This is a genomic window from Winogradskyella sp. HaHa_3_26, assembly GCF_019278425.1.
Lineage (GTDB): Bacteria > Bacteroidota > Bacteroidia > Flavobacteriales > Flavobacteriaceae > Winogradskyella > Winogradskyella undariae.
This window is the reverse complement of record NZ_CP058981.1, coordinates 173,015-288,357: the sequence shown is the minus strand read 5'-3', so window position 1 is coordinate 288,357 and position 115,343 is coordinate 173,015. Positions and strand designations below refer to the sequence as shown.

96 protein-coding genes (2 of these 96 running past the window's edge) are annotated in these 115,343 nt (G+C 31.5%); 59 read left to right on the top strand and 37 right to left on the bottom strand.

Features of this window, described 5'->3' with window-relative positions:
• The 5 genes from H0I32_RS01265 to acs form a co-directional block, all read left to right on the top strand.
• Positions 1 to 1,633: the 3' portion of a sensor histidine kinase gene (locus H0I32_RS01265; protein WP_179312981.1), read on the top strand. It extends 1,055 nt beyond the left edge of the window; only the last 1,633 of its 2,688 coding nucleotides appear in the window; its start codon lies off the left edge, out of view; it ends in the stop codon at positions 1,631 to 1,633.
• Positions 1,634 to 1,649: 16 nt separating this feature from the next.
• Positions 1,650 to 2,015, top strand: coding sequence for a response regulator transcription factor (locus H0I32_RS01260; RefSeq protein ID WP_179312982.1), 366 nt, complete (start codon positions 1,650 to 1,652; stop codon positions 2,013 to 2,015).
• A 73-nt stretch (positions 2,016 to 2,088) separates the two neighbouring features.
• Positions 2,089 to 2,313, top strand: a complete 225-nt coding sequence (locus tag H0I32_RS01255) for a hypothetical protein (RefSeq protein ID WP_173589259.1) — start codon at positions 2,089 to 2,091, stop codon at positions 2,311 to 2,313.
• Complete coding sequence (locus H0I32_RS01250) at positions 2,310 to 4,205, top strand: AMP-binding protein (RefSeq protein WP_179312983.1); 1,896 nt, start codon at positions 2,310 to 2,312, stop codon at positions 4,203 to 4,205. The genes H0I32_RS01255 and H0I32_RS01250 overlap by 4 nt, the downstream gene beginning before the upstream one ends.
• 108 nt (positions 4,206 to 4,313) lie before the next feature.
• Positions 4,314 to 6,221, top strand: coding sequence for an acetate--CoA ligase (gene acs / locus H0I32_RS01245; RefSeq protein WP_173589261.1), 1,908 nt, complete (start codon positions 4,314 to 4,316; stop codon positions 6,219 to 6,221).
• Positions 6,222 to 6,223: 2 nt separating this feature from the next.
• Here the strand turns inward: acs and H0I32_RS01240 are convergent, their stop codons facing one another.
• A complete protein-coding gene (locus H0I32_RS01240) occupies positions 6,224 to 6,412 on the bottom strand; it encodes a hypothetical protein (protein ID WP_173589207.1) in 189 nt (62 codons plus the stop codon).
• A gap of 100 nt (positions 6,413 to 6,512) precedes the next feature.
• Here H0I32_RS01240 and H0I32_RS01235 point away from each other — a divergent pair, with 100 nt between their 5' ends.
• Positions 6,513 to 7,178 carry an HAD family hydrolase gene (locus H0I32_RS01235; protein WP_179312984.1) on the top strand — a complete coding sequence of 222 codons (666 nt, stop codon included), beginning with the start codon at positions 6,513 to 6,515 and terminating at the stop codon, positions 7,176 to 7,178.
• Positions 7,179 to 7,264: 86 nt separating this feature from the next.
• Here the strand turns inward: H0I32_RS01235 and H0I32_RS01230 are convergent, their stop codons facing one another.
• The 4 genes from H0I32_RS01230 to prfB form a co-directional block, all read right to left on the bottom strand.
• Positions 7,265 to 9,790, bottom strand: coding sequence for a TonB-dependent receptor domain-containing protein (locus tag H0I32_RS01230; protein ID WP_173589263.1), 2,526 nt, complete (start codon positions 9,788 to 9,790; stop codon positions 7,265 to 7,267).
• Positions 9,791 to 9,905: 115 nt separating this feature from the next.
• On the bottom strand, positions 9,906 to 10,364 hold the full coding sequence (locus tag H0I32_RS01225) for a hypothetical protein (protein WP_173589264.1): 459 nt from the start codon (positions 10,362 to 10,364) through the stop codon (positions 9,906 to 9,908).
• A gap of 10 nt (positions 10,365 to 10,374) precedes the next feature.
• Positions 10,375 to 10,716: an arsenate reductase (glutaredoxin) gene (arsC, locus tag H0I32_RS01220; RefSeq protein ID WP_173589265.1), complete on the bottom strand. Its 342-nt coding sequence runs from the start codon at positions 10,714 to 10,716 to the stop codon at positions 10,375 to 10,377.
• Positions 10,717 to 10,728: 12 nt separating this feature from the next.
• Positions 10,729 to 11,839, bottom strand: a protein-coding gene (gene prfB, locus H0I32_RS01215; RefSeq protein ID WP_173589266.1) for a peptide chain release factor 2 whose coding sequence is annotated in 2 segments (ribosomal slippage) — positions 10,729 to 11,775 and positions 11,777 to 11,839 — 1,110 coding nt in all. Because the reading frame shifts where the segments join, the coding sequence is not laid out codon by codon here.
• Between the two features lie 105 nt (positions 11,840 to 11,944).
• Between prfB and H0I32_RS01210 the strand changes: the two genes are divergently transcribed.
• Positions 11,945 to 12,961 carry a threonine aldolase family protein gene (locus tag H0I32_RS01210; RefSeq protein WP_179312985.1) on the top strand — a complete coding sequence of 339 codons (1,017 nt, stop codon included), beginning with the start codon at positions 11,945 to 11,947 and terminating at the stop codon, positions 12,959 to 12,961.
• Here the strand turns inward: H0I32_RS01210 and H0I32_RS01205 are convergent.
• Entirely contained in the window at positions 12,954 to 13,277 is a 324-nt protein-coding gene (locus H0I32_RS01205) for a YbaB/EbfC family nucleoid-associated protein (protein WP_173589268.1), read from the bottom strand. The genes H0I32_RS01210 and H0I32_RS01205 overlap by 8 nt on opposite strands.
• A gap of 75 nt (positions 13,278 to 13,352) precedes the next feature.
• Here H0I32_RS01205 and H0I32_RS01200 point away from each other — a divergent pair, with 75 nt between their 5' ends.
• The 3 genes from H0I32_RS01200 (at position 13,353) to H0I32_RS01190 (ending at position 18,024) form a co-directional block, all read left to right on the top strand.
• Entirely contained in the window at positions 13,353 to 15,416 is a 2,064-nt protein-coding gene (locus tag H0I32_RS01200) for a S9 family peptidase (protein WP_179312986.1), read from the top strand.
• Positions 15,417 to 15,482: 66 nt separating this feature from the next.
• Positions 15,483 to 16,520 (top strand): PLP-dependent cysteine synthase family protein, encoded by a 1,038-nt coding sequence (locus tag H0I32_RS01195; RefSeq protein WP_179312987.1) that lies wholly within the window; start codon positions 15,483 to 15,485, stop codon positions 16,518 to 16,520.
• A gap of 244 nt (positions 16,521 to 16,764) precedes the next feature.
• Positions 16,765 to 18,024 carry an aminotransferase class I/II-fold pyridoxal phosphate-dependent enzyme gene (locus tag H0I32_RS01190; RefSeq protein ID WP_173589271.1) on the top strand — a complete coding sequence of 420 codons (1,260 nt, stop codon included), beginning with the start codon at positions 16,765 to 16,767 and terminating at the stop codon, positions 18,022 to 18,024.
• 83 nt (positions 18,025 to 18,107) lie between these two features.
• Here the strand turns inward: H0I32_RS01190 and H0I32_RS01185 are convergent, their stop codons facing one another.
• Positions 18,108 to 19,226 (bottom strand): GNAT family N-acetyltransferase, encoded by a 1,119-nt coding sequence (locus H0I32_RS01185; RefSeq protein ID WP_179312988.1) that lies wholly within the window; start codon positions 19,224 to 19,226, stop codon positions 18,108 to 18,110.
• 21 nt (positions 19,227 to 19,247) lie between these two features.
• A complete protein-coding gene (locus tag H0I32_RS01180; protein ID WP_179312989.1) occupies positions 19,248 to 20,219 on the bottom strand; it encodes a transporter in 972 nt (323 codons plus the stop codon).
• A 124-nt stretch (positions 20,220 to 20,343) separates the two neighbouring features.
• Here H0I32_RS01180 and H0I32_RS01175 point away from each other — a divergent pair, with 124 nt between their 5' ends.
• The 4 genes from H0I32_RS01175 to H0I32_RS01160 all read left to right on the top strand — a co-directional run bounded on the left by H0I32_RS01175 (position 20,344) and on the right by H0I32_RS01160 (position 25,937).
• Positions 20,344 to 20,616 carry a DUF4834 family protein gene (locus H0I32_RS01175; RefSeq protein WP_246293576.1) on the top strand — a complete coding sequence of 91 codons (273 nt, stop codon included), beginning with the start codon at positions 20,344 to 20,346 and terminating at the stop codon, positions 20,614 to 20,616.
• Between the two features lie 86 nt (positions 20,617 to 20,702).
• Positions 20,703 to 23,141, top strand: a complete 2,439-nt coding sequence (locus tag H0I32_RS01170; RefSeq protein WP_179312990.1) for a YfhO family protein — start codon at positions 20,703 to 20,705, stop codon at positions 23,139 to 23,141.
• A gap of 2 nt (positions 23,142 to 23,143) precedes the next feature.
• Positions 23,144 to 24,430 carry a glycosyltransferase family 4 protein gene (locus H0I32_RS01165; RefSeq protein ID WP_179312991.1) on the top strand — a complete coding sequence of 429 codons (1,287 nt, stop codon included), beginning with the start codon at positions 23,144 to 23,146 and terminating at the stop codon, positions 24,428 to 24,430.
• Positions 24,431 to 24,476: 46 nt separating this feature from the next.
• Entirely contained in the window at positions 24,477 to 25,937 is a 1,461-nt protein-coding gene (locus H0I32_RS01160; protein WP_179312992.1) for a polysaccharide biosynthesis C-terminal domain-containing protein, read from the top strand.
• 77 nt (positions 25,938 to 26,014) lie between these two features.
• On the opposite strand, the gene H0I32_RS01155 is transcribed toward H0I32_RS01160, so the two are convergent.
• Entirely contained in the window at positions 26,015 to 27,175 is a 1,161-nt protein-coding gene (locus tag H0I32_RS01155; protein WP_179312993.1) for a hypothetical protein, read from the bottom strand.
• Between the two features lie 190 nt (positions 27,176 to 27,365).
• Here H0I32_RS01155 and H0I32_RS01150 point away from each other — a divergent pair, with 190 nt between their 5' ends.
• Positions 27,366 to 28,430, top strand: coding sequence for a DUF3667 domain-containing protein (locus H0I32_RS01150; RefSeq protein WP_179312994.1), 1,065 nt, complete (start codon positions 27,366 to 27,368; stop codon positions 28,428 to 28,430).
• Here the strand turns inward: H0I32_RS01150 and H0I32_RS01145 are convergent.
• Together H0I32_RS01145 and uvrA are read right to left on the bottom strand one after the other, a co-directional pair.
• Positions 28,427 to 29,092 carry a hypothetical protein gene (locus tag H0I32_RS01145; RefSeq protein ID WP_179312995.1) on the bottom strand — a complete coding sequence of 222 codons (666 nt, stop codon included), beginning with the start codon at positions 29,090 to 29,092 and terminating at the stop codon, positions 28,427 to 28,429. The two genes, H0I32_RS01150 and H0I32_RS01145, sit on opposite strands and share 4 nt — an antisense overlap.
• Position 29,093: 1 nt before the next feature.
• Positions 29,094 to 31,883: an excinuclease ABC subunit UvrA gene (gene uvrA / locus H0I32_RS01140; protein WP_179312996.1), complete on the bottom strand. Its 2,790-nt coding sequence runs from the start codon at positions 31,881 to 31,883 to the stop codon at positions 29,094 to 29,096.
• A gap of 364 nt (positions 31,884 to 32,247) precedes the next feature.
• Between uvrA and H0I32_RS01135 the strand changes: the two genes are divergently transcribed.
• Entirely contained in the window at positions 32,248 to 32,832 is a 585-nt protein-coding gene (locus H0I32_RS01135; RefSeq protein ID WP_173589200.1) for an RNA polymerase sigma factor, read from the top strand.
• Between the two features lie 57 nt (positions 32,833 to 32,889).
• The gene (locus H0I32_RS01130) at positions 32,890 to 33,033 is read left to right on the top strand and encodes a hypothetical protein (RefSeq protein WP_173589199.1); all 144 of its coding nucleotides are present in this window, start codon (positions 32,890 to 32,892) and stop codon (positions 33,031 to 33,033) included.
• Positions 33,034 to 33,264: 231 nt separating this feature from the next.
• On the opposite strand, the gene H0I32_RS01125 is transcribed toward H0I32_RS01130, so the two are convergent.
• Positions 33,265 to 33,603: a hypothetical protein gene (locus tag H0I32_RS01125; protein WP_179312997.1), complete on the bottom strand. Its 339-nt coding sequence runs from the start codon at positions 33,601 to 33,603 to the stop codon at positions 33,265 to 33,267.
• A 38-nt stretch (positions 33,604 to 33,641) separates the two neighbouring features.
• Entirely contained in the window at positions 33,642 to 34,298 is a 657-nt protein-coding gene (locus H0I32_RS01120; RefSeq protein ID WP_179312998.1) for an endonuclease III domain-containing protein, read from the bottom strand.
• Positions 34,299 to 34,335: 37 nt separating this feature from the next.
• Here H0I32_RS01120 and bcp point away from each other — a divergent pair, with 37 nt between their 5' ends.
• The gene (bcp, locus tag H0I32_RS01115) at positions 34,336 to 34,794 is read left to right on the top strand and encodes a thioredoxin-dependent thiol peroxidase (protein WP_173589196.1); all 459 of its coding nucleotides are present in this window, start codon (positions 34,336 to 34,338) and stop codon (positions 34,792 to 34,794) included.
• Between the two features lie 71 nt (positions 34,795 to 34,865).
• Here bcp and H0I32_RS01110 read toward each other — a convergent pair whose 3' ends face one another.
• Positions 34,866 to 36,320, bottom strand: coding sequence for a TonB-dependent receptor (locus H0I32_RS01110; protein WP_173589195.1), 1,455 nt, complete (start codon positions 36,318 to 36,320; stop codon positions 34,866 to 34,868).
• A 209-nt stretch (positions 36,321 to 36,529) separates the two neighbouring features.
• Here H0I32_RS01110 and H0I32_RS01105 point away from each other — a divergent pair, with 209 nt between their 5' ends.
• On the top strand, positions 36,530 to 37,291 hold the full coding sequence (locus H0I32_RS01105; RefSeq protein ID WP_179312999.1) for an MBL fold metallo-hydrolase: 762 nt from the start codon (positions 36,530 to 36,532) through the stop codon (positions 37,289 to 37,291).
• Positions 37,292 to 37,293: 2 nt separating this feature from the next.
• Entirely contained in the window at positions 37,294 to 37,800 is a 507-nt protein-coding gene (locus H0I32_RS01100) for a hydrolase (protein ID WP_246293577.1), read from the top strand.
• 60 nt (positions 37,801 to 37,860) lie between these two features.
• Here H0I32_RS01100 and H0I32_RS01095 read toward each other — a convergent pair whose 3' ends face one another.
• The 5 genes from H0I32_RS01095 to H0I32_RS01075 form a co-directional block, all read right to left on the bottom strand.
• Positions 37,861 to 38,505, bottom strand: coding sequence for an alpha/beta hydrolase (locus H0I32_RS01095; protein ID WP_179313000.1), 645 nt, complete (start codon positions 38,503 to 38,505; stop codon positions 37,861 to 37,863).
• Positions 38,506 to 38,510: 5 nt separating this feature from the next.
• Positions 38,511 to 38,843 carry a hypothetical protein gene (locus H0I32_RS01090; protein WP_173589192.1) on the bottom strand — a complete coding sequence of 111 codons (333 nt, stop codon included), beginning with the start codon at positions 38,841 to 38,843 and terminating at the stop codon, positions 38,511 to 38,513.
• Positions 38,843 to 40,096, bottom strand: coding sequence for a dihydroorotase (locus H0I32_RS01085; protein WP_173589191.1), 1,254 nt, complete (start codon positions 40,094 to 40,096; stop codon positions 38,843 to 38,845). Before H0I32_RS01085 ends, H0I32_RS01090 begins: the two co-directional genes overlap by 1 nt.
• On the bottom strand, positions 40,093 to 42,018 hold the full coding sequence (locus H0I32_RS01080; protein WP_173589190.1) for a BatA domain-containing protein: 1,926 nt from the start codon (positions 42,016 to 42,018) through the stop codon (positions 40,093 to 40,095). The genes H0I32_RS01085 and H0I32_RS01080 overlap by 4 nt, the downstream gene beginning before the upstream one ends.
• 167 nt (positions 42,019 to 42,185) lie before the next feature.
• A complete protein-coding gene (locus tag H0I32_RS01075) occupies positions 42,186 to 43,193 on the bottom strand; it encodes a glycosyltransferase family 2 protein (RefSeq protein ID WP_179313001.1) in 1,008 nt (335 codons plus the stop codon).
• An 84-nt stretch (positions 43,194 to 43,277) separates the two neighbouring features.
• On the opposite strand from H0I32_RS01075, the gene H0I32_RS01070 reads away from it, so the two are divergent.
• The gene (locus H0I32_RS01070) at positions 43,278 to 45,170 is read left to right on the top strand and encodes a peptidase M61 (protein ID WP_173589188.1); all 1,893 of its coding nucleotides are present in this window, start codon (positions 43,278 to 43,280) and stop codon (positions 45,168 to 45,170) included.
• Positions 45,171 to 45,242: 72 nt separating this feature from the next.
• Here the strand turns inward: H0I32_RS01070 and H0I32_RS01065 are convergent, their stop codons facing one another.
• The 6 genes from H0I32_RS01065 to H0I32_RS01040 all read right to left on the bottom strand — a co-directional run bounded on the left by H0I32_RS01065 (position 45,243) and on the right by H0I32_RS01040 (position 53,392).
• Positions 45,243 to 46,424, bottom strand: a complete 1,182-nt coding sequence (locus H0I32_RS01065; RefSeq protein ID WP_179313002.1) for a sensor histidine kinase — start codon at positions 46,422 to 46,424, stop codon at positions 45,243 to 45,245.
• A gap of 76 nt (positions 46,425 to 46,500) precedes the next feature.
• A complete protein-coding gene (locus tag H0I32_RS01060) occupies positions 46,501 to 47,988 on the bottom strand; it encodes a S10 family peptidase (RefSeq protein ID WP_173589186.1) in 1,488 nt (495 codons plus the stop codon).
• A gap of 114 nt (positions 47,989 to 48,102) precedes the next feature.
• The gene (locus H0I32_RS01055) at positions 48,103 to 48,873 is read right to left on the bottom strand and encodes a TIGR02757 family protein (protein WP_179313003.1); all 771 of its coding nucleotides are present in this window, start codon (positions 48,871 to 48,873) and stop codon (positions 48,103 to 48,105) included.
• 56 nt (positions 48,874 to 48,929) lie between these two features.
• Entirely contained in the window at positions 48,930 to 49,970 is a 1,041-nt protein-coding gene (locus tag H0I32_RS01050) for a GMP reductase (RefSeq protein WP_179313004.1), read from the bottom strand.
• A 130-nt stretch (positions 49,971 to 50,100) separates the two neighbouring features.
• On the bottom strand, positions 50,101 to 50,481 hold the full coding sequence (locus tag H0I32_RS01045; RefSeq protein ID WP_173589183.1) for a RidA family protein: 381 nt from the start codon (positions 50,479 to 50,481) through the stop codon (positions 50,101 to 50,103).
• 142 nt (positions 50,482 to 50,623) lie between these two features.
• Positions 50,624 to 53,392 carry a putative LPS assembly protein LptD gene (locus tag H0I32_RS01040; RefSeq protein WP_173589182.1) on the bottom strand — a complete coding sequence of 923 codons (2,769 nt, stop codon included), beginning with the start codon at positions 53,390 to 53,392 and terminating at the stop codon, positions 50,624 to 50,626.
• Between the two features lie 111 nt (positions 53,393 to 53,503).
• Here H0I32_RS01040 and H0I32_RS01035 point away from each other — a divergent pair, with 111 nt between their 5' ends.
• From H0I32_RS01035 to bshA, 12 genes are all read left to right on the top strand, one after another.
• Positions 53,504 to 54,619: an N-acetylmuramoyl-L-alanine amidase gene (locus tag H0I32_RS01035; protein WP_179313005.1), complete on the top strand. Its 1,116-nt coding sequence runs from the start codon at positions 53,504 to 53,506 to the stop codon at positions 54,617 to 54,619.
• 54 nt (positions 54,620 to 54,673) lie between these two features.
• Positions 54,674 to 55,621: an MlaD family protein gene (locus tag H0I32_RS01030; RefSeq protein WP_173589180.1), complete on the top strand. Its 948-nt coding sequence runs from the start codon at positions 54,674 to 54,676 to the stop codon at positions 55,619 to 55,621.
• A gap of 11 nt (positions 55,622 to 55,632) precedes the next feature.
• Positions 55,633 to 56,946 carry a (Fe-S)-binding protein gene (locus tag H0I32_RS01025; RefSeq protein ID WP_173589179.1) on the top strand — a complete coding sequence of 438 codons (1,314 nt, stop codon included), beginning with the start codon at positions 55,633 to 55,635 and terminating at the stop codon, positions 56,944 to 56,946.
• Positions 56,939 to 57,142 carry a hypothetical protein gene (locus tag H0I32_RS01020; RefSeq protein ID WP_179313006.1) on the top strand — a complete coding sequence of 68 codons (204 nt, stop codon included), beginning with the start codon at positions 56,939 to 56,941 and terminating at the stop codon, positions 57,140 to 57,142. The genes H0I32_RS01025 and H0I32_RS01020 overlap by 8 nt, the downstream gene beginning before the upstream one ends.
• A gap of 66 nt (positions 57,143 to 57,208) precedes the next feature.
• The gene (locus H0I32_RS01015) at positions 57,209 to 57,991 is read left to right on the top strand and encodes a (Fe-S)-binding protein (RefSeq protein WP_173589177.1); all 783 of its coding nucleotides are present in this window, start codon (positions 57,209 to 57,211) and stop codon (positions 57,989 to 57,991) included.
• A gap of 12 nt (positions 57,992 to 58,003) precedes the next feature.
• On the top strand, positions 58,004 to 58,213 hold the full coding sequence (locus H0I32_RS01010) for a hypothetical protein (RefSeq protein WP_173589176.1): 210 nt from the start codon (positions 58,004 to 58,006) through the stop codon (positions 58,211 to 58,213).
• A gap of 38 nt (positions 58,214 to 58,251) precedes the next feature.
• Entirely contained in the window at positions 58,252 to 58,776 is a 525-nt protein-coding gene (locus tag H0I32_RS01005; protein WP_173589175.1) for a PH domain-containing protein, read from the top strand.
• Complete coding sequence (locus H0I32_RS01000; RefSeq protein ID WP_179313007.1) at positions 58,769 to 60,259, top strand: PH domain-containing protein; 1,491 nt, start codon at positions 58,769 to 58,771, stop codon at positions 60,257 to 60,259. Before H0I32_RS01005 ends, H0I32_RS01000 begins: the two co-directional genes overlap by 8 nt.
• Positions 60,260 to 60,292: 33 nt before the next feature.
• Positions 60,293 to 60,778 (top strand): ABC transporter ATPase, encoded by a 486-nt coding sequence (locus tag H0I32_RS00995; RefSeq protein ID WP_179313008.1) that lies wholly within the window; start codon positions 60,293 to 60,295, stop codon positions 60,776 to 60,778.
• 85 nt (positions 60,779 to 60,863) lie between these two features.
• Positions 60,864 to 62,087, top strand: coding sequence for a phosphoserine phosphatase SerB (serB, locus tag H0I32_RS00990; RefSeq protein WP_179313009.1), 1,224 nt, complete (start codon positions 60,864 to 60,866; stop codon positions 62,085 to 62,087).
• A 127-nt stretch (positions 62,088 to 62,214) separates the two neighbouring features.
• Entirely contained in the window at positions 62,215 to 65,166 is a 2,952-nt protein-coding gene (locus H0I32_RS00985; RefSeq protein ID WP_179313010.1) for a glycoside hydrolase family 3 N-terminal domain-containing protein, read from the top strand.
• Positions 65,167 to 65,295: 129 nt separating this feature from the next.
• A complete protein-coding gene (gene bshA / locus H0I32_RS00980) occupies positions 65,296 to 66,435 on the top strand; it encodes an N-acetyl-alpha-D-glucosaminyl L-malate synthase BshA (RefSeq protein WP_173589170.1) in 1,140 nt (379 codons plus the stop codon).
• A 96-nt stretch (positions 66,436 to 66,531) separates the two neighbouring features.
• On the opposite strand, the gene H0I32_RS00975 is transcribed toward bshA, so the two are convergent.
• Positions 66,532 to 67,053 (bottom strand): hypothetical protein, encoded by a 522-nt coding sequence (locus tag H0I32_RS00975; RefSeq protein WP_173589169.1) that lies wholly within the window; start codon positions 67,051 to 67,053, stop codon positions 66,532 to 66,534.
• Positions 67,054 to 67,579: 526 nt separating this feature from the next.
• On the opposite strand from H0I32_RS00975, the gene H0I32_RS00970 reads away from it, so the two are divergent.
• The 10 genes from H0I32_RS00970 (at position 67,580) to H0I32_RS00925 (ending at position 81,813) form a co-directional block, all read left to right on the top strand.
• Positions 67,580 to 69,310, top strand: a complete 1,731-nt coding sequence (locus tag H0I32_RS00970) for a carboxypeptidase-like regulatory domain-containing protein (RefSeq protein WP_179313011.1) — start codon at positions 67,580 to 67,582, stop codon at positions 69,308 to 69,310.
• Positions 69,311 to 69,355: 45 nt separating this feature from the next.
• On the top strand, positions 69,356 to 69,796 hold the full coding sequence (locus H0I32_RS00965) for a hypothetical protein (protein WP_173589167.1): 441 nt from the start codon (positions 69,356 to 69,358) through the stop codon (positions 69,794 to 69,796).
• A 10-nt stretch (positions 69,797 to 69,806) separates the two neighbouring features.
• The gene (locus H0I32_RS00960; protein ID WP_179313012.1) at positions 69,807 to 70,472 is read left to right on the top strand and encodes a hypothetical protein; all 666 of its coding nucleotides are present in this window, start codon (positions 69,807 to 69,809) and stop codon (positions 70,470 to 70,472) included.
• 62 nt (positions 70,473 to 70,534) lie between these two features.
• Entirely contained in the window at positions 70,535 to 70,981 is a 447-nt protein-coding gene (locus tag H0I32_RS00955; protein ID WP_179313013.1) for a hypothetical protein, read from the top strand.
• Between the two features lie 105 nt (positions 70,982 to 71,086).
• Positions 71,087 to 73,948 (top strand): histidine kinase, encoded by a 2,862-nt coding sequence (locus tag H0I32_RS00950; protein WP_179313014.1) that lies wholly within the window; start codon positions 71,087 to 71,089, stop codon positions 73,946 to 73,948.
• The gene (locus H0I32_RS00945; RefSeq protein ID WP_217363306.1) at positions 73,945 to 74,688 is read left to right on the top strand and encodes a LytR/AlgR family response regulator transcription factor; all 744 of its coding nucleotides are present in this window, start codon (positions 73,945 to 73,947) and stop codon (positions 74,686 to 74,688) included. The genes H0I32_RS00950 and H0I32_RS00945 overlap by 4 nt, the downstream gene beginning before the upstream one ends.
• Before the next feature lie 155 nt (positions 74,689 to 74,843).
• Positions 74,844 to 76,598 (top strand): hypothetical protein, encoded by a 1,755-nt coding sequence (locus H0I32_RS00940; protein WP_179313015.1) that lies wholly within the window; start codon positions 74,844 to 74,846, stop codon positions 76,596 to 76,598.
• Positions 76,599 to 76,896: 298 nt separating this feature from the next.
• Entirely contained in the window at positions 76,897 to 78,471 is a 1,575-nt protein-coding gene (locus H0I32_RS00935) for a hypothetical protein (RefSeq protein WP_179313016.1), read from the top strand.
• A gap of 95 nt (positions 78,472 to 78,566) precedes the next feature.
• On the top strand, positions 78,567 to 80,906 hold the full coding sequence (locus tag H0I32_RS00930) for an ATP-dependent helicase (RefSeq protein ID WP_173589161.1): 2,340 nt from the start codon (positions 78,567 to 78,569) through the stop codon (positions 80,904 to 80,906).
• Between the two features lie 286 nt (positions 80,907 to 81,192).
• Positions 81,193 to 81,813: an L-threonylcarbamoyladenylate synthase gene (locus H0I32_RS00925; RefSeq protein ID WP_173589160.1), complete on the top strand. Its 621-nt coding sequence runs from the start codon at positions 81,193 to 81,195 to the stop codon at positions 81,811 to 81,813.
• Positions 81,814 to 81,818: 5 nt separating this feature from the next.
• Here H0I32_RS00925 and H0I32_RS00920 read toward each other — a convergent pair whose 3' ends face one another.
• Positions 81,819 to 83,021 carry a multidrug effflux MFS transporter gene (locus H0I32_RS00920; protein ID WP_179313017.1) on the bottom strand — a complete coding sequence of 401 codons (1,203 nt, stop codon included), beginning with the start codon at positions 83,019 to 83,021 and terminating at the stop codon, positions 81,819 to 81,821.
• Between the two features lie 165 nt (positions 83,022 to 83,186).
• On the opposite strand from H0I32_RS00920, the gene H0I32_RS00915 reads away from it, so the two are divergent.
• Positions 83,187 to 84,959, top strand: a complete 1,773-nt coding sequence (locus H0I32_RS00915) for an ABC transporter ATP-binding protein (RefSeq protein ID WP_179313018.1) — start codon at positions 83,187 to 83,189, stop codon at positions 84,957 to 84,959.
• Between the two features lie 66 nt (positions 84,960 to 85,025).
• Here the strand turns inward: H0I32_RS00915 and H0I32_RS00910 are convergent, their stop codons facing one another.
• The 5 genes from H0I32_RS00910 to H0I32_RS00890 form a co-directional block, all read right to left on the bottom strand.
• On the bottom strand, positions 85,026 to 86,567 hold the full coding sequence (locus H0I32_RS00910) for an acyl-CoA carboxylase subunit beta (RefSeq protein ID WP_179313019.1): 1,542 nt from the start codon (positions 86,565 to 86,567) through the stop codon (positions 85,026 to 85,028).
• Positions 86,568 to 86,681: 114 nt separating this feature from the next.
• On the bottom strand, positions 86,682 to 88,121 hold the full coding sequence (gene accC / locus H0I32_RS00905; RefSeq protein WP_179313020.1) for an acetyl-CoA carboxylase biotin carboxylase subunit: 1,440 nt from the start codon (positions 88,119 to 88,121) through the stop codon (positions 86,682 to 86,684).
• A gap of 326 nt (positions 88,122 to 88,447) precedes the next feature.
• A complete protein-coding gene (locus H0I32_RS00900; RefSeq protein WP_173589155.1) occupies positions 88,448 to 88,924 on the bottom strand; it encodes a biotin/lipoyl-containing protein in 477 nt (158 codons plus the stop codon).
• Between the two features lie 157 nt (positions 88,925 to 89,081).
• Positions 89,082 to 89,759, bottom strand: a complete 678-nt coding sequence (locus tag H0I32_RS00895) for a PrsW family intramembrane metalloprotease (protein ID WP_173589154.1) — start codon at positions 89,757 to 89,759, stop codon at positions 89,082 to 89,084.
• A 13-nt stretch (positions 89,760 to 89,772) separates the two neighbouring features.
• On the bottom strand, positions 89,773 to 91,029 hold the full coding sequence (locus tag H0I32_RS00890; protein WP_173589153.1) for a flippase: 1,257 nt from the start codon (positions 91,027 to 91,029) through the stop codon (positions 89,773 to 89,775).
• A gap of 88 nt (positions 91,030 to 91,117) precedes the next feature.
• On the opposite strand from H0I32_RS00890, the gene H0I32_RS00885 reads away from it, so the two are divergent.
• Positions 91,118 to 92,095, top strand: a complete 978-nt coding sequence (locus H0I32_RS00885; RefSeq protein WP_179313021.1) for a helix-turn-helix transcriptional regulator — start codon at positions 91,118 to 91,120, stop codon at positions 92,093 to 92,095.
• Positions 92,096 to 92,673: 578 nt separating this feature from the next.
• Positions 92,674 to 93,033, top strand: a complete 360-nt coding sequence (locus H0I32_RS00880; RefSeq protein WP_179313296.1) for an EcsC family protein — start codon at positions 92,674 to 92,676, stop codon at positions 93,031 to 93,033.
• An 819-nt stretch (positions 93,034 to 93,852) separates the two neighbouring features.
• On the opposite strand, the gene H0I32_RS00875 is transcribed toward H0I32_RS00880, so the two are convergent.
• Together H0I32_RS00875 and H0I32_RS00870 are read right to left on the bottom strand one after the other, a co-directional pair.
• Positions 93,853 to 94,404: an NUDIX hydrolase gene (locus H0I32_RS00875; protein WP_179313023.1), complete on the bottom strand. Its 552-nt coding sequence runs from the start codon at positions 94,402 to 94,404 to the stop codon at positions 93,853 to 93,855.
• Between the two features lie 51 nt (positions 94,405 to 94,455).
• Complete coding sequence (locus H0I32_RS00870) at positions 94,456 to 95,544, bottom strand: M42 family metallopeptidase (protein WP_173589144.1); 1,089 nt, start codon at positions 95,542 to 95,544, stop codon at positions 94,456 to 94,458.
• A gap of 123 nt (positions 95,545 to 95,667) precedes the next feature.
• Here H0I32_RS00870 and H0I32_RS00865 point away from each other — a divergent pair, with 123 nt between their 5' ends.
• The 4 genes from H0I32_RS00865 to trhA all read left to right on the top strand — a co-directional run bounded on the left by H0I32_RS00865 (position 95,668) and on the right by trhA (position 101,772).
• The gene (locus H0I32_RS00865) at positions 95,668 to 96,558 is read left to right on the top strand and encodes an ABC transporter ATP-binding protein (RefSeq protein WP_173589143.1); all 891 of its coding nucleotides are present in this window, start codon (positions 95,668 to 95,670) and stop codon (positions 96,556 to 96,558) included.
• A 27-nt stretch (positions 96,559 to 96,585) separates the two neighbouring features.
• On the top strand, positions 96,586 to 100,233 hold the full coding sequence (locus H0I32_RS00860) for an ABC transporter permease/M1 family aminopeptidase (RefSeq protein ID WP_179313024.1): 3,648 nt from the start codon (positions 96,586 to 96,588) through the stop codon (positions 100,231 to 100,233).
• 214 nt (positions 100,234 to 100,447) lie between these two features.
• The gene (locus H0I32_RS00855) at positions 100,448 to 101,149 is read left to right on the top strand and encodes a DUF4294 domain-containing protein (protein WP_179313025.1); all 702 of its coding nucleotides are present in this window, start codon (positions 100,448 to 100,450) and stop codon (positions 101,147 to 101,149) included.
• Positions 101,146 to 101,772, top strand: coding sequence for a PAQR family membrane homeostasis protein TrhA (gene trhA, locus H0I32_RS00850; protein WP_179313026.1), 627 nt, complete (start codon positions 101,146 to 101,148; stop codon positions 101,770 to 101,772). The genes H0I32_RS00855 and trhA overlap by 4 nt, the downstream gene beginning before the upstream one ends.
• 21 nt (positions 101,773 to 101,793) lie before the next feature.
• Here trhA and H0I32_RS00845 read toward each other — a convergent pair whose 3' ends face one another.
• Positions 101,794 to 102,792 carry a lipoate--protein ligase gene (locus tag H0I32_RS00845; RefSeq protein WP_179313027.1) on the bottom strand — a complete coding sequence of 333 codons (999 nt, stop codon included), beginning with the start codon at positions 102,790 to 102,792 and terminating at the stop codon, positions 101,794 to 101,796.
• Positions 102,793 to 103,121: 329 nt separating this feature from the next.
• On the opposite strand from H0I32_RS00845, the gene mce reads away from it, so the two are divergent.
• The 7 genes from mce (at position 103,122) to scpA (ending at position 111,406) form a co-directional block, all read left to right on the top strand.
• The gene (mce, locus tag H0I32_RS00840) at positions 103,122 to 103,529 is read left to right on the top strand and encodes a methylmalonyl-CoA epimerase (protein ID WP_179313028.1); all 408 of its coding nucleotides are present in this window, start codon (positions 103,122 to 103,124) and stop codon (positions 103,527 to 103,529) included.
• A gap of 38 nt (positions 103,530 to 103,567) precedes the next feature.
• Positions 103,568 to 105,127: an acyl-CoA carboxylase subunit beta gene (locus H0I32_RS00835; protein ID WP_173589137.1), complete on the top strand. Its 1,560-nt coding sequence runs from the start codon at positions 103,568 to 103,570 to the stop codon at positions 105,125 to 105,127.
• Entirely contained in the window at positions 105,127 to 105,486 is a 360-nt protein-coding gene (locus tag H0I32_RS00830) for an OadG family protein (protein ID WP_173589136.1), read from the top strand. The genes H0I32_RS00835 and H0I32_RS00830 overlap by 1 nt, the downstream gene beginning before the upstream one ends.
• 91 nt (positions 105,487 to 105,577) lie before the next feature.
• On the top strand, positions 105,578 to 105,997 hold the full coding sequence (locus tag H0I32_RS00825) for a biotin/lipoyl-containing protein (protein ID WP_173589135.1): 420 nt from the start codon (positions 105,578 to 105,580) through the stop codon (positions 105,995 to 105,997).
• A gap of 58 nt (positions 105,998 to 106,055) precedes the next feature.
• Positions 106,056 to 107,378 (top strand): sodium ion-translocating decarboxylase subunit beta, encoded by a 1,323-nt coding sequence (locus H0I32_RS00820; protein WP_173589134.1) that lies wholly within the window; start codon positions 106,056 to 106,058, stop codon positions 107,376 to 107,378.
• A 41-nt stretch (positions 107,379 to 107,419) separates the two neighbouring features.
• Positions 107,420 to 109,219 carry a methylmalonyl-CoA mutase family protein gene (locus H0I32_RS00815; RefSeq protein WP_179313029.1) on the top strand — a complete coding sequence of 600 codons (1,800 nt, stop codon included), beginning with the start codon at positions 107,420 to 107,422 and terminating at the stop codon, positions 109,217 to 109,219.
• 51 nt (positions 109,220 to 109,270) lie between these two features.
• Positions 109,271 to 111,406 carry a methylmalonyl-CoA mutase gene (scpA, locus tag H0I32_RS00810; protein ID WP_179313030.1) on the top strand — a complete coding sequence of 712 codons (2,136 nt, stop codon included), beginning with the start codon at positions 109,271 to 109,273 and terminating at the stop codon, positions 111,404 to 111,406.
• 173 nt (positions 111,407 to 111,579) lie between these two features.
• Here the strand turns inward: scpA and H0I32_RS00805 are convergent, their stop codons facing one another.
• Complete coding sequence (locus tag H0I32_RS00805) at positions 111,580 to 112,332, bottom strand: acyl-[acyl-carrier-protein] thioesterase (protein WP_179313297.1); 753 nt, start codon at positions 112,330 to 112,332, stop codon at positions 111,580 to 111,582.
• A 31-nt stretch (positions 112,333 to 112,363) separates the two neighbouring features.
• Positions 112,364 to 113,374: a methylmalonyl Co-A mutase-associated GTPase MeaB gene (gene meaB / locus H0I32_RS00800; RefSeq protein ID WP_179313031.1), complete on the bottom strand. Its 1,011-nt coding sequence runs from the start codon at positions 113,372 to 113,374 to the stop codon at positions 112,364 to 112,366.
• 326 nt (positions 113,375 to 113,700) lie between these two features.
• On the opposite strand from meaB, the gene H0I32_RS00795 reads away from it, so the two are divergent.
• Entirely contained in the window at positions 113,701 to 115,032 is a 1,332-nt protein-coding gene (locus H0I32_RS00795) for a TolC family protein (RefSeq protein ID WP_179313032.1), read from the top strand.
• Positions 115,033 to 115,107: 75 nt separating this feature from the next.
• Positions 115,108 to 115,343: the 5' end (the start) of an efflux RND transporter periplasmic adaptor subunit gene (locus H0I32_RS00790; protein ID WP_218841334.1), read on the top strand. Its footprint extends 967 nt past the window's final position; 236 of the gene's 1,203 nt are visible here — the first part of the coding sequence; the start codon lies at positions 115,108 to 115,110; its stop codon lies beyond the right edge, outside the window.

The window sequence follows — 115,343 nt, the reverse complement described above, 5'->3', positions numbered from 1 at the left end:
AATGGTAAGTAATAACTTGGTGATTCCGTATGGGTTCTTAGATAAATTCATAAAAAATCAACCGGAACGCAATTCAAAATACATCAAGACTATCCGTCGTGTTTCTATTTTTACCATCATTATCGCAGCATATTTCTTTTATGTAATATTTTCAAAAGCGCTATCGCTGTATTCCATAGGTTTAATATCGTTTGTGATTATATCTCAGTTAGCACCATCTTTTTTTATAGGTTTATATTGGAATCGTGGCTCTTCAAAAGGCGCCATTATTGGAATGATAGTCGGTTTTTGTGTTGCTATATATACCTTGGTTTTGCCGTTTACATTGGAAGCTTATACAGGTACAGACGATTTTCGTCAATATGGCTTATTGGGTATTGAAGCATTAAAACCTTATGCTTTATTTGGAATTGATTTTCTAAGTCCACCAGCTCACGCTTTTTTCTGGAGTATAACCTTTAATTTGTTTAGCTATTTAATGTTTTCATTAATGTCTAAAGGAAATTATAGAGAACGTAATTATGCTGAAATGTATGTAGATAGTAAAAACTTTACAAATCTTCAGGATAGTGCATTGGTTTGGAAAGGTGAAGCTTATGTGGCAGATATTAAAAATGTTTTAGCACGATTTTTAGGTGAAAAAAGAGCGACTCGTGCTTTAAAAATATTTTTCACAAAGTATAAATTATCTCAAGATACACAGTTGGCAGATGCAAGATTAATTAATTTTTCAGAAAAACTCTTAACAGGAAGTATTGGTTCTGCATCAGCAAAAATATTAATTGCAAGTGTGGTTAAGGAAGAGCAGATTAGTTTGGTTGAGGTTTTAAAGATTTTAGAGGAATCTAAAGAGAACATAGTTAGCAATAAAGTACTTCTAGAAAAGTCGAATGAGTTATCTCAATTAACATTTCAATTGAAAGAAGCTAATGAAGAGTTGATAGATAAAGACAAGCAAAAAGATGAATTTTTAGATACTGTTGCTCATGAGTTAAAAACGCCAATAACAGGAATTCGTGCAGCAGCCGAGGTCATTCTAGATGATGAGGAAATGCCTAAAGAAATTAAAGCCCAATTTTTAAAGAATATTTTACAAGATTCGGATCGTTTAGGGCGCTTAATCAATAATATTCTAGATTTTGAAAAATTAGAAACAGGTGGTTTGCATTTAGACTTACAACCACAAGATATTCAAAAAACAATTGGTAAAGCTATTGCTAGTGTTTCTCAAATTGCAGCAAAAAAAGAAGTTTTAATTGTAAATAACAATATGCATCCTTTTGTAATTAACTATGATGAAGACCGTATTCTTCAAGTGTTGACTAACTTATTATCTAATGCTATTAAATTTTGCGAAACAAAAACAGGAAAAATTATAGTCGATTATAAGATCGGTAACCAAGTCGTTGAAATCTCAGTAGCAGATAATGGAAAAGGAATTCCGGAAGAAGATTTTATTTATATTTTCGATAAATTTTACCAATCTAAAAATCAAAATACAAGAAAACCAGAAGGTAGTGGGTTAGGTTTAGCGATTACAAAACAAATAGTAGAAAAGCATAAAGGGAAAATTTGGGCCAAAAAAGACATAAAAAATGGTGCAACGCTTGTTTTTACAATACCTTTTGAGTAAATTGATACCCTAAAGTATGAAGAAGAAGATTTTAATTGTTGACGATGAGCCAAATATTGTGATGTCGTTAGAGTACACCTTCAAAAAACAAGGTTTTGAAGTGTTTATTGCAAGAGATGGAAGTGAGGCTTTAGAAATATTAAAATATCATACGCCTAACGTTGTTTTGTTAGATATTATGATGCCAAATGTAGATGGGTATCAAACCTTAACATTTATAAAAGAAACAGAGAGTTTAAAACACATTAAAGTCGTGTTTTTAACCGCAAAGAATAAAGCTTCAGACGTTGAAAAGGGACTAAGTCTCGGAGCCGATAAATATTTAACTAAACCCTTTTCAGTAAAAAAAATAGTTTCTGAAATTCAGGAACTTGTGACTTAGAAACAGTCTGTTAAATCTTATTTAAAATTGGTTTTGTGTGCAAACAAACTAAGTTTAATTAAAATTTAAAGACATGAAGTTTCACATTAACCCATTAGCGTCAGATATAATTATAAGTATCTATGCAATTGCAACGCTTTTTATAAGGTTTAAATACGAAAACATTGCCAATGTAACACCTATGCTTTCTATAGTTATGGGGATTTGTTTCTTGGTGATTATTTGGGTACTTATAAAACTCAAAATACTAAATCCTAATTGGTTTGGCTTACTTAACTCTAAAAAAGCAAAGTCATGAAATACCAAGAATTTTATAACGAAAGTATACAGAACCCAGAACAATTCTGGAAAAATCAAGCGAGCAATATAGATTGGTTTAAATCACCTAAAACTATTTTGTCTAAGGATGAGTATGACTATAATCAGTGGTTTGAAGATGGTGAATTAAATCTCAGCTATTTATGTATCGATAAACATATTAAAGATGGTTTTGGAGATCAAAAAGCTTTAGTCTATGATTCACCTGTAACCCATACTAAAAAGCAAATTACATTTAATGAGTTACATCATGAAGTTTCAAAATTAGCCGGTGGTTTACAAAACTTAGGACTTACAAAGGGAGATACTTGTATTATTTATATGCCTATGATTCCGCAAGCTATTTTTGCAATGTTAGCTTGTGCGAGATTGGGTGTAATTCATTCTGTTGTTTTTGGTGGATTTGCACCTCATGAGTTGGCCATTCGTATTGACGATTGTAAACCCAAAGCTATTATTACAGCATCTAATGGTGTAGAAATCGAAAAGATTATTCCTTATAAGCCTTTTGTAGATGAAGCCATTGTAAAGGCCGTAAATAAACCTAAACATGTTATTGTTTTTGATCGGGAACTCGGGGTTGAAATCCCAGAGAAAGATTATGATATAGATTATACAACTTTAGTCGAAAAATCACCATCTATAGAAGCTGTTGCGGTAGCATCAACACATCCTTCTTATGTGTTATATACCTCAGGAACAACAGGAACGCCTAAAGGAATTATTAGAGATACAGGCGGATATGCAACAGCGCTTAAGTTCTCTATGAAATATATTTATGGTGTAGATGAAGGTGAAACCTTTTGGGCAGCAAGTGATGTTGGTTGGGTTGTGGGGCATAGTTTTATTGCTTACGGACCATTATTAAATAGAAATACAACTATTGTTTTTGAAGGTAAACCGATTAGAACACCAGATGCTTCTACTTTTTGGCGTGTAATAGATGAAAATAAAGTGAAAGCGATGTTTACGGCACCAACAGCTATAAGAGCAATTAAAAAGGAAGATCCAACAGGTAGTTTATTAAAACCATACGATTTATCTAGCTTAAAATATTTATTTCTAGCAGGTGAACGTTGTGATGTGGCTACTTTAAATTGGGCAGAAGAAAAATTAAATATTCCTGTTATTGACCATTGGTGGCAAACCGAAAGTGGGTGGCCTATGCTAGCTAATATGGTAGGTGTAGCGATTCAACCTATAAAAGAAGGATCAGCAGGTTTATCGGTATGTGGTTATGATATTCAAATATTAAATGAAGAAGGTGAAGAAGTCCAATCTAGTGTAGAAGGTTATGTGGTAGTAAAACTACCATTGCCACCAGGAACGCTAAGCAATCTTTGGGGAAACCCTGATCGTTTTAAGTTTGGGTATTTAAATCGTTTTCCTGGGTATTATTTTTCTGGAGATGGCGGTTATAAAGATGAAGATGGTTACGTATTTATAACGGGGCGTGTAGATGATATTATAAATGTTGCCGGACATCGTTTATCTACTGCAGAAATGGAAGAGATTGTATTTTCACATAAAGCGGTTGCAGAATGCGCTGTATTTGGTGTGCATTGTGAATTAAAGGGACAAAAGCCTTTAGGTTTAGTGGTTTTAAAAACAGATAAAGTTTATGAAGCAGAACAAACACAAAAGGAAATAATAAAAGACGTTAGACGAGAAATAGGAGCAGTGGCATCTTTTAGACAAGTACTTGTTGTACAGCGTTTACCAAAAACAAGAAGCGGTAAAACATTACGTAAATTATTACGAAATATTGCTGATGACCTAGAATTTAATGTACCATCAACCATTGATGATGTTGCTATTGTAGATGAAATAAAAGCAGTATATCAAATACATAAAATAGGGATTCATAGTTAGGATTTAAATTTAATATCTTTCAAAATAGAAATCACCAATAAACTCGTTTCCTCTCGTGTTTAATAATGCGTTTGAGAAATTTAGAAATAACAATAAAATATAAAAAGAATGAGTAATTATCATATAAAGCATTTAGAAGAATACTATCAAGTATATCGTAAATCGGTCAGAAATCCAGAAGTATTTTGGGAAGAAATAGCTGAAGAACACTTTATGTGGCGAAAAAAATGGGATAACGTATTAAGTTGGGATTTTTCAAAGCCAGAAATAAAGTGGTTTGAAGGTGCAGAACTTAATATTACAGAAAACTGTATCGATAGACATCTTTATACTAGAGGAGATAAAACAGCTATTATTTTTGAGCCTAATGATCCTACAGAAGAAGCCGAACATATTACCTATAAACAATTACATAAACGCGTTTGTAAATTTGCCAATGTTTTAAAAGAACAAGGCATTCAGAAAGGAGATCGTGTTTGTATTTATTTACCAATGATTCCCGAATTAGCAATTGCGACTTTAGCATGTGCGCGTATTGGAGCGATTCATTCTGTGGTCTTTGCAGGGTTTTCTTCTACAGCATTATCAACAAGAATAAATGATTCAGAATGTAAAATGGTCATTACAAGTGATGGTTCTTACCGAGGCTCAAAAACCATAGATTTAAAAGGAATTGTAGACGAAGCTTTAGATGAATGTCCAACGATTAATTCTGTTTTAGTTGTGAAGCGTATTCATTCTGAAATTTACATGAAAGAAGGACGTGACCATTGGTTACAACCTTTATTAGATAGTGCCGATAAGCGTTGTGAGCCAGAAATTATGAAGGCTGAAGATCCATTATTTATACTTTATACTTCGGGTTCAACAGGAAAGCCTAAAGGTATGGTGCATACAACTGCTGGTTATATGGTATATACGGCTTATACTTTTAAAAATGTTTTCCAATATAGAGAAAAAGATGTGTATTGGTGTACGGCAGATATTGGTTGGATTACGGGGCATAGTTACATTGTTTATGGTCCTTTATGTAATGGAGCGACAACGGTATTGTTTGAAGGTGTACCAAGTTACCCAGACTTTGGGCGCTTTTGGGAAATTGTAGAAAAACATAAAGTCAATCAATTTTATACAGCACCAACAGCTATTAGAGCTTTAGCAAAAGAAGGCGTTGAGCATTTAGAAAAACATGATTTATCATCCTTAAAAGTACTAGGAACAGTAGGAGAACCAATTAACGAAGAAGCATGGCATTGGTATGATGATAACGTTGGAAAGAAGAAATCACCAATAGTAGACACATGGTGGCAAACAGAAACTGGAGGTATAATGATTACGCCTATTGCTTTTGCAACACCAACAAAACCAACGTATGCTACTTTACCATTTATTGGTATTCAGCCGGCTTTGATGGATGAGCATGGCGCAGAAATAAAAGGGAATCAAGTTGATGGTAGATTGTGTATTAAATTCCCTTGGCCTAGTATGGCGAGAACTATTTGGGGAGATCACCAGCGTTATAAAGACACCTATTTCTCTGCTTATGATGGTAAATATTTTACAGGAGATGGTGCATTACGAGATGAGGTTGGTTACTACAGAATTACAGGTAGAGTAGATGATGTTATTATTGTTTCTGGTCATAACTTAGGAACAGCACCAATTGAAGATGCAATTAATGAACATCCTGCTGTTGCAGAAAGTGCCATAGTTGGTTTTCCTCATGATGTTAAAGGAAATGCACTTTATGGTTATGTGACTTTAAAAGAAACAGGCGAAAGTAGAAATCATGATAACTTACGTAAAGAGATCAATCAATTAATTACAGAGCAAATTGGACCTATTGCGAAGTTGAATAAAATTCAATTTACAAATGGTCTGCCTAAAACAAGAAGTGGTAAAATTATGCGTCGTATCTTAAGAAAGATTGCAAGTAATGATACTAGTAACTTAGGAGATACAAGTACATTACTGAATCCTGAAATTGTGCAAGAAATAATGGATAACGTCTTATAGATTTAAGATTCGTTTTCCTTTTTAGCTTTAGCAAGTTCAACAATAGCTTTTAGTCTAGCTTTGCGTTCGTCAGATTTAGACTTCAATTTATTCTTTTTCTGGTTAATCAGCCTGCTATGTTTAGCTTTGTTAACTGTGTTTTTTTCGCGTCCTTTTTTGGCCATGGTTAAATCATAAGTATCAAGTTGCAAAACTAAGCATAATTTAATATAAACTTAATGGCATTGTAGATCGCTTTTGTTCTACAATGCCATTTTACTTTTTTATCTTCGCCTCAAATTAGAAAAAGTTATGCTAAAAGCTGTATTATTTGACATGGATGGTGTTATTGTTGATACCGAACCTTTACACCGTAAAGCTTATTTTCAAATGTTTGATGAGGTAAACATCGATGTTACGAATGAATTGTTTGAATCTTTTACAGGACAATCCACTATTAATATCTGTAAATACTTAGTCGATCAGTTTAATTTAACTGAAACACCAGAATATTTAGTGAGTTTAAAACGTAAGCATTATAAATATTTGTTTGATAATGGAGAGCTAGATCTTATTGAAGGGGTTTTAGAGCGAATTAAAGATTTTCATGCTAATGGTGTAACTTTAGTCGTGGCTTCTTCTGCATCAATGCCAGGTATAGAACTTATTTTTAATCGTTTTGATCTTAATCCTTATTTTACTAATAAGTTTAGTGGAGCAGATTTAAAAGAATCTAAACCACATCCTGAAATTTTTATAAAAGCAGCAGAATCTACAGGTTTTGATAAGTCTGAATGTATGGTAATTGAAGATTCTACTAACGGAATTAAAGCAGCCAATGCGGCAGGAATTTTTTGTGTGGGTTACAAGAGTTTAAATTCTAAGAATCAAAATTATAAAATTGCTAATTATGTGATTTCTGATTTTAGTGAGATTGCTTTTTCAAAAAGTGATGAATTTTTTAAACCTTTGGTTTAGTCGATAAAATATTATTTTATAGTATAAAAAAAATGTTGCTAAGTAAATTAGCAACATTTTTTTGTTTTGTATGTTTTAGTGAAGGTTTATCCTTCAAATTCCATATCGTCCCCACCATTTCCTCGGTTAGAACGCTCTTTATTATTTAACATTTGATTAAATCTGTAGATGAATGAAACATTAACTTGGCGTTGTCTCCATTGAAACTCACTATAACTACTATAGAAATCTGTAGTCGTTACAGATTTATATTTCCTAGAGTTAAGTAAATCTCTAACGTTTACTGAAATAGTCGCTTTTTTATTTAGTATTTCTTTACTGAATGCTAAATCTAAAGAGAAAATACCTTCGGTATCCGATTGTGCTTCTTGTCTAGCACCTCTGTAAAAAGCACTTGTTTGCCAATCTATAGCTAGAGGTAAAGTTACCTTAGAGCTAAAACGTGCAAACCAACTTGTGTTTTTTGCTCCGTAATCAACGCCATTAAAATCACCTTCTGTTTCAAATTGAAAGAAATTAAAACTAGAGTTTAATCTTAACCATTTTTCTGGACTGTACATAATACCAAGTTCAGTTCCTATTCTTTTATTTGTCGCTAAATTAATAGGGATTGTTCTAATAATATCAATACCATCTGTAGTTGTTTGTCCTGTGTTTTCCTGTACGCGTTCAAAAGAATCTGTTTCGTATTGGTAATAAACAGATGAGGTTAAAGTCAATTCTTCCCAACGTTTTAAATATCCTAAATCAAAAGTACTAGAATATGCAGGAGCTAAATTAGGGTTTCCTTGAAATATATTTGTTCTACTAGAACGCGAAGGAAAAGGGTTAATGTACCAACCACGGGGACGGTTAATTCTTCTATTAAAACCTAGTGTAATGCTTTCTTCATTTCCAGAATCAGAATCAGTTAAATTATAAATAAAATTAACGGTAGGGAAGAGACCTAAATAATTATTGTCAAAATCAGTGTCAATAGGAAAGCCAAATTCTGCAACCAACTCATCCTCGTTTAGAAGAGAATTAATTTTTCCTTTTAATTGTGTGTTTTCCAATCTTAAACCAAATAAGAAAGAGAATTTCCCTATTTTAGATCCATATTGAGTATATAAAGCATTTACATTTTCAGTATAATCGAAAATATTTGAATTAACGTCATTAATTTCAAGTATTCCTGTATCTAGATTTTCTTGGTTTAATTGATAATCAGTTACGCTATTTTCAAAACTTCCACGATACCCAGCTTCAAAACGAGAATCTTTTCCAAGCGGTAATACATAATCAGCTTGAAGTAAATATTCATTTTGATCTTCGTTTGTAAACTCTTGTTCTATTTGAAAAGGTTCTGGATTAGTTTGGTTTGTGTAAATGTAATCTTCATCTAAATAAGTTATTCCATCTTCTTTCTTTTTTTCATATTGAAAATCAGCGGTAAGTTTATGGTCACTATCTTCTCCAAATTTTTTCACATAGTTAAGAGCAACTTGATAGCCGTTGTCTTTTTCTGTTTCCCTTTCCATTCTAAGAGTTCTTTCAACTATCACATTATTGTTAAAGCGGTCACTATTATTTTTAGAAACGTCAGAATCATTTCCAAAGTTGTAAAATAAGCTACCTGTTATAGAAGACGATTCGTCTAAAAAGTACTCCATTCCAATGTTAGCATTGTAGTTTCTGCTTAAGCGATCTACTTTTTTATCCTCACTAATTCTTCTAAATTCAGGTTCATCAACTGATCCATCATCGTTTAAGGTATCAAAGTAATCTACATCAGTAAAAGTTGTACGTGGAGCATCTGAATAACGCCATCCAAAATTAGAAAATAGATTGTATTTTTCTTTGCGGTAATTTAATGTAGCAGAGACACCTAAATTATCAGGGTTACCTGCTGTTAAATTAATAGATCCATTAAAGCCAAGTGTTTCTTTTTGTCTTAATATAATATTAAGAATTCCTGCAGTACCTTCAGCATCGTATCTTGCAGAAGGAGATGTAATCACTTCAACACGCTCTATAGCTTCAGCGGGTAATTGACTTAATATATTACTGTCTCCAAAACCTGCCATTGCAGATGGTTTTCCATTAATCAAGATGCGGACATTTTCATTTCCTCTTAAACTAATAGCGCCTTCAACATCAACATCTACAGAAGGTACATTATTAAGTGCATCACTTACAGTTCCTCCAGCAGTAGTTAAATCTTGGCCTATATTATAGATTTTTTTATCTAATTTAATTTCTACAGTAGTTCTTTCTGCAACAACCATAACTTCATTAAGGGTAGAAACATCTAATTCTAAATTAATGGTTCCTAAATTGAGATCTTTTGTTATGTTTTGTTCTGGGAAAGTCTTTGTTATATATGAAATATATTCTACGGATATCTCGTAAATCCCAGAAGAAACTTCAACTTCAAATTTACCGTTGAGATCTGTAATACCACCTGTTACAATTGTATTATCTGCTTTGGATTTAACAACAACAGTTGCATATTCTAAAGGGATATTAGTATCTTTTTCAACAATTACACCCTTAATTTTTACGTCTTTTTGAGCAAACGAAAAATTTAGAAAAAAAAGAATAAAGGTAGCGGTTATAATATTTATTTTCATTGCAAGTTTTTAGTTAAGCAACAAAAATAAGGTTCCTTGTCATGTATTTGGTTAATCTTATGTTAAAGCAAATAAGGATGTGTTAAAGCCTAAAAAGTTTAGCATAATGTGATTATTAATCATCCTTATCCTTTTTCCTTTTTCTTTTTTCTTTTACAACTTCTTTTTCATCAAAACCACCCTTTATCATTTCCATTAATTTGGTCATATCATTTTCAGAAATAAGTTCTTGTAATTCTACGAAATGAGTATCATCTAATTCTTTTACCGCAGCTTTTCTGTCAATAGAATGCTCAAATTGTATTTTAAAAAGAGCCATTTTTTCCTCAAAATAGCTGTTTATATTTTGTTTAATAATATGTTTTTGAAAATCATCTGCTTCTAAGGTTGATAAGAAATTATCAATATATTCCTCTTTGCGTTCTTCCATTTCTCGTTCTCTCTTAGCTATTTCTTTATCTGTAGGTTCATTATTTGTTTGAGGAACACCACCCATGCTACTTCGACGACTTCGTTGCGCTTGAATATTTAAAGTTAAAAAGAGTGTAAAAAGGATTAAGATTATTTTTTTCATGATTGATGTGTTATATAATTTCTAATATAGATTCTGTAGGTCTGCCTATTACAGCTTTATCTCCATTGATCACTATTGGACGTTCTATAAGTTTTGGATTAAGCACCATGGCATCGATAATCTCTTTATCTAATAATGTTTTTCCTTTATAGTCAGATTTCCAAATCGCTTCGTTTTTTCGAACTAAATCTATTGGTTTTATCTCTAATTTAGAAATAATGACTTCTAATTCTTTAGCTGTTAATTTTTCATCAAGGTATTTAATAATTTTAAAATCTTTACCAGATTCTTCAATTAAAGCAAGTCCTTGTCTCGACTTAGAACATCTTGGGTTATGGTATATTGTAATCATAATTTCTGTGTATTATAATTTATCTAATGATTCTTCTTTCTGACCCATCATCATTAAATAGGCTTTTAGGAAGGGTTCGATATCTCCATCCATAACAGCATCTACATTTCCTGTTTCGTGAGCGGAACGTACATCTTTTACTAATTTATAAGGATGCATTACGTAATTTCTAATTTGACTTCCCCATTCAATTTTCATTTTCCCTGCTTCAATATCGTCACGTTGTGCCATTTGTTTTTGTAGCTCAATTTCATACAATTGAGATTTTAACATTTGCATGGCTCTTGCTCTGTTATCTTGCTGAGAACGTGTCTCTGAACATTGAATTTGAATCCCAGAAGGTTTATGTTTTAACTGTACTTTAGTTTCCACTTTATTTACATTTTGTCCACCAGCACCACTAGATCTTGCTGTCGTAATTTCAATATCAGCAGGATTGATGGCTATTTCGATAGAATCATCTACCAATGGGTAAACATAAACCGAAGCAAAACTTGTATGTCGTTTGGCATTACTATCAAAAGGAGAAATACGGACTAAGCGATGTACGCCATTTTCGCCTTTAAGCCAACCAAAAGCATAAGCACCTTCAATTTCTATGGTTACGGTTTTTATTCCGGCAACATCTCCGTCTTGTAAGTTAAGTTCCTTTACTTTAAAGCCACTTTTCTCAGCATACATTAGGTACATACGCATTAGCATACTTGCCCAATCACAAGATTCTGTCCCACCTGCGCCAGCTGTAATTTGAAGCACGGCACTTAAGCTGTCTCCTTCTTCTGAAAGCATGTTTTTGAACTCTAATTTTTCAATTGCATTTACAGTCAATTCAAAATTAGTTTCAACATTTTCCATTGAAGCTTCATCCTCTTTGTAAAATTCGTAAATAACTTCTAAATCTTCAAAAAGAGATTTTGCAGCTTTAAAATCTATAACCCAACTTTTTTTCTCACGAATGGATTTCATAACCAATTCTGCGGCTTTGGAATCATTCCAAAAATTAGGGTCAAAAGTTTGTTCTTCTTCGTTGGCAATTTCTACAAGCTTGGCATCTAAGTCAAAGATACTGCCTAAGTACGTCTAGACGGGAATTAAGATCTTTTATTTGATCTGAAGTAATCATAAATATATGTATTTTCTACAAATATAAGATGTGAAGTTAAAGTGCCATAATTTTGAATCGGTTTTTTGAAAAATCCGTAATTTTAGCATCTAAATTTTCCATGAAATGATAATAGATTTAAGAAGCGATACCGTAACAAAACCTTCTAAAGGGATGTTAGATGCTATGATGTCTGCACAAGTAGGTGATGATGTTTTTAGAGAAGATGCTACGATGAATGCCTTAGAAGAACGCTTAGCTAAAATGTTTGGAAAAGAAAAAGCTTTATTTTTTCCTTCTGGAAGTATGGCTAATCAGGTGGCTATAAAACTTCATACCAATCCTGGGGAACAAGTTATTTGCGATAAATATGCACATATATATAATTATGAAGTAGGAGGTGTGGCTTTTCATAGTGGTGCATCTTGTAAACTTTTAGATGGAAACCGTGGTATGTTTACTGCAGAACAAGTGAAAGAAGCGATTAGTCCTTCAGAATATTATTACAGTCAAACCAGTTTAGTTGAAGTTGAAAACACAACGAATAAAGGTGGTGGTGCTTGTTGGAATTTTGCAGAAATAGAAAAAATAAAAGCAGTTTGTAAAACGAATAATTTAGGCTTTCATTTAGATGGCGCACGTTTATGGAATGCTATGGTTGCTAAAAATGAATCCACAATGCAGTATGGAAATGCTTTTGATACTATTTCTGTTTGTTTAAGTAAAGGATTAGGTTGCCCTGTCGGTTCTGTTTTAGTCGGAGGTGAAGAGGTTATGAAAAAATCACTCAGCTTAAGAAAACTTTTTGGAGGTAATATGCGACAAGTTGGGTATTTGGCAGCGGCAGGTTTGTATGCTTTAGATCATAATGTAGAGCGTTTGGCTGATGATCATAGAAAAGCAAAAGAAATAGGAAGGGAGTTATCTCGATTATCTTTTATTAAAAAAGTAGAACCTATAGAAACCAACATCATCATTTTTGAATTAAACGATGATGTTAATGAATCTCATTTTTTACAGCAACTTCTTGAAAAAAACATACATATTATAGGTATGGGTAGCAACAAATTGCGAATGGTTACACATTTGGATTATACAGACCAAATGCATGATAAGCTTTTAAGTGAATTAAAAACTATTTAAACATATCCATACCAGGAATATTTGGCATGCCTTCTTTAGCTACAGCAGCAACTTCTGTTTCGTGTACATTAGTTGCTTTTTCAATAGCCTTATTAAGGGCAAGAATTAAATAATCTTCAAGCATATCTTTGTCTTGAAGTAACTCATCAGCGATGCTAATAGATTTAATAGTTCTATTTGCTGTAATTGTTACTTTTAGTTTATCGTCATTGCTAGCTTCGTCAATTAAAACGGTATGTAAACGTTCTTTAGTTTCTTCAACTTTTTTCTGAGCTTCTTTCAATTTGCCCATCATTCCCATCATATCTCCAAACATAATCTTGTCTTTTAAATTTATTAAGGTGCAAAATTACTAAATTGCGCCTCTTTTTAGACCAAATATTCATAACAAATGATAAAAAATTCGGATATAAATCCACCTGTAGCCAAAAAAATAGCACATCAATTAGAAAAACATGATGATGTACGTATTGATAATTATTTTTGGATGAAAGACAGGGAACACCCTGAAGTTATTGATTACCTTAATGCAGAAAATGAGTATTGCGATACCCAAATGGCACATACTAAAGACTTTCAGAATGATTTATTTGAAGAAATGAAAGCCAGAATAAAGGAAGATGATTCTTCAGTTCCTTATAAATATAATGGGTATTGGTACATTACTAAATTCGAAAAAGGTAAAGATTATCCTATTTACACACGTAAAAAAGAAAATCTAGATAATCCTGAAGAATTGTTATTTGACTGTAATAAAATGGCAGAAGGAGAAAGCTATTTTAAATTATCTGGTATAAGTATCAGTCCAGATAATAAATTGGTTTCTTATGGTATTGATAATACAGGAAGAAGAAATTACACCGTATATATTAAGAATTTAGAAACTGATGAAGTTGCTTCAGACCGTGTTTTAAACACCACAGGTTCTTCAAGTTGGGCAAACGATAATGAAACTTTATTTTATACTAAAAAAGATGAAGTAACGCTTAGAGCATTTCAAATTTATAAACACCGATTAGGAGATAATACAGAAGATGAACTTGTATTTGAAGAAGGTGATGATACATTTGGAGCTGCTGTTTATAAGTCAAAATCTAGGAAATATATCATTATTGCATGTTACAGTACGTTAACTAATGAATATCATATTTTAGATGCTAATAATCCTGAAGGAAAATTTAAAGTATTTCAACCTAGAGTTAGAGGATTAGAATATAGCATTTCGCATTATGATGATCATTTCTACATTATGACGAATTTAGATAAGGCAACGAACTTTAAACTCATGAAGACTTCAGAAGATAAAACTGAAGTTGAAAATTGGACAGAAGTTATAGCACACCGAGTAGATGTTTTATTAGAGGATATTGATATTTTTAAAGATTATTTAGTAATTGGTGAGCGTAAAAATGGTTTAAACGAAATCAGAATTATGCGTTGGGATGGAAGTGAAGATTATTACTTACCCTTCGATAATGAAACTTATACGGCGTACACAGGGACAAATGTAGAGTTTGAAACTGAAATATTGCGTTATGGTTATAATTCTATGACAACACCATCGTCTGTTATTGAATTTAACATGAGAACTAAGGAGAAAACGATCTTAAAAGAACAAGAAGTTTTAGGAGGTACTTTTGATAAAGATAATTATACTTCAGAACGAATATGGGCAACTGCAGAAGATGGTACAAAAATACCAATGTCTGTAGTTTATAAAAAAGGAATTAAAAAAGATGGTAAAAATCCATTATTACAATACGCTTACGGAAGTTACGGAGCTACAATAGATCCTTATTTTTCAACTGTTAGATTAAGTTTGTTAGATCGCGGATTCATTTACGTCATTACACATATTAGAGGTGGAGAATATTTAGGACGTGATTGGTATGAGGATGGAAAGTTACTGACTAAGAAAAATACGTTTGCAGATTTTATAGCTTGTTCTATTCATTTAATTAAAGAGCGTTACACGTCTTCTCAACATTTATATGCTATGGGTGGAAGCGCAGGGGGGTTATTAATGGGCGCCATTGTTAACGATGCACCTGAATTGTATAATGGTGTTATTGCAGCCGTACCTTTTGTGGATGTCATTACAACAATGTTAGATGATTCAATTCCTTTAACAACAGGAGAGTATGACGAATGGGGAAATCCCAACGATGCTTTATATTATAATTATATAAAATCGTATTCGCCTTACGATAATGTGGAAGCTAAAGCCTATCCTAACATGTTAATAACAACCGGACTTCACGATTCGCAAGTACAATACTGGGAACCTGCGAAATGGGTTGCAAAACTTAGAGATGTGAAAACTGATGGTAATAAACTATATTTAAAAACGAATATGGATGCTGGTCATGGTGGTGCTTCAGGTCGTTTTGAAAGTTTAAAAGAAGACGCAGAAGAATTCGCCTTTTTACTGGACTTAGAAGGGATCAAAAACTAGTTTTAAATAAAAAATGTTACTTTTGACAGATTTTAGGTGTCTAATTGATACTGAAAAATAGTTTATATGAAGCAAAATAAAAATGTATTTGATAATGTCCTTCAACTTGTAGGAAATACACCACTTGTCAAATTAAATAGAATAGCTGCTAACTTTAATGGAGAATTTTACGCAAAAGTAGAAGCTTTCAACCCAGGTCATTCTTCAAAAGATAGAATTGCATTACATATAATAAACGAAGCAGAACGTCAAGGTATATTATCACCAGGAGATACGATTATAGAAACAACCTCTGGTAATACAGGTTTTAGTATTGCTATGGTAAGTATCATTAAAGGATACAAATGTATTTTAGCTGTAAGTTCTAAATCTTCACCAGATAAAATAGACATGTTAAAGTCTATGGGAGCAAAAGTTTACGTTTGTCCTGCGCATGTTAAAGCAGATGATCCTCGTTCTTATTATGAGGTTGCTAAACGTTTGCATGAAGAAACTGAAGGATCTATATACATTAATCAATACTTTAATAAATTAAATATTGATGCACATTATAAAACTACAGGTCCTGAAATTTGGGAGCAAACAGAAGGTGAAATTACACATTTAGTCGCTTGTAGTGGAACAGGAGGTACTATTTCTGGAATCTCTAAATATTTAAAAGAACAGAATTCAGATATCAAAGTTATAGGTGTTGATGCTTATGGTTCTGTACTTAAAAAATATCATGAGACTAGAGAATTTGATGATAAAGAAATTTATCCCTACCGAATTGAAGGTTTAGGTAAAAACCTTATTCCTGCAGCAACAGACTTCGATTTAATAGATAAGTTTGTTAAGGTTACTGATGAAGAGAGCGCACATACAGCAAGAGAGATTTCTAATACAGAAGGTCTTTTTGTTGGTTATACTAGTGGAGCAGCAATGCAAGCACTAAAACAACTTAATGAAGCAGGTGAATTTAAGCCTACAGATAAGGTTGTTGTGATTTTTCCGGATCATGGGTCACGATATATGAGTAAAATATATAGTGATAAGTGGATGGAAGATCAAGGTTTTTTTGATACCAAAAATGAAGTTCAGTCTGTTGTCGATTACGTAAAATAGGTCTGACTTTAAAATATATATGCCTATTGCAATAGTTGTAATGGGTCTTTTTTTGCAGAATAATTAAAATAGTTATTATGAACATCGGTTTATAACTTGTGAATACTTCACTAAATAAATTATGCATTCATAATATTATTAACTAATTTTGCACGCACTAACTAGATTAAATTAATAGCAATTAATAGTTCAGTTTATGTCTTAAAACATAGAATTAACCATTAATAGTAAAGAATACGCATGCATGAAGGATTTATTTGAAAAGATTTATAGAGATAAAGGACCTCTAGGTAAATGGGCTGCCCAAGCAGAAGGTTATTTTGTATTTCCAAAACTTGAAGGTCACATTTCTAATAGAATGAAATTTCAAGGTAAGGATGTAATCACTTGGAGTATTAATGATTATTTAGGTTTGGCTAACAATCCAGAGGTAAGAAAAGTAGATGCGGAAGCAGCTGCAGCTTACGGTTCTGCTTACCCAATGGGAGCAAGAATGATGTCTGGCCACACAGATTTACACGAAAAATTACAGGAAGAACTTGCCGCTTTTGTTAATAAAGAAGCAGCTTACCTATTGAATTTTGGTTACCAAGGAATGGTTTCTACGATTGATGCCTTAGTTTCTAAAGATGATGTTATTGTATATGATGTAGATGCACATGCTTGTATTATCGATGGTGTGCGTTTACACATGGGAAAACGTTTTACTTACAAACATAACGATGTAGCAAGTTTAGAAAAGAATCTTGAGCGAGCTACAAAAATGGCTGAACATACTGGAGGTGGAATCTTAGTGATTTCTGAAGGTGTTTTTGGAATGCGTGGTGAGCAAGGTCGTTTAAAAGAAATTGTTGCCCTTAAAGAAAAATTCCAATTTAGACTATTTGTAGATGATGCTCATGGATTTGGTACATTAGGTGCAACAGGTGCTGGTACTGGTGAAGAGCAAGGTGTACAAGATGATATCGATGTGTATTTTGCAACTTTTGCTAAATCAATGGCAAGCACAGGTGCATTTATTGCTGCAGATAAAGAAATTATCGATTACTTAAAATATAACTTACGTTCTCAAATGTTCGCTAAGTCCTTACAAATGCAACTTGTTGTAGGAGCATTAAAACGTTTGGATATGTTGCGTACAATGCCAGAATTAAAGAATAATCTTTGGACGATTGTAAATGCATTACAATCAGGTTTAAAAGAAAGAGGTTTTGATATCGGAACAACACAAAGTTGTGTAACTCCTGTGTATTTAAAAGGAAGTATTCCTGAAGCCATGGCTTTAGTGAGAGACTTACGTGAAAACTACGGAATTTTCTGTTCTATTGTTGTATATCCAGTAATACCAAAAGGATTAATTTTATTAAGAATGATTCCTACTGCTACGCATACTTTAGTAGATGTAAAAGAAACTTTAGATGCATTTGATGCTATTAGAGAACGTTTAGAAAACGGTACTTATAAAAGAATGTCTGCAGCTTTAATTGCTGCAATGGGAGAGTAATTATAACTTATACCACATAAAAAAACGGTCAATACATTATTTGTATTGACCGTTTTTTATTTAAATAAAACATTTAGAAAAGATTATAATTCTTTTCTAAATGTTTTTCTTCTAGCATAAACTTTAGGATCAAAGTGTTTCCATATTTGTTTTATGGCGTGATTATCTTCTAGCTCTGGTGTTCTATAACACATCTCAATACCTTTTTCTTTAAAGGTTTCGTAATACTCATTAAAGATTACGGCGTGTACACCTTTGTTTTGGTAATCGGGATGAATTCCTATAAGGTAGAAAATAACTTCTTTACTATGTTTTTTTGCTTTCAGTATGTGTGTAAAACCAAAAGGAAATAATTTACCGTTAGCCTTTTGTAAAGCGTTAGCAAATCTAGGCATTACTACAGCAAAACCAACAAGGTTGTCATTATCATCAACTACAAATTTTATATATTCAGGATTGATAAAACTGATAAATTTCTCTTTAAAATATTCTTTTTGAATGTCTGTTATTTCAACAAAAGAAGATAGGGATGCGTAACTTTCATTAAACAAATCGAACATACGATCTACATAAGGCATAACTTCTTCAGTTTTAGTCAACTTTAGAGCCTTTAGCTTATAACGTCGTTTTATAAGTTCTTGTGCTTTTTTAAAGAATTCTGGTTTTACATTTTTAAATGGAAATTTACTTTCTGAGTATCCTTTTTCAATTTTAAAAGCATAACCTTCATAATGATTTACATAATAAGGATGATTATACCATGTAACCATTGTAGCTATATGATCAAAACCTTCTGTCATAACTCCAACTTTATCTAAGTTAGAAAAGCCAACAGGTCCTTCTACATATTCTAATTTATGCTCTTTACCTATATTTTCTACAGTTTCTAATAAAGCTTTACTAACGCTTAAGTCGTCAATAAAATCAAACCAACCAAAACGCATTTTTTTGATGTTTTGTTTATCAACCTCTAGCCAATTAATAATAGCTGTAATTCGGCCTACTATTTCACCTGATTTATAGGCTAAGAAAAAGCGGGCTTCTGCATCATTAAAAATGGGGTTTTTGTCTTTGTTAAAAGTTTCTAGCTCTTGTTTAATAATTGGAGGAACCCAATATTTAGAGTCTTTATATAATTTAAAAGGAAATTTGACAAATGCCTTTAATTCCTTTTTAGATTTTGCTTCTTTTATTGTTATCATGTACTTAAAGATGGCTATATATTAAGATTCGAAGTCATCAACATTTTTCTTCTTATTCTTCTTATTCTTGTTCTTTTTTTTCTTGAAACTACCATCATTTCCATTTCCGTTGTCAATCTTTTTATCCTTATGAAAATCTAAACGATATGAAGCTCCAAAAGCAATATTTAAAACTGTAGGTGTGTCTTTTGTATTAAAGGCAACATTTGCATCTAATTGGAAGTTTTTGGTCCATAAGTATGCACCACCAAATCTAAAAATATTATCAGCATAAAAATCACTTTTAATACCTTGTGCTTCACCAAAAACTACCCATTGTGGCGTAAATGAATGTGTTAATGTAAATATGTATTGAAAATCGGACTGGTCTGTAGCTATTCTATCCATGATTAAATTCATAACAAATACCCATCCGCCATTAAAGTTGTTTTGCGTTGCAAGCATAACTTTAGGACTGAATCCTTCTATATCAGGTGCCGTATAAGGATTATCTTCTGTATCAAAATTAGCTCCAGCATATACAGCAACTGCAGGGATTAAAGACTTCCAGCTAAATCTATTGTTAGCATGAAAACTATAGATGTTAGGTTTTTCTTCTCCTGCATTTTTATAAGGATCATAAACTAAATATTTAGCACCTAAAGTAAAATTTTTTAAGTTTGAGCGTTTATTTTCTCTAGGAATAGAACCTCCATTAAATGTTTGTGTGTCATTTTGATAAACACCATCTAAAGATAATTCTAATTGCTCGAAAAATAAACCGTAGCGTAGCGCAAAATCAAAGCCAAAACCTGAGACGTCATAATCGGCTAGTGCATGTTCTTCTTTTACCGTAAAAGCACCAGTTTCAAATTGTACAACACCTGTTCCTACAGAAAAGGCACTTTTAGAAACACCTGGCCTATTAGAGTTAATAACTTCAGTATATTGGGCGTTTGCATTAGTAAATGAAATTAAGAGAAGTAGGGCAAAAAATGATTTGAGTATTTGCATTATTTTTTCGTTTAAATTCAAATATAGATATTTTATACTTTTTTTAAGGAATAATAGCTGAATATAAATGAGTATAATTGTATTTTTGATATTATTTTTATTTATGATACAAGAAGCTTCGGCCATGGGATTACTAAAAACTATATTAATAATTGTACTTGTCTACTTCGGTTTTAAGATATTAGCACGATTATTTTCTCCTTTTTTGTTAAAATTTGTTGCTAAAAAAGCAGAAGAAAAATTTGGAGGTCAATTTGGAGGATTTCAAAATCCAAATCAACAACGACAAGAACAAAAGCAAAAAGAAGGCGAAACCGTTATAGACAAAATGCCTAATAAAAATAGTTCTTCAAATCCAAATGTTGGTGAGTATGTAGATTACGAAGAAATAGAGTAATATCTATCATTTCGTGATTACAGAAATCTTCAGTTTGGTTTCAAAAAAACAATTACTTTTCAGAATTCATTCAATAAAGTTTTCATATGTCATTATCTATTAAACGATTACTTCCTCATATCTTAATTTTAATTGGATTTGTGGTACTTTCCTTAGTCTATTTTAGTCCTGTTTTACAAGGGAAAAAAATTAACCAAAGTGATATAATGCATTACATTGGTATGGCACAGCAACAAAAGGAGTTTGCTGAAGCTACAGGTAAAGAAACCTATTGGACTGAAAGTGCATTTGGAGGGATGCCAACCTATCAGTTAGGAGCAAAATACCCACATAATTATATAAAAAAATTAGATTTAGCTTTACGGTTCTTACCAAGGCCAGCAGATTATCTGTTCTTATATTTTATAGGTTTTTATATTTTATTATTGTCGTTAAAAGTTGATTTTAAACTCGCTGCATTAGGTGCTTTAGCTTTTGGTTTTTCAACGTATCTTATAATAATACTTGGTGTTGGTCATAATTCTAAAGCACATGCAATAGCATATATGCCTTTAGTTTTATCTGGAATTATTCTCACATTTAGAAAGAAATATATTCTTGGTTTCTTATTGACGACTATTGCTTTAGGCTTAGAGATTGTAACGAATCATTACCAGATGACGTATTACTTATTGCTCTTGGTTTTAGTTTTAGGGTTAGCTTATTTGGTAGATGCTTATAAAAAGAAAGAATTACCTCATTTTTTTAAATCTGTAGGTTTACTGTCTGTTGGAGCACTATTAGCTGTAGGTCTTAATGCTACAGGTATTATGGCAACGCAAGAATATGTTAAAGAAAGTGCGCGTGGTCAAAGTGATCTAACCATAAATTCTGATGGTTCACCTAAAGAAGTAACAACAGGTTTAGATAGAGGTTATATTACGGAATATAGTTACGGTATTTTAGAATCTTTTAATCTTTATATCCCAAAATTTATGGGAGGAGGAAACTACGAAGATGTAGGTAAAGATTCTGAAACTTATAAAGCTTATATTGCTTTAGGCGCTTCGCCAATGGAAGCTTTAGATGCGGCCAGAAATGCACCAATGTATTGGGGAGATCAACCTATTGTAGAAGCACCTGCTTATGTCGGAGCAGTTATAATATTTCTATTTGTTTTAGGATTGTTTTTGGTAAAAGGAAGATTAAAATGGTGGCTTGTTGGTGGAACGCTATTATCTCTTTTATTATCTTATGGTAAAAACCTAGGGTTTCTAACAGATTTCTTTATTGATTATGTGCCGTTTTATAATAAGTTTAGAGCAGTAAGTTCTATACAAGTTTTATTAGAATTATGTATTCCGGTTTTAGGAATTTTAGGCTTATCACGTTTGTTTAGTAACGACTTTAAAGATGAAGAAAAACTTAAAGCATTATTATATTCTGTAGGGATCACAGCAGGTTTAGCTATAATCTTCTTGTTGTTTAAATCCATATTGTTTGATTTTGAAGGTTTAAGAGATGACCAATATATTGGTGCTTACGGACAGGCTTTTATGGATTCTGTTATTGATGACAGAAAAGCTTTAATGTCAAGTGATACCTTAAGAACGTTAATTCTTGTTTTGCTATCGGCAGGAACCATTTATTTATTCTTAAAGAAGAAATTATCAGAAAATTTAGTGGTCGTTGTATTTGCTGTTTTAATCCTTTTTGATTTAGTAACAGTAGATAAAAAATATGTTAATAATGATAATTTTATTTCAGCATTAAGAGTTGATAAACCATATCAAGCTAATAACGCAGATAAAGAAATATTAAAAGATAAAAGCCATTTTAGAGTGATGGATATGTCTACAGAAGGACAAAGAAAGCCTGCAAAAGCAGCGTATTATCATAATTCTTTAATGGGTTATAGTGCCGCTAAATTAGGACGAGTAGAAGAGTTGTTGGATTTTTATGTGTACAACAATAATATGAATGTTCTTAATATGCTTAACACTAAATATATTATAGCAGAAGAAAAAAACACCGTTTTTCCATATACTAATACAGATGCAAATGGTAATGCTTGGTTTGTTTCAAATCTTAAAGTAGTTGCAGGTGCGAATGAAGAAATTTTAGCTTTAGATAGTTTAAATACAAAAACTACGGCTGTTACAGAAAAACAGGTTGCTACAGATCATAATTTAAAACCTAGCTATCAATTAGATTCTACGGCTACTATTCAATTAAAAGAATTTAAGCCTAACTATCTAAAATACGAATCTAATAATAGAAGTAAAGGCTTAGCTGTATTCTCTGAAATCTATTATAACCATGGTTGGGATGCTTATATAGATGGGGAATTAGTACCACATTTTCGAGTAAATTACGTGTTAAGAGCATTAGAATTACCAAAAGGAAATCATACAATAGAATTTAAATTTGAACCACAAGTGGTTAAAACAGGAAGCAGTATTGCTTTGGCTAGTTCTGCTATTTTAGGATTGTTGATTTTAGCAGGATTGTTTTTTAAATTTAAAGACACAAAAGCTAAAGCTTAGATATGAATTCTACAGTACTAATTATAACTTATTATTGGCCACCTGCGGGTGGTCCTGGCGTACAACGTTGGTTAAAGTTTGTGAAGTATTTATCTGAATTTGGTATTGAACCGATTGTTTATTGTCCTGAAAATCCAAATTATCCAATTATGGATGAAAGTTTGGTAAATGAAATTCCTAATAATATTACCATTTTAAAACAACCGATTAATGAACCTTATGGTTTAGCAAGTTTGTTTTCTAAAGGAAGTGCTAAAAAAATAAGCTCGGGAGTTATCCCTAAAGCTAAAAAGCAATCTTTTATAGAGAAAGCAATGCTTTATGTAAGAGGAAATTACTTTATTCCAGATGCGCGTAAAAATTGGGTATCACCATCGGTTTCTTATTTGTCAGAATACATTAAAAAGCATCAAATTGAAACTATAATTACTACTGGTCCACCGCATAGTTTACATTTAATAGGTTTGCAGCTAAAAGCTAAATTAGGTGTAAAATGGTTAGCCGATTTTAGAGATCCTTGGACAACGATTGGTTATCATAAAGATTTAAAACTAACAGATTCTTCTAAAGCAAAACATTTAGATTTAGAGCAAAAGGTTTTAAATACGGCAGACCAAATTATTGTAACCAGTAATCACACTAAAAACGAATTTAAAACTAAAACAAAACAACCTATTTCTGTTATTACTAATGGTTACGATACGCATAAGGTTAGAGTAGAAGGGAAGGATGCTCAGTTTAGCTTATCTCATATTGGATCTTTATTATCGGAACGAAACCCTATGGTTTTATGGAATGTACTTTCAGAAATTATAAAAGAAAATAAAGACTTCTCTGAAGTATTTAAATTACAACTTATAGGTGTTGTTAGCGATGATGTTGTAGAATCTATACATGAAAATGGATTAAAGAACCATGTAGATGTTGTTGGTTATGTGAGCCATGATGAAGCTTTACAGTTTCAAATGAAATCACAGTTATTATTACTTATTGAAATAGATTCAGAAGATACCAAGGCTATTATAGCAGGAAAAGTTTTTGAATATCTCATTTCAGAAACACCAATATTAGCCATAGGACCAAAGGATTCTGATGTAGAGCAAATTATAACATCAACAAACACAGGAACCTACTTTAATTATCAGCAGAAGGCAGAACTTAAGACGCAAATATTAAATTATTTTGAAGCGTTTCAAAATAATAACTTACAAGTTAATGCTATTGGGTTACAACCTTATAGTAGAAAAGCATTGACAAAAAAGTTAAGCGAAATCATTAAGGATAGTTAATTTACTACCTACACTTTAGTCTTAAATTGTTGTACTTTGCTTCACTATGGGAATCGTCTTAAACCAGTCTTTTAAAAACACAGTCACCACATATTTTGGTTTTGGACTTGGTGCTATTAATACACTTTTTCTCTACACTAATTTTTTATCAGATCAATATTACGGTTTAGTTGCTTTTTTACTTTCAGCAGCAAATATTATGACGCCATTTATGGCATTTGGTGTTCATAATGCAATTGTAAAATTCTATTCCACATTCAAAACAAAAAATAGTATCAATAGCTTTTTAACCTTGATGTTGTTTTTGCCTTTATTCTTTATAATTCCGGCTGCATTTATAGGATATTTCGCTTATGATACAATTGTTCTGTGGCTTTCTAACGAAAATAAAATTGTAGAAAATTACGTTTGGTATATTTTTATTTTGGCAGTTTCAATGGCCTATTTTGAAATTTTCTTCGCTTGGACTAAAGTACACATGCAAACCGTTTTTGGTAATCTGATGAAAGAAGTTTTTCATCGTGTTTGTATTATGCTTTTATTATTTGGTGTGTATGTAGAATGGTTGACTGTAAATCAATTTATTACTGGACTTGTTGGTGTATATGTGCTGCGTATGGTTATTATGAAATTGTATGCTTATTCTGTACGGTTTCCGAAGTTGAAATTTCAAAAATTAGAGAATCAGTTTTCGATATTAAAGTATGCAGGTTTAATGATTATAGCAGGTTCTATAGCCATGCTAATTCTCGATATAGACAAGTTTATGATTGGCTTAATGTTACCAGATATTGAGCAAGTAGCTTATTACAGTGTCGCTATTTTTATAGCCACGGTTATTGCTGTTCCGCAACGTGCTATGCATCAAATTATGTTGCCATTAACGGCTAAGTTTCTCAATGAAAATAATAAAGTTGCTTTAGAAGATTTGTACAAGCGAAGTTCAATGACACTTTTGGTCATTAGTGGCTTTATTTTCTTATTAATTATTTTGAATATTAATCAATTATACGAAATTCTTCCAGAGAAATTTACAGGTGGTTTATTTGTTGTGCTCATCGTAAGCTTGGCAAAACTCTATGATAATAGTTTAGGGAATAACAATGCCATTCTCTTTAATAGCGATTATTACAGAATGGTTTTGTTTTTTGGTGTGCTTTTAGCAATTATGGCTATTGTGTTGAATGCGATTTTTATTCCTATTTATGGAATTGAAGGGTCTGCTTTTGCTACATTTTTAGCCGTTTTTATTTATAATACTATCAAAATTATATTTGTAAAGCGGAAGTTTAATATGATGCCTTTTTCAATGGGTTCTGTTAAAATTGTATTGGTATTAATTGTATTGACTATTGGCTTCTATTTCTGGGATTTTCAATTTCATCCTATACTAAACATTATTCTAAAGTCTGGATTGCTAGGACTTATTTATATGGTCTTAATTTATAAATTAAATATTTCTGAAGATATTTCTAATCAGATAAAGAAATATCTTAGACTAAAATAAAGACATAAAAAAGCCCCGAAAGCTGCTTTGGGGCAAACACTTACGGGACATTCTTCTAACCAACCAAAAAAAACTTTTTAACCTCTAGATCGTCTAGTGGTAGATCTTGTAGAATTCTGGTTGCTCGTTCTACTTGTATTAGTTGTCGACTTTTTTGTCGTTCTTGTTTTATTAGGAGTCACACTACGTTGTTTTGTGTTTTGTGACGCTGAACTTCTATTTATACGAGAATTTGTACTACTCGGTTTTCTAACTGAAGTACTATTTCTTGTTTTATTAGACACAGAAGTATTATTTCTGGTCACATTTCTATTAGAGGTCGTATTTGTAGAGCGTTGTGTTTGCGTTCTACTTGGTGTTACAACTCTAGTATTAGTTCTTGTCGTTGTAGTATTTCTTGTTCTAGGCGATGTTGTTCTAGTATTAGAACGAGATCTAGTTGTATTATTAGTACTACGTGTTGCTCTTGTACTTGCTATTGTTGTATTTCTACGTTGAACTTGCGTTCTAATAGTTCGTTCAGAATTATTTCTAGGAGTTTGTGTATAATTGTTATTTCTTACAGAATTTGAACGTCTGGTAACATATCCGTTACTTCTTCTTTCAATATTATAATGTCTTACATTATTAGTGTATGGTCTGTAATAAATATGTCTTGTAACTGTATAATATTGTCTATATGGATTTGCATGTACAATACTAAAATTAGCATGTGGAGCGGCATAAAATCTGTGCCATGGTCTATAAACATAAGATCTATTATAGGTATTGATAAATCCATCATAACCATAATAAACGTTATTTCTGTAATAAACATTTAATCCACCAACTCTACTAATTCTACCAAATCCATTATAATTAATCAGAATGTTTCCTATTTGATTAACACGACCATAATAATCATAATAAATTGGTGTATTTTCAATTTGAATAATAGCGCCATAGCTATCATATTGTACGTAAGGATTATAATCATAACCTGTATTAAAGCTTAAACTGAAACCAGGTGTATTAATTCCTACACTTACATCTGGACCATAGTTTGGTAAATAAAAATCAAATTGACCATCAGCAAATACTGAAAACTCAATACCTTCTTCATTAAATATGAAAGAATTGCCATAACCTTTCACATAGTTGTTAACAGAAGCTTCAGCTTCTGCTGTTGTGTTAGTGTTTGCGAATGCAGTTGTGCTTATAGCGACTAAGGCTGCAAATAAATATATAATTCGTTTCATAATAAATGGGTTTTAAATTAAACTCAGTTGGTATAAAACAAACAACGTGCCAAAATATTTATATGCTTGTTTTGTAGTGTTTTAGGTTGTTTTAGAAGATGGTTAATGTAACAATTTTAGAATTCAATCTTCTTATCTATAAGAACCATGAACTAAAATTGATTATTTTAGTCCTGATTAAAAACCAACCATGAGTACCAACCAAGTTAAATGTAAGAATTGCGAAAAACCTTTTGATGATCATTTTAAATTTTGTCCACATTGTGGTCAAAAAGTAAATGATCAATTAACGTTAGGTGTTTTATTTTATAATACCATTAATAATTACTTTTCAGTTGATGCTCGAATTTTTAAGAGTTTTATACCATTAATGTTTAAGCCTGGCTTTCTAGCAAAAGAATTTATCAAGGGAAAGCGTTCTTTATATATGCATCCTGCTCAGATGTATTTGTTTGTTACTATTGTGTTCTTTGCTTTATTTTCTTTTACTGCAAGTAACCAAAGAGATATGGTTAATAATGAATTAAAAAAAACATTAAAATCAAGTCGTGCTATTATTTCAGACAGTATTAAAGCTAATGAAAGAATAATTATTAAACGTGTTAAAGATTCTGTACGTACTGCGTTAGAAAATAATAAGAAGTATACAGGGATGACGGATAGTCAAATCGATTCGATCTCTTCTCAAGATGATTTATTAAAACCTAAATTAGATTTTGGATTTAACGAAAAAGAACTCGATTCTTTAATAGAAGCTGATGCTAGCGAAAAAGAGATCTATAAAACTATGGGATTGGATGAAAATCCAGGATGGTTTAAAGCAAAATTGTATTCTCAAGTTTTAAAGTTTTATAAAGCTAGAGATGGCGGTAATATTCTTAAAACCTTTTATGATACTTTACCAATTGCCTTGTTCTTTTTACTTCCAATATTCGCCTTTATTTTAAAGTTATTGTTTTTCTTAAAAGGAAGATATTCTCATCACTTAGTATTTAGTTTGTACTATTTCTCATATTTGTTTATGGTGTTTAGTATCATTTTAGGTATTAATTTAATTTGGGATATGCCAGATTTTATAGATTGGTTAATTGTTTTATCTACCAATTTATATCTCTTTTTGGCATTAAGGAATTTCTATAAACAAGGTTGGTTTCTAAGCTTCTTAAAAAATGGAATAGTAACATTTACCTTTATGTCTATAGTGATACCAACGGCAATTGTTTTTATAGGTTTTATAGCTTTTCTATTTTATTAATCCTTTAAAGATCCTGCATGCCAAATAGGAATATTTAAAAAATCACTCAAAGTTTCAGCATCAGCAATGATAGATTTTAAGTTGCCATGATCTACAACATTTTTTCTAGAAGCATCGTCTAGAACTAAATTTAGTTCAAAACTGTTGTAAGAGCTGTCATCAGATTTAATATGTTCGCCAATAAGTTGAATAGCCTTAATAGATTTTAAAGGAATATATGTTTTTGAATTCGCTATATCTCTTCTATGAATTTTAGTTTTATAAGATTTGTAATAGTAACCTAATTGTTTATCGAAAACTCTTGGCTTGTAAATAGTATAAAACATCGTTGCACCTGCACCACCAAAAATGAGACCTGCAATGAGTAACATCCAATTAACTTCAGTTAGGTCAAAATTGTTTTTAAATAGAGGAAACAAGCCATAAAATAAGATGCCTAGACCTACTGCTAGAAAGATAAAACAGAAAAGAGCAGAACCAATAGAAGGTTTGTAAAGGTATTTAGAACCTGACTTTTTTATAAGTACATTAGTTTTAAAACTAGCTCCGCCTGGTTTTAAAGGTGAAACAGAAACTCTAGCTTTAATACTATCGTCGGTCTTGTCTGAAGTATTTTCTCTAGCTTCTATGACTTCATTACTAAATCCTTTAGGTAAATCCATTTTATAGTTTCTCTTCTAGATATTTTCCGGTTACGGAATTCTTATCTTTTGCAATCTCTTCGGGTGTTCCGGCAGAAACTAATTTCCCTCCATTTTTTCCACCTTCAGGACCAAGATCAATAATATAATCGGCACATTTTATTAAATCTATATTATGCTCGATCACAATAATTGAATGCCCTTTTGCTATTAAAGCTTGAAAAGATTTTAATAATTTTTTAATATCATGAAAATGAAGTCCTGTAGTTGGTTCATCAAAAATGAAAAGCGCATTATCGCTCTTACTTCCTTTTCCTAAGAAGGTTGCTAACTTAATACGTTGTGCTTCACCACCAGAAAGGGTAGAAGAGGACTGCCCTAAAGTAACGTAGCCTAAACCAACATCTTGTAAAGGTTGAAGCTTGTTTTTTATTTTTGTTTGGTTATGAATTTCGAAAAATGCAATCGCATCATCAATGGTAAGATTTAAGACATCATCGATAGATTTTCCTTCAAACTTAACCTCTAAAACTTCCTTTTTAAAACGTTTACCGCCACAAGTATCGCAAGTTAAATGCACATCTGCCATAAACTGCATTTCAATAGTAACTTCACCTTCACCTTTACAGGTTTCACAACGTCCGGCATCAACATTAAAACTAAAATGTTTAGCGGCAAAGTTTCTAATATTACTTAGTTTTTGAGATGCAAATAAAGAACGAATATCATCATAAGCCTTAATATAAGTCACAGGATTAGATCTTGATGAGCGACCAATAGGATTCTGATCTACAAATTCTACATGTTGTACATTGCTCATGTTTCCTTTCATTTCAGAGAATTGACCGGCTTTATCACTAAAACCTGTCAATTTTTTCTGTATTGCAGGGAAAAGAATCTTTTTGACTAAAGTACTTTTTCCACTTCCAGAAACGCCGGTGATAACTGTAAGCATCTCTAAAGGAAAGGTGACATCAATATTTTGAAGGTTGTTTTCGCGCGCACCAACAATTTCAATTTTGTATTTAGAAGTTCTTCGTTTTTTAGGCACTTCAATTTCTAAATCACCATTAAGGTATTTGGCCGTTAAACTATCCGAAGCTAAAATTTCTTTAAAATTACCAACAGCAACAACTTCTCCTCCTAGGGTTCCGGCTTCCGGTCCTATATCAATAATAGCATCAGCCGCTTTCATAATATCTTCGTCATGCTCAACAACGATCACTGTATTTCCTAAATCTCTTAACGATTTTAAAACCTCAATTAAGCGTTCTGTGTCTTTAGGGTGTAAACCAATACTGGGCTCATCTAAAATATACATAGATCCCACCAAACTACTACCTAAAGAAGTTGCTAGGTTAATACGTTGGCTTTCTCCACCGGATAGAGTATTCGATTTTCTGTTTAAGGTAAGGTAATTTAGACCAACATTAGACAGGAATTCTAATCGTGTATTTATTTCTATAAGTAGACGTTTGGCTATTTGTGTATCGTATTCATTAAGTTTTAAACCTTTAAAGAATACGGCTAATTCATCTATTGGTAAATCGACTAGGTCTGTAATTGTAGCATCTTCAATTTTTACATAATTGGCTTCTTTACGCAAGCGTTTACCTTCACAAACACTACATTTTGTTTTACCTCGATAACGCGATAACATAACGCGATTCTGAATTTTATAAGCTTTAGATTCTAGTTCAGCAAAGAAATCATTTAAGCCTTCAAAATATTGATTTCCTTTCCAAATTAACGCTTTATCAGCATCACTTAATTTAAAATAAGGCTTATGAATAGGGAAATCAAATTGGTGTGAGTTATTAACTAATTGATCTCTGTACCAACCCATACTATCTCCTCGCCATGGAAAAATAGCATTTTCAAAAACAGATAAAGCTGTGTTGGGAATCACTAAATCGTCATCAATACCAATAACGTCGCCATAGCCTTCACATTTAGGACAAGCGCCATAAGGATTATTAAAGCTGAATAAATGCGCATTTGGTTCTAAAAAGGACATGCCATCCATTTCAAACTTATTATTGAAAAGCATTTGTTTATTGTCTGCTAAAGATTCTATGATACAAGTCCCAATGCCTTCATAAAAAGCAGTACCAACAGCATCGGCTAAACGGTTAAGAAAATCTTCATCATTTTTAAAAACAATTCTATCTACAACTAAAAATAAATCATCATCAGTAGTTATTTCTTGCTTTAAAGCATCGTCAATTCTAACAACCTCACCTTTAACCTTAATACGCGCATATCCTTGTTGTTGTAAGGTTTGAAGTTTGTTTTCTAACGTTCTGCCTTCTTCTAAAATAATAGGCGCTAAGAGTAATAGTTTAGAACGTTCTTCAAAGTTAGAGATGTAATTAATAACATCAGAAACTGTATGTTTTTTAACTTCATTACCAGAGATAGGTGAGTAGGTCTTACCAATTCTGGCAAAAAGTAATTTTAGATAATCATAAATTTCAGTGGTTGTACCCACTGTAGATCGTGGATTTGTAGAATTTACCTTTTGTTCAATAGCAATAGCAGGAGCAATTCCTTTAATATAATCTACTTTAGGTTTGTTCAGTCGGCCTAAAAACTGACGCGCATAACTACTCAAACTTTCTACGTAACGCCTTTGTCCTTCGGCATAAAGTGTATCGAAAGCTAAACTAGATTTACCAGAACCCGATAAACCTGTAATAACGACCAATTTATTTCTAGGAATAACAACATCAATATTTTTTAAATTATGAAGTTTAGCACCTTTAATAATGATGTTTTCTTTCGGATTAACGTCTAGGTTAGTAATGTTCATAGGTTTTTTAGATATCTAAGTTTGCAAAGATACTACAATACCAAATAAACTTTAAAGTATGATTCATAATTCACGAGGATAAATCTGTTAAAAGAAAGCGATTTTACGGCGTTTTTATTGTTTTTAGCTACAAATAATGATACTAGTTTTACATTTATTTAATATTTAATTCATCTGTTTAAGTGAATTTTCATCAGATAAATAGTTAAATTTTAGTGTTATTTTTTGTTTATTAGACAGGAATGTTGTTATATTTGAAACTTATTCATTTAAAAAACCATCTGCTTATCGCATAATATTACTTTAAGAAAACAGCTATAAACCCCAACTTAGTAGGCTACTACTAAGGACTAAAGTAATAATTATGAAAAAAGGACTTATACAAGACTCAGCTCTGGTTACCAACTATATTAATGGTGATGAGAATGCGCTTTCAATTTTAATTCAGAGGCATAAGCAAAAAATCTATAGTTTTATTTATTCAAAAGTTTACGATAGAGATATTACTGAAGATGTTTTTCAGGATACCTTTATTAAGGTTATAAAAAATCTAAAACGTGGTAAGTATAATGAAGAAGGTAAGTTTTTACCTTGGGTTATGCGTATTGCTCACAATTTGGTAATCGATCATTTTAGAAAAAATAGTCGTATGCCTAAATTTGATAATACTGGTGAGTTTAGCATTTTTTCAGTATTAAGCGATTCTAGTTTAAATGCAGAAAAAGTTTTGATAAAAGATCAAGTAGAATCTGATGTACGACGTATCATTCAAGAATTACCAGAAGACCAAAAACAGGTATTGTTGATGCGTATGTATCAAGACATGAGTTTTAAGGAAATTTCTGAACGCACAGGTGTAAGTATAAATACGGCTTTGGGTAGAATGCGTTATGCACTTATAAATATGCGTAAGGTAATTGATCAAAATAATATCATTTTAACAAATTAATACAATAAAGTATTTAATAGTACGTTTTTGCTATATATAAACTCATAAATAGTGAAAATGGCAAAAATTTACTCTAATGCTTCTTCAAAACATAATAACCTACAACCTAAGGATGAAACAGTTCGTTTTATTTTGAATTATTCAAAAGCCTTGTGTGTTATAGATTATAATAACTTGGAGTTTGAAGCACTCTTAAATTAATTAAAACAAAAAATCCTGATATTTTCATATCAGGATTTTTTAGTTAAAAGTAATTCCTCATAGTTTTGAGTCGTAAGGTATTCTTGCTTTAAATCTTTTAAATATTGAATTGTTTTTTCTTTTAAAGGATGTTTGTCTACGAGGCAATTTTTGATGTCTTTGTCATAGATCGTTAAAATAATGTACCAATGGCCGGTTCGTGTTGCGTAATTACCTTCAAACAATCGCGAGTTACCATTTGGCATCAATTACAGCGAATGGTAAATTTACTTTTTCATCAGTACGCTCTGCTTCATGATAGGATAAATATAAAGTTTCATTTTTAAGTTGAAAGGGAACATTATAACCAACATCAACATGATTTAGTTGGTGTTTTTTATTGATATAATTATAGAACTCTTCTGCTTCTTTTGAATCTTTAAATATAAAAGAAGTTTCTCTTGGCATATCTTTATGAAACTTCTTTGCCTGCATTATTTTGTAATCTTGATTTTTAAAACGCGGCGCAATTTTAACAGGTATACAAGATGTAAAAGAAAATACGACAGCAATAGCTAAAAGTTTTTTCATCGATTGATGATTTTCTAAAATAAGTCTCAAAAATTGTTCTATTTCTTCTTTTTATAATAATCATCTAAGACCGTTTTACGACCTATGGTTTTTGTAATGATATCTTTTTCCATATCCCATCCACGAGCAGGTGAATACTCTCTACCATACCAAATCATTTGAAGGTGTAAATCATTCCAGAGTTCTTCTGGAAATATGCGTTTAGCATCTTTTTCGGTTTGTACCACGTTTTTACCATTAGTTAAATTCCAACGGTACATTAAACGATGAATATGGGTATCTACCGGAAATGCAGGTATACCGAATGCTTGAGATAATACAACGGCAGCTGTTTTATGTCCTACAGCAGGCAATTCTTCTAAACCTTCATAAGTTTGAGGTACTTCTCCATTATACTTATCAATTAAAATATGTGATAAACCATAAATTCCTTTACTTTTCATAGGTGATAATCCCACAGGTTTTATGATTTCTCTAATTTCTTCAATACTTAATTTTATCATGTCGAAAGGATTATCAGCACGCTTAAATAATAACGGCGTAATTTGATTAACACGTACATCTGTACTTTGTGCAGACATTAATACGGCAATTAATAAAGTATAAGGATCTTTATGGTCTAAGGGAATCGGGATTTCAGGATAGAGTCCTTTTAACGTATTTATAACAAAGTCTACCTTTTCTTGTTTAGTCATTTCATCGTATTTTTACAGAAAGACAAATTTAAGCATTATGACGCATTTAAAAGTAGGAGATAAGGCTCCAGATTTTTCAGCATTAGATGAACAAGGAAATACCATTTCACTTTCGGATTATAAAGGAAAGAAATTGGTTGTATTCTTTTATCCAAAAGCAAGTACACCAGGTTGTACCGCAGAAGCTTGTAATTTAAATGACAATTATGACCGTTTTAAAGCTCAAGGTTATGAGATTTTAGGTGTTAGTGCAGATAGTGCTAAAAGGCAAACTAATTTTAAAAATAAATACGATTTTCAATATCCTTTATTAGCCGATGAAGATAAAGCTGTTATTGAAGCATTTGGTGTTTGGGGACCTAAGAAATTTATGGGAAAAGAATATGATGGCATTCATAGAACAACCTTTATTATTGATGAAAACGGTGTGATAACAGATGTTATAGCTAAAGTGAAAACTAAAGCGCATACAGATCAAATATTAACGGAAGAATAATATTTTTTACAGCATAAAAAAAGCGACTATTCACTATGAATGGTCGCTTTTTACTTTTATATAATTTTGTTTTATCGCTTATGCATTACTTCTTCAGCTTCCCAGCCAAATAAGCTTTCTTCTTTTATTAGATCATCTACACCTTCAGGTAACATTGCTTCCCAACCATCTTCGTTATCTACAATCATTTTAAGGACTTTTCTAGAAAACACAGATAGATTTGAAGCGTCTACATCAGAAATGTCTACGACCTTACCATTGTATTTGAAGAATTTGAATAATTCCTTCATTCTTGGATGTACTTTAACGTTTTCGCTAGTTGTTAAGGTTCCATCCTCATTTTCCATAGGGTATAAGTAAACACGTAGGTCTTTGTAAAATAATTTTCCAAAGGCTTCTAAGATGCCACCACTTAAGTGACGGTAATATTTCTCATCAAAAATATCAACAAGGTTATTAACTCCCATTGCTAAGCCCATTCTGTTCTTAGTGTATTGAGAGAAATACTCAACTAATTTATAATATTCTTGGAAGTTTGAGATTAATACAGTTTGTCCTAACGAGCATAATAATTTTGCACGATCCATAAAATCTTGCTCGTCAATTTTACCTTCAGCTCTTAAGTTAGACAAAGTGATTTCGAAAATAACTTGCGTTCTGTCTTTTTCTACTTTATTTTCTTTAACAAACATTTCTAGAGACTTCTCTAGCATGTCCATATTTACTTTAGTAACAGGTCTAAAACTACCTCTTAGCGCTAAAATATTTTTTTTATAAAGTACACGAGCCGGTAAAACGTTATTACCATCTGGTGAAAACATTACAGCATCAGTCATCCCATTTTTAACGAGTTGTAAACTCATTAAACGGTTATCTACATCTTTAAATACAGGTCCAGAGAAATTAATAGTATCAATTTCTAATTGATCTTTATCTAAGTGATCGTATAAGTAACGTAACAGTTTACGAGGCTGATTGTATTTGTAAAAAGCACCATAAATAAGGTTTGTTCCTAATTTACCTAGCGTTTCTTGTTGTAAACGAGCGTCTGTTTCTTTAAATCTAATATGAAGAACAATCTCATTATATTCTTGTCCAGAACCAACTTGATATTTTATTCCAACCCAACCATGACCTTTATATTGCTTAGCAAAATCTATAGTTGCAACCGTATTAGCATAAGAGAAAAATATTTTATTAGGATGTCTTTCTCTAGTAATGCGCTCCTCCATTATATTTACTTCGTGATTTAGCATTTTACGAAGTCTTGCCTCTGTTACGTAACGACGATCATCTTCAATACCATATATCGCATCACTAAAATCTTTGTCATAAGCAGACATCGCTTTAGCAATGGTTCCAGAAGCACCACCTGCTCTGAAAAAATGGCGAACCGTTTCTTGTCCAGCTCCTATTTCAGAAAATGTTCCATAAATATCAGCATTAAGATTGATGCGCAATGCTTTATCTTTAAGAGATGGAATATTTTCGAAATCAGTATCGCCTGTATACGTTATTTCCTTCATAGAGTTTAGGTTTCTGTCCTTTAAGCAAAGGTAAGGTTTTACTATTGCAAACAAAAAAATAAGCTTATTTTTGTCCTACCATTTACGACTTAAAATTATATGATAAAAAATAGGTGTGTTTTTTATTTTATCGTGAAATAATAAGTGAAAAATAACATTTTTATTGCGGTTTTTTTAATTCTAGATGGGTCTTACTAAATTGAAAAGGTTTGAAAATTACATTTTTAGGTACTGGTACTTCTCAGGGGATTCCCGTAATAGGAAGTGATCATCCTGTTTGTTTAAGTGAAAATTTTAAGGATCAACGCTTGCGAGTTTCTGTGTTGGTAGAGTGGGAAGATTATACTTTTGTAGTTGATTGTGGTCCCGATTTTAGACAACAAATGCTTAGGGCAAAAGTCTCTAAAATTGATGGTATTATTTTCACTCATGAGCATGCAGATCACACCATGGGGTTAGATGATATTCGTCCATTTTTCTTTAGGCAAGGTGATATTCCTCTATATGCCCATCAACGAGTTTTTAAAGCTTTAGAGCAACGTTTTGATTATATTTTTACAACAGAAAATAAATATCCAGGCGCTCCAAATGTGATAAAAAATGTAGTAGAGAATCAGTCTTTTTTAGCAGGAAATATTAATGTAATGCCTATTGATGGTTTGCATAATAAACTTCAGGTTTTTGGATATCGATTTCGAAATTTTGCCTATTTAACGGATATGAAAACGATAGCAGATGAAGAAGTTGAAAAGCTTTATGGCTTAGAAGTTTTAGTCGTGAATGCTTTGCAGATAGAACCACATATGTCGCACTTTAATTTAGAAGAAGCACTCACTTTTATTGCGCGCGTAAAACCTAAACGCGCTTATCTTACACATATTAGTCCTTATTTAGGATTTCATGATGAAGTAGAGAAAAACTTACCAGAAAACGTTTATTTAGCATACGATAATTTAAAAATTACCATTTAGAGATGAAGAGCAAAATTTTAATGTATTTATTTATTTTTTCAGTATTATTATTAATATTTCAATATGTGAATTCAAAAAACATACTTGATAAATATGAGGCAGATATTGTTAAGGTAAAGGCTAAAGTTGTTGAGAAGAATAAAATTATAAAGTCTTTAGAAGATAAAAACTTTGAATTAAATTACTTTAATATTGAAGGAAATGAAGATGCTCTAGGTTATTTTGAAGCGTTTGGTTATGATACTGAAAAATTAATACCTGCTATCCGAGATGGTCTTTATAGTATGAATGATTACGAAGGTGACGAACATCCTATAGTACCATATGTATCGATGACGGATTCTAAATTATTGATTAATAAAGTTAGAATTTTAAATCACAAATGGATTATTGCCAATTTTACAGACGGCAAACATTGGGGTGAAATTTTGGTAAGCTATTCTATTGACGAAAACAATGATCTTAAATATAAATTAGTGGAATACTTAATGTATCCTATACTTAATTAAAGATGTGAAAGTTTTCAAACAGAAATCGTAACGACGGTTTCTGTTTGAAATTTCAATTTGTTAGATATGCTTTTCTAACCAAGCTTTTAAATCATGGAAGTTTTGAGGCGCAACACCATGTCCTACAGGGTATTCTGTAAATACATTATCTATTCCTAAAGTTGTTAAGTATACAGGTGCTTTTTGTGCCCAATCTACAGGTATTACTTGATCTACTGATCCATGCGAGCAAAAGAAATTTAAGTGAGATATACGATCTTTATCAATCACTTCAGGTAACATATCTTCGCTGATATAACCACTTAAAGCAATTACATTTTTAACTTTTTCGGGATAAGTAAGTGATACCGCATAACTTAAAATTGTTCCTTGACTAAAACCTAAAAGGGTTACGTTTTTAGTGTCAACAGGGTAAGTCTTACAAGCGTAATCTATAAAATCAGAAATTAAACCGATAGACTCCTTAGCTTGTGGTACATCGTTCCATTTACCTCTTTCTGCATCAAAATTAATTGCATACCATGCATTTCCATAGGGTTGCATTGGGTGTGGTGCTCTCACAGAAATAATAAATAATTCTTCTGGTAACTCTGAAGCAAATGAGAATAAATCATTTTCATCACTTCCGTAACCGTGGCACATAATTAATAATGGTGCGTTTTCTTTTAAAGTTGAAGGTCTTGTAATGTAGTGTAGTTGAGACATATTATTTATTTTCCAAGTGATTTAAATTTGTTTTGAAAAAGGTCACCAAGTATTGGAATTTTGTTACATTTTCCTGTAATGGCTCCAAAAAGACCATAGAAATATAGTATTGAAAAGAAAATCCAGAAAGACATACTAATCATCATGCTGTCTAAACTACTAATGACCATAGCAATTAGGATGTAAATTAAACCTAAGCCTAAACCTTGTCTTACATGAAAAGATGTAAATGGGTTTCGTTTTTCTTGGTTCATAAAAAAAGCAATCAAAGTACCAAATAATGTTAAGTAGGCTACTAATCCTAGCGTTTTTCCTTCGTTAATAGTATTTTGATCCATTATTTTAAGGCTATTTTATAATTAGCAATAATACCATAAGTTTCACCTTTAAGTTTTGAACCTAAAAACACACTGTTCTTAGATTTTGATGAAATATGAGTGTTATTGAATTCGTATTTTTTATCAGGATTAAACAATGTTAAATCCGCTATTTCACCTTCTTTTATCGATGATTCCGTAACACCAAATCTAGACTTTCCTTGCGTTAATAAACTAACTGTTTTTTTAGTCGTAAAGATGTTCTGTAATGCACCAAAAGCAGATTCTAAGCCAATGGTTCCGTATTTAGCAAAATCGAATTCAATTTTTTTATGTTCAATATCAATAGGGTTATGATCAGAAGTAACCATGTCAATAGTTCCATCTTTTAAGCCTTCTATTAAAGCATCACAATCGGTTTGTATTCTTAAAGGAGGAAGCACTTTAAAGGTGGTGTTAAAATCGTGTAAAACATCATCTGTAAACACTAAATTATGGATAGCAACACTACAAGTTACATTTAGATTCTTAGCTTTTGCAGCTCTAATTAACTCAACAGACTTTGCAGTAGAAATAGTTGGTATATGAAGTTTTCCTTCAGTGTATTCTAATATAAAGAGATCTCTAGCGACTTGTAACTCTTCAGCTAAAGCAGGGTTTCCTTTTAAGCCTAACTTAGTGCTGTTAATATGTTCATTTACAACACCAAGTCCAGAAATTTTAGACTCTTGAGGAAAAGAACAGATTAAACCGTTAAAATTACTAGCGTATTGCAAAGCAATTTTCATTAAATTAGGATTAGAAATAGGGTGTTGATAATCGTAAAAGGCAACAGCGCCAGCATTAGTCATATCATACAGTTCAGCTAAATCTTCACCTTTACTCATTTGGGTTAAAGCGCCAATAGGGTAGAGGTTAACTGCATTATCCTGAGCTTTTGATTTTACAAACGAAATATGAGAATAACTATCAATTACAGGATGCGAATTAGCATTGAGTGCAACAGAGGTAAAACCAGAATTTGCTGCCGTTTTTAAACCATTAACTATGGTTTCTCGATCTTCGTAACCCGGTTCTCCAAAAGAAACACTACTGTCAAACCAACCTTGTGAGACATGTAAATTGTCAAGTTTTATTTCTTGGTAATTATTAGGATTGTCAAGGTCTTTAGAAATCTTGGATATCAGACCTTTTTCAATTAAAATATCAACCGTTTCATTGTGAAAATCACTTTTAGAATCAACTATGGTTGCAGATTTTATGAGTGCGTTCATTTAAGATATTTTAGAAGTAACATTTCTACTATTAAAAATGCTAACGCAAAAATAATAAACCATTTCCATAGCGCATTAACATTTGTATTACTTTTTATATTATTAATTGTTGTTTCTAAGCTAGACTCAATATCTGTATTTTTTAAAGTGTTTAAGTCATAATAACTTAGGTTGCTTTCTGCTCTGTTATAATTAAAACTTAAATTTTGAAGTACTTGATTTTTGTTTTTTACATTTAAAATTCCGGCTGTATCAGGAAAATCTTCCGTTTCTAAAACCACAGATTTGCTATATGTTTTTTGAAGCGGAATGACAGAATTGTTCTCTTTATATAAAGTTAAAATGTCATCTTGACCAATTGATGTTTGTATGGCAATCTCATTTGGTTGCCCTATTGTGTAGTATAATTTTGAAAGTTTTAAGCTCTGTAATCCTAAATTATATAACACAGGAATTATTAATTGTGAGTTTCTAAAGTTTGAATTTTCTGAGTTTATTGCAGAAGAAAAAGCATAGGTATTTGCGTTTCCAACTAAGAAAGGAGAACCATCTTCGTAAGATAAAACACTATTAGAATTCGAATTAAATTGATAAGAGTTTTCTACTTTAGGATATTGAAAATTTGTTACTTTAGCATAGAATGCATTAGCTAAAAGTGGATGGTTATAGTTGATACTTGTAATGCGTTTTTGAATATTATTTATATTAGAGTAATAGTTTAGGTTTAGTTCTTTAAGTAATTGGTTATAAGAATTTAATTCAATTTTATTTTTAGGTATAACTAAAAGTTTTCCTCCGTCATTTTTAAATGTTTTTAAAGCAGTCTTCAATGCGTTTGATATCTCATTGAGTTCATTAAGTATAATAAGGTTTTGTTCTGTGATTAGGTTGAAATTAAGAGCATTTAATTTGTAACTTTTAAAGTCAAATTCATCATCTGTATAGATTCGTTTTAAAAATGAATCATCTGTAATTTCATTTATTACAAGAACCTTAATTTTTGGTTTCGAGTTGATATTAAAATAAAAAGTATTGTCGTATTGTAACCCAGAATCTTCAATCTGTAACTTCCCATTTATAACATTATTATTTGTAACGGTAAATGTATTTTCTACTTCTTTGTTAATATCAACCGCACTTTTAGTTAGCAATACATCGTTATTAAATAATGAAATAGTAACATTATCAAGAGGCTTTCCTTCGTTGCTTAATTTTACATTAAGGTCAAAAGTTTTAGATGTGGTATTAGAAACATAAATACTATCAATACTAATATTAGAAACTAAAGTAGATTTGGGTTGTACTAATTTTAATTGAATATCACTTTCATTTTCAAAACTTAATAAGTTATCTTTTTGTTGAAAATCAGAAACTATAATCAAATTCTTAGTTGCTTCATCTTTGTTTGAAAATAATTGTTTCCCTTTTAAAAAAACAGCCTCATAATTGAGTTGCTTTGGAGAATATGATAATTGTATTAAATCATTTTTTAAAGCTTTTACAGTTGTATTTCTAAAGCTTTTATCATTAGTAAATAAACTAATCGCTTCGTCTTCTGGTAAGTTGTTTATAAGATCTTGTATGGCTTCGTTTAGTAAGGTACCATTACTTCCGTTAGCTTGCATACTAAAAGAATTATCTAAATAAATAACGGTTTCTTGGGACTCATTAAAATCTTTAGTGTTAGGAATAAAAGGTTGAGCAAAAGCAATGATAACACAAGCTAAAAGCAGTATTCTGGTTAGAAGTGTAATCCATTTTTTTAACTGTGAGCTTTTACGCGTTTGAAGTTTTACTGATTTTAAAAACTTAACGTTTGTAAACTGAACTTTCTGAAAACGACGTAATTGAAATAAATGTATAAGAATAGGAATAATCAGTAAAAAAAGGGCGTAAAGTAATTCGGGATTTTTAAACTGCATTCTTTATTTTATGTTTGCTGATTAAGATGTTAATTTGAACCTTTAAGTTAAGTCAAATACTCTTTTTTTATTAATTGCTAAAGAATTCCGACTGCGTTAAATGTGGCATTTATATATTTCAAATATAAGTAACGCTAAGTTATTACTTCGTTTCGCTTTTGAGAAATTTAACAGAAAAAGAAATAATCAATCATAGATTTCATTTTTTGTGTTTCAAAATAACTTGTAATCTCTTGCTGTGCTTCGGTATTAGCTACTGTTACAATACTTTGTGGATTGTTTAATTCTGCTAAATAATCAAAATTAAATAGCTTTTGATCATATATATGTTTCCCTATTTTTTTTGGGTTGTCGCAAATCCAATAAAAAGGGATGTTCTTTTTCAAAAGTATTTTGGCTAAAGTTTTGCCTTTTTTTCCTGCTCCCCAAATAGCTAAAGGTCTAGAAGCATCATAATTTAGTTCTAAAAAATAGTCAACTTTAAGATCTAAGAAAGAATTTTCAGCATAATGCTCGTGTGTTCGTGATGTTCTTGTACTGTAATCTCTCCAATGCAGTAATACTTTATCGCAAGGAATACATTTGTATTCAGTTTTATAAAACCGGAAAGCTAAATCATAGTCTTCTGGGTAGGTTTCTGAGTTAAAACCTCCGCAGGCATCAAAATCTTCACGGTGCAACATCCAACAAGGTGATGGAATTACACACTCTTTATAGATTTCAGAATAGTTGTTTCCTTTAACCGTTAATTTATTCAACCATTCTTCGTAACGTGCAAAGCCATCACTAAGTCCATCTGCTCTAAAATATTTTACTTGTCCAACAGCGAGGTGTTTTTTACCTTTATTCTCTAGACTCATAACCATGGTTTTAAGGCGTATCGGTATCATTAGGTCATCACTATCCATTCTGGTAATATAACTTCCATTGCTATGTTTGTAAGCTGTTTTTAAAGCTTCAATTATTCCATTGCCATTATTTCTGTATAATTTTATTCTAGAGTCGCTTTTTCTATAATTTTCTACAATTCTGTACGATTTGTCTTTAGAATTATCATCTACAAAAATAGCTTCCCAATTACGATAAGTTTGGTTTAAAATAGACCTAATACACTCATTAATAAATGTATCGGTGTTCTTAAATGGAATTACTATACTAACGAGTGGTTGTGGCATACTGCGAATTTAACAAAACCTTTAGGTTTTTAATAGTAACACATTGTAGATTTGTGAGACTATTATAAAAACAAAAACTTAAACATGAAGAATTATTTAGCCATTTTTGGACTAAGTGTCGTTTTGGTAGGTTGCGGATCAGCAAAACCAAACAGCGATGATTTAGCAGTAAGCAATCCTATTGAGACCGCTTTAGATTTAACAGCAGTTAATAACGATAGGGTTCCTGTAACTATTAATCCAGGTCGTTTTACTACTGAAACTGTAACATATAGGTTGCCAAGAGTTGTGCAAGGAACGTATTCGGTTAGTGATTTTGGTAAGTATATTGATGATTTAAAAGCTATTGATTATGATGGAAATGAATTATCGGTAACTAAAGTAGATGATAATACATGGACTATTACTGATGCAACTAAATTAGATAAGATTCAATATTACGTAAATGATACTTTCGATATTGAGCAAGTTGGAGGAATTGGAGGAGAACAACCTTTTTCACCTTCAGGTACAAATATTGAAGAAGATAATTACGTCTTAAATCTTCACGGATTTATTGGGTATTTCGATTCTTTAAAAAATAATCAATATGATGTAGCTGTTACTGCTCCAGCAGACTTTGTAAGAACTTCAGCTTTAGAGGTAACAGGAACAACAACTAGTGAAGATGGTAAATCTATAACAAGTAATTATTTTGCTCCTCGATATTTTGATATTACAGATAACCCAATGATGTATGGAGATTTAGATGTTGAAGAATTTATGGTTGGTGACATTAAAATTGTTTTAAGTGTATATTCTCCAAATAAAGTACATACAGCTGCAAGTCAGAAAGAGACTGTTTTTAAAATGATGGAGGCTCAAAAAGCGTATTTAGGTGATGTAAACAGTACAAAACGTTATGATATTTATTTGTATCTAGCTGATGGAACTGAAACAGCACCAAAAGGTTTTGGAGCTTTAGAGCACCATACGTCTACCGTAGTTGTTTTACCAGAATCTTCTACTAAGGAAGGTTTAGCTGCATCGATTGTAGATGTTGTTGCACATGAATTTTTTCATATTGTAACTCCATTATCTGTACATTCTGCAGATGTTCATTATTTTGATTATAATAAACCTACATTTTCTAAACATTTATGGATGTATGAGGGTGTAACGGAATATTTTGCACAACATTTTCAGGTGTATGAAGGTTTAGTTGATTCTCAAACATTTTACAATACGGTGAATTCTAAAATTCAAATATCAAAACGTATGGATGATGCTATGAGTTTTACAATTATGAGTGAAAATGTATTAGAGGAACCTTATGCATCTAACTATTATAATGTCTATCAAAAAGGTGCTTTAATTGGTATGTGTATTGATATTTTAATGCGTAAAGAAAGTGATGGACAAAGAAGTATGTTATCTTTAATGAAGGAATTATCTGCAAAATATGGTGAGAATAAACCATTTGATGATGATACTATTATTGCAGAAATCACAGCTATGACCTATCCAAGTGTTGGTGAATTTCTAAAAACACACGTTGAAGGAGATTTACCTATTAACTATAATGAGTTCTTTACTATGGTTGGTTTAACACAAGGTGAAACGCTTTTAGAAACAAACTATATTTTTGCTGGAGGACAGAACATTATTTTTGATGCAGATCAAGAAAAAGGTGTGCTTTTCTTTTCTTCAATGGCTTTAAATAATTCATTTTGGAAAGAGCAAGGCATACAAGAAGGAGATATTATTAAAAGCGTAAATGGAGAAGCGTTAACTTTATTAAATGCAAATGAAGTAATACGTGGAATGTTTTCATGGCAAGAAGGTCAAGAAATTACTATGGATTTAGAGCGAAATGGTGAACCTGTTGAGATAAAAACAACTTTAACTAAAGCATACGCGTCGTCAGATAGTATTGTTGAAGATGAAAATGCAACAGATGCTCAAAAAGCTTTAAGAGCAGCTTGGTTAAAAGGATAATTAGCTTATAATGCTATAAAAAGTAAAAAGCTGATAAACAATTTGTTTATCAGCTTTTTTTATTCAAAATATTTAGGCGATTGTAAAACTAAAAGTACTTCCTTTTCCTAATTCAGATGTAACAGATATTTTTCCGTTCAGCTTTTCTACTAAATTCTTTACTGTACTTAATCCAATACCAGTTCCAGGGTTGCTAAAACTATTTTTTACAGTTTTGAAAATTTCAAAAATTTGTTCTAATTCAGCCTCCGGAATACCAATACCATTATCAGTTACACTAAATTTATGATGAGAATCTTGTTTCTCATAATTTATTTCAACGGTGCGGTTAAGTTTGTCATTGTATTTAAGTGAATTATCTACCAAATTCATTAATATTTGAGTTACTGCAGCCTTATTTACTTTATGGATAACACTATCATTATATAGAATTTTCACTTTATCAGCAACGTGAATTTGTTTAATTCCTTCTACAATAGATTTTAATTCAACATCTTCTTTTTTAGAGTTTAAAAGTTCATTTGCGGTATAATATAATAACATTCCGTCAATATAATCTTTCAAGATTGTTGTAGATTCTTCAATATATTCTAAATATTGAAGTGAATCTTTTGATAGATTATTTTGATTTTCTTCTTTAAGTAAATCTGTTAAAGATATGATATTAGATAAGGGTGATTTTAAATCGTGTGAAACTAAGCTAGCAAATGATTTTAGTTGATCGTTACGTTGCTCAAGTTCTTCTCTTATAGCATTTAAATTGTCATTCTTTTTTTTCAATTCAAACAAATTGATAACTTGTTTTCCAAGTGTCTTAAGTATCTTTATTTGCGACGTATTTAATTTTTTGGGTTTAAAATCGTAAACGCAAATTGTACCTAACTTATATCCATATTCATTTATTAAGGGTACGCCAGCGTAGAAACCAATATTATATTCCTTGGTTAAAGGATTATCAAAAAAGCGTTCATCTTTTGTGACATCTTCAACAATAAAAATATCATCTTCTAAAATTGCATGCCCACAAAATGATACATTTCGAGGTGTCTCGGTTAATTCTATACCATAATGCGATTTAAAAAAATTACGATTTTTATCTAAAATAGTAATAAGCGCAATGGGGGCATCACATATTGTGGCTGCTAATTCAGTTAGGTTATCATAGTCACGTTCAGGTGGGGTGTCTATGATATTGTATGAGTTTAGAGCAAGTAATCGCTCAGTTTCATTATTAGGGGATTGGGGACTTTTCATAAAAATTAAAATCAATCAGGCATAATATATACGTAATTTGTTTAAGTAGGGTTTTGTTATTAAGTGCAAAAATACATTAATATTTAGCTGATTTACCATTAGTTAATGAGATTTCGATGAAGTGCCTTAAATCATCATTGGCTTTAATTAGATCTTCATTTCGTAAATACATCATATGTCCGCTTCGGTAACCTTTAAAGAAAATACGATCTTTCATTTTTCCACTTGGGTCAATTTGTGATTGAGAATACTTCGCAGCAAAGTAGGTTGTTGCTCCGTCGTAATAACCAGACTGCGTTAATACTTTTAAATAAGGATTTTGTGCCATAGCTTGGCGTAAATTATCTCTTGTATTATCGTTGTCATTATCCCATCGGCCTGTGTTTCCAAAAACATTATACTTTACATCCGTTTTAAAACCTAATTCATTTTGAATGTAATAATTTATAGCTGGTGTAAAAGAATGAAGCCACGAGGTGAGTTCCGGGCTGTAATCGGGGCTTGTTCCTGTTTCAACTTTATCTAATCCAAGATATCTAGAATCTAATCTTCCTATCGTTTCTCCTGTTTTATCACGTAATAATTCTTTCCAGAAAAAACGAGTAGAGACATCTAGGTTTTGTTGCAAAATTACTTTTTTAGATAACCCGGAATAATAACTCATTTGCTTAGCAATCGCTTCTTTTTCTAATTCTGAAATAAAACCTCCTTTAGCTAGAGCAGGCATTAAATCGTTAATAGCAAAATGTTCTACTTCTGGTAATATATCTAATAAATCTTTATTTTGAAGTGCGTCAGGAAGCATTTTGTGATGCCAAGCTGTAGCTGTATAATAAGGTAAATTTAAGCTTGAAGCTAAAGGACCACCAACTCTTAAAATCTTATAATCTGCTGGTGAAACCATAATTACACCATTTAAGTACATCCATTGGTTATTTTGAAGCTCTAAGGATAACCCCATAACACGCGTTCCTCCATAGCTTTCTCCTATAATATATTTAGGGGATTGCCATCTGTTTTGTCTGGTTGTAAAAGTATTCATCCAACTTGCTAAATATTTAATATCAGCATTAATACCAAAAAACAATTTGTTGTCAGGCATTTTACCATCTTTATCAGCGACTTTTCTAGAGTAACCTGTGTTTACGGGATTGATAAATACAATATCTGCAACATCTAAGATAGAATTTGGATTGTCTTTTACGCCATAAGGTTGAATAGGGTACCCTTCGTCATCAATATTTAAAACTTTAGGTCCAGTATAAGCAATATGCATCCAAAGTGACGCTGATCCAGGTCCTCCATTAAAGGAATAAATTATAGGTCTATCGTTACCTTTTGGGTCATTAGTTCGTTTGTAGTAAGTGTAGTAAAGTGAAGCGATCATTTTACCATCATTATCCCAAACGGGTTGAAAACCTGTTTCTGCTTTATAATTGATTTGCTTACCTTTTATGGTCACAGAATTAGTGGTGACATAAGTAGTATCTAAAGGAATATTTAAATTTTGAGAAAAACTTATAGTGAAACAAGTTACTAATAAAAGGGTGAGTTTAAATTTCATTTATTTAAGGATTTAATAGTAAAAGATATAGTTTTTGTTTGTTTTAACTTCTAGATAACTTTAGATTTAAAAGGAGGATAATACTAGTTAAAGGTATAAAATAGTAAAAGAATTTTAAAACCCTTCAAAAACTCCAAGACCAAACAAGGCAAAATCATATTTAACAGGATCTTTTGCGTCTAACTTTCTTAAAGCTTTATCTAATTCGGCTAAAGCTTTACCGTCATTTTGTTTTCGTTTTAGTAAGTCTAATTTACGTGCTACATTTCCAGAATGCACGTCTAAAGGACAACTTAATGTTGAAGGAGCTATGGATTTCCAAATCCCGAAATCGACTCCATTATTATCATCTCTAATCATCCATCTTAGGTACATGTTAATACGTTTCGCTGCCGAATTTTTAAGTGGATCACTAATGTGTTTTTGAGTACGTTCTAAATGCGGAATTTCAAAAAAAACTTTTTTAAATTCGTGTATACTTGTCTGAAGTGAATCTTTTTCGGCATGTTGTAAAAAAACAGATTCTAAGCCTCCATGATTTTTATAAATATGCTGTAAACTTTTAATAAACTGCATAAAATCATAACCATTAAAAGTTCTATGGACAAAAGGTTCTAAGCGTTCTAAATCTGTTTCTTTATGCTGTGTTATAAACTGAAAAGGGGAGTGGTCTAATAACTCCATCATTTTATTGGCGTTATTAATTATGCTTTTTCGGTTTCCCCAAGCAATAGTCGCAGATAAAAAGCCAGCAATCTCTATATCTTCTTTTTTAGAAAATTGATGTGGAATTTGAATAGGATCACTCTCAATAAACTTAGGATGATTATAGAGGTCAACCTTTTCGTCTAAAAAGTCTTTGAGTTCTGATTTTTTAAGTTTCAATATCTAATTATTATATTAAAATTAGTAATTAATTTGAAGGATTATTTTTTATTTACCTATTTATTATAAACTTGGTTTTCTTGCTCGGCCACACGAATAAAAGTAGTGCGTTTGGTTAATTCTTTTAAACGTTCAGCACCAACATAAGTACATGTACTTCGTAAGCCTCCTAAAATATCTTGCAAAGTGTCTTTAACATCACCTTTGTAAGGAACTTCTACCGTTTTTCCTTCGCTAGCTCTGTATTCTGCGACACCTCCAACATATTTATCCATTGCAGTTGCAGAACTCATACCGTAGAATTGTTTGTACTGTTCGTTATTTCGCGTAATAAGTTCTCCGCCACTTTCTGTATGACCTGCAAACATACCACCAAGCATTACAAAATCTGCACCAGCACCAAATGCTTTAGCAACATCTCCAGGTGTGGCACATCCACCATCACTAATAATTTGTCCACCTAAGCCGTGAGCCGCATCTGCACATTCTATAATAGCAGATAATTGCGGATAGCCTACGCCTGTTTTAACACGTGTTGTGCAAACGCTACCAGGCCCAATGCCTACTTTTACAATATCTGCCCCAGATAATAGGAGTTGTTCTACCATTTCTCCTGTAACAACATTGCCCGCAATAATAACTTTGTCGGGATAAGACTTACGTGTTTGCTGAAGAAATTCTACAAAATGCTCAGAATAACCATTAGCGACATCAATACATATAAACTTTAGTTCGGGATGATGTTTAAAAACTATTTTTAGTTTTTCAGAATCTTCTTCGCCAGTACCAGTACTAATAGCGATGTAATTTGTAATGTTTTTAGGAGACTTATTTAAAAAGGCAGTCCATTGTTTTGCTGAATAATGTTTATGGATAGCCGTAAAAAGCTTTTGTTCAGATAAGGTTAAAGCCATTTCAAAAGTACCAACAGTATCCATATTAGCTGCCATGATCGGAATTCCTGTCCAATCTTTTTTGCTATTAAGAAAGCTAAAATTTCGTTCTAATGAAACTTGAGACCTGCTTTTAAGAGTTGAACGTTTTGGGCGAATCATTACATCTTTAAAGCCTAATTTTATATCATTTTCAATGTGCATCTTTTGAAGTAAATTTGGTTACTTTCAAAAATACAAGTTATTTAAAAAAGTAACTTGTTAATTTTAAAGATGCTATATGGTTTTATTAACAATTGTTTATATAAAACCATATTTCATGAATATAAATCAATTATTTTACAGCAATCATACTAATTTCAACATTTACAAACTTAGGTAAATTTGCGACTTCAACAGTCTCTCTAGCTGGCGCTGTAGCTTCTTCAAAATAATTACCATAGACTTCATTAATTTGAGTGAAGTTATTCATGTCACTGATAAAAATTGAAGACTTTACTACGTTTTCAAACGTCATGTCAGCAGCTTCTAAAACAGCCTTCATGTTTTCCATAACTTGCTTTGTTTCTGTTTTAATATCATCTATAACTAACTCCATTGTTTCAGGATTTAAAGCTATTTGACCCGAAGTATATAAAGTATTTCCTGTTAAAACAGCTTGATTATATGGACCTATTGGAGCAGGAGCGTTAGTAGTGTTTATTATTTTTTTCATCTTAAGAAGTGTTTGTTTATTCCTCTTTGTGTAAAAAAGGTTTTTAATGATTGTATTATCATCTCAAATTTAATACAATATTATTAAGAAAATAATAGTAAACTGAAAGAAATTATAATAAAAATAGAATAGGGGTTTTTAATTATAATTGTTGGTCGGATTGCTTTTGTTTATCGTATTTTAAATCTTTAAGAAGGCTTGATTTTATACCAATAAAGAAATTCCAAGAGCTATTATCACTAAAAGGTATCCAAGAAAAATTCATACGCCAACTTAGTAAGTCGCGTTCAAAACGTAATTGTGTGTATGTAAATCCATCATTTACAAAATCGTAACCCGATGATGCACCAACACTCCATTTAGGTGAAATATCAATATCTCCTGAGAACATTAATGAATGTGATGATATTTGGTCTTGGCGTTGAGTATTGGTGTAATTAGCTGTATATGCTAGTCTTAAACTCCAGGGGAGTTTGAAATTATAGAATTCGTTATTTTCCTCTTCTTCCTCACCTTTATCATCTTGATCAGAGAGTCGAGTATTTGCAAAACTTTCAGATCTTCCAAATAAGTCATCAGTTCTACCTCCTGATCGTGCAGATTCTTGTGCGGAAGCATCTTTTTCATCATTATTAGCACCTTTTTTTCCTGAAAAAGTTTCGTTAGATAAGGTATAGCTCATGCTTGCGTTAGCTGATGTTAATCTAAATAAGCTTCCTCCGTTGTTTATGTTAAATGTATTTACAACTTGATTGTTGCTGTTTAGAGCATAAGGGTTTAAGGTCATCCCGAAGTTGATACTCATTTTGTTATTTAAAATTTGAGTTCCTCCTGTTAAATTAAGTGGGCTCCATTTTAATGAATCTGCAGCAATGTTGTAAGCGGTAGAAAAATTAAGACTATTTAGTAGTGTTATTTTTTCAGACTCTGTTTTTGTAGAATCTTTTGCTTGAATTTTAGCTTCAACATTATTACTTAAGCTAAGACCAATACTGCTTGAAAACGAATTGCCAGGTGCTCCGTATAGTGAATTTTCGAAACGAGAATATTCTACTTGATCTGAAGTTGTACCATCTGCATCAATAACATCATAGGTTTCATAATACTGATCAAAAGCTGGGCTAATAGTGTAACTAATAGAAGGGCGCATAACGTGGCGTATTGCTTTAATTTTTGCATCCTTAGCTTCGTTTTCAAAATCATACATACCGTATATTGTTGTCCCGATACTTGCTCCTGCATTATAAGTTAAGAAACGATCAAAACCATTTTGATTTACTGTAATAACTTCTTCGGAAGCTTGATCGTAATAACGACTTATAGTTTTTAACGTCCAGTTTTCTTGAAGACTGGCACTTGTGCTAACACTAAAATAATCAAATACTTTAAAATTTGTTGTAACAGGTATGCTGTGCGTCATTCCTATTTGAGCATCATCAAACATTTCACTTTTACCAAAAATAGAATCATTTGTTTGAATATTATATTCGCCTCTGGTGGTTAGTTGAAAATTAATATTTTGAATAATTCCTTTTTTAGTTCCATTTTTTGGAGCAAAAGGGTATACTCTTCCTACTGAAGCCTGAACTGTAGGTAGGGTTAAATTAATGTCACCTGTATTTGTATTTTGACTGTGTGTTGCTGTTAAACTTAGGTTTACCTGAGGATCACCTGCAAATGTCTTAGAATACGAAACTGAAGATGCTAAAGTATTATTTAAAAAATTCGATTGATTTAATTGATTAATGGATTCTTGATAATAAGAGCTACTTCCTAAGTTTACAGAAGCTGAAAAATAAGAGTTAGGGTTTGCTTTAGAGTCTCGACTGTGCGACCACTTTAAATTATAAATAGTGCTCTGACTAAAATCAGGAAATCCACGTTCTTCATTTAGTAAGTTCTCATACCTGAAGCTTACATTACCTTTGTATTTATAGCGGAGGGCATAATTGTTTTCAATACTAAAACCATAACTACCATTAGTATAGTAGTCTCCAAGTACTGCTAAGTCTAAATAGTCGCTAATAGCAAAATAATAACCCCCATTTTGTAAATTATAGCCTCTGTTACTATCTTCTCCAAAACTAGGAATAATTAACCCTGAAGTTTGTGTTTTTGTCATAGGAAAAAATGCAAAAGGTAAAGCAATTGGTGTTGGTACACCATAAATTTCCATGTATGTAGGTCCTACAATAACTTTTTTGTTGGGTACCAATTTCATCTTAGTTGTAACAAATTGGTATTCCGGATCTTCTTCATCTTCAGCCGTTGTAAAACGCCCTTTTTTCATGAAATAAACCGAATCATTTTCTTTTTTAGTAATAGGAGAATAAACCTTAAAGCCTTGTTGTTCAGTTCTAGAATTGAAAACTAATGCTTTTTTAGATTCTGTATTAAAAATGATAGAATCTGGTTCAATAACATTTTCTCCTTGAGTAAAAACAGGTCTTTGGCTGTAACCAGTTGAATCTTTTAGACGGCCAGCATAAACTAAATTTTTGCTGTAATCGATAACAATAACACCTGCTTTTATTTCCATATCTTGGTATAGAACTTCTGCTTCGTTATATAAATAGATTTTTTTCTTTTTCTGACTAAGAGAAACATAATCGGTAGCTGTATAAGTTACAGTTCCTTCTAGTAAGCCTTTTTGTTTTATGGAGTCTTTTTTTGTGGAGTCAATTTCTGTGATATTTACCTCTTGCTTAGCAATAGAGTCTAGAGAAATAGAAGTACTATCTCTCTCTTGCTCAACAGGAATAGTACCTTGTTTTTTAGGTAATTCTTGAGCGAAGCTTAATGTGTTAATAAACACTGTAAAACTAAGGGCGAAAAGTATGTATAAGCTTTTTGTCTGCAATGCTTTTAAATGTATTTTTGTAAAAGTATGGCTCGGTTTTTGAAATGCCAAAAGTACAGCTATTTTTTTGTGATTAATAGATTAAAACTATAAAATGAAAAATGCTGTATTATCAATTGGTGCTTTATAATAAACCAAGTTTATAAACCGTTAAATTTAAATATGCAAACGACACAAAAACCAACAATAGTATTATTTATTCTTTTATTTATAACTTATTTAACACCTTATGTTGTATTACATGCACAAGAAGATAAGTTTGTAGTAGTTTTAGATGCAGGACATGGTGGGCATGATTCTGGTAACGTAGGTAATGGGCATAGTGAAAAAAATATAGCACTAAAAGTAACTTTAGAAGTTGGTAAAGAATTAGCTAAAGATCCAAACATAAAAGTAATTTATACACGTAAAACAGATGTGTTTGTAGAATTGCACGAGCGTGCTAATATTGCTAATAGGGCAGATGCTGATTTATTTGTGTCTATACATTGTAACGCACATAGCTCACAGGCAAGTGGAACTGAAACATTTGTTTTAGGTGAAAAAAACACAGGCCGTAATTTTGATGTTGCTAAGAAAGAAAATGAAGTAATTTTTTTAGAAGATAATTATGAGGAAAATTATTCTGGGTTTGATCCAAGCTCACCAGAATCTACTATTGCTATAGGTATAGAACAAGAAGTTTACGTTGAGCAAAGTGTTGTTTTAGCACGTAAAATTGAAGATAATTTTATAAATAAAGCGAAGCGTAAAAGTAGAGGTCTAAAACAAGCCAGTTTATTAGTTATTCGTAATACTTATATGCCAAGTGTTTTGATAGAAGTTGGTTTTTTAACTAATAATAGTGAAGGAAATTATCTAAATACTAAAGCAGGACAGCTGAAAATGGCAAATGCCATAAAAACTGCAGTTTTAGATTATAAAAAAGAATTAGATCAAAATGTTGGTAGTCATATTTTGCAAGTAAAGGCAGAAACGATGACAGAAGAAAAAGAAGAACCTAGAATTATTGAAGGTGTTATATTTAAAGTTCAAATTTCAGCGAGTTCAAGAGCTTTAGAAACTAAATCCTATAATTTTAAAGGACTTTCTAATATATCAAGAGAGAAATCTGGTGATATCTATAAATATTATAGTGGAGAAACATCTGATTATAATGAAGTTAAACAACTACAGAATAAAGCGAAATTAGCAGGGTATTCTGGTGCTTTTGTTGTAGCTTTTAAAGATGGAAAAAAGATAGATATTTCTGAAGCCTTAAAATCTGCTACGAATTAGAAACTTTATTAATATATTTATTCCTAATTTTGTTTGTAATCTAAATAAAGCCCATTGAAAATATCAAGAGAAATTAAGACCGCAATACTAGTCCTAGCTGGTATCGCTTTTTGCATATATTTATTCAACTTTCTTAAAGGTGAAGATTTATTTGAAAATTCAAACACCTACTATACAGAATTTGAGTATAATGCCTTAAGTATGTCATCTCCGGTGACAATTAAAGGTAATAAAATAGGGAAAATAGAAGAAATCATTTATGATTTCAAAACCGGAAAAACACGTATTTCGTTTACCGTTAACCCAAAATTAAAATTTTCTAAAAACAGTACTGTTAGACTTTATCAAGATGGTTTAATGGGCGGTAATGCATTATCTATTGTTGAAGGTAGTGGAGGAGAAAATGCTAAACCTGGTGATTTTATAGAATCGGAAGTGAAACCAGGAATGGTATCGTCTTTAGAGAAAAACTTTTCTGGAATTAGTGAAGATTTAGGATCAACACTTCGTTCTTCCGATAGTTTATTAGGGAATCTTAATTCTCTAGTAATGGATGATTCCGAGGATGGATTAAAGCAAACTATAGCAGAATTAAATTCTACATTAAAATCATTTAAAGGAGTTGCATTTGCGGCAAATAACTTAATTAGTAAAAATGACGAGAAAATAGCGTCATTATTAGAGAATTTTGACAAAACAAGTTCAGAGTTAACTATATTAATTAAAGATTTAAACGAAGCAAAGCTTTCTAATACAGTAGAGAATTTAAATGAAATGGTAGCTAAGTTAAATCAACTTGCTACAGGACTTGAAGCTGGTGAAGGCAGCATGGGTAAACTCTTAAAAGACGATTCACTCTATAATAATTTAGATAATGCATCTAAAGAATTAGAACTTCTGCTTTTAGATATTAAACTACATCCTGCAAGATATAGACGTATTTTGTCTAAAAAAGAGATTCCTTACGAGGAACCAACACAAGAGGAATTAAACAATAATTAGACTCATCAATTATGGAATACTTACCTAATATCATTTTTGCTGTTATCCTAATATTAGGTATTGGCTATTTTGCACGTAATGTTCAAAAATTGATTCGTAATATTAAACTAGGACAAGATGTTGATGTTAGTGAAAACAAATCTCAGCGTTGGAAAAATACTATAAACATAGCTTTAGGTCAGAGTAAGTTAGTAAAACGACCTGTTTCTGGATTTCTGCACGTTATTGTTTATGTCGGATTCATTATTATAAATATTGAAGTCTTAGAGATTATAATCGATGGCCTTTTTGGGACACATAGAATAGGACAAGAATTATTACCGGCAGCTTTATATGGTTTCCTTATTGGAACCTTCGAGGTTTTAGCAGTTTTAGTTTTAGTCTCTGTAACTGTGTTTTGGATACGAAGAAATGTAATTAAAATTAAACGTTTCTTAAGTTCAGAAATGAAAGGATGGCCAAAGAGTGATGGTAATATTATTCTTTATTTTGAAGTGGTATTAATGGGGTTATTCTTAATCATGAATGCAACCGATACTGTTTTTCAAGGTGCTAATTCCGGAAATGTTATTTCACAATTTATCGCACCGTTATTCAATGGTTTTTCTATTGAAGCGCTGCATACTGTAGAACGTATAGCATGGTGGTTACACATTGTTGGTATTTTAACTTTCTTAAATTATTTATATTTCTCCAAGCATTTACATATTCTATTGGCTTTCCCTAATGTTTATTATGGAAGTGTATCTCCAAAAGGGAAATTTAATAATCTAGATGCTGTTACGGCAGAAGTAAAATTAATGATGGATCCAAATGCAGATCCTTTCGCTGCACCACCAGAAGGAGCAGAAGATGAAGTGCCTGCTAAGTTTGGAGCAAGTGATGTAATGGATTTAACAAAAGTTCAATTGCTTAACGCGTATACATGTACAGAATGTGGTCGTTGTACAAGCGAATGTCCTGCAAATCTTACCGGTAAAAAATTATCGCCTCGTAAGATTATGATGGACACACGAGATCGATTAGAAGAAGTAGGTAAAAATATTGACGCTAATAAAGGTGAGTTTAAAGATGATGGAAAACAACTTTTAGGAGATTACATCACAAACGAAGAACTTTGGGCATGTACAACATGTAATGCTTGTGTAGAAGCTTGTCCGGTGAGCATTAACCCTTTATCAATTATTATGGATATGCGTCGTTATTTAGTTATGGAGCAAAGTGCTGCACCAACAGAACTGAATACTATGATGACTAATATAGAAAACAACGGAGCACCTTGGCCTTATAACCAAATGGACCGTTTAAATTGGAAAGATGAGTAATTTACTTGAGCGTTTAAGCCCTAAAACAAGATTGATATTAGGAATCTCAGGAGTTCCTATAGCTTTAGGTTTGTATTATATTATGGATAAATACGAAACCGGTGGATTTGTCGGGTTTTTATGTGGATTTATTTCAGCATTTTCTTTTGTTATGTTGGTAAGTTATAAGTCCAATGCAATTTTTAAGCGCAGATAAATTGCTTTAAAATTTTTATGAAATCCTTGTAATGTTGAAAGGATTTATTTTTAAGATAGAAAAATTATGAGTGAAGAACCAAAAGTGCCAACCATGGCAGAGTATATGGCAGAAGGCAAACAACCAGAAATTTTATTTTGGGTGGGTTCTGCTGGTAGTTATGACGATAGAGCAAAGAAAATAACCAAAGCTTTTGTAAAGATTCTAAATAAAGCAAATGTAGATTTTGCTGTTTTAGGGACTGAAGAAAGTAATACTGGTGATGTTGCAAAACGTGCAGGAAATGAATTTTTATTTCAAATGCAAGCCGTTATGAATATTGAAGTTCTTAATGCTTACGAAGTAAAACGTATTGTAACTTGCGATCCACATTCTTTCAACTGTATTAAAAACGAATATCCAGGTCTTGGTGGTCATTACGAGGTAATTCATCATACGCAATTTATAGAGCAATTAATCGCTTCAGGTCGTTTAACATTAGACGGTGATGTCTATAAAGGCAAGCGTATAACATTTCATGATCCTTGCTATTTAGGAAGAGCAAATAGTGTTTACGATGCACCGAGAGATGTACTAAAAAAAACAAATGCGACTTTAATTGAAATGAAACGCCATAAAGGAACTGCTTTATGTTGTGGAGCAGGAGGAGCACAAATGTTTAAAGATGCAGAACCCGGGAATAAGGAAATTAATATCCTTAGAACTGAAGATGCTTTAGAAACCAAGCCAGAAATTATTGCAACAGGCTGTCCATATTGTAATACCATGATGACTGATGGTGTAAAATTTAAAGAAAAAGAAGCGGAAATTAAGGTTATGGACATTGCCGAGTTAATTGCAAATGCGTAATTATAAGTAACGATGGAAGAAAACAACATCAAGAAAATAACCATAAAAAAAAGGATTATCACAGGTGTTTTTAGTGGTGTTGTTTTTGCTATTTTTATGTCAGGTTTCGATTATTTTGATGGTACTGTATTTTCTTTACCTAAGTTTATATTTCATGCTTTGTTTTTTGGATTATTTATGGGTATTGCGCTTAAATACAAAGTTCCTAAGAAGAGAGATTAAGACCTAATTACATTTCTTTAAATAACCATTATAAACTAATGACCTTTACAAACCTTCAAATAGATACAGAAAGTATACCTAGCATTGATGATGTTGTTTTAAAACCAATTTCTAAAGCTTATTTAAAGATTATAGCGCTTAATAAGCTAATGATTTGTACGGTTTTAATAAGTGCTGTTTTTTTAGGAAAATATTTTATTGAAAAGAACGAAGAAAGTTTACCAATCAATTTTTGGTATGTTTTAGCTGCTGTCATTGTTTTTTGTATTGTAAATTTAATAGTCAGTTTTTTAGCATTTAAAAAACGTAAGTATGCCATTAGAGCGCATGATGTTATATATGCTAAGGGATTAATTGTTCACTCAATCGTTACGGTGCCCATGTCTCGGATTCAACATGTTGAAGAATCTAGAAGTTGGTTGGCCAGATCTTTTGGATTGGCAACACTCAATATTTATACAGCAGGAGAATCAGGTAGTGATTTAAGCATAAGAGGTCTGCCGTATTTAGAAGCTACACAAATTAAGGATATTATAAGTGCTAAGGTTAATGGAAATGACTGATTTTTCAAAACCAATAAGGCAGTCTTCAAAAGGTATTATTATAATTTTTGCATTTAATACAGTTAAATTCTTTAAGAAGTTTTTTGTAATACTTGTTGCTTCTGGTGTTTCTATTCTTAAAAGTAAATCTTTAGGAAACATAACACCAATCATGTTAATTTTGGGTGTTTTAGGTATATTAATTACCATTCTTGTTATTGCAATATTAAAATACCTCAATTTTAAATTTCATTTAAGTGAAGATGATTTTCATTTAGCTTCAGGTATTATTAATAGGGATAATACCATTATTCCAAAGTCTAAAATTCAGAATGTTTACATTAAACAAAATTTTTTACAGCAGATTATAAATGTTGTTTCTGTAAAAATAGAAACTGCAGGAGATAAAAAATCTGAAATTGAAATTAGTGCCTTAGATAAACCCACGGCTTTACTTTTAAAAGAAAAATTATTTTCTAAAAATATATTAGAGAACGAAATAAAAGAACCGGTTAACGAGCGTGATGTTTTTTTTAGTGTTTCTCCAAAACGATTACTGTTAGAAGGTTTGTCTCAAAATCATTTTAAAAGTTTTTTATTAATTACAACCTTTGTTTTTGGTTTATATAGTGAGTTTGAATCCTATTTAAAGGAACTAAAGTTAGATAAACAAATTGATGATTTTGTAAATCAAGAAGAATCTACAATCCTTAATTTATTGATTACAAATGCTATTATTGTTATTACTGTTGTATTAATTTCACTATTGTTTTCTGTAATAAAAACGTTTATAATTAATTTTAATCTCGAAGTTGTAGAGCATCAAAAAACTGTTGAAATTAATAAAGGACTTTTTAATAAAGTATCGCTGAGTTTAACTCCAAGTCGTATTCAGAATTTGGTGGTGACTACAAATCGTGTGAAGCAATATTTAGGTTTACATTCTTTATCAGTAAAACAAGCTATGGTTGATGCTAAGCAACAAAAGAACTTTAATATTGTTGCATTAGAAAAGGAACAACTTAATTATTTAATAGATAAGCTTTTATTAAATTACACAGAAGATCAAGGTGAACTAGCAAAACTGAATCGTTATTATATGCGGATTTCAGCTTTAGAAATTCTGTTATTTTTAATTATTGCAAATGGTTTATCCATTGCTGCATTCGGACTCGTAATGTTATGGATTAATACTGTTTTTGTTCCATTAGCTGTGCTATATGTTTATTTCGCTTACAAAAAAGCCTATTATAGAATTTCGGATGATTTTGTTACCATTGGGAGTGGAGTAATTGATACGACAACAAATATTCTTCAAATTCATAAAATTCAAAGTGTCAAAATAAAGCAGACTATTTTTCAGAAACCAAAATCTATAGCTTCGTTAGTGATTTATACGGCTTCAAAGTCTGTTACAATTCCATATATCTCAAAACAGGACGCTATTTCTATTTATAATCTTTTGTTATATAAGGTAGAATCTCAAGATAGAGATTGGATGTAATATTGTATTTTTGTTTTCATAAAAAATAAAGATATGCTAGTCGATTTTAATACATTACCAGAAGAATCTAGAATTTGGATTTACCAAGCTAACCGTTCATTTTCAGACGACGAATTAGAACAGTTAAAAGGACAATTAGATACGTTTATTGAAGCTTGGACGGCACACGGAAAAGATTTAAAAGCAGGCTATAAACTTGTTTATAAACGATTTATTGTTATTGCTATGGATCAAAGTTTAAATAGTGCTACAGGATGTTCAATTGATGCCTCTGTTACTTTTATTCAGCAATTAGAGCAACAATACAATGTAGATTTAATGGATAAAATGAATGTCTCTTATAAACAAGGTGAATTTATTGCTTATAAGCCATTAATCGATTTTAAAAAAATGGCACAACAAAAATCAGTATCAAAAAATACAATTGTATTTAATAACTTGGTAACTAATATTGCAGAATTCAATGAAAATTGGGAAGTTCCTGCAAGTGAAAGTTGGCATAATAGGTTTCTTAAATAACACTTCACATTAAAAACTTTCATATTTCAAATAGATTAGTCACTTTTACAATACATAATAAAGGACTAACGACAAAACTTACAAAGTGGCTACAGATATTTTCTTATTAAACATTTCAGGACAAGATAAACCAGGATTAACTTCAAGTTTAACAAGTGTATTAGCAGAGTACGATGCCAAGGTTTTAGATATCGGGCAAGCTAATATTCACGATACATTATCCTTAGGGATAATGTTCGAAATTAAATCGGGTAAAAAATCTGCAGCGGTCCTTAAGGATTTATTATTTAAGGCTTATGAGTTAGATCTTAGAGCAAAATTTTCACCAATATCACTTGAAGATTATGAAGATTGGGTGAGTCTGCAAGGAAAAGATCGTTATATCATTACTATTGTAGGAGAGAAATTAGCAGCCGTTCAAATTTCAGAAGTCACTAAAGTTATTTCAGAAAAAAAACTGAATATAGATTCTATAAAACGTTTAACAGGAAGAACTTCATTAGTTCATAAGGAAGAATATGCTAGAGCATCTATTCAACTTTCAATTAGAGGAAGAATAGAAGATAAGTCTGATTTTACGGAGAAAATGATGGCTATATCTAGAGAATTAGATGTAGATATCGCTTTTCAAGAAGATAATATTTTTAGGCGTAATAGACGTTTGGTTTGTTTTGATATGGATTCAACTTTAATTCAGACTGAAGTTATAGATGAATTAGCAGAATTAGCAGGTGTTGGAGCAGAAGTTAAGGCAATTACAGAAGCAGCAATGCAAGGTGAAATTGATTTTAACGAAAGCTTTAAAAGACGCATGAAATTGTTAGAAGGTTTAAGCGAATCTGTTTTACAAGAAGTAGCAGAACGTTTACCAATAACTAAAGGTGCAAAGCGTCTGATTGATACATTACATTATTACGGATTTAAGACCGCTATTTTATCTGGTGGTTTTACTTATTTCGGAAAATATTTACAGAAAAAACTAGATATAGATTACGTTTATGCCAATCAATTAGAGATTAAAGATGGTGCTTTAACAGGCGGATATCTTGGTGATATTGTAGATGGGAATAAAAAAGCAGAATATCTTCAGTTACTTGCAGATGATATGAACATTGATATAAGTCAAACTATTGCTATCGGTGATGGTGCTAATGATTTACCTATGCTAAATTTAGCAGGTTTAGGGATTGCTTTTCATGCAAAACCTAAAGTAAAAGATAGTGCTCAAAGTTCTATTTCGAGTATTGGTCTCGATGGTGTGTTATATCTATTAGGTTACCATGATCGTCAAATAGATTTAGTTTCTTAAGTTTATATGTACCTTTTCATTTATAAATCTATCTTAAAGTCTATCAACTTCTTTTTTAATATGCTAATTTGGCACAATATTCGTTGTCATTTTGCGTACTAAACTTAAAAATCTATAAAGATTACTAATGCGTTATTTTTCCCTTATTTTTATTTGTGTTTGTTTTCAATTTAATTTTTCACAAAACATATCAGATCATCCACTTCAGTCTAAAGATTCAGTTCAGCAGCAAAAATGGGTCGATAGTTTATATACATCAATGTCCGTAGAAGAGCGCGTTGGTCAACTTTTTATGGTTCAAGTATTTTCAAATAAAGGAAAAGCATATGAAAATAAAATAGCTCATTTAATAAATCATCAACATATAGGTGGTTTAATTTATTCAAACGGCGGACCTGTACGTCAAGCTAAATTAAATAACGAATTACAAGCGGCTTCTAAAATTCCATTATTAATTGGTATGGATGCAGAATGGGGTTTAAGTATGCGCTTAGATTCTACTTATGCGTTTCCTTGGAATATGACACTTGGTGCTATTTCTGATAATAAATTAGTAGAACAAGCCGGAAGACAAATCGGAGAGCATTGTAAACGTTTAGGTGTGCATTTTAATTTTGCGCCAGCTGTAGATATTAATACCAATCCTAAAAATCCTATTATTGGTAACCGTTCTTTTGGTGAAGACAGAGACAATGTTACCGACAAAGGTTTAGCTTTTATGAAAGGAATGCAAAGTGCCGGAACATTGGCAAACGCAAAGCATTTTCCTGGTCATGGAGATACAGAGGAAGATTCTCATTTAAAATTACCAACGATTAATTTTAGTGCAAAACGTATCGATTCTATTGAATTGTATCCCTACAAAAAACTTATAAAAGAAGGTTTAGCGAGTGTAATGGTAGCACATTTAAACGTGCCAAGTTTAGAGACTCGAAAAGATTTTCCTTCATCTTTATCTAAGCATATTGTTACAGATATTTTAAAAAACAAATTAGGTTTTAATGGTTTAATATTTACTGATGCTTTAACCATGAAAGGCGCTGCTGATTATGTAGAAAATAATGTAAATAACTCTAAGAGTTTAATAAAAGGTGGTGAGATTGATTTAATGGCTTTTTTAGCAGGAAATGATGTAATGCTAATGTCTGAGGATCCTGAAGTTGGAATAGCAAAATTTGTAGAAGCTATTACGAATGGTGTCATTACAGAAGAGCGTTTAGCATATTCTGTAAAGAAAATATTAATGGCTAAATATAAAGTTGGACTTAATAATTATTCGCCAATAGGAATTTATGATTTAGAGAAAGACCTTAACAGATTAAAGGATGATCTCTTGTATGAAGAACTTATGGAAGGTGCAATTACGGTTGCAAAAAACACCAATTCTTTATTGCCTTTAAGAGATTTAGAAACTAAAAACATTGCTTATATCGCTTTAGGAGATGATAGTGGTTCTCCTTTTTTAGATGAATTAAAAAAATACACTAAAGTTCATGAGATAAAAGCAGATAAGCTTGATGAAGCTATTGATAAACTTCAAAACTATAATACTGTTGTCGTTGGTTTTCATAAATCTAATGCCAATCCTTGGAAAAGTTTTGAATTTACTCAACAAGAAATGGCTTGGTTGTATGAAATTGCTAGAACAAATACCGTTGTATTAGATGTTTTTGCAAGACCTTATGCTTTAAACGATTTACTGTCTGTAGAAAATATAGAAAGTGTAGTAGTAAGTTACCAGAACAGTAAAATAGCGCAAGAGAAATCTGCTCAGCTTATTTTTGGAGCTATTGAAGCTAAAGGGAAATTACCTGTAACAGCAGGCCCATTTTTTCCGGTTGGTACAGGTGAAACTTATAATTCAATTATGAGTTTAAGCTATGGTTTACCAGAGCGTGTAGGGATGAGTTCTGATTTATTAAACAGAATAGATTCTATAGCAAATTATGCTGTTGATGGTAAAATGACACCAGGAATTCAATTAATTGTTGCCCGAAGAGGTAAGGTTGTTTATAATAAGAATTTTGGCTATCACACTTACCAAAAGAAAAACAAAGTAGATTTCGATGATATATACGATGTGGCTTCTTTAACTAAAATATTAGCAACACTTCCTGTTTTAATGGAGTTAGAAGAGCGTGGTTCTGTTTCGTTAGATGATAAGTTGAGTGATTTAATGCCAGAATATAAAAACACTAATAAAAAGAACATTACACTTAAAAAGATGTTATCGCATTACGCACGTTTAAAGCCATGGGTCCCTTTTTATTATGCGACGTTAGATTCTGTAACAAAATTACCAGATCCTAAGTATTATAGATATGAAAGTACTGAAGGGTTTAGAACAGAAGTTACTAGTACGCTTTTTATGCGTGATGATTACCAAGATTCGATTCAGAAAATTATTAGAGACAGTGATTTATTACCAAGTTTAAGATACCGTTACAGTGATTTACCATATTACATTCTGAAGAAATATCTTGAAGGTTTTTATGATAAGTCTTTAAGTGAAATTACTGAAGATCGATTTTATAAATCACTTGGAGCCAATTACACAACTTATAATCCACGAAAAAAAATCAGTCTAAAAGATATTGTTCCAACTGAAATAGACAACTACTACCGCTATAAAAAAGTACATGGTTATGTACATGATATGGGAGCAGCAATGCAAGGTGGTGTTGGCGGACATGCTGGTATTTTTAGTAATGCCAATGATGTTGCTAAAATAATGCAGATGTATTTGCAAAAAGGTTTCTATGGAGGAAAGCGTTACCTTAAAAGTGAAACGATAGATAAGTTTAATTACTGCTATTATTGCGGAAATAATAATAGAAGAGGTATTGGTTTCGATAAACCTCAGTTAGGTGAAGCAGGACCAACCTGTGGATGTTTATCTATGACAAGTTTTGGTCACTCAGGATTTACTGGGACTTATGCTTGGGCAGATCCAGAAGAAGAAATTGTATATGTCTTTTTAGCAAATAGAACATACCCAGAAGCTGGAAAAAACCTTTTGTTAAGAGAAAATATTAGAACTGAAATTCAACGTTTAATCTATGAAGCAATTATAGATTAACATTATAAATTATAAGCGTTGACGTCTTATTTTAATTTATTTTCTTAATTCGAAAGGATTAAAAAAATAGAACGACTATAGTCAAATAATAAACCATGGCACTTATAATTTTAAATATTTAAAACTAAAATGAAAATAGGAATAGTTTGTTACCCAACATTTGGAGGCAGTGGAGTTGTAGCTACAGAATTAGGTTTAGAACTTTCAAAACGTGGTCACGAGATTCATTTTATAACTTACAGTCAACCTGTAAGATTAGAATTGTTGAGTAATAATGTTCATTTTCATGAAGTTCATGTTCCTGAATATCCACTTTTCTTATATCAACCTTATGAGCTAGCATTGTCTAGTAAATTAGTGGATATGGTAAAGTTATATGGTATAGAGTTATTACATGTACACTATGCGATTCCTCATGCTTATGCCGCTTATATGGCACAGCAAATGTTAAAGGATGAAGGGATTTTTGTACCTATTGTAACTACATTACACGGTACGGATATCACCCTAGTAGGGAGTCATCCATTTTATAAACCTGCAGTAACATTTAGTATTAATAAATCTAATGCGGTAACTTCTGTTTCAGAAAGTTTAAAGAAGGATACTCAAAGATTATTCGACATTAAAAGGGAAATATCTGTTGTGCCTAATTTTATTGATCTCGAAAAGCACGAACATAAATTTACAGATTGTCAACGTGGTATGATGGCAGATGATGATGAGCGTATTGTAACACATATTAGTAATTTTAGAGAGGTAAAACGTATACCAGACGTTATAAAGATCTTTTATAATATTCAAAAAGAACTACCCGCAAAACTAATGATGGTAGGTGAAGGGCCAGAAAAAGAAGCAGCAGAACATTTAGTTGAAGAATTAGGAATTAGTGATCGTGTTATTTTCTTAGGAAATAGTAATGAAATAGATCGTATTTTATGTTTTAGTGATCTGTTTTTATTACCATCACAAACAGAAAGTTTTGGTCTGGCAGCACTTGAAGCTATGGCAAGTAGTGTTCCTGTTATTTCTACTAATTCAGGAGGGTTACCAGAAGTTAATGAAGATGGTTTTTCTGGGTATTTAAGTGATGTTAATGCCATTAAAGATATGTCTGTTAACGCTGTTAAAATCTTATCTGATATTAAAACATTAGAAAAATTTAAGGCGAATGCTAAAGTGCAATCTCAGAAATTCGATTTAAGAAATATTGTACCGATGTATGAGAAAATTTATGAAGAAACACTAAAAGAATTTTTAGTAACAGAATAAAATAGTTATTCATTTTCTTATCTAATTTTGAAAGTGATTAAACACAAAAAAGTCTTCCAAATTGGAAGACTTTTTTGTGTTTAAATAATATGATTTCTACCACATTTCACTTACTTCTTGCTTTATATAAGCCAAAGCAGCACTACTCGGAGCAGGGTTTTCCATTAGGTGAGTTAAAACAACTTCTCTAAGCTTATTCGCACTATCTGTTGTTTCTTTCATAGCGGCTTTTCTAATTAATTGAATTGTTGCATTTTTTGCAGCCAATGTAATAGACCAACATTGATCACTTACATAAATTTGTTGCGATATATTATGTTCTAATTCTTGTTCTATAGTTGCAATTAATAAACTTTCGTAATCTGTTTTATTAGAAGACGTAGGGTTAACTCTTGTTAAAAGTTTTGAAGGTGAAATTCGTTCTAAAAAAAGTGATAAACGCTCGTAAGCTTGTAAGCGTAAAGGGAAGCTTTCCTTTTGTAAATCTTTTTTCAATAAAAAATGTCTTCGTTTGTTTTCATTCTCTACATGTTCTCTAAAGAAATAATATGCAATTGCACCAACGATAGCAGCAGGTGCTATATTAAAAAGTAGTTCGATAATCTTATCAATATCCATGGCATAAATTTAGAATACAAACTTAAAACCTTTCAATCTATTGTACAAACAAAACCGTTAATTGAATGAGTGTTGTTTTTGGTTGAATGAAACTGCATCAAAATCTAATGGCTATATGTTAATTCTGCCTATTGGCTTAATTTTATAATACTATAAATTAGTGAGGGGAATAATCGTCAGTGGTTAGATTGTCAACTATACCACTGGCGATTTTCATTAAAATCTTAAATTAATTTCTTCTTAAATAGAATTTCAATTTATCTAGAAGTACATCATAAAATTTATAGTTCCTTTAGCTGATAAAAACATTACAAATAATATAGGTAATAATGTTAATGCACAAATTCATATCACATTTACGCAAGTAATTATATGTAACTAATACAAGTTGTAAATAAAAAAGCATTTATAGAGGTAACAATTTTATGAGTTATTTGATATAAGGGTGAGTATCGGTTTTCAAAGTGTAAAACTGATTTATAAAAATAGAATATTTCTTAAAATCAAATTTTAAACCTAAACGAATATGAAATTAAATTTTAAATTATTTGTATTGCTTTTTATGGCAATGACAATGTTTAACTGTGAAACAGATGATTCTGGAGATTATGGATCGTTACAAGGAGTTAACCAAGAATTTGAATTTGGTGCTGTAATCCAAAAAGACTTTATAGGAACTGTAGTTGACGAGTCTAACATAGCTCTTAGTAATGCTACAGTAACTATAGGAGTAAAAACAGCACAAACGGATGCTAATGGTGTCTTTGTAATAGAAGGTGCAGATGTGCAAGAGAAGTTTGCCTATATACAAGTGACTAAAGCAGGTTACTTAAATGGTATGAAATCAGTAGTGCCAACAGAAGGTGGTAATTCTGTTGTTATTATGCTTTTAACAGAGACGGTACAAGCATTACCCGCAAATAATGAAATATTAATGCCTAACGGAACCAAAGTAACTTTTAACGGTGGTTTTGAAGATGCTTCAGGAAATTTATATTCAGGTTCTGTTCATTATTCTATTAATCATATAGATCCTTCAAGTCCTACAATAGCCAAGGAAATGCCAGGAATGTTATTAGGGAAAACGACTTCAGATGAATTTGAAGTCTTAGAAACCTACGGAATGCTTCATGTAAGTTTAACAGATGCTTCTGGTAATGCCTTACAACTAGCAACAGGAAGTACAGCTGAAATTAGAATGCCAATTCCAATAGAATTAACAGAAGCACCAGCTACAATACCTTTGTGGAGTTTTGATGAAGGTGCTGGTTATTGGGTAGAAGAAGGGTTTGCAACAAAAACAGGAAACGAATATGTTGGTACCGTAGCTCATTTCTCATGGTGGAATTGTGATGCTAACTTTCCAACGACTGAATTTTGTTTAAATGTTGAAGATGATAATGGAAATCCGTTAGCAAATGTACAAGTTGACTTAAGTTTCGGTATTAACCCTTTCCCTGTAGTAGGTGTTTCAAGTTCAGAAGGTCAAATTTGTGGGTTAATTCCTGTAGGTGAAACGATAACCTTAGTTGCTTATGATTACTGTGGTAATGAAATCTATACCAATTATATTAGTTCTAGTTTTACTGGCTCAAGTCAAACTATTGTAATTTCAGCAGGTAGTGCTCAACCAACAGTTATTACAGGTAACTTTTTGGATTGTGATTATAATCCTATTACAGAAGGCTATGTACAATTAAATTACGGAGCTCTTACAAGCTATACTGTAATCGAAAATGGGACTTTTGAAATTAGTACCTTAATCTGTAATTCAGATACTAGTATTTCTATAGAAGGGATTGATTACTTAACGACACAATCTACAGGAGAAATTCCATTTACATTAGCACAGCCAATTACTGATTTAGGAACAGTTATTTCTTGTAATGCGGTTGATGAATTTTTTACTTACCAAGTAGATGATGAAACACCTATAACATCCATAAACGTAATGGGGTATAGTGATACAGAAGGAGGGTTTAATATTAACGCAGTATCTGGAGCAGGAGAATTACATTTTAGTATTGATACTACAGTATTAGGGACGTATACTTTGGCTGATTTTGATGCCTTCTTGTACATCGCAGATATCAATTTAGATACAGATATAACTACAACATCAAATTTTCAATTTGTAATAACAGGTTACGATGCTATTGGAGGCTACATTAGTGTTACTTTTTCTGGTGATTATGTAGATGATGCAGGTGTAACACATTCAATTTCTGGAACCATACATTCTAGGAGAGATTCTTAAAGCATAGAAAATTCAAAAATTAATTTAATCAAAACTCAAATTATTATGAAATCAATTTTAAAAACAATTTTATTACTAGCCATTACACTTACTCTATTTAACTGTGATAATGATGATGGTAATGCTCCAAACATAAGTGTTTGTAATTATGAAGGACTTACAGCAGACATACAAGGGACACTAACTTTAATACCTGAATCGGACTTAGTTACAGATTATTTTCCAGATAATGATGGGCCAGGTATTCCTGCTGTTGAGGTATATCACTCGGTCAATCCAGGAAGTACATTTGTAGTAACAAGAGCACTTACGGTGGGGGCTGTAGATTCAAATCCACAAATAGTAATCAATGGTACAAATCATTCAGGTGTGGTAACTTGTCAAAGAGCGGGAAGTGCAGTAGGAGATGAGCTTCGATTAGACATTGTACTAGCCTCAGGTGAAGAGGTAGAATTATGTGTTGTAATTGATTATGTAGCCCCTTAAAAAGCAAATTATGAAATCATTAATAAACAACGTATTGATGTCGGTTATAGTATTGACTTTTTTTAGCTGCGATAATAACGATGATGCGACGTCAGCAGCTTCAACAGATGGATTTACAATAAATTCAACATTTCACGAAACGGTAAATGCTTATATATCTATTGATCAATCAGACAATAATGCAGATGGTTATCCTGATCACTATAATTTTATGTTTACAGATGGTAGAATCACGGATTCTTTTGGAGATGTAGGTGTCGGTTATGAATATGCTTATTCAGTTGATAGTACTTCAAAATTAGCATTAATAAAAGTTTTAGTAACTGATAATACTAATTTAGGTACTGGATTTATTTCAGCAGGAAACACTTATATAGGTTCTAGTATAAGTACTGGTACTCCTAATTTTTCAGCAGATTCTTTAATAGCTTATGATGGGGTCGTTTCAGCTTCCTTTGGAACAGAAAATGGAATTGAATATAGCAACCTTCCTGAAACCAGTGGGGTTTGGTATTATGTAGGAACTGTAGGTCCTACGGTGATAATAAATGCTATAAATATTGATTACAATACGCCTGCTAACAGCACTATCGATATTGATTATACTTTTTTAGCCTCAGATAGTACATCAATTACAGGGCATTATGAAGGTACTTTAGGTATCATATTAGATTAAATATTAATCTTTGAAGGCGTATTTTTCTAAAGACTAATTAATTCAAACATAAAATAAAAGACATGAAAATAATTAAAAAGTTAAGCATAATTGCTATAATTTGTTTGGGGTTGGTTTCGTGTGATAATGATGACGATAATGCAACTAATATTGCTGAGTGTAATTATAAGGGATTTTCTTATTATGACGCTAATATTGATGATCAGCTTATATTAGCAGAATCAGAATTAAATACGCAGTATTTTCCAAATGATAGTAACGGACCTTATGGTGCGTCAGGCATAGAAATAGCTTCTTTTACAAGTTCTCCTACTATATTTTTTACAACAAATGTGCTAATCGAAAATGAAACAGGTATAGGTTGGATTTCTGTAAATGGAAATCCAGATCAATTGGTAACTGTAACCTGCCAACGTACAGGGAGTGCTGTGGGTGATGAAATGAGATATGACGTTACCTATGGCAGTATAGAAGTTGAATTTTGCGTTGTAATAGATGAAGTTTTATAATAGTAAAAACTATAGAATGTATTTCTTACTGAAAAAGAACTAAAAACTAAATTTACGGCTATATTTAACCATAGTATTCGTAATAAATTAAGATCGCCAATTATATTGAAACAAAACAAACTCCATATCACAATCTATTTCATTTTGATATGGAGTTTATCATTTGCGCAACAATATACCAACTACTCAACTAAAGACGATTTACCTAGTAATCACGTCTATACTATTATGCAAGATGCTAAAGGCTTTATGTGGTTTTTAACAGATAAGGGAATGGTTAGGTATAATGGAAAAACATTTAAAACTTTTACAACCAAACAAGGTTTACCTAATAATGATGTATGGGATGCGTTTCCTACACCAGATGGTAAAATTTGGTACATGTCTAAATCCGCACGTTTAGGATATATAGAAAATGATAGTGTTTATTCTTTTCCGAGTAAAAATAGGGAAGAGACTTTAAATCCTATATACACTATTCAGTTGAATAATAATGTTTATCCTGGTGGGCCAAAAAATGTTTATCATTTAAAAGACAATGTTTGGCACAGTTATAAAAACACGCCTAAAGCCAATAAACATGAAGATTATACCAAAGTTTTTAATGACAAAGTAGCTTACTTAGGTGTAAGTTTTGAAGATGAAAGTCTGACTGTTTATGATAAAAAAAATAATCTATTAAGCAAGAGCTCTACTAAACATATTATCAATCAAAATAGTACTAAAGGTCAGATAGGTGATAGCTTATTTTTTTGGGTATCTGAAAAATCATACAGCTTTTTAAATCTAAAAACATTCGTTTTAAAAAGTTTTAAATTCAAAGATGAAGTTGGTATAGAAACACTAAAATATCCTAGAATTAATTTAGTAGGAAATTCAATTCAAATCAGTGGAGACCGTTTTGTTGCGACATTAAATAAAGATCTTCATATTATAAATCCTTTTATTTTTCCTTTAGAATTGAATGTACATTTTGGCTATATAGATAAGCAGAATACCATATGGCTATCTACATTTACAAATGGTGTTTATAAATTACCGCGTATAAAACAAAATATAGCTTATCGTTTCAATAATGAGAAAATTCAAGATTTAAAATTTATTAAAAGTCATCTGATTGCTAGTGTATACAATAAGGGATTCTTTAAATACAATGAGATTAATAAAGTTTTTCAATCTTATATAGTGTCTAACGACTATAATTTTGGATCTGTGTATATAGATAGCCTCAAACGTACTTTCTTCTTAAAGAAGTCTGGTTTAATCTCTGAAAGTAACGGAAAAAGAGATATTATAAACTTTACCACAAGCGGAAAACAATCGTTGTATATTAACTCTTTTGTAAAGAAACTTACATTTTTTAACTCTAACTTATATGGGATTTATTCTTTCGGGATTTTTAAAATAGATTCTAAAACCTTTAATATTAAAAAAGATATTATTCTTAAAGGCTCTAATGACTTTTTAGTTTTTAAGTCACGTTTAATTATAGCAACTAATAATGGTTTAAAAGAATTAGAAGATGATACCATTAAAAAAGTAGATTTTAAAAATAAAAATTTCAATAAACCTATTTTAAGTATAAAACCACTTTCACAGACCGAAATATTAATTAATACCGATGGTTATGGAAGTTATATTTCAGATTTAAAAACAAATACAGCTTTAGATAACTCAGAGTTTTTAATTGTTCAAGATGCATTTATAAATGAAGATAATATTTGGTTAGCTACTAATTCAGGTATTTTACGTTATCGTAAAATCAATGATAAGTATAAACTTATAAGGTATTACGATGTCAATGATGGTTTGCCAAATAATAATGTTAACACAGTTTATGCTACAGAAAAAGACTTAATTATTGGTACTAATAACGGATTAGCCATTATACCTATAAATCAGACAAGAAAAGATTTGTTAATTGATGTTTTTATAAATGAAGCAACCTATAATCAGCAGCAGATATCTAAAAGTAATTCCGTGTTTGATTATGTGAATAATAATACAATACAATTTAAATTTGAAAGTATTGATTTTTCTGAAGATAAGTTAAAGAATGCGGATTATTTATATAAGCTAGAACCATTGCAAACCAATTGGGAGAATACAGCAATTAACACCGTAAACTTTAATAATCTTAAACCAGGTGATTACACGTTTAATATTCACAATAAATCAATTTCTAAAAAAATAAGATTTAAAATAGAAGCCTTGTGGTGGCAAACCTTGTGGTTTAAAATCATAATTGTTGGAGTAAGTGTATTTGTTGTTGCGTTAATTTCAAGATTTTTTGTGAAGCGTTCTCAGTTTAAAAAGAATAAAAAGGTATTTGAAGATAAACGACTAATTGAATTACAGTTAAAAGCCTTACGCTCTCAAATGAATCCACATTTTGTGTTTAATTCTCTAGCAGCTATTCAATTTTATATTAATGAAAATGATTTTGAAGCATCAGAAAGGTATTTGGTGAAATTCTCTAAACTAATAAGACAATTTTTCGAACTCTCTAAAGAAAACGAAATCTCATTAGCTTCAGAAATAAGCTTGCTTCAAAGTTATTTAGAAATAGAAAAACTACGTTTTAAGGAGAAATTGAATTTTGAAATTAATGTAGATAAAAATCTTTATATAGAAGATCTGAAAATTCCAACGATGACACTGCAACCTATTATTGAAAATGCTATAAACCATGGAATATTCAATAAAGAAGACAACGGAATAGTTACCGTTAATTTTAAAAAAGGAGAAGGAGATATTGTAATTGTTGAAATTATAGATGATGGTGTTGGATTTGTAAATACTAAAAAAGGTCATCGAAAAGGAGTGAAATCATCTAGTGTTTTAAAAGATAGACTTCATTTTTTAAATAACTCTAAAAAATGGAATATTTCATATACAGAAGAAGAATTACATCCAGAGCAATACGAAAAAGGGAATAAATCCACATTTATAATGCAAAAACTATGATAGAAGAATTAACAGCTATAATCGTTGACGATGAAATATCGAATATCAAAGGTTTGCAGAAAAAGCTTAAAAACTTATTTCCAAATATAACTATTGTTGGCAGTTACCAAAAACCAGAAGCCGCTATTGTGGCTATAAAAGAGTTGAAGCCACAATTGGTGTTTTTAGATATACAAATGCCTAGAATTAATGGTTTTGAGTTGTTAAAAGCTGTCGATGTGATCGATTTTCAGGTCATATTTGTAACAGCTTACAGCGAATATGCGATACAAGCATTTAAGCAAAATGCGATTGATTATATTCTAAAGCCGATTGACAACATAGAATTAAAGTTGGCCGTTGAGAAAGCGATTAAAAGCGTGGAAGCTCAAGAGAATGTAGAACTGAATTCAAAGTTGTTAAAGTTAATTTCAACTACAGTTACAGAAAATAATAAGCTGATTGTTCCTACCGTTAAGGGCTTATCCTTTATTCCTCAAGATGAAGTTTTACATATTGAAGGCTATGAAGGTTATACTAAAATCCATTTAGAAGATAATTCTACTTTAATGAGTTCTTACAACTTAGGGAAGTTTGAAAAAGTGGTGTCCTCTAATTTTTTTAAATGCCATAAATCGCATATTGTAAACCTCAATAAGGTGAGACATTTTGAAAACGAAGGGTATTTGGTATTAGAAAATAAACAACGTATTCCAATTTCTAGAGCTAATAAAAAAGCGTTTCTAGAGCTATTTAATTAAGTAGACTTACGAGTAAAATAAGATAGAAGCGCAATGCAATTTCAAGCCATTAGCAATTAAAATTTTAATTTAATTTAAAAAATAGGGTAACAAATCGAAGCTTGTTTTGATATAAGGGTGATAATAAATTAACAACACTCTTAACTCAAAACAATATGAAAACAAGACAAGCAATTTCTAAAATTTCACTAGCATTAGTTCTAGTGTTTAGCGTTCTATTTACATCCTGTGAAAAAGAGGAAGGTTTCAACGATACATCTTCTGGCAGTGACCATAATGACATAGGTGCTATAGATCAAGGCGCAAGTATTCAAAGGGACTTTATAGGTAAAATAATAGATGAATCTTCTATGCCTTTAAGTGATGTAAGCGTCGTAATAGGAAGCAAGATAGCGACAACGGACGCCAATGGTATTTTTATGATTAAAAATGCTTCTGTTAATGAAAGACAAGCTTATGTAACGGCAGAAAAAGCAGGTTTTATTACAGGCTTAAAAACCTTAGTGCCTACAGAGGGTATAAGTAATGTGCGTATTATGCTTGTTGCTAAAAACCTAACAGGTTCTGTGTCTTCAGGAATAAATAGTGAAGTGTCTCTAGGTAACGGTGCTAAAGTAAAGCTCGATGGTGCTTTTAAAGATGAAGATGGAAATGCGTACTCTGGCAATGTTGATGTGTATATGTATCATTTAGACCCTGCGCATGCTAATGTATATGATGTAATGCCTGGAAATTTACAAGCTATAAACAATGACGATGATGAGCAATTACTAGAAACGTATGGTATGTTAAACGTGGAATTAAAAGGTGATTCTGGTCAGAAATTAAACATAGCAGACGGTCATTTGGCTGAAATACATATGCCATTAGATCCTGCACAAAGTGGAGTAGCACCTTCAACAATTCCATTATGGCATTTTGATGAGGTCAATGGGTATTGGGTAGAAGATGGTGAAGCTCATTTAATAGGAGGGGTATATATTGGTGAGGTATCTCATTTTTCGTGGTGGAATTGTGATGCTCCTTTTCCAGCGGTATCGTTTTGTTTAAATGTTGTAGATGATAATAATATGCCAATCTCTAATGTAAAAGTAACATTAGAAAGAGCAGGTGAAATCTATCCTAGATATGGGTTCTCAAATGCAAATGGTGAAATCTGTGGGTTAATTCCTGCAAACGAAACCATAACGTTAATGGCTTATGATCAGTGTGGAGCAGTCGTATTTTCAACACTTATAGGACCATTTTCTACAGATACTAATTATGGTGATATTGTGCTTTCAGGGGCTATAACCGAAACAATATCAGGTAATTTAGTGAATTGTAGTAACGCTAATGTTACAGATGGTTATGTAAATTTAACTTACGGAAATCAAGATGCATCAGTTGAAGTTACTAATGGCGCTTTTGCAATGAATATTATTAAATGTGCTTCCATAAATACGTTTTCTTTAGAAGGAGTAGATTACGATGCGTTTCAATCAACAACCGTTTTACCTTTTAATTTAAGCACTCCTAACGTTGGTAGTATTATGGCTTGTAGTGCGGTTACTGAGTTTATATCTGTTCAAGTAAATAGTGATCCGGCAGAATATCATTTAATAAATATCTATGCGTATCAAGAAGGACCAGTAGGTGGCATGTTTGTAGTGTCTAGTCAATCCGAAGATGGTTCAATTGGAGTAGGTGGAACTTCAACCGCACCAGGTACCTATACAACTCCAGACTTTTGGTTACAATCGTCTATGTTAGATATGGATTATAATGCACTAGATACTCTGCAATTTACTATATCAAATTTTGGACCAATAGGAGGTTATGTCGATATGACTATAACAGGTACCTATACGGATACGAGTGGTGTCGTAAAAAACTTAGCAATCACTATTCATGTTCTATTAGATAGTTAATAGAAAAAGAAGAATACAACCTAAAGAGCCATTTCATATTTTGAAATGGCTTTTTATATTCTCAGTTTTAAAGTGACATAAATCGTCATTGTAATTCTGAATAAAATAATACATTTTAAAGGATAGCGACTTCGTTTTAGGTAATATCAAAAAGACTATCCTATTGCAAGAAAATAAGGAAAGTTGTCTTTAGTGTTTTTTTAACTGTATTTTTTTGGGTTAACATAAAATTGGTATTGGTTAATAGTTTTAAACGCGTTTTGGTAAATTGATCTACAATCTTTCAAGACGAGATAAAATGACAAAAACAAAATATAAAAAGGTTTTAATTGTAATAGCTATTATTGCGATTGTTACATTACTATTTTCATTTGTTGCAAATACTTTTGTTGAAAGTAAAATTGAATCTGCTCTTAATGATTTACCTAAATCGGTTAAAATTGATTATTCAGAAATAGATGTAGCGCTGTGGAGTGGTGATGTAGAAATACTAACGCCAAAAATTGTAATTACAGGAGAAACGACAAGTAAAACGATTCTTAATGCAACTCTAAAAACAATAGAAGTTAAAGATCTAAGTTATTGGGATTACCTTTTTAATGACGAAATTTCAGTAGAAGAGTTACATATTAATACGCTTGTTGCCAAATACCTTCATAATCCGGTTGTGAAAAACAACGATTATAAGAATGGGTTTTTAGAACAAATAAAACAAGTTATTAATGTTGAAAGCATAACGATTAATAACGCTGATCTATTAGTTTCAAATTATGAGACAGATGCTGTAATCTTAAGTATTCCTCAGTTAAATTTTGAAGTTGTAAATCTTGAAATAAACCCTGAAGCTTCAAAAACAAAGGATAAAATAACCTATGGTAATTTTAAGCTAAATACTAAAAGCCTAAAATGGGCTACCAATGCTTACGATGATATTTTAGTTGATGACATTCATTTTACTAATAAAAACGCAACTTTTAAAGGTTTTAAATTAAAAACGAAATATTCTAAATCAGAATACTCTTCTATTTTAAATAAAGAACGAGATCATTTTAATATTACAATAGCAGAGCTGAGGTTAAATGATTTAAATTTTGGTATTGATAATGACGAAAAGTTTTATTTCAATTCAGAAAAAGTACATCTAAAATCTCCTGCAGCAGAAATTTATAGAGATAAATTAGTTGCTGATGACACCTCAAGGAAATTATTATACGGAAGAATGATAAGGGAGCTAGATTTCAATTTAGGTTTAAAATCTATAGAAATAGAAAATGGTAAAATTTCATACTTAGAAAAAGTAAAAGTAGGTGAAGAGGCAGGCCGATTAGATTTTACAGAAATGAATGCTAAAATTTTAAATTTAGGAAACACATTCGGAGACAAAGAGACTACAATTGCTATCCAGACCAATTTCATGAAAAATTCATCTTTAAATGTCGATTGGAATTTTAAAGTATCTGATACCACAGATCAATTCATGTTTAAAGCAGATTTAGGAGTTTTTAATGCCACGCAATTGGCTCAGTTTACAAATCCGAATCTTAATGTAGATTTAACTGGGGAGTTAAATCAGACATATTTTACAATTAGTGGAGATCCAAACACATCTCGAATAGATTTAAAAATTAAATATGATGATTTTGAAGTTTTAATTTTGAAAAAAGATGGGAGAGAGAAGAATAATTTTTTATCAACTTTAGTTAATTTATTTGTTTCAAAAGATAGTGATGAAGATAAACAGAATTTTAGGTATGGTCAATCAGATCAAGTCAATCGGGATGTTACAAAATCTGTTTTTAATTTTATTTGGTTAAATGTTAAGGATGGTTTATTGTCTGCAATAGCAGGTGATGGAGAAATGAGAACTAAATAAGTTATTGATTTTATAAGATTCTTAATAATTAATCTCAATTCATTGCAGAAAACTATGAGACAATCCGTAATTTTACATCTTCAAAAATTTTTAGATTGGAAAAGTATCTTAGTCAGCTTAATGAGGCTCAATTAGCGCCTACCATACAGATTGATGGACCAATGATTATCATTGCTGGTGCAGGATCTGGTAAAACACGTGTGCTTACATTTCGTATTGCTTATTTAATGAGTAAAGGTGTAGATGCCTTTAACATCTTAGCATTAACCTTTACAAATAAGGCTGCTAAAGAAATGAAAGGCAGAATTGCAGACATCGTTGGTGATAGTGAAGCTAAGAACCTTTGGATGGGAACTTTTCACTCAGTTTTTGCAAAAATTCTACGTTTTGAAGGTCATCATTTAGGGTTCCCAAGCAATTTTACAATTTACGATACACAAGATTCTCAAAAATTAATGGGTTCTATCATTAAGGAAATGGGGCTTGATAAAGATATTTATAAAACAAAACAGGTTTATAGCCGTATTTCATCTTACAAAAACAGTCTTGTAACTGTTAAAGCGTATTACAAAAACCCAGATTTAATGGAAGCAGATGCTATGGCGAGGCGTCCAAGAATAGGGGAGATTTATAAAGAATATGTAGATCGTTGTTTTAAAGCTGGTTGTATGGATTTTGATGATTTGTTGTTAAGAACCAATGAACTTTTAACACGTTTCCCAGCTGTTTTAGCACAATACCAAGATCGTTTTAGATATATATTAGTAGATGAGTATCAAGATACAAACCACTCTCAATATTTAATTGTACGTGCTTTAGCAGATCGTTTTCAAAATATCTGTGTGGTAGGTGATGATGCGCAAAGTATCTATGCTTTCCGTGGTGCAAACATTAGTAATATTTTAAATTTCCAAAAGGATTACGACGGTGTAAATATGTACCGCTTAGAGCAGAATTACCGTTCTACAAAATGTATTGTAGGTGCTGCAAACTCTGTAATAGAACATAACAAAACAAAATTAGATAAAATAGTTTGGACCTCTAATGATGTTGGAGAAAAGGTAAAAGTACACCGTGCTTTAACCGATGGTGATGAAGGTCGTTATGTAGCGAGTACTATTTGGGAAACCAAAATGAATGAGCAACTAAACAATAGTGATTTTGCTGTTTTATATCGTACCAACGCACAGTCTAGAGCTATTGAAGATGCTTTACGTAAGCGAGATATTCCTTACCGTATTTATGGTGGATTATCATTTTACCAACGTAAAGAGATTAAGGATTTAACGGCTTATTTACGTTTAATTTTAAATCCTTCGGATGAAGAAGCATTAAAACGTGTTATTAATTATCCAGCAAGAGGAATTGGTCAGACTACAGTAGATCGATTAATTGTAGCTGCTAATGGTTACGGTAAAACGATTTTCGAAGTTCTAAAAAACCTCGATAAAATTGATATTAATATCAATGGAGGAACAAAGAATAAATTAAGAGATTTTGTTACGCTTATTGAAAGTTATCAAGTAATGAATCAGACAGCAAATGCGTTTGATTTAGCTGAGCACGTAACTAAAACAAGTGGATTAGTAAAAGAACTTAATAAAGATGCTACGCCTGAAGGTGTTGTAAAAATGGACAATGTCCAAGAATTATTAAATGGTATTAAAGATTTCGTTGAAGGTCAGTTAGAGTTGGCAGATGCAGGAGATTCTTTAGCTGAATTTTTAGAAGATATTGCTCTGGCAACAGATTTAGATGGAGACAAAGGTGATCCAGACCATGTAGCTTTAATGACCATTCACTTAGCTAAAGGATTAGAATTTGGACATGTCTTTATTGTTGGTATGGAAGAAGATTTATTTCCAAGTGGCATGAGCATGAATACGCGTAGTGAATTAGAAGAAGAGCGTCGTTTATTTTATGTAGCATTAACAAGAGCCGAAAAACAAGCCTATTTAACTTATACCTTATCGCGTTACCGATGGGGAAAATTAATAGATGCAGAACCAAGTCGATTTATTGAAGAAATTGATGAGGAATTTGTAAATATAGTAACACCCTTAAAACAACAACGTGTCAATCCAATGTTAGACAATTCTATATTTGGAGACATTGAACCAAATCGCATTCGTTTTGCGAAACCAAAAACAGCAAAAATTTTGAGAAAAGACTCTAAGAAGAAACCTGAGAAATTTCAAATTAGTACACCAAAGAAAATGAAACCTCTTGCAGAAACTGAAGATGCACCAAGCTCATTTGATACTAAATTAGTCGTAGGAAATACCGTAAATCATGATCGATTTGGTAGGGGACAAGTAATGAGCCTTGAAGGAACAGGTGCAGATGCTAAAGCTGAAATTAAGTTTCAGAATGGTGATGTTAAAAAATTACTATTGCGTTTTGCAAAACTTAATATATTAAGAACAAAAAATTAAGTTTAAACTGTATTTTAAAAAAGCAGTTTTATAACTTTAGAATTGTATTATTCACAAATAACTTTAACCCAATTTATCTCCTTTTTAGGATATAAATTGGGTTCCTTTGTATTACTAATTTATTGATTTTTAACATTAACTGTTATATCTTTATACCTTGTAAGTGTTATTTAATAATATGAACTGAGATTTATGTTTTATCATAATTTCCAAGACTATTTTATATTTTGATCATTCATATTTAAAATAGAGTTACTTTATATTGCTTATTTGAAAGACTAATATTATGGCTGAATTTATTAAAATATATCCTGAAAATCCGAATCCAAAGGAAATTCAAAAAGTAGTTAAGGTGTTGAAAAATGGTGGATTAATTATCTACCCAACAGATACTGTTTATGGTTTAGGTTGCGATATTACTAATATGAGAGCCTTAGAGCGTATAGCACAAATTAAAGGTGTAAAGCTCGAAAAGTCTAATTTTTCATTTGTATGTGAAGACTTAAGTAACCTTAGCGACTATGTAAAACAAATTGACACAACCACTTTCAAGATTTTGAAACGTGCTTTACCAGGACCTTATACATTTATATTACCAGGTTCTAAAAATCTTCCAAACCCTTTCAAAAAACGAAAAACAGTAGGGATTAGAGTTCCTGATAATTCTATTGCTTTGGCTATTGTTGCAGCATTAGGTAATCCTATTGTTTCAACATCGATTAGAGATGAAGATGATGTTTTAGAATATACTACAGATCCCGAATTAATTCATGAAAAATGGGATAATCTAGTTGATCTTGTTATTGATGGTGGTTACGGTGATAATGAGGCTTCTACAGTTGTAGATTTATCAACAGATACTCCAGAAGTTATTAGAGAAGGAAAAGGTAGTATAGATATTTTTTAAAACTTTTATCCTCTAACTCTTACCGGTTTTTTTACACTATAAAATAAAATTAAACCGATAATTCCTGTGATGAAAAAGCCTAAAAATAGCGGTAATACAGAGGTTTTAATAAAGCTACCAATAAAGTTAGCAATTGGCACTGCCATTACTGTAGATATAAACCCGTTTAGTGCAGACCCAATTCCTGCAATGTGTCCCATTGGTTCCATAGCTAGTGCTCTGTAGTTTCCAAATAAGAAAGCAACACTTGCAAACTGAACCATTAGAAATCCTATTAAAACTCCGATAGGTGGATTTACACCTGACCAAAAAATAATAACATAAGTAAAGGAAGATATTATAAAAACGATGAGGGCAACGTGTACTAAATTCCACATACCAAATCGCATAACAATAGCACTATTTAAAAATGTAGATAAGCCAATGGTTACTGCTAAACTCGCAAAAATATAAGGGAAATATTCTCCCATATCATATTGCACTTGAAAAATTTGTTGAGACGTACTCAAATACACCATAAAAGAGCCTGTTACTAAACCAGATAGTAAAGTATAAACGACAGCTGATTTTATTCTAAAAAACGTAATAGATCCCGATTTAAATATAGAAAGGTGAAATGTTTTTTGATAAGATTTATGAAGTGTTTCTGGTTGCCGCTTCCAAAACCAAAATATCACTAAAGACCCAAAAATTAAATTGACGGTAAAAATTGATTCCCATCCAAAATGCATCAATAAGAATTGTCCTAACATCGGAGCTATAACAGGAACCAAAATAAATGTCATAGTAACAACAGAAAGTATTTTAGCCATATGATCTCCATTATATGAATCTCTAACGATGGCAATACTCATTGTTCTAGGTGAAGAAAGCCCTACACCTTGTAAGAAACGACCAAATAACATCATTTCAAAACTATCTGTAGTCATACAAATAATGGAGGCTATTATAAAAATTCCGAAACCAAAATAAACCATTGGTTTACGTCCAAAACTATCCGAAAGTGGACCAAAAAGAAGTTGTCCAAAGCCAATTCCTAAAAATATAGTCGTTATAAGTTTTTGATTTTCAGTATCTCCTGTGCTATTTAAATAACGACCCATTTCAGGTAAAGCCGGTAATACGGCGTCAATAGCAATCGCTACCATAGCCATTAATGCGGCCATTAGTGTTACAAATTCTAGTTGCGATCTTTTTTGATTTTGCATTGTGCAAAAGTAGTTTAATTCCTGACGAATTTTTAATAGCTCAGATACTAAAATAAGATTTTTGGTTTGTGCGATTAAATATGAACGCTCACTAAAAGATGAAACCCTTTATTATTCATTTAAAACAAATGACTAGGGCTTATATTTGCATAAAAATTAAGCGAAATGCAGCATTTTAAAGAAAGTTCTAAGAGTCCGAAAAATAAGAAACCTAAAGTAACAATGAAATCGGCTTTTAAAACCATTATTTGGCCAAGACGTAAATTGGTGTTCATAGGATTAATCCTTATTGTTATCCGTAGTTTATCGGGTTTTGTTTTGCCTTGGCAAAGTAAAGTGCTCTTAGATGATGTGGTGCCAAACAAAGATTTTAATGGACTCTATACTCTAATAGGTGTTGTTATTACTGCTATTTTGGTGCAATCTGTTTCTTCATTTTTATTAACACGTATTTTGAGTGTACAAGCACAATATTTAATTTCAGAATTACGTGCGCAAGTGCAAAAGAAAGTCCTTTCGTTACCTATTAGCTTTTTTGATAATACAAAATCAGGAGCATTAGTTTCTCGTATTATGAGCGATGTTGAAGGAGTGAGGAATTTAATTGGTACAGGTTTGGTACAACTTGTTGGTGGTACGTTTACAGCAATAATTTCATTAGTTATTTTAATAAAAATTAATGCATGGATGACTTTATTTGTTTTTGTTCCGCTTTCATTATTTGGAATTGTGGCCTTAAAAGCTTTTAAATTTATAAGACCAGTTTTTAGAAATCGTGGAAAAATTAATGCTGAAGTTACAGGAAGATTAACGGAAACCTTAGCAGGTGTGCGTGTTATTAAAGCATTTAATGCAGAAGAGCAAGAAAATAAAACGTTTGAAGTAGGAGTAGAGCGCCTATTTCAAAATGTAAAAAAGAGTTTAACAGCAACGGCTATAATGACGAGTTCTTCAACATTTTTAATAGGTGTGGCAACAACCGGAATTATGGGAATTGGTGGTTATTACATGATTATTGGAGATATGACTACAGGTGAATTTTTGTCTTTCACGCTTATTTTAGGTTTTATGATTGCGCCAATTGTACAAATGAGTAATATTGGTAGTCAATTAACCGAAGCTCTAGCAGGTTTAGATCGTACGGAGGAGTTAATTAATATAGCAGCAGAAGATGAGCAAGAAGACCGAACTATTCAATTAGATAAAGTTAAAGGAGATATTAAATTTAATAATGTGTCTTTTGCTTATGAGGAAGGAAAACCGGTGCTTCATAATATAGATTTTTATGCACCTTCTGGTTCTGTAACGGCATTGGTTGGAAGTTCTGGTTCGGGTAAATCAACAATTGCAGGTTTGTCAGCTACATTTTTAAATCCAGAATCGGGAGAGATTACAATTGATGGTCAAGATTTATCTAAAGTTGTATTAAGTAGTTTTAGACAGAATTTAGGTGTTGTTTTACAGGATGAATTTTTATTTGAAGGAACTATCAGAGAGAATATTATGTTTCCGAGACCTAATGCAACTGAAGCACAATTGCAAAATGCAGTAAAAGCAGCTTATGTTAATGAGTTTACAGATCGTTTTGATGATGGTTTAGAAACTTTAATTGGAGAACGTGGTGTGAAACTTTCAGGTGGACAAAGACAACGTATTGCTATTGCTAGAGCAATTTTAGCAGATCCTAAGATTATTATTTTAGATGAAGCCACTTCTAATTTAGATACAGAAAGTGAAGGTTTAATTCAGAAAAGTTTATCAGAATTAACAAATGATAGAACAACTATAGTTATTGCCCACCGTTTAAGTACGATTAAAAAAGCAGATCAGATTTTAGTGATCGAAGCAGGAAAAATAGCAGAACGAGGAACTCATGATGAACTTCTTGAAGCAAAAGGACGTTATTACGATTTATATACGTTTCAAGCAAAAATTTAAAAAAAATAAACCTTTCAGACTTATAAAAGTCTGAAAGGTTTTAATTATTGTTTAATAAGCTTACGGTTACAAAGGAATATTTCCATGCTTGCGATCTGGCTTCGCAACATTTTTGTTTTCAAGCATACTAAATGCTTTTATTAATTTACGTCTTGTATCTTTAGGTAGAATAACTTCATCTATAAAACCACGTTCAGCAGCACTATACGGATTAGCAAAAAGTTTAGCATATTCAGCTTCTTTTTCTTTCAATTTAGCCTCTTTATCTTCCGCATTAGAAATCTCTCTTTTAAAAATTATTTCAGCAGCGCCTTTAGCTCCCATAACAGCAATCTCTGCGTTAGGCCAAGCAAAATTCATGTCTGCACCAATATGTTTAGAGTTCATAACATCATAAGCACCACCATAAGCTTTTCTTGTAATAACTGTAATTCTAGGAACCGTAGCTTCACTAAATGCATATAATAATTTAGCACCATTAACGATGATTCCATTCCATTCTTGATCTGTTCCTGGTAAAAAACCTGGCACATCTTCTAAGACTAATAAAGGAATATTAAAACAGTCGCAAAAACGAACAAATCTTGCAGCTTTCTTAGAGCTATTTACATCTAAAACCCCAGCTAAAAACATTGGTTGGTTAGCAACAATACCGACACTTTTTCCGCCTAAGCGTGCAAAACCTACAATGATATTTTCGGCATAATCTTTATGAATTTCGTAAAAAGAATCTTCATCAATAATACCTGTAATAATCTTATGCATATCATAAGGTTTATTTGGGTTTTCAGGAACAATGGTTTCTAAATCATCTCTAAGTTCTTCTTTAAGTTCAAACGGAATACTAACTGGTTTTTCCTTATTACTTTGTGGCAAGTAGCTTAATAATTTTTTAATATCCTCTAGGCATTCTACATCATTGGTAGATGTAATATGAGCAACACCAGATTTTGAAGAATGCACACTTGCACCTCCTAACTCTTCACTAGTAACTTCTTCATTCGTAACCGTTTTTACAACACTAGGACCTGTTACAAACATATAGCTTGTGTCTTGTACCATCACTGTAAAGTCGGTCATTGCAGGAGAATACACAGCGCCACCTGCACAAGGTCCCATAATGGCAGAAATTTGAGGAATGACGCCCGAAGACTGAACGTTTTTATAAAATATATCGGCATATCCACCCAAAGAGCGCACACCTTCTTGAATACGTGCGCCACCAGAATCATTAAGACCAATTAAGGGCGCACCGACATTAACTGCGATATCCATAATTTTACAGATTTTTTCGGCATGAGTTTCGGATAATGATCCTCCAAAAACAGTAAAATCTTGCGCAAAAACATAAGTTAATCTGCCGTTTACAGTTCCGTAACCTGTAACGACTCCGTCACCGTAAAACTGTTGGTCTGCCATTCCAAAATCTTTAGTTCTATGGGTTACTAAGGCTCCGATTTCTTCAAAAGAACCTTCATCTAAAAGATATAATACACGTTCTCGAGCTGTTAGTTTTTTCTTTTGGTGTTGTTTATCTATTCGTGCTTGTCCACCTCCAAGCTTTGCTAAAGCTATTTTATCGTTTAATATTTTTATTTTGTCGTCCATGCTTATTTTATTATTCCAAAACCATTAAGGATGAAACTTATAGAATTCTGGTACTGTTTTAACTGAAATGATTAGATGAGTCTATACACATTGCTTGCTAATGACTAACAATGATTAATTAGGAACTCGTAAAATTTTATGTTCTTTTAAGAAATGCTTTAATGCAATTTTTGCTGCAATTTCAGACTCTAATAAATGTTGTTCTTTTAATAAATTAAATGAGTAATAATTTTTTACAAAATGGGTGTCAAAATTTCCACTTCTAAAAGCATCATGTTCACAAACAAAACGGCCAAACGGTAATGTGCTGTGTACCCCTTTTATTTGGTAATTATTAATTGCAGTTATCATAAGTGCAATTGCTTCCTCTCTGGTATTACCATAAGTTATCAGTTTAGCTAGCATTGGATCGTAATAAATAGGAATATCCATGCCTTCCTCATAACCATTATCGACTCTTATATTGTTTCCTTCAGGAAGTTTATAAATTTCTAAATTACCAACACTTGGTAAAAAGTCATTCATGGTATCTTCAGCATAAACACGAAGTTCTAAAGCGTGACCTTTAATTTGTAAATCTTCTTGCTTGATGTTTAATTCTTCACCTCTCGCAACTTTTATTTGAAGTTCTACCAAATCGACTCCAGAAATCCACTCGGTAACAGGATGTTCAACCTGAAGTCTGGTATTCATTTCTAAGAAGTAGAAATTGAAGTTTTCATCTAAAAGAAATTCTACCGTTCCTGCACCAACATAATCACATGAGCGCGCTACATTTATCGCAGCTTGTCCCATTTTCTCTCTTAATTCTGGCGTTAATACTGCAGAAGGGGCTTCTTCAATGATTTTTTGATGACGACGTTGTATTGAACATTCGCGTTCAAAAAGGTGAATTATGTGTCCATGAGTATCTGCCATGACCTGAATTTCTATATGTCTTGGTGAAGCCACATATTTTTCAATAAATACAGAACCATCACCAAATGAAGATGTAGCTTCACTTATGGCTCTATTCATTTGTGATTCAAACTCGGCTTCGTTTTCAACAATACGCATACCTTTTCCTCCACCCCCAGCAGAAGCTTTTATAAGAATAGGAAAGCCTATTTCTTTTGCTATTTTTTTAGCTTTAGGAATATCAGTGATCGCCTCATCTGTTCCTGGTACCATGGGAATATTATAATCTTTTATCGTTTCTTTTGCTGCTAATTTGTTACCCATTAGCTTGATGGCTTTAGAACGCGGGCCGATGAAAATAATATTATTTTCTTCGCATAATTCTGCAAAGTCAGCATTCTCACTTAAAAAACCATAACCAGGATGAATGGCATCAACGTTAAGTGATTTTGAAACTTCTATAATTTTATCGCTTCTTAAATACGATTCGTTTGATGGAGCAGGACCAATACAAACAGCTTGATCTGCATATTTAACGTGAGGGGCATTACGGTCTGCTTCAGAAAAAACAGCCACTGTTTTAATACCCATTTTTTTTGCCGTTTGCATTATTCTAATGGCTATTTCTCCTCTATTGGCTACTAGTAATTTTTTCATATTATGCTGAATTTATTTCAGTATCTTATTTTGATATTCTAAATGGAAGTATTTTTATTGTAATTTCAATTATTCATTTGTCGTTCAAAGATTGTAATTAAGGTTATTATTTACTTACAGGTTCTCGATATATTCAAACAAAAAAGTCAGAATACTCAGACTAACAATAGAATAATAAATATAGCTTTAGCGTCACTTTGAGTGAAATTCTTTTATGAATTTTATTATTCGATGGACCTCAATAGAACGATATAGAAGCTTTGTGGTAAAATGTTTTTCTATACATTTTTCTGAAGCTTCACAAAATACTCGAACTGACGTTTAAGTTATTCAAATTCAATTAAAAGGGTGTTTTTGTCAACAGTTTGCCTTTCTTTGACTTGAATAGATTTAATAACTCCTTCTCGTGGAGAGTGAATGACGTTTTCCATTTTCATGGCTTCTAAAATTAATAAAACATCATTTTCTTTGACTTCTTGTCCTACGCTAACGTTAATTTCTAATATTAATCCAGGCATTGGAGCATTAATTTCATTGACTTGCTTAGAAGCGCCAATTTCAAAGCCTAAAGCTTCTATTTGCTGATCTAGAATATCACAAATATTCACCTCAAAAATATTATTGTTGACTTTAACAGCATATAATTTCTTGTTGAAATCAGCATTTAAAACTTCGGCTTTAATTGTGGTATTATCTTGAAGAATGTGATAATGATTAGGTGCTGTTTTAATAGCGTCTAGTGTTTCCATACTTTCTTTTGTGACATCGAAAGTGTGAGAAGCGTTGACTTTAATTTTGTACATAAAGTAGAGAGTTTACGTGATTAGTTGTTTATCGCTTAATATATTGCAAAATAAGAAATATTTAAGGTGAAACGCTAAATATTATTTAAAATATAGGATAAACTATAAAATGTAGATTCTCTATGCTTTTTTTAATATGAAAGTTTTCGGTGTTTTATTAAGCTTTAAAGTGTGAATTATCTTGATGTGCTTTAATCGCTTTTTTAGATAAAATTATCCCTATTATTAGGGAAACAAATGCACCAATAGAAATCCCTGGGATAAAATTAATGAACAAAAAGAAGTCGTAAGCACCATGAAATAAAATGGCTAATAAAAGACCTGTAAAATTAAGTAAAACTCTGTTTTTTGAGAATTTTGCCTTGCCCATAAAATAGCCCATCATAACACCAAAAACAGCATGCGCTGGGACCGCTGTGAAAGCTCTTAAAACTGCAACTTCGTAACCGCCGCCGCCAATAACATACATAATGTTCTCTGTACAAGCAAACCCCATAGAAACCATTACGGCATACATAATACCATCGTAGGGTTCATTGAATGCTTTTTTAGTTTGTGCATAGTATTTTACAATGACATATTTACTGAATTCTTCAGCCAACGCCACAACTACAAATGCTTGTATAAATTGCTGCCAAATACTAAACTGGTCAGTTATTGGGATTAATCGTCCGGTGAAAAAATAGAGAGAGAATACAATTAAGATGCTTACTATAGCGCCTAATAGAAAACTAATGATGAGTAATTTTTTAGGTTCTTTATCATATTTATCTTGAAAATAGACATATAAAATGATACTAAAAACGGGAGCAATGGCTAGTAAGAGTAAATTCATGAATCAAAAATAATTAAAAAAGAGATAGGAGTTGTTTTCTGCTTTTACGGTCTAAAAAGATAAATAATATATTGGTTATAAAATGACTTGCTAAAACCGCAATCGCAGCACCTGTAACTTGCCAAATAGGAATTAATAAATAGCATAAAATAATATTAGAAACACAGCCAAGTATAAATCGATACACGTTTTTTTGAAGATCATTAGTGTTGATTAAGTGTTTTTCATAAATCATACCTATAAAAATAAAAAGCGGTGACCAGCAGAAAATTAATAATGGTATTTGTGCTTCTGTATAATCTTCTGTGAAATAATTATTCAAGATAAGATTTCCGAAAAAGGAATAAAAAACACCTATTAATAATCCCAAAAAACACATGATTTTTAATATTTTTTTTACTTTTTTCACATACAGTAAACTATTATTTTGAAAGGATTCTGCAAGGGAAGGATATAGAGCATTAATGATAGAAAACCCAACATTCCAAGTTAATGCTATGACTAAAAACTGAACTGTAGCAAAGATTCCGTTGGCATGATCGCCTAAAAAATATTTTAAAAAAAGTTCGTCAATAGTAATGTAAAACATAATTAGACCATTAGACAGTATTAAAGGAAATGACATCTTTAATAAAGATTTTGCTAAGTCTCCTGAGAATCTCCATTTCTTAAATGAAAATGTCTTTTTATACTTTAAAATTAGGATATAAATCCCCCCCTGAATCAGGAAGTCTAGAATTATAAGTTTGGCAAAATAGTTAACATCCAAATGGTTTTTAACACCATAATATTGTAAAGTGACAATAATAATTAACGTACTAATTTTACTGATAAATATGATCTTTGTCCATTTTTTAGCTAATAAATAATATTCAAAAACATCGGTGAGTTTAAATAAATAACTAAAGGCAATGATTAGATATAAGCTAGTAAGTGGGCTATTTTTAGATAAGCCATAATAAATAGCAATTCCGATAAAAATAATAATCCAGCTTATGAGTCTAAGATAGAAAGCTGTGGCTAAAATTTGTTCGCTTCGTTTTGGGTTAAAAACAATTTCTCTTATACATATGGCAGATAGTCCTAAAAATAATAGGGGAGTAAACATGCCTAGTATAGATTCTACAAATTTAAGTTTACCAATATCTACGGTACCTAAGGTGCTAAATATTTGAGGAACAATAAATACACCTGTGATTAATTGTATTAATTTCTCTAGAGTAAACCACTTCGTTGCGATAAAATCCTTTTTACTAAAAACCGATGTCATGTAGTGTATTTGGTTTTCAAATATATAAAAACAGTTTACTTTTAGTCGTTTGAAACTTTATTATTAAATTCGTTTTTTTATCCCTGCTATGACCCCAGAATTTCTTCGCCGCTATTATATTTTACGTATCATTTCTAACCCTAAAATTTACGGTATTGATAAAAATGGATTTGTGCCATTAGAAGATTTGCAGCGAGCATTAGATCATATTCGTGCAGACAATAATGAGGATGCCTTATATGATAAACTGAATCTGCATAGTCAAAAAACGATTAAACGTGATTTGGATAAAATTAAATCCTATTACCAAGCTATTGTTTTACATAAGCGCAACTATGGTTATTTTGTAGATGGATATGAAATAAGTGAAGCTTTAAAAGAAATTTATGAGAAAACAGAATTATATCTTTTACATCATCATGCACATGCTTGGAAACCGTATGTTACTACAGCACGCAGTTCTTTAAGTTCTCAGGTAGATTTAGTACCGCTTATTCATGCGATAGAGCAAAAATATTTTATCGAAATTGAATATCAAGGTTGGTATGATGACAGTGGTTTTCAAACATTTTCTGGTTTTTTTCAACCTTTACATATTAAAGAAATTAATAAAGCATGGTATTTAATAGCTCACAACAATGAATATGGTATTTATGCTTTTTGTTTGGATGATAGAATTAAATCTCTAAAAATCAGTAAACAAATTGTTAGAGAGCCTGTTAGTTTTAATTCTTCTGAATATTTTAAAAATGCTATTGGAATATTAAAAACAGATATGCAACCTGAATGGATTTATATTCAAGTAGCCAATCATCATTTTAAGTATTTAGAGTTAAATCCGATTCATCATAGTCAAGAAATTATCTCTCGTCCTAAAAAAATGGATACTGTAGCGTTAGATTATTTAAATTCAGATATTTGGGGTGAAATAAAGATTTTTATTGAGCCTAATTATGAGTTTTTAATGGATATTTTAAAATATAATCTTTGGGTGAAAGTTGTAAGTCCAAAACACGTGAAAGATTATGTAAAAGAACACTTAGATTTAATAGTTGGCTATTATTAAATGTGTTTTACTTAAATTTTTTATTTAAAAAAACGATTAAATTAATTTTTCGTTTTTCAAGTATTCTGTATTCGTACTTCACTCTTCTTTTAGACTTAAAAGACTATAAATCAAAACACAATATTTCTTTGTTTTCCTTTCAGTTGATTTTTTAATTATAAAAAGTAAGTCAAAAGTTATCTTTTATTTAGGTGTATAAAAATCCTTCTTTTAAATGGACAGATTTTTTGAGTTTAGGGTGGTTGGAGTATGAAAATTTTTAAAAATCAGTATAATTAATTAACAAAAAAACGAGAAAAAAAATAAGTAAAATTCAAGGAAAAGACAAAGGAACTTTAGTTAAATGGATTGATAATTATATTGAAAAATCTGCAATAGAAAACCAACCTAATATTTTGAATTATGTTGGGAAATTAAGAGTACAAAATCCAAACATATCTGATATTGATTTAGCAAAAAAAAATGTTAGTAGGAAATCATTTAAGAATGGACTCGTAGGGACGGCAACTGGAGTTGGAGGACTTATTACATTACCTCTGACTGTTCCTGCAGACTTAATTATAACTTGAAAACCGCAAATTTATTTAGCTCTTACAATTGCACATATTTTCGGACATAATGATGAGACTACAGATTTGAAAACGGATGTTTATTTAATACTAGCTGGAGACAGTTCAAAAGAAGCTTTGAAAAGATTCGGAATTGAGGTTGGAAAAGCCGTTACGAAAAAAGCAATTGAAAAGAATATTTCTAAAGAGATTATGAAGAAAATTTGGAAACATATTCCTCAAAAAATAATTACGAAAGCAGGTCAAAAATCTATGACAAGTTTTGTGAAAATGGTTCCTTTAATTGGTGCACCAATTGGTTATGGTTTTAATTATTATGGGACTAGAACACTTGGGAAAATGGCAATCAAATATTATAGTGGAAAATAACTACTTAAAACAAATTACTGTGGTAAAAAACAACTAAAAACTCTTTATTTTTGCAGTAAAGCACTTCTATAAGTATTATCATATATTAAACCCGATTTTGCAATAACGAAATCTTGTTTTAATAAGATTGTTGATAGCAGCACTAGTTTGCTTTATGACCCTATGATTGGTTTAAGTCTTCTAGTTCTTGTTTCAATATGGAACTTTATAGTTACTTTGAGAAACACATCTTTTTTTATTACATTATTTTCTGTTTTATTTCAACGAATAGCATTTTGGTTTGCTATTGCTACGATTAATAAATTATAAAAGCTATTAATCAATCTAAAGGAAAAATGCGTATGGAAGATTGGATGGCTAATTTAATACATATTTTGAATCATAAAATAGACCTTATATCAACTAATAAATCATTAGTGAATGCAGATAAAGGAATTAAATATAAAGTTGATAAAATATTATCTAAGCTATAAACATATGTGTTAATAATTTAACAATATTATTTTATTTACAGCAATAAATAATTAACATTAATTATAAAAAGGACAGGTTTTGTCTGTTTGAAAAGTACTTTTGAAGAACTAAATAAAAGAAAGGTATTTTATATATCATGTTCTAAATTTTTTGAATAGTCATAATTTGAAGCCATAAAATAGGATGTAGGGATCGCTATTTGTCTAAGGGGCTTTAATGGTTTCAAGTTTGACTAGCTTTAAAAACCTCAGCTAATTTATTAGTTGGGGTTTTAATTTTTTAATAAGAATTAAAAAATTAGAACCTTGTTAAGGTTCTGAAATGTGTTTTTAAATACTAGTATAATTAAAGCTTATTCTTTACTGTTTCTAGTACTTTTAAATAATAGTCGCGATTACTAACTACAAAGTGCATGTTAGTTTCACTATTGTTTAATAAATTATAAAACTCTTCGAGCGATACTAATTTTATAGCTTCAACTTCAGAGTCTTGTATTACTAAAGTGTTTAATGGAACGGTTAATTCTGCAATAAATACTTGATGAAATTCATTATCTTGAATTTTACCTTCAGCATAGCTACTTTCATGTAGAAATGTACCTATTTGGGTGAGATCTTTTGGTTCTAATTCTAAACCTAATTCCTCTTTTGTTTCCCGTAAAGCTGCTGTTATAAATGTTTCTCCAGCATCTATATGTCCTGCAGCAGAAACATCCCAAAGCAATGGGTAAATTGATTTTTTGTGAGAGCGTTGCTGTAGTAATATTTCACCTTTAGAGGTGTACAGCCATAAGTGAATGGTATTGTGATACAAGCCTTTAGAATGCGCTTCAGATTTTAGTGCAGTTCTTCCTGTTGGTTTACCGTTTTTGTCAACGATATCTAAAATTTCATCCATAAAATAAAATAGACCTGTCAGGTTATAAAAAACTGACAGGTCTGATATTTTCTATTTAAAATAGCTAAACGTTTCTCCGTCTTCTATTTTTAATAAAGTTTCATAAATTAATTTAATAACATTCTCAACATCATCTCTATGCACCATTTCTACAGTAGTATGCATATAACGCAATGGTAAAGAAATTAAAGCAGAAGCAACACCACCATTACTATAAGCAAAGGCATCAGTATCTGTTCCGGTTGCTCTAGATAATGCAGCACGTTGAAAAGGAATTTTCTTCTCATCGGCAGTATCAGTAATTAAATCACGTAATTTTTGTTGTACAGCAGGTGCATAAGCAACAACAGGACCTTTTCCAATTTCAGCATAACCTTGCGTCTTTTGGTCAATCATAGGTGTTGTTGTATCATGGGTAACGTCTGTTACAATTGCTACGTTCGGCTTAATGGTTTGTGCAATCATTTCAGCGCCACGTAAACCAATTTCTTCTTGTACAGAGTTGGTAATATATAATCCAAAAGGAAGTGTTTTCTTATTTTCTTTAAGTAAACGCGCCACTTCAGCAATCATAAAACCACCCATTCTGTTGTCTAACGCACGACAAACAAATTTGTCTTTATTCAAAATATGAAATTCGTCAGGGTAAGTAATTACACAACCAACATGAACTCCCATTTTTTCAACTTCTTCCTTATCTTTTGCTCCTATATCAATGCAGATATTATCAGGCTTAGGCGCTTGTTCTTTTGCTTTACTTCTGGTATGAATTGCTGGCCATCCAAATACACCTTTTACAATGCCATTTTTTGTATGAATGTTTACAACCTTACTCGGTGCAATTTGGTGATCACTACCACCATTTCTAATAACATAAAGTAAACCGTTATCCGAAATGTAATTCACATACCATGAAATTTCATCGGCATGCCCTTCAATAACCACTTTATATTTTGCTTCAGGGTTTATAACAGCAACAGCAGAACCGTAAGTGTCTGTAATAAATTCATCTGCATAGGGTTTAAGGTAATCCATCCAGATTTTTTGCCCTTCCCATTCGTAACCTGTTGGTGAGGCATTATTTAAATATTTTTCAAGAAAATCGAGTGATTTTTTATTAAGTATGCTCTTAGAAGCCATATGTAGATATTTGATTTATGTAAAAGTAAAAGGATTTATTCAGCTTTAAGAAGCTTTTAGATTTTTTTGTAACAAATTCATCTATTTTAATACTAATAGAATTATAATCTAAAACCATACTTTATGAAGCTTGTAATAAAGAACCTTACCAAAACTTATAAAAATGGTGTTAAAGCCACAGATAATTTAAATCTTGAAATCGGAACAGGAATGTTTGGACTTTTAGGTCCTAATGGTGCTGGGAAATCGTCTTTAATGAGAACCATTGCTACATTGCAGAGTCCGGATTCTGGATCTATTATGTTTGGTGATATCGATGTTTTAAAAGATAAAATGGCTTTGCGTAAAGTTTTAGGTTATTTGCCACAATCTTTTGGTGTGTATCCAAAAATGTCTGCTGAAGATTTACTAGATTACTTTGCAACTTTAAAAGGTATTCGATCTAAATCAGACAGAAAAGCTTTAGTTAAAGAGGTTTTAGATATTACCAATCTTTATGACATGCGTAAAAAACATGTGGCGGGTTATTCTGGAGGAATGAAACAGCGTTTCGGAATTGCACAATTATTATTGAATAATCCTAAATTAATTATTGTAGATGAACCAACAGCTGGTTTAGATCCTGCGGAACGTCATCGTTTTCTAAATGTATTGCGTGAAGTTGGTACCAATTGTACAGTAATTTTTTCGACACATATAGTTGAAGATGTCAAGGAACTTTGTAACGATATGGCCATTTTAAATGGTGGACGTATTTTAAAACAAGCCACACCATCTCAGGCAAGAATAGAATTGCAAGGTCGTATTTGGACTAAAATTATAGATAGAGATGATTTAGAAACGCACGAAGCACAATTCAATGTATTATCTTCTAATTATAACGAAGATAACTCTCTTAATATTCGTGTATTTAGCGAGGAGCAACCTAGTGAAGACTTTAAATCGATTGAGCCACAACTTGACGATGTGTACTTTATTGCACTAAAAGAGGACGAACCTGTAACTGCAGTTTAATCCTAAATCATTAAAAAAAGTACATCTATGTTTTCTACTATATTTTTTCACGAATTAAAGTACTGGTTAAAACGACCAGCGACTTATATATATATGACCATCTTTTTTATGTTGGCATTGTTTATGGCGGCAACTACGGCTGGTATTTTCGATAGTATTACAGCTACAACTGGCTCATCTCGAATTGTAAATTCACCTGTTGGAGTAAATAACCTCTTTAACGGTTTAACAATTTTAATCTTCTTTTTATTTCCATCGATCATTGGTGCTTCAGTAAATAGAGATTTTAAGAGTGAAATGCATTCTATTCTCTATTCTTATCCATTTACAAAAGCAAATTATTTATTTGCTAAATTTTTTAGTGCTATTGTGGTTGTATCACTTATCGTATTTACAATAGGTATCGGTATGTTTATTGGTTTTAGATTGCCTGGTACAAATTCAGATTTGGTAACGGCTTTTAATATTCAATCGTATTTTAATTCGTATTGGCTTTTTATATTGCCTAATATTTTATTGTTTGGCGCTATTGTTTTTGCTGTGGTTACTTTTTCTAGAAATATTGCTGCCGGATTTATAACTGTGATTTTGTTGTTGTTTATTCAAAGAATAACAGATAATTTTTTATACGATCAAGACAGTCGTTACTTAGCATCATTATTTGATCCTTTTGGATCTTCTGCTGTTAGTTATTATACCCGTTATTGGACGGTTTACGAACAAAATGAATTACAAATTCCTATTAAAGAAGTCATCGTTTATAACCGTTTATTATGGTTAGGTGTTGCAACAATTGTATTTGGTATTGTTTTTAAGTTATTTACATTCAGCCAAAACGCAATGTCGTTTTCATTCTTTAAGAAGAAAAAAGGCGAACGTTCTACAAAACGAAACTTTGGTGGTATTACTAAAATCAACCTGCCAAAAGTAGGGTATGATTATTCTTTTATTCAAAACTTAAAAGCCACTTGGAAAATAGCTCATATAGAATTCAAATATATTGTAAAAAGTTGGGCGTTTATCAGTATTGTTTTAGTGGGGCTTATTATTGTTTTAGTTGCATTATCTGAAGCCGGAAGCCAAGTTGGTGCATCATCATACCCAAGAACATGGTTAATGTTACAAGGTGGTGGAGTGTTTGTGATTGCTATTAATATATGTACATTTCTTTATGCCGGAATGTTAGTAAATCGCAGTAAGATTTCTAATATGAATGGTTTAGAAGATGTAACACCAATTCCAAACTGGTCTCTATTTTTATCTAAGTTTATTGCTATTGTAAAAATGCAGATGTTATTACTTTCTGTCATTATGGTTGCAGGGATTTTATTTCAACTTTACAAGGGCTATTATGATATTGAATTAGGTTTATACATTAAAGAATTATTCGGATTAAAACTGATTAATTACATCATTTGGGCTTTTTTAGCTTTAATGGTTCAGACTTTAATAAGAAATCCATATTTAGGCTTATTTGTATTATTAGTCGTTTCTATCGGAATTCCTTTTTTAACTCTTGCAGGTGTAGAGCAGCCTTTATTTAAATATAATGAAGGTTCGGGCTTTAGTTATAATGATATGAATGGTTACGGAGATTCTTTAGCTAGGTATTTAATTTATAAATTCTACTGGGTTCTTGGAGGATTAGTTTTAATGCTTATTGCAGCTTTGTTTTGGGTACGTGGTTTACCAAGTTCATTTGCAGAACGCATTGCAATTGCAAAAGAGCGTTTTAAAACACCTATTGCTATAGCTCTAGTGGTATTTTTAGGTGGTTTCTTAGCGATGGGTTATACTATTTATCATGCTACAAATATTAATAATGATCTTTATTCTTCAAAAGAACGAGAAGAATTACGTGTTAATTGGGAGAAAAAATATAAGAAATACGAAGATTATGCACAACCTAGAATTGTTGCAGTAAACGTTAATTTAGATTTATTTATAGATGAACGAAATTTTGAATCTTCAGGTGAATACACCATGATTAATAAAACCAATAAGGTTATTGATAGCATTTTCTTAAATCATAATGATTACGAGAGTACTTTCAAGTTTAATCGTGAAAACACACTTGTTTCAGAAGATACACTTTATAATTTCGATATTTATAAGTTAAAACAACCAATGCAACCTGGAGATTCATTGATTTTGAATTTTACAGTAAAAAATAAACCCAATACATTGTTTGTTTCTAATTCACCAGTCATAGAAAATGGAACCTTTATTAATAACACACAACTGTTTCCTAATTTAGGTTATAATGGAGGTGAACTTTCAGACGATAAAACGCGTGAGAAATACGGATTAGCACCTAATGAGCTAAGACCACATCCTTCAGATTCTACGGCTTTAGGTAACACCTATATTTCAAAAGATAGTGATTGGATTGATTTTGAAACGACCGTAAGCACAAGTGAAGATCAAATTGCAATTGCACCGGGTTATCTTCAAAAAGAATGGGTAGAAGATGGAAGACGCTATTTTCATTATAAAATGGATAGTGAAATTTTGAATTTTTACGCTTATAACTCAGCTAAATATGAAGTAAAAAAAGACAAATGGAAGGATGTAGATCTTGAGATTTATTACCACAAAGGACACGAGTATAATTTAGAAAGTATGATGGATGGTATGAAGGCTTCGTTGGCTTACAATAGCGAAAACTTTAGTCCTTATCAGCATAAACAACTTCGAATTGTAGAATTTCCAAGTGGTGGTTTTGCACAATCATTTCCTAATACAATTCCTTTTTCTGGTGATGCAGGTTTTATAGCAGATGTAGAAGATAATGAAGATGGTGATCTAAATTATACCTACGCTATTACCGTTCACGAGGTTGCACACCAATGGTGGGCGCACCAAGTCATTGGGGCCGATGTTTTAGGAGCAACAATGTTATCTGAAAGTTTATCGGAATACGTAGCTTTAAAAGTGCTAGAAAAAGAATTAGGTAAAGCACAAATGCGTAAGTTTCTAAAAAAATCATTAGATAGTTACCTTTTTCAAAGAACCTTTGAGCGTAAGCGTGAAAACCCATTAATGTACAATGATGGACAAGGCTATATTCGTTACGAAAAAGGATCATTAGTCTTTTATGCACTTAGTGATTATCTTGGGGAAGAGGTCTTAAATAGCGCATTAAAAACGTATGTTGAAAAAGTAAAATTTCAAGAGCCACCTTATACAACGTCTATAGATATGGTAAATCATATTAAAGCAGTTACGCCAGATAGTTTACAATATGTTATAAAAGATATGTTTGAAACAATTACGGTTTATGACAATAGTATTAAAAATGTAACGTCTACCGAATTAGACAACGGTAAATACAAAGTAGATATTGAATTTGATGTTAGTAAATACAGAAATGATGAAAAAGGAAAACAATTATTTTCTGAAACAGGAAGAGATTCAATCTCATACTTGCCAGAAGGTAAGACGAAACCTATTTTATCATTACCGCTTCAAGATTATATAGATGTTGGAGTGTTTACAGAGCATGAAGTTGATGGTGAGATGAAAGAAAAGCAATTGTATTTAAAGAAACATAAAATCACTTTAATCGATAATAAAATTTCTATTACTGTTGATGAAAAGCCTACAGAAGTAGGAGTAGACCCTTACAATAAATTAATTGATAGAAACTCTGGTGACAACCGTCAGAAACTCTAATTTTATTTTATAAATTTTTAGAAAGACCTTTTAAGTGTAATTCATTTGAAAGGTCTTTTTTTATGTCTTAATTTTAATGATCTTTAAAGCTTCCATATAAATAGAAGATTTTAAATAATATTAATAGGGATTTAAGCTTATAGATTTTAAATATTAGTAATTTTGAATTTGTATAAAATGAAAGATTGGAACGATTTTAGCGTTAAGTAAATTCATGAAATATATTCTTTATATAACATTATTTTTTTCAGTTGTATTAAATGCACAAGAAGAGAATCCGGTAAAGCAAGATTCTACGGCTGTCTATTATATGATTATTGAAGGCGATTCTATACCTGTTACTTCGGTAGATCTTGAAGAAGTTTTAGTATTACCAAAGTTAAGTTTTGCAGACAGAGAAGCAAGAATTCGTTATATCATTTTAAGACGAAAAACCTTAAAGGTTTATCCTTATGCAAAGCTAGCGGCAGAACGTTTAGAAGCATTACAAAACCGATTAGATAGCTTGGAACGTAAGCGAGATAAAAAACGATATACTAAAGTTATTCAGAGGTATATTGAGGATGAATTTTCTGCGGAATTAAAGAAACTTACCAAAACTGAAGGTCAGATTCTAGTAAAATTAATACATCGCCAAACCGGTAAAACAACGTATCAACTTATTAAAGAGTTACGAAGCGGTTGGCGTGCTTTTTGGTTTAATAGTACAGCCAGTTTATTTGATATTTCTTTAAAACGAGAGTTTAGTCCAATAAATGTCGAAGAAGACTATTTAATTGAAGATATTTTGCAACGCGCCTTTCAAGTTGAGCGTTTAAAACGACAAGAACCTGCTTTTGAAATTGATTTTTACGACTGTGTAAATAAATGGTCTAAGCAAAAATCAATACCTCTAAATACAAAAAAACAAAGATGAGAATTCCTACGCAACACGAAGAACAATTAAATACTTGGACGCATGGTTTTGGTGCTCTTTTAGGTATTGTAGCTTTAGTTTTACTAATCTTAAAAGCAGATAGCCTTACACCTTGGAGTCTGTTTAGTGTTATTGTTTATGGGCTTTCAATCATTATTCTATTTTTAGCTTCAACATTTTATCATGGTGTAAAAGGAGAAAAACGAAAACATTATTTTAGAATTGTAGATCATTCTAGTATTTATTTGCTTATTGCAGGGACATATACCCCTGTTGTATTATTACTCTTAAGGGATAGTTTAGGCTGGGTTCTTTTTGCAATAGTTTGGGGTATTGCAGCTTTTGGTCTAATTTTAAAATTGTTTTTTACAGGACGATTCGAAATTTTTTCTACTCTTTTATATTTAGTGATGGGATGGCTAATTGTATTAGATTTTTCTAATGTATCACAAGGTCTTGGTCCAGATGGTATACTTTGGTTGTATGCTGGAGGTGGTTTCTATACTATTGGTATTATTTTTTACGCATTAAATAACATGCTATATAACCATGTTATTTGGCATTTATTTGTGTTAGCCGGTGCAATAAGTCATTTTTTTATGATCTATTGTTATGTATTGTAGGTAAGAAATATTTAAGACTAATTAATCATTACCATAAACAAGATCTATAAAATCTGATTTTTCTATTTTTCCAAAATAATTCTCTATAGATACATTTTCTAAAGCATTACTGATTTCATTTTTATCATAAGGAACACCAATAAGTAAATCTTCTAGATCCGTTACAGGTTGTCTTCCAAAGAAATCACCAAAGATTTTAAATTCTGAAATCAATCCCTTTTCAACAAAAATACGAAGGTCTATTTCTCCAATAGGAAAACGTTTATTTCGTTGAATATTAAATTTAGGAGAACGACCATAATTCCAATCCCATTGATCATACTTCTCTGCTTTTAATTGATGAACCGCTTTCCATTCATCTTCTGTAAGCTTATGGATTTCAAAAGGTTCACTCGCTTCATATAATCCGTTTAGTAATTGATTTTTAAAATCGTCCATAGAAATAGGTGTTTTTAAAAACTCACTAATGTTTGCCACACGACTTCTAACAGATTTATGCCCTTTAGACTGTATTTTACTCATTTTTACCTGAAGCGCTTTTGCAACTTCACTCATGTCTGTATCAAATAATAAAGTCCCGTGACTAATCATACGTTTTCCTGTAGAAAATTGTGCTGTACCAGAAATTTTCTTTTCATCAACCTGAATATCATTTCGTCCTTTAAGCTCTGCAGTAACGCCCATAGCGTTTAAAACACGAATTACAGGAGCCGTAAACTTCTTAAAATTACTAATACTTTTTCCATCATGATTAGTAATAAAACTAAAATTTAGATTTCCTAAGTCATGATAAACAGCACCACCACCAGAAACACGGCGTACCACATGGATGCCATTAGTATCTATATAATCTTTGTTAATTTCTTCTAAGGTGTTTTGGTTACGTCCAATAATAATTGAAGGCTCATTAATATAGAATAATAAATAATCTGTAGAAGAGTCAAAGTTTCTTAAAGCATATTCTTCTAACGCTAAATTTAATTTAGGGTTTGTGTTTCCTTCATTATCTATAAAAATCATAAAGCTTATTTTGGTTTGGTAGCTTCAAAGATAAAGAATTTGTATGGGCTGTTTTAAATAGATTTTAAGTATTTATTGTAATAATTTTTTTGTTCAAACTGTAAAATTAAATAATCAATTTTAGAAGCTCTTTTTTGAATATTTTTCAATTCAAAATATAATAAAAAATAATCAGTAGAATTATCAAAATCAAATTAATGTTAGGGTATTTTTCAGGGATAGATATAAAATTGTTGCAAAAAATACGATTGTTATTTCATTTTATGATATCTGTCATGTTATAAAAACTTAGTCTCGCCTAAATTTGTTAAAAATTAAACATTTTAATTATGAATATATCACATATAGAACATTTAGGTATAGCAGTTGATAATCTAGAGGAATCAATAAAATATTATGAAGATGTATTAGGGTTTAAGTGTTATTCTATAGAAGAGGTTGTTGATCAGAAAGTGAAGACAGCCTTTTTTTTGGTAGGTAATACAAAAATCGAATTATTAGAAAGCACTTCACCAGATGGCCCTATTGGGAAGTTTATAGCTAAAAAAGGACAAGGTATTCATCATATTGCTTTTGCTGTAGATAATGCTACAGAGGCTTTAAAAACGGTAGAAGAAAGAGGGGTTAGATTAATAGATAAAGTTTCTAGAAAAGGAGCTGAAGGTTTAGATATCGGTTTTCTACATCCAAAATCAACCTTAGGTGTTCTTACTGAACTTTGTTCTAAACAAAACTAATCTCAACTAACATAAATTTATAAGTAAATACAATTTTTATGGCAAATCAAGATAAAATTAACGAGCTCATTGAAAAAAGAGCGAAAGCAAAGTTGGGAGGAGGAGAAAAACGTATAGATTCTCAACATGCAAAAGGTAAACTAACGGCACGCGAGCGTATAGATATTCTTTTAGACGAAGATAGTTTTGAAGAATTTGACATGTTTGTAACGCACAGAACAAAATCTTTTGGTTTAGATAAACAAATTTATCTCTCAGATGGTGTTGTTACAGGTCATGGAACAATTGACGGAAGAATAGTTTACTTATTCGCACAAGATTTTACCGTATTCGGTGGTTCGTTATCTGAAACTTATGCCTTAAAAATTTGTAAGGTTATGGATATGGCCATGAAAATTGGAGTTCCTGTTATTGGATTAAATGATTCAGGTGGGGCACGTATTCAAGAAGGTGTTAGATCTTTAGCTGGTTATGCTGAGATTTTTCAACGTAACATTATGGCTTCAGGGGTAATTCCTCAAATATCATCAATATTAGGGCCTTGTGCTGGTGGAGCAGTTTATTCTCCAGCATTAACCGATTTTACTATTATGACAGAAGAAACAAGCTATATGTTTGTAACAGGTCCTAAAGTTGTAAAATCTGTAACAGGAGAAGTTGTAACCGCAGAAGAATTAGGTGGTGCAAAAATTCATTCAACAAGATCTGGTGTTTCCCATTTCTTAGCAGAGAATGACGAAGAGAATTTATTGTTGATACGCAAGTTATTAAGCTATATGCCTTCAAATAACTTAGAAGAAGCGCCTATAATTACGAGTAATGATCCTGTTGATCGTATAGAGGATGCTTTAAATGATATTATTCCTGAAAATCCAAATCAACCTTATGATGTTGTAGATGTTATTTCAATACTTGCAGATAACGGAGAATTTACAGAAGTACATAGAAATTACGCACGAAATATTTGTGTTGGTTTTGCAAGATTTAATGGTCGTCCGGTTGGTATTGTTGCCAATCAACCAAAATATTATGCAGGTGTTTTAGATATTGATGCTTCAAGAAAAGCAGCACGATTTGTTCGTTTCTGTGATGCTTTTAATATTCCTATTGTAACGCTTGTAGATGTGCCAGGTTTCTTGCCAGGAACGGGGCAAGAATATGGAGGAATCATTCTACACGGTGCAAAATTACTATTTGCTTATGGTGAAGCTACAGTGCCTAAAGTAACGATTACACTACGTAAATCTTATGGTGGTGCTCATGATGTTATGAGTTGTAAACAATTAAGAGGTGATTTAAACTACGCATGGCCAACTGCAGAAATTGCGGTAATGGGAGCAAAGGGTGCTGTAGAAGTTTTAGAAGGTTCTAATATTAGAAAAATTGAAGACGACACAGAAAAAGAAGATTACATCCAGAAAAAAGAGGATGAATACACTCATAAATTCGCAAATCCTTATCAGGCAGCAAAATATGGCTTTATAGATGATGTTATTGAACCTAGAAATACAAGATTCAGAATCATTAGAGCTTTAGAATTACTTCAAAATAAAAAAGATGTAAATCCACCTAAGAAACATTCAAACATTCCATTATAATGATAAATATACTATTAACCACAGACCCAATAAGTGAAGGTTACGTTATACTAATTACGGGATTGTTAATTGTTTTTGGTGCACTTGTAACATTAGCTCTTTTCTTTAATTATGGTTTACCCGTAATGCTTTATTTATATAAAATAATTACAAAAGGAAAAGATAAAAAAATCAGTGAAATCGCTGTTAAAGGCGATGAAGATTTTACAGGTGAAATTTCTGCAGTAATCGGAGCTTCAATTCATATGTATTTTAATGAACAGCATGATCATGAAAGTGGAATTTTAACTATAAAACAAGTTAAAAAAACATACTCACCTTGGAGTTCTAAAATTTACGGTGTTCAAAATAAATTATAATATATATGAAACGAGCTTGTTCAAATTCTTTCATTAATAGAAATGATTTATGAGAACAGCATGTGACTGTAAAACCAATAAATAAAACCACATGAAAAGTTATAAATTCAAAGTCAACGAAAACGGATATACCGTTAATATAAAATCACACGAAGATAATATTATCAATTTAGAGGTTAATGGTACGTCTTATGATGTGATAATGAAATCAGATGTTAAAACGACTAAAACACCAACCTTAGTGCGTTCTGCTTCAAAACATCCTGCAGTACCTTTAGATGTTAAACCAAAATCAACGACCTCTAAAATTGTGGCGCCAATACCAGGTGTTATTCTGTCTTTAAATGTACAGGTAGGTGATGTTATTAAAGAAAATGACCAACTATTAGTATTAGAAGCCATGAAAATGGAAAATAATATCGTAGCAGAAAAAGCGGGTACCGTAACAGCTATAAAAGTAACGGTTGGGCAGCAAGTATTACAAGATGCAGTAATGATTGAATTTGAATAGGGGTAAAACTTCTCTTTCATTCAATTAAGAATTATAACCATTAGTTAAAAGAAAAAAAATGAAAAAACTAATAATAATATTTAGTGTCTTGTCAGTCCTGATTTTTATTAAACCAGTACTTGGATTAGGTGCAAATATAAACTCAGTAGATAATGCTACTGTTTCGACAGCTCAAGTTGATATTTCAGAAGATGAAAATGTTTTTGAAGGTGCATTTAAAGGGATCGAGAAATTTTATAATTATACAGGATTTGCAAATGCAACTTCAGGACATATAGTTATGATTTTTATCGGAATCATTTTTATATACTTAGGAATTAAATACGATTACGAACCCTTGTTATTAATACCAATTGGTATCGGTGTTATTATAGGAAATATTCCATTTGTAGCAGGAAATCAAACAGGTATTTACGAAACAGGATCTGTTTTAAATTATCTTTATTTTGGGGTCGTCAAAGGGATTTATCCGCCACTTATTTTCTTAGGGATTGGGGCGATGACAGATTTCTCTTCCTTAATCGCTAACCCTAAATTAATGCTTTTAGGTGGTGCAGCTCAAATTGGTGTTTTTGCTACATTTTTAGGCGCACTTTATTTAGGATTTAATCTTCCAGAAGCAGGAGCGATAGGTATTATTGGTGGTGCAGATGGACCAACAGCTATATTTCTTTCTTCTAAATTAGCAAACGGTGTAAATGTGCTTGCAGATGGTACAACGGTTAAAAATTTAATTGGCCCAATTGCTATTGCTGCTTATTCTTACATGGCTTTAGTTCCTGTAATTCAACCGCCATTAATGCGTTTGTTGGTTTCAAAAAAAGATAGAAAAATTAAAATGAAACCACCAAGAGCGGTAACACAAAAAGAGAAAATGATTTTCCCTGTGGTTGCTCTAATTTTAACTTTATTTATCTCTCCAAGTGCCTTACCTTTATTGGGTATGCTATTCTTTGGTAATTTATTAAAAGAATCTGGTAGAACAGAACGTCTTGCAGAGACTGCAAGAACAAAACTGATTGATATTGTAACTATTTTGTTAGGTGTTACCGTTGGTGCTTCTACACAGGCTGATATATTTATTACTAAAGATTCAATGTTAATTTTTGGACTTGGTGCAATATCATTTGTTATTGCAACTATGGGAGGATTGCTCTTTGCTAAGTTTATGAACCTTTTCTTAAAAGAAGAAAACAAAATAAACCCTTTAATTGGTGCAGCAGGGGTTTCTGCAGTACCAGATAGTGCTAGAGTTGTTCATACAGAAGGCTTAAAATCAGATCCAAGTAATTACTTATTAATGCATGCTATGGCTCCTAATGTTTCTGGTGTTATTGGCTCTGCTATTGCGGCTGGTATTATACTGAGTTTCTTAGGGTAATTAAGAAGACGAATTAAATAATTTTAATATTATAAATTATTATGAATACTAAAAACAAACCACTTTTTTCAGATTTCCCACCTGTTTCTAAAGAACAATGGATGGAAAGAGTGACCGTAGATTTAAAAGGTGCAGATTTTGATAGAAAACTTGTTTGGAAAAACTTAACAGGTCTTAATATTCAGCCCTGTTATACGAGTGAAGACAGTATAACTCAACTTAAAAATACAGGTGAAAATTCTCAGGCTTTAGTCAACTATAGAAGTATCATTGTTGCATCTGCGGCTAATGGCAATGCATTAGCATTGGTAGCTGTAGAGGAAGGTGTTAACGGTATTATTTTTGAATTAAAAGAGAATGTATCGGTTACAGAATTATTAAAAGGGATTAATTTAAATGAAATCTCGGTATCTTTTAAATTAGATATTGATGCTGTCGCTTTTACTAAAGAATTAGTCGCCTTTTCTAAAGGAGAAAACTTAAAAGGTTTTCTTGATATAGGTTTAATTTCTAATTATGTGACGACAGGTTCTTTTGATGAAAATAAAATTGAAGTCATTGCCGAGTTAATACCATTAGTAACTTATTTTCCAAACTTTAAAGTTCTTACAATTTCAGGAACAGAATATTTAGACTCTGGTGCTAATCAAGTTCAAGAAATAGCTTACACGTTAAGTTCTTTGGTTTTTCTAATTGAAAAATTAAAAGAAAAAGGTGTTGCTGTTCAAAGCATATTTGATCATTTAAATATAGAATTAGCTATTGGTTTAGAATATTTTGTTGAAATAGGAAAATTTAGAGCCTTCAATAACTTATTAGGTGAAATTTCTGCTAAATATAATGTGATAGATTTCTGTAATACAATTACGGCTAAAACTTCTATTTGGAGTAAGTCTATTACTGATCCTGAAACAAATTTATTACGTTGTACTACAGAAGCCATGTCTGCTATATTAGGAAATGTAGATGGTGTTTTAATTGATGCTTATGATAAAGAGTTTAAAAACTCTTCTGATTTTTCAAGTCGAATTGCAGGAAATATTACAACCATTTTAAGAGAAGAATCTTATTTTGGCAAAGTATCAAATCCTGTTGATGGTTCTTACTATATTGAAGAAGTCAGTTCTAAAATAGCAGAAAAAGCTTTAGAGTTATTTAAAGCAATTGAAAATGACGGTGGTTTCTACACCGCTTTTGAAAACGAAATTATTCAACAACAAATAGCAGAAATTCGTTTAAAAAAGTTAAAATTAATTAGTCAACGTAGAACACTAATGGTTGGGATAAATAAATATCCAAACCTTATGGAAACTGTAGACAAAAATCTTCTTTCTAAGGGGGCTACTTCAAACCCAAAAGTATTAACACCACGACGTGCATCTTTAGAAATAGAGGCGATGCGTAGAGTTACTGAAGAGTTAGTAGATGAAACCAATGTGCGTCCTATTGTTCAATTAGCGAGTTATGGTAATTTAACAATGCGTAAAGCGAGAGCCGCATTTGCTTACGATTTTATTGGCGTTAGTGGTTTTGATGTTCACCAAGAAGAAAGCTTTGAAAATGCTAATGTAGCGGCTACCGAAAGTGCAAAATCAGAAGCGCATGTGGTTGTAATTTGTAGTTCTGATGAAGATTACGATGCTACAGCATTAGAGTTTATAAATACATTTAGGAAACTTAATAAAGACAAAGTATTATTGTTAGCAGGCGCACCAAAAAACATGGACGAATTAACTGAAGCGGGCTTAGATGGTGTTGTTAATATGAGAACAGATGTTCTTGTAACACTTTCTGCTATTCAGAAAAAACTCCAAAAAACCTTTAAATCTTTAGAAGTATGAAATCGCTTTTGCGAATGCATGTAACTATTGAAATCTCTAAATAAAAACGACATGAAACCCGATTTTTCAGATATAACATTAAACTCAGCTGTAAAACATACCGTTGAAACTAAAGAAGAGACTAAAGACGTTTGGAATACTCCTGAAGGCATACCTGTAAAAAAACATTTTACAAAAAAAGATATTTCAGAAGCTGAACATTTACATTATACAGCCGGTGTGCCTCCTTTTTTAAGAGGACCTTATAGCGCCATGTATGCAATGCGTCCTTGGACAATTCGTCAATATGCCGGATTTTCAACTGCAGAAGAGTCAAACGCTTTTTACAGAAGAAATTTAGCTGCAGGTCAAAAAGGACTTTCAGTAGCTTTTGATTTAGCAACACACCGTGGTTATGATTCTGATCACCCACGTGTAACTGGTGATGTTGGTAAAGCAGGTGTTGCTATAGATTCTATTTTAGATATGGAAATTTTGTTCGATCAAATTCCATTAGATAAAATGTCTGTTTCTATGACAATGAATGGTGCTGTATTACCAATTATGGCATTTTATATTGCAGCGGCTAAAAAACAAGGTGTATCTTTAGATAAGCTTTCAGGAACCATTCAGAATGATATTCTAAAAGAATTTATGGTGCGTAACACTTATATTTATCCACCAGCACCTTCTATGCGAATTATTGGTGATATTTTTGATTATACGACTAAAAATATGCCCAAATTCAATTCCATTTCTATTAGTGGTTACCACATGCAAGAAGCTGGTGCAACCGCAGATATTGAATTAGCATATACTTTAGCCGATGGAATGGAGTACATTAGAACTGGATTAAAGTCAGGTTTAAAAATTGATGAATTTGCGCCTCGTTTATCATTCTTCTGGGCCGTTGGTATGAATCACTTTATGGAAATTGCAAAAATGCGTGCGGCGCGTATGCTTTGGGCAAAAATCATAAAAACGTTTAATCCTAAAAACCCAAAATCAATGGCATTGCGTACGCATAGTCAGACCTCTGGTTGGAGTTTAAGTGAGCAAGATCCTTTTAATAACGTAGCTCGTACTTGTATAGAAGCTATGGCAGCAACTTTAGGTGGTACACAATCATTACACACTAATGCTTTAGATGAAGCGATTGCTTTACCAACAGATTTCTCAGCAAGGATTGCACGTAATACCCAGATTTTTATTCAAGATGAAACCCAAATGACCAAATCCGTGGATCCTTGGGCTGGTTCTTATTATGTAGAATATTTAACGCAAGAAATTGCTAAAAAAGCATGGACACTTATTGAAGAGGTTGAAGAACTTGGGGGGATGGCAAAAGCTATTGAAACCGGAGTTCCTAAATTAAGAATTGAAGAAGCGTCTGCGCGTAAGCAAGCACGTTTAGATTCTGCACAAGATATTTTGGTTGGTGTAAATAAATTTAAAACCACTGAAAAATCCAATATTGAAATTTTAGATATTGATAATACTGTAGTAAGAGATTCGCAAATTGCACGTTTAAATAAAATGAAAGCAGAACGTGATTCTGACGTTGTGGCTGCCAATTTAAAAGCATTAGAGGATTGTGCAGGAGGTAAAAAAGGGAACTTATTAGAGCTTGCTGTAACAGCTGCTGAAAACTTTGCCACTTTAGGTGAAATATCAGATGCTTTAGAAGTACACTTCGGAAGACATAAAGCGGCCACAAAATTAATAAGTGGTGTTTATGGAAAAGAAGTTAATAATGATTCTACTTATGAACGTGCACAGAAATTAGCAGATAAATTTGCAGAGATTGAAGGGCGTAGACCAAGAGTTATGATTGCCAAAATGGGTCAAGATGGCCATGATAGAGGTGCTAAAGTTGTAGCGTCTAGTTTTGCAGATTTAGGTTTTGATGTGGATATGGGGCCTTTATTTCAAACACCAGAAGAAGTTGCTAAGCAAGCTATAGAAAATGATGTGCATTTTGTAGGAGCATCAAGTTTAGCAGCAGGACATAAAACTTTAATTCCACAATTAATTGGAGAATTAGAAAGATTAGGAAGACCAGATATTATGGTTTTTGCAGGTGGAGTAATACCAGCTAAAGATTATGACTTTTTACTAGAACGAAAAGTAGTTGCTATTTTTGGACCTGGTACTGTGATATCTGAATCTGCAATTACAATTATGGAAAAATACTTAGAGAAAGAATAAGCTCTATATCAAATTGTCACATTGAGCAAAGTCGGATGTATTTAATACTTGGGGAGGGTAAATGCTTTTCGGCTTAGCTCAAGCTGACATTCTTTAAAATTTATAGATCAATAATAGAAAAGCCTAAACATAAATGATGTTTAGGCTTTTCTATATTTTAGAGGCTAGTGTGATTAATACTTTTTCCATAAAGTTGTTGCTGTAGCACAAACTTTATCACTTCCTTTTACTTTTATAGTGTGTTGAAAACTATTTGGGGTATCAAGTTCTTTTGTTAATGAAATAACGGTATCACCAAACTGAGCTTCAGAAATAAAACGACCATTAATAACATGTAAAAAGTGTGTGTTTACAATAGCTTCGGGTATAGATTCTATAACCCATTGTAAATACCTAATATTATTAACATGCTTATTCATATCCGTATCAAATCTATGAACTTTAAATTTTCCTGAGTAATCGGCATTTTCTACAGCCTCTATTTTTCTCTTAATATTTGTAGTTATAGAACTTTCATTAAAGCAAGACCATTTTTCTTTAATTTCATCAAAAATAGGAACGGGTTTTCTTTTTTCAATATCAAAAAACACCCATAATCCTTTTGCACGACCAATGATGTTTTCGTGTTCATCAAAAATTAGATTCTCTCTGTAACCTTTAATGGTGGAGTAGCTAGATAACCAAGTTCTAATCGTTATTTTTTCTTTGTAATTAGGATAACGATCCATCTCTAAGACACCAGAAAATAAGACCCATCCTATATTTTTTTCAAATAGTTTAAATAAACTATAATCTATAGAATAGCAATGTTCTGCTGCGGTTTCTTCAAGTAAAGCTAACATTATGGCAGGCGTTGCGATGCCTAATTCATTCATCTCAAAATAGCGTAATTCAAACTGCTTATCAAAATAATTATTAGATGCCATCATCACTAATTTTTGAAGATTTGAATACGGTTTATTCTAAAAATGAATTTTTAAATTTATCAATAATCTGAAGTGCTGCTTTTACGGGTGAAATTTCAGAAGATACGATCTCTTTTTCTAATTGAGAAAGTTCACTCTTTATATGTTTAGAACCATAAAACATATGTTTTAATTCTTCGTTGATATTATTATACATCCATTTAATTTGTTGATGATTTCTATTTTTAATAAAATATCCATTCTCATCAACTAGTGCTTTATATTTTAGAACTTGATCCCAAACATTTGATATTCCAATATTTTTGGTAGAGGAAGCTGTACTTACAACAGGACTCCAACCAGATTCTGAAAGCGGAAATATATGTAAGGCGTTTTGGTATTGTCTTTTTGCTATTTTACTATTGGTAATATTATCGCCATCAGCTTTATTAATAACAAGCATATCAGCCATTTCCATAATCCCTTTTTTAATGCCTTGCAATTCATCTCCAGCACCAGAAAGCATTAGGAGTAAAAAGAAATCCGTCATGCCATGTACTGCAGTTTCAGATTGTCCTACACCAACAGTTTCAATTAAAATAACATCATAACCATTAGCTTCGCAAAGCAACATGGTTTCCCCTGTTTTATTAGCAACACCACCTAATGTATCTCCAGAAGAGGAGGGTCTTATGTAGGCTTCTTCTAAAACAGATAATTCTTCCATACGTGTTTTATCACCAAGAATACTACCTTTTGTTCGCTGGCTACTTGGGTCAATAGATAAAATGGCCACTTTATGCCCTTGTTTTACAAGATATAAACCAAAAGCCTCAATGAATGTACTTTTTCCAACACCAGGAACACCAGTAATACCAATACGGATAGATTTTCCTGAATTTGGTAATATGGACTGAACAATTTCTTTTGCTAAAGCTTTATCACTTTCTAAATTACTTTCAATAATGGTAATGGCTCTAGATAACATTACGCGGTCTTCAGCTAAAATACCATCGATGTAAGCTTTTGCTGTTAATCTATTTTTTGGTTTGTAATTTTTCATTTTTGTGATATAAAGATCAGGAGTTTCGATAAAATTAGGGCTCTAACAAAGATACTGATAATGAAAAAAACAGCATAACATAAGCCGTGTTTTTAAATGCTTTTTTTACTTCATAATAAGTATTGTTTTCTAACAGATCTGCGCTTAATTTTTTTCAAATTAGATATTAAAATAATCCTTCAAATTCTGTTGAGAAATTACATATTTAAAAAATCTCATCGATAAAATATAGTGATTTGTATAGGTGATTAATGCTAACTTATATTAGGATTTTAGAAGTGACTTTATAATTTCATCTTTGATGTGTACAATTAAAACACTATAAAATGAAATCATATATCCTCATCTTAGTTTTACTTCTGGCAAAGCTCAGTTTTGCACAAGAAACACCAGAGACTTTTGTAAAAAAAGTATGGTCGTTAGAAGACTGTATATCTTATGCTATAGAGAATAATATTACAGTAAAAGAAGCGAATTTAAATAAAGAACTTGCTGAGGTTGACTATAACGCAACAAAGTCTTCTAGATTACCTAATTTATTTGGAAGTGCATCTCAAAGTTTTTCTAGCGGAAATACTATTGATCCTATTACTAGTGATTATGTAACGGATCAAATTCACAGTACAAATGTAGGCATCAATAGTTCTGTAACTTTATTTCAAGGGAATCAAATTACCAACCAGATTAAGCAAAGTAAATTATTGTTAGATCAAAGTATTCTTCAAGAAGATGTAGAAAAAAACAATATTATTCTAAATATTTTAGAAACCTATTTACAAACGCTTTACAGTAAGGAAAGCATTACAATTGCAGAAAACAATCTAGAAGCCTCAGAAAACGAGGTTGCAAGAGCTAAAGCGCGTTTAGATGCCGGAACTATAGCTTTAAGCGATTATACAGAAGCACAAAGCCAAGCGGCAACAAACAGATACAACATTATTGCAGCTAAAAATGATTACCAACAATATATCATTACTCTTAAACAGTTATTAGAATTAACACCTGCAGATGATTTAGAAATAGAGCGTATTTCTGAAGATATGGATGTGGTAAATCTAGAATTAGATAAGCTTGATATTTACAATAAGGCTTTAGGTATTTTACCTGAAATTAAAGCTAGTGATGCTAGCATTGCAGCTACAGAGAAAGAATTAGATATTGCTAAAGGTGGGTATTTGCCAACTTTAACATTATCTGGAAGTTTAGGATCGGGTTACACAAGTATTAATGATAATACATTTTCAGATCAATTTGATGTTAACTTTAATCAGCAACTAGGTTTGTCATTGAGTATTCCAATATTCAACAGAAATCAAACTAAAGCTGCAGTGCAAACAGCGACGATTAATATTGAAAAAGCACAAATTCAGAAACAATCTACAGAAAAAGATCTTTACAAACGTGTAGAGACCGCTTATCAAAATGCAATATCTGCACAAGAGCAAGTTATTGCAGCAGCAGCTTCTAAAGATGCCGCAGAGCAATCTTATGAATTAGCACAGAAAAAATATGAATTAGGAGCCTTGAGTACTACTGATTTAGTCATTAGTCAAAATACGTATACTAACACACAACAGAACTATTTACAATCAAAATACTTAAACGTATTGTATCACCAACTTTTACAATATTACCAAGGAAACGAAATAAAACTATAATCAAAACAAGTATATACGGCACATTTTTATATGTGAAATGTTAGTATTTAATAAGAAACGATAAACAAAACCATCATGAAAAATAAAAAGAAAATAATTATCGGTAGCATTGTCTTAGTCGGGCTAGCTATTGCAGCTTTCAGCTTTTTTAAAGGTGAAGATGCCATCATTATAGAAGCTAAAACGGTTGTTGCTAAAACAGCGAATGTAACCACTATGGTTACAGCAACTGGAACGATTGAACCTATTAATCAAGTCGATGTTGGTACACAAGTTTCTGGTGTGGTAGAAAAGGTACTTGTAGATTATAA

What these genes read in the sequence shown, in the direction of transcription:
- H0I32_RS01260 (WP_179312982.1), top strand. Translation starts at nt 1,650, where the DNA reads ATGAAGAAGAAGATTTTAATTGTTGACGATGAGCCAAATATTGTGATG.
- H0I32_RS01255 (WP_173589259.1), top strand. Translation starts at nt 2,089, where the DNA reads ATGAAGTTTCACATTAACCCATTAGCGTCAGATATAATTATAAGTATC.
- H0I32_RS01250 (WP_179312983.1), top strand. Translation starts at nt 2,310, where the DNA reads ATGAAATACCAAGAATTTTATAACGAAAGTATACAGAACCCAGAACAA.
- acs (WP_173589261.1), top strand. Translation starts at nt 4,314, where the DNA reads ATGAGTAATTATCATATAAAGCATTTAGAAGAATACTATCAAGTATAT.
- H0I32_RS01235 (WP_179312984.1), top strand. Translation starts at nt 6,513, where the DNA reads ATGCTAAAAGCTGTATTATTTGACATGGATGGTGTTATTGTTGATACC.
- H0I32_RS01230 (WP_173589263.1), bottom strand. Translation starts at nt 9,790, where the DNA reads ATGAAAATAAATATTATAACCGCTACCTTTATTCTTTTTTTTCTAAAT.
- H0I32_RS01225 (WP_173589264.1), bottom strand. Translation starts at nt 10,364, where the DNA reads ATGAAAAAAATAATCTTAATCCTTTTTACACTCTTTTTAACTTTAAAT.
- arsC (WP_173589265.1), bottom strand. Translation starts at nt 10,716, where the DNA reads ATGATTACAATATACCATAACCCAAGATGTTCTAAGTCGAGACAAGGA.
- H0I32_RS01210 (WP_179312985.1), top strand. Translation starts at nt 11,945, where the DNA reads ATGATAATAGATTTAAGAAGCGATACCGTAACAAAACCTTCTAAAGGG.
- H0I32_RS01205 (WP_173589268.1), bottom strand. Translation starts at nt 13,277, where the DNA reads ATGTTTGGAGATATGATGGGAATGATGGGCAAATTGAAAGAAGCTCAG.
- H0I32_RS01200 (WP_179312986.1), top strand. Translation starts at nt 13,353, where the DNA reads ATGATAAAAAATTCGGATATAAATCCACCTGTAGCCAAAAAAATAGCA.
- H0I32_RS01195 (WP_179312987.1), top strand. Translation starts at nt 15,483, where the DNA reads ATGAAGCAAAATAAAAATGTATTTGATAATGTCCTTCAACTTGTAGGA.
- H0I32_RS01190 (WP_173589271.1), top strand. Translation starts at nt 16,765, where the DNA reads ATGAAGGATTTATTTGAAAAGATTTATAGAGATAAAGGACCTCTAGGT.
- H0I32_RS01185 (WP_179312988.1), bottom strand. Translation starts at nt 19,226, where the DNA reads ATGATAACAATAAAAGAAGCAAAATCTAAAAAGGAATTAAAGGCATTT.
- H0I32_RS01180 (WP_179312989.1), bottom strand. Translation starts at nt 20,219, where the DNA reads ATGCAAATACTCAAATCATTTTTTGCCCTACTTCTCTTAATTTCATTT.
- H0I32_RS01175 (WP_246293576.1), top strand. Translation starts at nt 20,344, where the DNA reads ATGGGATTACTAAAAACTATATTAATAATTGTACTTGTCTACTTCGGT.
- H0I32_RS01170 (WP_179312990.1), top strand. Translation starts at nt 20,703, where the DNA reads ATGTCATTATCTATTAAACGATTACTTCCTCATATCTTAATTTTAATT.
- H0I32_RS01165 (WP_179312991.1), top strand. Translation starts at nt 23,144, where the DNA reads ATGAATTCTACAGTACTAATTATAACTTATTATTGGCCACCTGCGGGT.
- H0I32_RS01160 (WP_179312992.1), top strand. Translation starts at nt 24,477, where the DNA reads ATGGGAATCGTCTTAAACCAGTCTTTTAAAAACACAGTCACCACATAT.
- H0I32_RS01155 (WP_179312993.1), bottom strand. Translation starts at nt 27,175, where the DNA reads ATGAAACGAATTATATATTTATTTGCAGCCTTAGTCGCTATAAGCACA.
- H0I32_RS01150 (WP_179312994.1), top strand. Translation starts at nt 27,366, where the DNA reads ATGAGTACCAACCAAGTTAAATGTAAGAATTGCGAAAAACCTTTTGAT.
- H0I32_RS01145 (WP_179312995.1), bottom strand. Translation starts at nt 29,092, where the DNA reads ATGGATTTACCTAAAGGATTTAGTAATGAAGTCATAGAAGCTAGAGAA.
- uvrA (WP_179312996.1), bottom strand. Translation starts at nt 31,883, where the DNA reads ATGAACATTACTAACCTAGACGTTAATCCGAAAGAAAACATCATTATT.
- H0I32_RS01135 (WP_173589200.1), top strand. Translation starts at nt 32,248, where the DNA reads ATGAAAAAAGGACTTATACAAGACTCAGCTCTGGTTACCAACTATATT.
- H0I32_RS01130 (WP_173589199.1), top strand. Translation starts at nt 32,890, where the DNA reads ATGGCAAAAATTTACTCTAATGCTTCTTCAAAACATAATAACCTACAA.
- H0I32_RS01125 (WP_179312997.1), bottom strand. Translation starts at nt 33,603, where the DNA reads ATGAAAAAACTTTTAGCTATTGCTGTCGTATTTTCTTTTACATCTTGT.
- H0I32_RS01120 (WP_179312998.1), bottom strand. Translation starts at nt 34,298, where the DNA reads ATGACTAAACAAGAAAAGGTAGACTTTGTTATAAATACGTTAAAAGGA.
- bcp (WP_173589196.1), top strand. Translation starts at nt 34,336, where the DNA reads ATGACGCATTTAAAAGTAGGAGATAAGGCTCCAGATTTTTCAGCATTA.
- H0I32_RS01110 (WP_173589195.1), bottom strand. Translation starts at nt 36,320, where the DNA reads ATGAAGGAAATAACGTATACAGGCGATACTGATTTCGAAAATATTCCA.
- H0I32_RS01100 (WP_246293577.1), top strand. Translation starts at nt 37,294, where the DNA reads ATGAAGAGCAAAATTTTAATGTATTTATTTATTTTTTCAGTATTATTA.
- H0I32_RS01095 (WP_179313000.1), bottom strand. Translation starts at nt 38,505, where the DNA reads ATGTCTCAACTACACTACATTACAAGACCTTCAACTTTAAAAGAAAAC.
- H0I32_RS01090 (WP_173589192.1), bottom strand. Translation starts at nt 38,843, where the DNA reads ATGGATCAAAATACTATTAACGAAGGAAAAACGCTAGGATTAGTAGCC.
- H0I32_RS01085 (WP_173589191.1), bottom strand. Translation starts at nt 40,096, where the DNA reads ATGAACGCACTCATAAAATCTGCAACCATAGTTGATTCTAAAAGTGAT.
- H0I32_RS01080 (WP_173589190.1), bottom strand. Translation starts at nt 42,018, where the DNA reads ATGCAGTTTAAAAATCCCGAATTACTTTACGCCCTTTTTTTACTGATT.
- H0I32_RS01075 (WP_179313001.1), bottom strand. Translation starts at nt 43,193, where the DNA reads ATGCCACAACCACTCGTTAGTATAGTAATTCCATTTAAGAACACCGAT.
- H0I32_RS01070 (WP_173589188.1), top strand. Translation starts at nt 43,278, where the DNA reads ATGAAGAATTATTTAGCCATTTTTGGACTAAGTGTCGTTTTGGTAGGT.
- H0I32_RS01065 (WP_179313002.1), bottom strand. Translation starts at nt 46,424, where the DNA reads ATGAAAAGTCCCCAATCCCCTAATAATGAAACTGAGCGATTACTTGCT.
- H0I32_RS01060 (WP_173589186.1), bottom strand. Translation starts at nt 47,988, where the DNA reads ATGAAATTTAAACTCACCCTTTTATTAGTAACTTGTTTCACTATAAGT.
- H0I32_RS01050 (WP_179313004.1), bottom strand. Translation starts at nt 49,970, where the DNA reads ATGCACATTGAAAATGATATAAAATTAGGCTTTAAAGATGTAATGATT.
- H0I32_RS01045 (WP_173589183.1), bottom strand. Translation starts at nt 50,481, where the DNA reads ATGAAAAAAATAATAAACACTACTAACGCTCCTGCTCCAATAGGTCCA.
- H0I32_RS01035 (WP_179313005.1), top strand. Translation starts at nt 53,504, where the DNA reads ATGCAAACGACACAAAAACCAACAATAGTATTATTTATTCTTTTATTT.
- H0I32_RS01025 (WP_173589179.1), top strand. Translation starts at nt 55,633, where the DNA reads ATGGAATACTTACCTAATATCATTTTTGCTGTTATCCTAATATTAGGT.
- H0I32_RS01020 (WP_179313006.1), top strand. Translation starts at nt 56,939, where the DNA reads ATGAGTAATTTACTTGAGCGTTTAAGCCCTAAAACAAGATTGATATTA.
- H0I32_RS01015 (WP_173589177.1), top strand. Translation starts at nt 57,209, where the DNA reads ATGAGTGAAGAACCAAAAGTGCCAACCATGGCAGAGTATATGGCAGAA.
- H0I32_RS01010 (WP_173589176.1), top strand. Translation starts at nt 58,004, where the DNA reads ATGGAAGAAAACAACATCAAGAAAATAACCATAAAAAAAAGGATTATC.
- H0I32_RS01005 (WP_173589175.1), top strand. Translation starts at nt 58,252, where the DNA reads ATGACCTTTACAAACCTTCAAATAGATACAGAAAGTATACCTAGCATT.
- H0I32_RS01000 (WP_179313007.1), top strand. Translation starts at nt 58,769, where the DNA reads ATGACTGATTTTTCAAAACCAATAAGGCAGTCTTCAAAAGGTATTATT.
- H0I32_RS00995 (WP_179313008.1), top strand. Translation starts at nt 60,293, where the DNA reads ATGCTAGTCGATTTTAATACATTACCAGAAGAATCTAGAATTTGGATT.
- H0I32_RS00985 (WP_179313010.1), top strand. Translation starts at nt 62,215, where the DNA reads ATGCGTTATTTTTCCCTTATTTTTATTTGTGTTTGTTTTCAATTTAAT.
- bshA (WP_173589170.1), top strand. Translation starts at nt 65,296, where the DNA reads ATGAAAATAGGAATAGTTTGTTACCCAACATTTGGAGGCAGTGGAGTT.
- H0I32_RS00975 (WP_173589169.1), bottom strand. Translation starts at nt 67,053, where the DNA reads ATGGATATTGATAAGATTATCGAACTACTTTTTAATATAGCACCTGCT.
- H0I32_RS00970 (WP_179313011.1), top strand. Translation starts at nt 67,580, where the DNA reads ATGAAATTAAATTTTAAATTATTTGTATTGCTTTTTATGGCAATGACA.
- H0I32_RS00965 (WP_173589167.1), top strand. Translation starts at nt 69,356, where the DNA reads ATGAAATCAATTTTAAAAACAATTTTATTACTAGCCATTACACTTACT.
- H0I32_RS00960 (WP_179313012.1), top strand. Translation starts at nt 69,807, where the DNA reads ATGAAATCATTAATAAACAACGTATTGATGTCGGTTATAGTATTGACT.
- H0I32_RS00955 (WP_179313013.1), top strand. Translation starts at nt 70,535, where the DNA reads ATGAAAATAATTAAAAAGTTAAGCATAATTGCTATAATTTGTTTGGGG.
- H0I32_RS00945 (WP_217363306.1), top strand. Translation starts at nt 73,945, where the DNA reads ATGATAGAAGAATTAACAGCTATAATCGTTGACGATGAAATATCGAAT.
- H0I32_RS00940 (WP_179313015.1), top strand. Translation starts at nt 74,844, where the DNA reads ATGAAAACAAGACAAGCAATTTCTAAAATTTCACTAGCATTAGTTCTA.
- H0I32_RS00935 (WP_179313016.1), top strand. Translation starts at nt 76,897, where the DNA reads ATGACAAAAACAAAATATAAAAAGGTTTTAATTGTAATAGCTATTATT.
- H0I32_RS00925 (WP_173589160.1), top strand. Translation starts at nt 81,193, where the DNA reads ATGGCTGAATTTATTAAAATATATCCTGAAAATCCGAATCCAAAGGAA.
- H0I32_RS00920 (WP_179313017.1), bottom strand. Translation starts at nt 83,021, where the DNA reads ATGCAAAATCAAAAAAGATCGCAACTAGAATTTGTAACACTAATGGCC.
- H0I32_RS00915 (WP_179313018.1), top strand. Translation starts at nt 83,187, where the DNA reads ATGCAGCATTTTAAAGAAAGTTCTAAGAGTCCGAAAAATAAGAAACCT.
- H0I32_RS00910 (WP_179313019.1), bottom strand. Translation starts at nt 86,567, where the DNA reads ATGGACGACAAAATAAAAATATTAAACGATAAAATAGCTTTAGCAAAG.
- accC (WP_179313020.1), bottom strand. Translation starts at nt 88,121, where the DNA reads ATGAAAAAATTACTAGTAGCCAATAGAGGAGAAATAGCCATTAGAATA.
- H0I32_RS00900 (WP_173589155.1), bottom strand. Translation starts at nt 88,924, where the DNA reads ATGTACAAAATTAAAGTCAACGCTTCTCACACTTTCGATGTCACAAAA.
- H0I32_RS00895 (WP_173589154.1), bottom strand. Translation starts at nt 89,759, where the DNA reads ATGAATTTACTCTTACTAGCCATTGCTCCCGTTTTTAGTATCATTTTA.
- H0I32_RS00890 (WP_173589153.1), bottom strand. Translation starts at nt 91,029, where the DNA reads ATGACATCGGTTTTTAGTAAAAAGGATTTTATCGCAACGAAGTGGTTT.
- H0I32_RS00885 (WP_179313021.1), top strand. Translation starts at nt 91,118, where the DNA reads ATGACCCCAGAATTTCTTCGCCGCTATTATATTTTACGTATCATTTCT.
- H0I32_RS00875 (WP_179313023.1), bottom strand. Translation starts at nt 94,404, where the DNA reads ATGGATGAAATTTTAGATATCGTTGACAAAAACGGTAAACCAACAGGA.
- H0I32_RS00870 (WP_173589144.1), bottom strand. Translation starts at nt 95,544, where the DNA reads ATGGCTTCTAAGAGCATACTTAATAAAAAATCACTCGATTTTCTTGAA.
- H0I32_RS00865 (WP_173589143.1), top strand. Translation starts at nt 95,668, where the DNA reads ATGAAGCTTGTAATAAAGAACCTTACCAAAACTTATAAAAATGGTGTT.
- H0I32_RS00860 (WP_179313024.1), top strand. Translation starts at nt 96,586, where the DNA reads ATGTTTTCTACTATATTTTTTCACGAATTAAAGTACTGGTTAAAACGA.
- H0I32_RS00855 (WP_179313025.1), top strand. Translation starts at nt 100,448, where the DNA reads ATGAAATATATTCTTTATATAACATTATTTTTTTCAGTTGTATTAAAT.
- trhA (WP_179313026.1), top strand. Translation starts at nt 101,146, where the DNA reads ATGAGAATTCCTACGCAACACGAAGAACAATTAAATACTTGGACGCAT.
- H0I32_RS00845 (WP_179313027.1), bottom strand. Translation starts at nt 102,792, where the DNA reads ATGATTTTTATAGATAATGAAGGAAACACAAACCCTAAATTAAATTTA.
- mce (WP_179313028.1), top strand. Translation starts at nt 103,122, where the DNA reads ATGAATATATCACATATAGAACATTTAGGTATAGCAGTTGATAATCTA.
- H0I32_RS00835 (WP_173589137.1), top strand. Translation starts at nt 103,568, where the DNA reads ATGGCAAATCAAGATAAAATTAACGAGCTCATTGAAAAAAGAGCGAAA.
- H0I32_RS00830 (WP_173589136.1), top strand. Translation starts at nt 105,127, where the DNA reads ATGATAAATATACTATTAACCACAGACCCAATAAGTGAAGGTTACGTT.
- H0I32_RS00825 (WP_173589135.1), top strand. Translation starts at nt 105,578, where the DNA reads ATGAAAAGTTATAAATTCAAAGTCAACGAAAACGGATATACCGTTAAT.
- H0I32_RS00820 (WP_173589134.1), top strand. Translation starts at nt 106,056, where the DNA reads ATGAAAAAACTAATAATAATATTTAGTGTCTTGTCAGTCCTGATTTTT.
- H0I32_RS00815 (WP_179313029.1), top strand. Translation starts at nt 107,420, where the DNA reads ATGAATACTAAAAACAAACCACTTTTTTCAGATTTCCCACCTGTTTCT.
- scpA (WP_179313030.1), top strand. Translation starts at nt 109,271, where the DNA reads ATGAAACCCGATTTTTCAGATATAACATTAAACTCAGCTGTAAAACAT.
- H0I32_RS00805 (WP_179313297.1), bottom strand. Translation starts at nt 112,332, where the DNA reads ATGGCATCTAATAATTATTTTGATAAGCAGTTTGAATTACGCTATTTT.
- meaB (WP_179313031.1), bottom strand. Translation starts at nt 113,374, where the DNA reads ATGAAAAATTACAAACCAAAAAATAGATTAACAGCAAAAGCTTACATC.
- H0I32_RS00795 (WP_179313032.1), top strand. Translation starts at nt 113,701, where the DNA reads ATGAAATCATATATCCTCATCTTAGTTTTACTTCTGGCAAAGCTCAGT.